The organism is [Acidovorax] ebreus TPSY, from assembly GCF_000022305.1.
In the GTDB taxonomy this organism is placed as follows: domain Bacteria; phylum Pseudomonadota; class Gammaproteobacteria; order Burkholderiales; family Burkholderiaceae_C; genus Diaphorobacter; species Diaphorobacter nitroreducens.
In genome coordinates this window covers 1489227-1602850 of record NC_011992.1, presented here as the reverse complement: position 1 = coordinate 1602850, position 113624 = coordinate 1489227, and the positions used below count along the sequence as shown (strand labels likewise).

General features: G+C 66.2%; 101 protein-coding genes, 1 tRNA gene, 1 other RNA gene and 1 pseudogene (2 of these 104 cut by a window edge). 46 read left to right on the top strand and 58 right to left on the bottom strand.

Annotated features, from left to right (window positions below):
* From cysT to DTPSY_RS07610, 3 genes are all read right to left on the bottom strand, one after another.
* Positions 1-505: the 5' portion of a sulfate ABC transporter permease subunit CysT gene (gene cysT, locus DTPSY_RS07620; protein WP_011805543.1), read on the bottom strand. The gene continues 347 nt to the left of window position 1, outside the view; only the first 505 of its 852 coding nucleotides appear in the window; it begins with the start codon at positions 503-505; its stop codon lies off the left edge, out of view.
* Between the two features lie 147 nt (positions 506-652).
* A complete protein-coding gene (locus DTPSY_RS07615) occupies positions 653-1660 on the bottom strand; it encodes a sulfate ABC transporter substrate-binding protein (protein WP_015913096.1) in 1008 nt (335 codons plus the stop codon).
* A gap of 281 nt (positions 1661-1941) precedes the next feature.
* Positions 1942-2895, bottom strand: a complete 954-nt coding sequence (locus tag DTPSY_RS07610) for a LysR family transcriptional regulator (protein ID WP_015913095.1) — start codon at positions 2893-2895, stop codon at positions 1942-1944.
* Positions 2896-3022: 127 nt separating this feature from the next.
* On the opposite strand from DTPSY_RS07610, the gene DTPSY_RS07605 reads away from it, so the two are divergent.
* Positions 3023-3673 carry an FMN-dependent NADH-azoreductase gene (locus DTPSY_RS07605; RefSeq protein ID WP_015913094.1) on the top strand — a complete coding sequence of 217 codons (651 nt, stop codon included), beginning with the start codon at positions 3023-3025 and terminating at the stop codon, positions 3671-3673.
* Positions 3674-3797: 124 nt separating this feature from the next.
* On the opposite strand, the gene DTPSY_RS07600 is transcribed toward DTPSY_RS07605, so the two are convergent.
* The 5 genes from DTPSY_RS07600 to DTPSY_RS07580 form a co-directional block, all read right to left on the bottom strand.
* Positions 3798-4349: an NADPH-dependent FMN reductase gene (locus DTPSY_RS07600; RefSeq protein WP_011805547.1), complete on the bottom strand. Its 552-nt coding sequence runs from the start codon at positions 4347-4349 to the stop codon at positions 3798-3800.
* Positions 4350-4503: 154 nt separating this feature from the next.
* Positions 4504-5304, bottom strand: coding sequence for a MetQ/NlpA family ABC transporter substrate-binding protein (locus DTPSY_RS07595; RefSeq protein ID WP_011805548.1), 801 nt, complete (start codon positions 5302-5304; stop codon positions 4504-4506).
* A 185-nt stretch (positions 5305-5489) separates the two neighbouring features.
* On the bottom strand, positions 5490-6596 hold the full coding sequence (locus DTPSY_RS07590; protein ID WP_015913093.1) for a DUF6817 domain-containing protein: 1107 nt from the start codon (positions 6594-6596) through the stop codon (positions 5490-5492).
* 162 nt (positions 6597-6758) lie between these two features.
* Positions 6759-7424, bottom strand: a complete 666-nt coding sequence (locus DTPSY_RS07585; RefSeq protein WP_011805550.1) for a methionine ABC transporter permease — start codon at positions 7422-7424, stop codon at positions 6759-6761.
* Between the two features lie 10 nt (positions 7425-7434).
* Positions 7435-8481: a methionine ABC transporter ATP-binding protein gene (locus DTPSY_RS07580; RefSeq protein WP_011805551.1), complete on the bottom strand. Its 1047-nt coding sequence runs from the start codon at positions 8479-8481 to the stop codon at positions 7435-7437.
* Between the two features lie 540 nt (positions 8482-9021).
* Here DTPSY_RS07580 and DTPSY_RS07575 point away from each other — a divergent pair.
* Positions 9022-10254, top strand: a complete 1233-nt coding sequence (locus DTPSY_RS07575; protein ID WP_011805552.1) for an MFS transporter — start codon at positions 9022-9024, stop codon at positions 10252-10254.
* Positions 10255-10263: 9 nt separating this feature from the next.
* Here the strand turns inward: DTPSY_RS07575 and DTPSY_RS07570 are convergent, their stop codons facing one another.
* From DTPSY_RS07570 to dnaX, 4 genes are all read right to left on the bottom strand, one after another.
* Complete coding sequence (locus DTPSY_RS07570) at positions 10264-10671, bottom strand: MAPEG family protein (RefSeq protein ID WP_041838824.1); 408 nt, start codon at positions 10669-10671, stop codon at positions 10264-10266.
* 64 nt (positions 10672-10735) lie between these two features.
* Positions 10736-11326, bottom strand: coding sequence for a recombination mediator RecR (gene recR / locus DTPSY_RS07565; RefSeq protein ID WP_015913090.1), 591 nt, complete (start codon positions 11324-11326; stop codon positions 10736-10738).
* 158 nt (positions 11327-11484) lie between these two features.
* Positions 11485-11817, bottom strand: coding sequence for a YbaB/EbfC family nucleoid-associated protein (locus tag DTPSY_RS07560; protein ID WP_011805555.1), 333 nt, complete (start codon positions 11815-11817; stop codon positions 11485-11487).
* A gap of 29 nt (positions 11818-11846) precedes the next feature.
* Positions 11847-13883, bottom strand: a complete 2037-nt coding sequence (dnaX, locus tag DTPSY_RS07555; RefSeq protein ID WP_015913089.1) for a DNA polymerase III subunit gamma/tau — start codon at positions 13881-13883, stop codon at positions 11847-11849.
* 362 nt (positions 13884-14245) lie between these two features.
* Between dnaX and DTPSY_RS18535 the strand changes: the two genes are divergently transcribed.
* The 3 genes from DTPSY_RS18535 to DTPSY_RS07550 all read left to right on the top strand — a co-directional run bounded on the left by DTPSY_RS18535 (position 14246) and on the right by DTPSY_RS07550 (position 15445).
* A complete protein-coding gene (locus DTPSY_RS18535; RefSeq protein WP_172751387.1) occupies positions 14246-14398 on the top strand; it encodes a hypothetical protein in 153 nt (50 codons plus the stop codon).
* Positions 14399-14439: 41 nt separating this feature from the next.
* Positions 14440-14536, top strand: an RNA gene (ffs, locus tag DTPSY_RS18035) — signal recognition particle sRNA small type.
* Positions 14537-14809: 273 nt separating this feature from the next.
* Positions 14810-15445, top strand: coding sequence for a hypothetical protein (locus DTPSY_RS07550; RefSeq protein WP_015913088.1), 636 nt, complete (start codon positions 14810-14812; stop codon positions 15443-15445).
* Between the two features lie 84 nt (positions 15446-15529).
* On the opposite strand, the gene DTPSY_RS07545 is transcribed toward DTPSY_RS07550, so the two are convergent.
* From DTPSY_RS07545 to DTPSY_RS07530, 4 genes are all read right to left on the bottom strand, one after another.
* The gene (locus DTPSY_RS07545) at positions 15530-16873 is read right to left on the bottom strand and encodes a TIGR03862 family flavoprotein (RefSeq protein ID WP_015913087.1); all 1344 of its coding nucleotides are present in this window, start codon (positions 16871-16873) and stop codon (positions 15530-15532) included.
* 13 nt (positions 16874-16886) lie between these two features.
* A complete protein-coding gene (locus tag DTPSY_RS07540) occupies positions 16887-17582 on the bottom strand; it encodes a class I SAM-dependent methyltransferase (protein WP_041838822.1) in 696 nt (231 codons plus the stop codon).
* A gap of 103 nt (positions 17583-17685) precedes the next feature.
* Positions 17686-20991, bottom strand: coding sequence for a UvrD-helicase domain-containing protein (locus tag DTPSY_RS07535; RefSeq protein WP_015913085.1), 3306 nt, complete (start codon positions 20989-20991; stop codon positions 17686-17688).
* Entirely contained in the window at positions 20984-23554 is a 2571-nt protein-coding gene (locus tag DTPSY_RS07530; RefSeq protein WP_015913084.1) for a PD-(D/E)XK nuclease family protein, read from the bottom strand. Before DTPSY_RS07530 ends, DTPSY_RS07535 begins: the two co-directional genes overlap by 8 nt.
* A gap of 115 nt (positions 23555-23669) precedes the next feature.
* On the opposite strand from DTPSY_RS07530, the gene trxA reads away from it, so the two are divergent.
* From trxA to DTPSY_RS07485, 9 genes are all read left to right on the top strand, one after another.
* Positions 23670-24002 (top strand): thioredoxin TrxA, encoded by a 333-nt coding sequence (gene trxA, locus DTPSY_RS07525; protein ID WP_011805563.1) that lies wholly within the window; start codon positions 23670-23672, stop codon positions 24000-24002.
* A 239-nt stretch (positions 24003-24241) separates the two neighbouring features.
* Positions 24242-25504, top strand: a complete 1263-nt coding sequence (rho, locus tag DTPSY_RS07520; RefSeq protein WP_015913083.1) for a transcription termination factor Rho — start codon at positions 24242-24244, stop codon at positions 25502-25504.
* A gap of 245 nt (positions 25505-25749) precedes the next feature.
* Entirely contained in the window at positions 25750-27195 is a 1446-nt protein-coding gene (locus DTPSY_RS07515) for an efflux transporter outer membrane subunit (protein ID WP_434060549.1), read from the top strand.
* A gap of 20 nt (positions 27196-27215) precedes the next feature.
* Positions 27216-28286: an HlyD family secretion protein gene (locus DTPSY_RS07510; RefSeq protein ID WP_011805566.1), complete on the top strand. Its 1071-nt coding sequence runs from the start codon at positions 27216-27218 to the stop codon at positions 28284-28286.
* 24 nt (positions 28287-28310) lie between these two features.
* Entirely contained in the window at positions 28311-31121 is a 2811-nt protein-coding gene (rbbA, locus tag DTPSY_RS07505) for a ribosome-associated ATPase/putative transporter RbbA (protein WP_015913081.1), read from the top strand.
* A gap of 3 nt (positions 31122-31124) precedes the next feature.
* Positions 31125-32273, top strand: coding sequence for an ABC transporter permease (locus DTPSY_RS07500; RefSeq protein WP_015913080.1), 1149 nt, complete (start codon positions 31125-31127; stop codon positions 32271-32273).
* Between the two features lie 97 nt (positions 32274-32370).
* Positions 32371-32625 carry a type B 50S ribosomal protein L31 gene (locus DTPSY_RS07495; RefSeq protein ID WP_011805569.1) on the top strand — a complete coding sequence of 85 codons (255 nt, stop codon included), beginning with the start codon at positions 32371-32373 and terminating at the stop codon, positions 32623-32625.
* Positions 32626-32775: 150 nt separating this feature from the next.
* Entirely contained in the window at positions 32776-34473 is a 1698-nt protein-coding gene (locus tag DTPSY_RS07490; protein WP_015913079.1) for a hypothetical protein, read from the top strand.
* Positions 34473-35849 carry an MATE family efflux transporter gene (locus tag DTPSY_RS07485; protein WP_015913078.1) on the top strand — a complete coding sequence of 459 codons (1377 nt, stop codon included), beginning with the start codon at positions 34473-34475 and terminating at the stop codon, positions 35847-35849. The genes DTPSY_RS07490 and DTPSY_RS07485 overlap by 1 nt, the downstream gene beginning before the upstream one ends.
* On the opposite strand, the gene phoR is transcribed toward DTPSY_RS07485, so the two are convergent.
* The 7 genes from phoR to pstS form a co-directional block, all read right to left on the bottom strand.
* Entirely contained in the window at positions 35794-37191 is a 1398-nt protein-coding gene (gene phoR / locus DTPSY_RS07480) for a phosphate regulon sensor histidine kinase PhoR (RefSeq protein ID WP_015913077.1), read from the bottom strand. The genes DTPSY_RS07485 and phoR overlap by 56 nt on opposite strands.
* Before the next feature lie 86 nt (positions 37192-37277).
* Entirely contained in the window at positions 37278-37985 is a 708-nt protein-coding gene (gene phoB / locus DTPSY_RS07475) for a phosphate regulon transcriptional regulator PhoB (protein ID WP_015913076.1), read from the bottom strand.
* A gap of 16 nt (positions 37986-38001) precedes the next feature.
* Positions 38002-38703: a phosphate signaling complex protein PhoU gene (gene phoU / locus DTPSY_RS07470; protein WP_015913075.1), complete on the bottom strand. Its 702-nt coding sequence runs from the start codon at positions 38701-38703 to the stop codon at positions 38002-38004.
* A gap of 14 nt (positions 38704-38717) precedes the next feature.
* Entirely contained in the window at positions 38718-39500 is a 783-nt protein-coding gene (pstB, locus tag DTPSY_RS07465) for a phosphate ABC transporter ATP-binding protein PstB (protein ID WP_011805575.1), read from the bottom strand.
* 22 nt (positions 39501-39522) lie between these two features.
* The gene (pstA, locus tag DTPSY_RS07460) at positions 39523-40404 is read right to left on the bottom strand and encodes a phosphate ABC transporter permease PstA (protein WP_015913074.1); all 882 of its coding nucleotides are present in this window, start codon (positions 40402-40404) and stop codon (positions 39523-39525) included.
* Positions 40401-41414, bottom strand: coding sequence for a phosphate ABC transporter permease subunit PstC (gene pstC, locus DTPSY_RS07455; protein ID WP_011805577.1), 1014 nt, complete (start codon positions 41412-41414; stop codon positions 40401-40403). The genes pstA and pstC overlap by 4 nt, the downstream gene beginning before the upstream one ends.
* A 77-nt stretch (positions 41415-41491) precedes the next feature.
* A complete protein-coding gene (gene pstS, locus DTPSY_RS07450) occupies positions 41492-42532 on the bottom strand; it encodes a phosphate ABC transporter substrate-binding protein PstS (protein ID WP_015913073.1) in 1041 nt (346 codons plus the stop codon).
* Between the two features lie 200 nt (positions 42533-42732).
* Between pstS and DTPSY_RS07445 the strand changes: the two genes are divergently transcribed.
* The 4 genes from DTPSY_RS07445 to DTPSY_RS07430 all read left to right on the top strand — a co-directional run bounded on the left by DTPSY_RS07445 (position 42733) and on the right by DTPSY_RS07430 (position 46455).
* Positions 42733-43224, top strand: coding sequence for a fasciclin domain-containing protein (locus tag DTPSY_RS07445; RefSeq protein ID WP_015913072.1), 492 nt, complete (start codon positions 42733-42735; stop codon positions 43222-43224).
* 31 nt (positions 43225-43255) lie between these two features.
* Entirely contained in the window at positions 43256-44389 is a 1134-nt protein-coding gene (locus DTPSY_RS07440; protein WP_041838821.1) for an ABC transporter substrate-binding protein, read from the top strand.
* An 84-nt stretch (positions 44390-44473) separates the two neighbouring features.
* Positions 44474-45955: a Ppx/GppA phosphatase family protein gene (locus tag DTPSY_RS07435; RefSeq protein WP_011805581.1), complete on the top strand. Its 1482-nt coding sequence runs from the start codon at positions 44474-44476 to the stop codon at positions 45953-45955.
* Between the two features lie 65 nt (positions 45956-46020).
* On the top strand, positions 46021-46455 hold the full coding sequence (locus DTPSY_RS07430) for a hypothetical protein (protein ID WP_041838820.1): 435 nt from the start codon (positions 46021-46023) through the stop codon (positions 46453-46455).
* 51 nt (positions 46456-46506) lie between these two features.
* On the opposite strand, the gene DTPSY_RS07425 is transcribed toward DTPSY_RS07430, so the two are convergent.
* From DTPSY_RS07425 to DTPSY_RS07415, 3 genes are all read right to left on the bottom strand, one after another.
* A complete protein-coding gene (locus DTPSY_RS07425) occupies positions 46507-46971 on the bottom strand; it encodes a SixA phosphatase family protein (protein WP_015913070.1) in 465 nt (154 codons plus the stop codon).
* Positions 46968-49139, bottom strand: a complete 2172-nt coding sequence (gene ppk1, locus DTPSY_RS07420; RefSeq protein ID WP_015913069.1) for a polyphosphate kinase 1 — start codon at positions 49137-49139, stop codon at positions 46968-46970. Before ppk1 ends, DTPSY_RS07425 begins: the two co-directional genes overlap by 4 nt.
* Before the next feature lie 115 nt (positions 49140-49254).
* A complete protein-coding gene (locus tag DTPSY_RS07415) occupies positions 49255-50091 on the bottom strand; it encodes a GNAT family N-acetyltransferase (RefSeq protein WP_015913068.1) in 837 nt (278 codons plus the stop codon).
* A 230-nt stretch (positions 50092-50321) separates the two neighbouring features.
* On the opposite strand from DTPSY_RS07415, the gene DTPSY_RS07410 reads away from it, so the two are divergent.
* Positions 50322-52544 (top strand): EAL domain-containing protein, encoded by a 2223-nt coding sequence (locus DTPSY_RS07410; protein WP_015913067.1) that lies wholly within the window; start codon positions 50322-50324, stop codon positions 52542-52544.
* A gap of 67 nt (positions 52545-52611) precedes the next feature.
* On the opposite strand, the gene glmM is transcribed toward DTPSY_RS07410, so the two are convergent.
* From glmM to DTPSY_RS07390, 4 genes are all read right to left on the bottom strand, one after another.
* Positions 52612-53946, bottom strand: a complete 1335-nt coding sequence (gene glmM / locus DTPSY_RS07405; protein WP_015913066.1) for a phosphoglucosamine mutase — start codon at positions 53944-53946, stop codon at positions 52612-52614.
* 12 nt (positions 53947-53958) lie between these two features.
* Positions 53959-54810: a dihydropteroate synthase gene (folP, locus tag DTPSY_RS07400; protein WP_015913065.1), complete on the bottom strand. Its 852-nt coding sequence runs from the start codon at positions 54808-54810 to the stop codon at positions 53959-53961.
* A 71-nt stretch (positions 54811-54881) separates the two neighbouring features.
* Positions 54882-56801, bottom strand: coding sequence for an ATP-dependent zinc metalloprotease FtsH (ftsH, locus tag DTPSY_RS07395; protein ID WP_011805589.1), 1920 nt, complete (start codon positions 56799-56801; stop codon positions 54882-54884).
* Between the two features lie 143 nt (positions 56802-56944).
* Positions 56945-57607 (bottom strand): RlmE family RNA methyltransferase, encoded by a 663-nt coding sequence (locus DTPSY_RS07390; RefSeq protein WP_015913064.1) that lies wholly within the window; start codon positions 57605-57607, stop codon positions 56945-56947.
* 77 nt (positions 57608-57684) lie between these two features.
* On the opposite strand from DTPSY_RS07390, the gene DTPSY_RS07385 reads away from it, so the two are divergent.
* Positions 57685-58158, top strand: a complete 474-nt coding sequence (locus DTPSY_RS07385) for a YhbY family RNA-binding protein (protein WP_011805591.1) — start codon at positions 57685-57687, stop codon at positions 58156-58158.
* An 11-nt stretch (positions 58159-58169) separates the two neighbouring features.
* The gene (locus tag DTPSY_RS07380; RefSeq protein ID WP_011805592.1) at positions 58170-58931 is read left to right on the top strand and encodes a hypothetical protein; all 762 of its coding nucleotides are present in this window, start codon (positions 58170-58172) and stop codon (positions 58929-58931) included.
* Positions 58932-58988: 57 nt separating this feature from the next.
* On the opposite strand, the gene kdoO is transcribed toward DTPSY_RS07380, so the two are convergent.
* Genes kdoO through greA form a run of 3 tightly spaced genes read right to left on the bottom strand, consistent with a single transcriptional unit; the run spans position 58989 to position 60778 of the window.
* A complete protein-coding gene (gene kdoO, locus DTPSY_RS07375) occupies positions 58989-59870 on the bottom strand; it encodes a Kdo hydroxylase KdoO (RefSeq protein WP_015913063.1) in 882 nt (293 codons plus the stop codon).
* 6 nt (positions 59871-59876) lie between these two features.
* Positions 59877-60290, bottom strand: coding sequence for a DUF4149 domain-containing protein (locus tag DTPSY_RS07370; RefSeq protein WP_015913062.1), 414 nt, complete (start codon positions 60288-60290; stop codon positions 59877-59879).
* An 11-nt stretch (positions 60291-60301) separates the two neighbouring features.
* On the bottom strand, positions 60302-60778 hold the full coding sequence (gene greA / locus DTPSY_RS07365) for a transcription elongation factor GreA (RefSeq protein WP_011805595.1): 477 nt from the start codon (positions 60776-60778) through the stop codon (positions 60302-60304).
* Between the two features lie 567 nt (positions 60779-61345).
* Here greA and DTPSY_RS07360 point away from each other — a divergent pair.
* Positions 61346-61567 (top strand): glycine zipper 2TM domain-containing protein, encoded by a 222-nt coding sequence (locus DTPSY_RS07360; protein WP_041838992.1) that lies wholly within the window; start codon positions 61346-61348, stop codon positions 61565-61567.
* A 67-nt stretch (positions 61568-61634) separates the two neighbouring features.
* Here DTPSY_RS07360 and DTPSY_RS07355 read toward each other — a convergent pair whose 3' ends face one another.
* Positions 61635-62276 (bottom strand): DedA family protein, encoded by a 642-nt coding sequence (locus DTPSY_RS07355; RefSeq protein WP_015913060.1) that lies wholly within the window; start codon positions 62274-62276, stop codon positions 61635-61637.
* A gap of 63 nt (positions 62277-62339) precedes the next feature.
* Between DTPSY_RS07355 and mutL the strand changes: the two genes are divergently transcribed.
* Genes mutL through DTPSY_RS07340 form a run of 3 tightly spaced genes read left to right on the top strand, consistent with a single transcriptional unit; the run spans position 62340 to position 66334 of the window.
* Positions 62340-64247 (top strand): DNA mismatch repair endonuclease MutL, encoded by a 1908-nt coding sequence (gene mutL, locus DTPSY_RS07350; RefSeq protein WP_015913059.1) that lies wholly within the window; start codon positions 62340-62342, stop codon positions 64245-64247.
* Positions 64248-64256: 9 nt separating this feature from the next.
* The gene (locus DTPSY_RS07345; protein ID WP_015913058.1) at positions 64257-64928 is read left to right on the top strand and encodes a response regulator; all 672 of its coding nucleotides are present in this window, start codon (positions 64257-64259) and stop codon (positions 64926-64928) included.
* Entirely contained in the window at positions 64925-66334 is a 1410-nt protein-coding gene (locus DTPSY_RS07340; protein WP_015913057.1) for a sensor histidine kinase, read from the top strand. The genes DTPSY_RS07345 and DTPSY_RS07340 overlap by 4 nt, the downstream gene beginning before the upstream one ends.
* A 63-nt stretch (positions 66335-66397) precedes the next feature.
* Here DTPSY_RS07340 and DTPSY_RS07335 read toward each other — a convergent pair whose 3' ends face one another.
* From DTPSY_RS07335 to DTPSY_RS07320, 4 genes are read right to left on the bottom strand one after another with little or no spacing between them, the layout of a single operon-like run.
* The gene (locus tag DTPSY_RS07335; protein ID WP_015913056.1) at positions 66398-67705 is read right to left on the bottom strand and encodes a TolC family protein; all 1308 of its coding nucleotides are present in this window, start codon (positions 67703-67705) and stop codon (positions 66398-66400) included.
* On the bottom strand, positions 67702-68040 hold the full coding sequence (locus DTPSY_RS07330; protein WP_015913055.1) for a DUF3240 family protein: 339 nt from the start codon (positions 68038-68040) through the stop codon (positions 67702-67704). The genes DTPSY_RS07335 and DTPSY_RS07330 overlap by 4 nt, the downstream gene beginning before the upstream one ends.
* Entirely contained in the window at positions 68037-71141 is a 3105-nt protein-coding gene (locus DTPSY_RS07325; protein ID WP_015913054.1) for an efflux RND transporter permease subunit, read from the bottom strand. The genes DTPSY_RS07330 and DTPSY_RS07325 overlap by 4 nt, the downstream gene beginning before the upstream one ends.
* Positions 71141-72208 carry an efflux RND transporter periplasmic adaptor subunit gene (locus tag DTPSY_RS07320; RefSeq protein ID WP_015913053.1) on the bottom strand — a complete coding sequence of 356 codons (1068 nt, stop codon included), beginning with the start codon at positions 72206-72208 and terminating at the stop codon, positions 71141-71143. Before DTPSY_RS07320 ends, DTPSY_RS07325 begins: the two co-directional genes overlap by 1 nt.
* Positions 72209-72596: 388 nt before the next feature.
* Here DTPSY_RS07320 and gdhA point away from each other — a divergent pair, with 388 nt between their 5' ends.
* Positions 72597-73940 carry an NADP-specific glutamate dehydrogenase gene (gdhA, locus tag DTPSY_RS07315; RefSeq protein WP_015913052.1) on the top strand — a complete coding sequence of 448 codons (1344 nt, stop codon included), beginning with the start codon at positions 72597-72599 and terminating at the stop codon, positions 73938-73940.
* Between the two features lie 327 nt (positions 73941-74267).
* Here the strand turns inward: gdhA and carB are convergent, their stop codons facing one another.
* From carB to aceA, 13 genes are all read right to left on the bottom strand, one after another.
* Complete coding sequence (gene carB, locus DTPSY_RS07310; protein WP_015913051.1) at positions 74268-77519, bottom strand: carbamoyl-phosphate synthase large subunit; 3252 nt, start codon at positions 77517-77519, stop codon at positions 74268-74270.
* 10 nt (positions 77520-77529) lie between these two features.
* Entirely contained in the window at positions 77530-77931 is a 402-nt protein-coding gene (locus DTPSY_RS07305) for a hypothetical protein (RefSeq protein WP_015913050.1), read from the bottom strand.
* 21 nt (positions 77932-77952) lie between these two features.
* Complete coding sequence (gene carA / locus DTPSY_RS07300; protein WP_011805598.1) at positions 77953-79125, bottom strand: glutamine-hydrolyzing carbamoyl-phosphate synthase small subunit; 1173 nt, start codon at positions 79123-79125, stop codon at positions 77953-77955.
* 238 nt (positions 79126-79363) lie between these two features.
* Positions 79364-79440 (bottom strand) — tRNA-Pro (locus tag DTPSY_RS07295).
* Positions 79441-79467: 27 nt separating this feature from the next.
* Complete coding sequence (locus tag DTPSY_RS07290) at positions 79468-79896, bottom strand: MerR family transcriptional regulator (RefSeq protein WP_015913049.1); 429 nt, start codon at positions 79894-79896, stop codon at positions 79468-79470.
* Positions 79897-79996: 100 nt separating this feature from the next.
* Positions 79997-80347, bottom strand: coding sequence for an integration host factor subunit alpha (locus tag DTPSY_RS07285; RefSeq protein WP_011805600.1), 351 nt, complete (start codon positions 80345-80347; stop codon positions 79997-79999).
* Positions 80344-82788 carry a phenylalanine--tRNA ligase subunit beta gene (pheT, locus tag DTPSY_RS07280; RefSeq protein ID WP_015913048.1) on the bottom strand — a complete coding sequence of 815 codons (2445 nt, stop codon included), beginning with the start codon at positions 82786-82788 and terminating at the stop codon, positions 80344-80346. The genes DTPSY_RS07285 and pheT overlap by 4 nt, the downstream gene beginning before the upstream one ends.
* A gap of 121 nt (positions 82789-82909) precedes the next feature.
* A complete protein-coding gene (pheS, locus tag DTPSY_RS07275) occupies positions 82910-83962 on the bottom strand; it encodes a phenylalanine--tRNA ligase subunit alpha (protein ID WP_011805602.1) in 1053 nt (350 codons plus the stop codon).
* Between the two features lie 102 nt (positions 83963-84064).
* The gene (gene rplT / locus DTPSY_RS07270) at positions 84065-84424 is read right to left on the bottom strand and encodes a 50S ribosomal protein L20 (RefSeq protein ID WP_015913047.1); all 360 of its coding nucleotides are present in this window, start codon (positions 84422-84424) and stop codon (positions 84065-84067) included.
* 26 nt (positions 84425-84450) lie between these two features.
* Positions 84451-84654 (bottom strand): 50S ribosomal protein L35, encoded by a 204-nt coding sequence (rpmI, locus tag DTPSY_RS07265; protein ID WP_011805603.1) that lies wholly within the window; start codon positions 84652-84654, stop codon positions 84451-84453.
* Positions 84655-84827: 173 nt separating this feature from the next.
* Positions 84828-85439, bottom strand: coding sequence for a translation initiation factor IF-3 (infC, locus tag DTPSY_RS07260; RefSeq protein WP_094766866.1), 612 nt, complete (start codon positions 85437-85439; stop codon positions 84828-84830).
* A gap of 65 nt (positions 85440-85504) precedes the next feature.
* Positions 85505-87424 carry a threonine--tRNA ligase gene (gene thrS, locus DTPSY_RS07255; RefSeq protein ID WP_015913045.1) on the bottom strand — a complete coding sequence of 640 codons (1920 nt, stop codon included), beginning with the start codon at positions 87422-87424 and terminating at the stop codon, positions 85505-85507.
* Positions 87425-87706: 282 nt separating this feature from the next.
* Entirely contained in the window at positions 87707-89038 is a 1332-nt protein-coding gene (aceA, locus tag DTPSY_RS07250) for an isocitrate lyase (protein ID WP_015913044.1), read from the bottom strand.
* A 327-nt stretch (positions 89039-89365) separates the two neighbouring features.
* Here aceA and DTPSY_RS07245 point away from each other — a divergent pair, with 327 nt between their 5' ends.
* Positions 89366-90313: a DMT family transporter gene (locus DTPSY_RS07245; RefSeq protein ID WP_015913043.1), complete on the top strand. Its 948-nt coding sequence runs from the start codon at positions 89366-89368 to the stop codon at positions 90311-90313.
* A 9-nt stretch (positions 90314-90322) separates the two neighbouring features.
* On the opposite strand, the gene rraA is transcribed toward DTPSY_RS07245, so the two are convergent.
* Positions 90323-90829, bottom strand: a complete 507-nt coding sequence (gene rraA, locus DTPSY_RS07240; protein ID WP_015913042.1) for a ribonuclease E activity regulator RraA — start codon at positions 90827-90829, stop codon at positions 90323-90325.
* 224 nt (positions 90830-91053) lie between these two features.
* Between rraA and DTPSY_RS07235 the strand changes: the two genes are divergently transcribed.
* From DTPSY_RS07235 to hemP, 6 genes are all read left to right on the top strand, one after another.
* A complete protein-coding gene (locus DTPSY_RS07235; protein ID WP_011805609.1) occupies positions 91054-91344 on the top strand; it encodes an SWIB/MDM2 domain-containing protein in 291 nt (96 codons plus the stop codon).
* Positions 91345-91531: 187 nt separating this feature from the next.
* Positions 91532-91804: a (2Fe-2S)-binding protein gene (locus tag DTPSY_RS07230; protein WP_015913041.1), complete on the top strand. Its 273-nt coding sequence runs from the start codon at positions 91532-91534 to the stop codon at positions 91802-91804.
* Positions 91805-91911: 107 nt separating this feature from the next.
* A complete protein-coding gene (locus DTPSY_RS07225; protein WP_015913040.1) occupies positions 91912-92613 on the top strand; it encodes an energy transducer TonB in 702 nt (233 codons plus the stop codon).
* A 17-nt stretch (positions 92614-92630) separates the two neighbouring features.
* Positions 92631-93347, top strand: a complete 717-nt coding sequence (locus DTPSY_RS07220) for a MotA/TolQ/ExbB proton channel family protein (RefSeq protein ID WP_011805612.1) — start codon at positions 92631-92633, stop codon at positions 93345-93347.
* A 6-nt stretch (positions 93348-93353) separates the two neighbouring features.
* Entirely contained in the window at positions 93354-93764 is a 411-nt protein-coding gene (locus DTPSY_RS07215; protein ID WP_015913039.1) for an ExbD/TolR family protein, read from the top strand.
* Positions 93765-93960: 196 nt separating this feature from the next.
* On the top strand, positions 93961-94170 hold the full coding sequence (hemP, locus tag DTPSY_RS07210; RefSeq protein ID WP_015913038.1) for a hemin uptake protein HemP: 210 nt from the start codon (positions 93961-93963) through the stop codon (positions 94168-94170).
* 221 nt (positions 94171-94391) lie between these two features.
* Here hemP and DTPSY_RS07205 read toward each other — a convergent pair whose 3' ends face one another.
* Positions 94392-94799 (bottom strand): GlcG/HbpS family heme-binding protein, encoded by a 408-nt coding sequence (locus DTPSY_RS07205; protein ID WP_011805615.1) that lies wholly within the window; start codon positions 94797-94799, stop codon positions 94392-94394.
* A 228-nt stretch (positions 94800-95027) separates the two neighbouring features.
* Here DTPSY_RS07205 and DTPSY_RS07200 point away from each other — a divergent pair, with 228 nt between their 5' ends.
* Both DTPSY_RS07200 and DTPSY_RS07195 read left to right on the top strand, forming a co-directional pair.
* The gene (locus tag DTPSY_RS07200; RefSeq protein ID WP_011805616.1) at positions 95028-95720 is read left to right on the top strand and encodes a Bax inhibitor-1/YccA family protein; all 693 of its coding nucleotides are present in this window, start codon (positions 95028-95030) and stop codon (positions 95718-95720) included.
* Positions 95721-95833: 113 nt separating this feature from the next.
* Positions 95834-96220, top strand: coding sequence for a hypothetical protein (locus tag DTPSY_RS07195; RefSeq protein ID WP_015913037.1), 387 nt, complete (start codon positions 95834-95836; stop codon positions 96218-96220).
* Between the two features lie 76 nt (positions 96221-96296).
* On the opposite strand, the gene rlmD is transcribed toward DTPSY_RS07195, so the two are convergent.
* Positions 96297-97745: a 23S rRNA (uracil(1939)-C(5))-methyltransferase RlmD gene (gene rlmD, locus DTPSY_RS07190; protein WP_015913036.1), complete on the bottom strand. Its 1449-nt coding sequence runs from the start codon at positions 97743-97745 to the stop codon at positions 96297-96299.
* A gap of 49 nt (positions 97746-97794) precedes the next feature.
* On the bottom strand, positions 97795-98121 hold the full coding sequence (locus tag DTPSY_RS07185; protein ID WP_015913035.1) for a hypothetical protein: 327 nt from the start codon (positions 98119-98121) through the stop codon (positions 97795-97797).
* A gap of 137 nt (positions 98122-98258) precedes the next feature.
* On the opposite strand from DTPSY_RS07185, the gene DTPSY_RS07180 reads away from it, so the two are divergent.
* The 5 genes from DTPSY_RS07180 to DTPSY_RS18030 all read left to right on the top strand — a co-directional run bounded on the left by DTPSY_RS07180 (position 98259) and on the right by DTPSY_RS18030 (position 100867).
* Positions 98259-98813 (top strand): sigma-70 family RNA polymerase sigma factor, encoded by a 555-nt coding sequence (locus tag DTPSY_RS07180; protein WP_015913034.1) that lies wholly within the window; start codon positions 98259-98261, stop codon positions 98811-98813.
* Positions 98814-98828: 15 nt separating this feature from the next.
* Entirely contained in the window at positions 98829-99284 is a 456-nt protein-coding gene (locus tag DTPSY_RS07175; protein ID WP_015913033.1) for an anti-sigma factor family protein, read from the top strand.
* Positions 99281-99751, top strand: coding sequence for a periplasmic heavy metal sensor (locus DTPSY_RS07170; protein ID WP_015913032.1), 471 nt, complete (start codon positions 99281-99283; stop codon positions 99749-99751). Before DTPSY_RS07175 ends, DTPSY_RS07170 begins: the two co-directional genes overlap by 4 nt.
* 136 nt (positions 99752-99887) lie before the next feature.
* A complete protein-coding gene (locus DTPSY_RS07165; protein ID WP_015913031.1) occupies positions 99888-100367 on the top strand; it encodes a hypothetical protein in 480 nt (159 codons plus the stop codon).
* Positions 100368-100519: 152 nt separating this feature from the next.
* Positions 100520-100867, top strand: coding sequence for a DUF4148 domain-containing protein (locus DTPSY_RS18030; protein ID WP_015913030.1), 348 nt, complete (start codon positions 100520-100522; stop codon positions 100865-100867).
* 56 nt (positions 100868-100923) lie between these two features.
* Here DTPSY_RS18030 and DTPSY_RS07160 read toward each other — a convergent pair whose 3' ends face one another.
* On the bottom strand, positions 100924-101403 hold the full coding sequence (locus tag DTPSY_RS07160; protein WP_011805624.1) for an Lrp/AsnC ligand binding domain-containing protein: 480 nt from the start codon (positions 101401-101403) through the stop codon (positions 100924-100926).
* 72 nt (positions 101404-101475) lie between these two features.
* On the opposite strand from DTPSY_RS07160, the gene putA reads away from it, so the two are divergent.
* Positions 101476-105198, top strand: a complete 3723-nt coding sequence (putA, locus tag DTPSY_RS07155) for a trifunctional transcriptional regulator/proline dehydrogenase/L-glutamate gamma-semialdehyde dehydrogenase (protein WP_015913029.1) — start codon at positions 101476-101478, stop codon at positions 105196-105198.
* 65 nt (positions 105199-105263) lie between these two features.
* On the opposite strand, the gene DTPSY_RS07150 is transcribed toward putA, so the two are convergent.
* Complete coding sequence (locus tag DTPSY_RS07150; RefSeq protein ID WP_015913028.1) at positions 105264-105869, bottom strand: 2'-5' RNA ligase family protein; 606 nt, start codon at positions 105867-105869, stop codon at positions 105264-105266.
* 415 nt (positions 105870-106284) lie between these two features.
* Here DTPSY_RS07150 and dsrO point away from each other — a divergent pair, with 415 nt between their 5' ends.
* From dsrO to DTPSY_RS18025, 4 genes and pseudogenes are all read left to right on the top strand, one after another.
* On the top strand, positions 106285-107067 hold the full coding sequence (gene dsrO, locus DTPSY_RS07145) for a sulfate reduction electron transfer complex DsrMKJOP subunit DsrO (protein WP_011805627.1): 783 nt from the start codon (positions 106285-106287) through the stop codon (positions 107065-107067).
* A 17-nt stretch (positions 107068-107084) separates the two neighbouring features.
* Positions 107085-108131 (top strand): NrfD/PsrC family molybdoenzyme membrane anchor subunit, encoded by a 1047-nt coding sequence (gene nrfD, locus DTPSY_RS07140; protein ID WP_015913027.1) that lies wholly within the window; start codon positions 107085-107087, stop codon positions 108129-108131.
* A 100-nt stretch (positions 108132-108231) separates the two neighbouring features.
* Positions 108232-111426 carry a tetrathionate reductase subunit A gene (locus tag DTPSY_RS07135; RefSeq protein WP_015913026.1) on the top strand — a complete coding sequence of 1065 codons (3195 nt, stop codon included), beginning with the start codon at positions 108232-108234 and terminating at the stop codon, positions 111424-111426.
* 287 nt (positions 111427-111713) lie between these two features.
* Positions 111714-111823, top strand: a pseudogene (locus DTPSY_RS18025) (transposase domain-containing protein); the annotation flags it as partial.
* Positions 111824-111979: 156 nt separating this feature from the next.
* Here DTPSY_RS18025 and DTPSY_RS07130 read toward each other — a convergent pair.
* The gene (locus DTPSY_RS07130) at positions 111980-112867 is read right to left on the bottom strand and encodes a LysR substrate-binding domain-containing protein (protein WP_015913025.1); all 888 of its coding nucleotides are present in this window, start codon (positions 112865-112867) and stop codon (positions 111980-111982) included.
* A gap of 189 nt (positions 112868-113056) precedes the next feature.
* Here DTPSY_RS07130 and phnC point away from each other — a divergent pair, with 189 nt between their 5' ends.
* Positions 113057-113624, top strand: partial view of a phosphonate ABC transporter ATP-binding protein gene (gene phnC / locus DTPSY_RS07125; RefSeq protein WP_015913024.1) — the 5' portion only. Its footprint extends 254 nt past the window's final position; the window shows 568 of its 822 coding nt (coding positions 1-568); it begins with the start codon at positions 113057-113059; its stop codon lies off the right edge, out of view.

Here is a 113624-nt window from a genome sequence, read left to right as displayed (position 1 = left end):
CCAGCACTGGCTGCACCGTGCGCACCACGAATGGCAGGCCGATGAAAATCAGCGCAATCACAATGCCGTTGGGGTTGAATGCGAGCTGGATGCCCAGCGGCTCCAGGTACTGCCCCACCCAGCCATTGCCCGCGAGCAGTGCGGTGAGCGAAATACCGGCGACCGCTGTGGGCAGCGCGAACGGCAGGTCCACCAGTGCATCCACGATCTTCTTGCCCGGGAACTTGTAGCGCACCAGCACCCAGGCGATGAGCAGGCCGAACACCAAGTTCACGCAGGCGGCGATGAACGAGGCACCGAACGTGAGGCGGTACGACGCCAGCACGCGCGGCGACGCCACCGCTTCCCAGAACTGCGGCCAGGTCATGGTGAACGTCTTGAGCAGCAGCGCCAGCAGCGGGATCAGCACGATGATGCTCAGGTAAAACAGCGTGTAGCCCAGCGTGAGGCCAAAGCCGGGCAATACCCTCTTGGCTCGCCTGGGGGCGCTTTTCTTGCCACTCATATGGAGTTATCCGTTATTCGCCGCCAGTCAAAAGCCGGTGCGGCCCACGCCCGCAGGCACCGCGCTTGCATGCGCGGGCACCGCCACCCTACCCGGGCAGTCATGGCGGGGTGAAGGCGCCAGGCGGCTCAGGGGCGTGTTCACTGCTTATTTGCCAGGCGTGTAGAGCTTGTCGAACTGACCGCCGTCGTTGAAGTGCACCTTCTGCGCCTCGGTCAGCGAGCCAAAGTACTTGGCCACCGTGAACTGCTGGATGGGCTTGAACAGGTCGGCATGCTTCTTGAGCACCGCCTCGGAGCGCGGGCGGATCGCGTGCTTGGCGGCGATCTCCTGCGCTTCATCCGAGTACAGGTAGTCGAGGTAGGCCTTGGCCAGTTCGCCCGTGCCCTTCTTGGCGACCGTGCGCTCCACGATGGCCACAGGGTTCTCGGCCGTCACGCTCACCGAGGGATAGACCGCATCCACCTTGCCCTTGCCGAACTCACGCTCCACCGACACCACCTCCGACTCGAACGTGATCAGCACGTCCCCAATGTTGCGCTGCAGGAAGGTGGCCGTGGCATCACGCCCACCCTTGGCCAGCACGGGCACGTTCTTGTAGAGCTTGCCCACGAACTCCGCCGCCTGCGCGTCGCTGCCGCCCTTCTCGCGCACCGAGCCCCAGGCGCCCAGGTAGGCGTAGCGGCCGTTGCCACCGGTCTTGGGGTTCACCACCACCACCTTCACATCGGGGCGGATCAGGTCGTTCCAGTCCTTGATGTTCTTGGGATTGCCGTGGCGCACCAGGAACAGCATGGTGGAGGTGGTGGGCGATGCGTCATGCGGGAATTTCTTGGCCCAGTCCTTGGCCACCACGCCGTTGTCCGCGAGGAACTGCACGTCGGTGGTGGTGTTGAAGGTGACCACGTCGGCGGCCAGGCCATCGTTCACGGCGCGCGCCTGGGCGCTGGAGCCGCCATGGGCCTGGTCCACCTTGATGTCCACGCCCTTGGTTTTCTTGTAGTGGGCGATGAAGGCCTGGTTGTAGTCCTTGTAGAACTCGCGCGCCACGTCATAGGAGACGTTCAGCAGCGCATTGGCCTGGGCCGAGGCCAGCCCGCTGGCCGCCAGGGCCAGCGTGGCGAGAAGGGTCTTGAGCTTGGTTGCCGGGGTCATAGGAGCGCCTCCACGTTGCAGGAAATCATGCATTGTGGAGAGCGCAGGTTAAAACTCAAAAGAATATATTTTTGTAAATTTATCCACGGATGAGCATATGCAATGACATCTGGCACGCAGGCTCCCGGCACCGCCATTGAAAGCCAAATTGGTCTCTAGCCCTTATGCGATGAGCGCTACCAGCTATCAAAAGCAAAGCACCCTTACATCGCCCCCCCACTGGGGATCAAGCCGCACCGCCCATGCATCCCGCGCTCTTGCGTACACCACGCGCCGCCGCATCAGCGGGGCAGTGCCGCGCCGGCCGTGGCCGTGTCGCCCCGCTCACAGACCGCGGCGGAATGGCCGGGCACGGTTTCACCCAGAAAGTCCAGGAAGCTGCGCACCGCCGGCGACAAGCCGCGACGCGACGCAAACACTGCATGCACCACGCTGCGCGGCTGCGTCCACTGGGGCAGCAGGTGCACCAGCCGGCCCTCCTGCAATTCGGACATGCACATGTAGTCCGGCATCCAGCACAGGCCCGTGCCCGCCAACGCGGCGAATTTGAGCGTCAGCAGGTCGTCGGCCACGTAGCGCGGCGTGAAGTGCACGGTTTCCTCGCGCCCCTCGGGGCCGATCAGGCGCAGGCTGGCGCGCCCGTCGGCCGCGGACATGGCCAGCGTGTCCAGCAGCGCCAGGTCGCGCAGCGAGGTGGGCGTGCCCTGGCGCCGCAGTTGCTCGGGGCTGGCCACCAGCAGCAGGCGCACCTCGTCCAGGCGCTTGACCACCATGCTGCCGCTGTCCTCCAGCGTGGGGCGCACGCGCAGCGCCACGTCCACGCCCTCTTCCACCACGTTCACCACGCGGTTGGTGACCTGCATCTCCAGGCGCACCTGGGGGTGGCGCTGCAGGAACTGCGGCATCAGCTCGGCCACCACCGTCTGCGCCAGCGTCACCGGGCAGGTCACGCGCACGGTGCCGCGCGGTTCGGTCTGTACCTGGTCCACCGTGTCCTGCGCTGCCTGGGCCGAATCACGCATGGCCTGGCAATGGCGCAGGTAGGCCTCGCCCACCTCGGTGAGCGACAGCGTGCGCGTGGTGCGCTGCAGCAGGCGCACGCCCAGGCGCGCTTCCAACTCGGCCACGCGGCGCGACAGGCGCGACTTCGGGATCCCCAGCGCCCGGCCCGCCGCGGCAAAGCCGCCGCGCTCGGCCACCTCGGCGAAATAAAGCATGTCGTTCAGATCCTGCATCGCTCGCCTTTCGTTCCAAATTCAGAACAATCTATCGCATCACCGCCTGCTTATCAAACATTCGGTCCAAAACGACAATCTATCCATCGCCCCATTGCGGGTTTGTCCCTATCTCCAGGAGATTTCCATGCAACTGCTGCACATCGATTCCGCCATCACCGGTGACCAGTCCGTCTCGCGCCAGCTCACGGCGCAGATCGTCGAGGCCTGGAAGGCCAGCCATCCCGCCACCCAGGTGAGCTACCTGGACCTGGTGGCCGACGCGCCTGCGCACTTCACGATGGATGCGATGGCACCGCGCACCGGCCAGACCGACGGCCTGAGCGAGGCGCAGCAGCGCGAGAACGCCGTGTCCGAGCGGCTGGTGAGCCAATTCCTGGCGGCCGACGTGGTGGTGATCGGCGCACCGTTCTACAACTTCGCCATCCCCACGCAGCTCAAGGCCTGGATCGACCGCATCGCCCAGCCCGGCCGCACCTTCCAGTACACCGCCAACGGCCCCGAGGGCCTGGCCAAGGGCAAGACGGTGATCGTGGCGTCGAGCCGCGGCGGCGTGTATTCCACCAGCGAAGGCGGCCGCGCCATGGAGCACCAGGAAAGCTACCTGCAGACCGTGCTGGGCTTCTTCGGTGTGACCGACGTGCGCTTCGTGCGCGCCGAGGGCGTGGCTATGGGTGGCGATGCCAAGGCCCAGGCCCTGGCCGCCGCCGCCCAGGCGATCGAGGCCCACGTAAAGGCCCATGCCGCCAACCAGGACCGCGTCAGCCAGGCCGCCTGACCAGCCCCGGCGCCTCGCCAAACAAAACCCGCCTCCGGCCATGCCCGGGCGGGTTTTTTCCTATCAAAATGGGTTCTAACCCTTGATTTTCAAGCGTGGCAAGCTATCGAATCGATAGCAATCGTCAGCCATTGTGGCGCTTGACCCAGGCGATGTACCGGTCCATCCAGCGCTGCAAGAAGTCCTTGCTGCCCTCGCCGATGGTGCCGTCTTCGTTGAACAGGCCGTCCTTGGCATGGATGAATGCCTCGGGCTGGCCCAGGGTGGGCATGTCCAGGTAGGCCAGCACATTGCGCAGGTGCTGCTGCGCCATCGCCGTGCCCATGGCGCCGATGGACACGCCGATCACACCCGCGGGCTTGCCCGCCCAGGCGCTCTGGCCATAGGGGCGCGATGCGTTGTCGAGGGCGTTCTTGAGCACGCCGGGGATGGAGCGGTTGTATTCCGCCGTGACGAACAGCACGCCCTGCGACCCGGCGATCTCCTTCTTGAGCCGTTGCACGGACTCGGCCTGCTGGCCGTCGTCGTCCTGGTTGTACAGCGGCAGGTCGTCGATGCGCACCTGGTGGAATTCGCAGTCCGCGGGCGCCATGCGCGCCAGCGCATGGGCCAGCTTGCGGTTAAACGAATCCTTGCGAAGGCTGCCGACGACGACGGCAATGCGGTAGTGGCTCATACGGACCCTTTCTGGCAGAGGTAGGCGCCGCGCAGCGCCATCGCCGTGGCGGGCGGCCGGACCATCTTACGGGCCGCCGTGGAACGCTGCTGTCAGACAAGCGGCGGTCACGGCACCGGGGCCGGGGCCGGTCGAGGCCCCCCGCCGCGCGCCATCACCAGCCTGCCAGCACCGAGCCCTTGAACTGCGTCTCGATGAAGCGGCGGATCTCCTCGCTCTGGTAGGCCTTGACCAGTTGCGCCACCCAGGGCTTGTTCTTGTCGGCCTCACGCACCACGAGCAGGTTGACGTAGGGGCCGTCCGGGCTTTCCTGCGCGATGGAATCGGTCTTGGGGTTCAGGCCGGCGGAGATGGCGAAGTTGGTGTTGATGGCCGAGGCGTCCAGGTCGTCCAGCGAGCGCGGCAGCTGCGCGGCGTCCAGCTCCACGAACTTGAGCTTCTTCGGGTTGCCCACCACGTCCAGCGGCGTGGCCTTCAGGCCTGCGCCGTCCTTGAGCTTGATGAGGCCCTGCGCCTGCAGCAGCAGCAGCACGCGGCCGCCGTTGGTGGGGTCGTTGGGAATGCCGAAGCGCGCGCCTTCCTTCAGGTCAGCCAGCTTCTTGACCTTCTTGGAATACAGGCCGATGGGGAAGTTGACGGTGTTGGCCGCCACGGCGAACTTGTAGCCACGGTCCTTGATCTGCGCATCCAGGTAGGGCTTGTGCTGGTAGCTGTTGGCGTCCAGGTCGCCGGCGGCCAGAGCCGCGTTGGGCTGCACATAGTCGCTGAACTCCACAACCTGGATCTTCAGGCCCTGCTGTTCGGCCACTTTTTTGACCTGCTCGAAGATCTGCGCGTGCGGGCCCGCCGTCACGCCGATCTTCAGCGGCTTGTCCTGCGCCAGGGCGTGGCCCGAGAGGCCGGCGGCCATTGCCAGGGCCAGGGTCGATTGGAGCAGGGAGCGCTTGGAAATCACGGGAAACCTTTCATACCGTTACAGGGAGAGCCGGCATCGTAGCGCCCGCGGCGCGCCCTCAGAACGAATACTTTTCCATATCCAAAGAACCCGCACACATGAAGAGCACCCGGACAGCAGAGCACGTGCGAAGGTGAAAGGCCGCGCATTCTCCACCGCCCCGGGAAGGCCGCGGCGGCGCCCCGTCAGCCCTTGAGCGCCACGTTGTTGAGCTTGTCCAACCGCGCGGGCCAGCCGCCCTCCTCGGCCGACTGCAGCAGGATGCGCGTCCAGGCGATCCAGGCGTCCCACTGCACGCGCTTGTCCCAGGCGTTGCCCCAGGCGCTGAAGGCCTGCAGCGCCCCGCGTGCGGCGCACGCCGCGTCGTGCGCGCGGCCGGCCGACAGGTACAGCTGTGCCAGCACCATCTGCGGCTCGCCCACCCAGGGGTTCAGGCGCACGGCCTGCTCCAGCGTGGCCGTGGCGCCGTCCAGGTCCACCAGCGGCTGCGCCAACTGGATCACCGACCAATACAGGGCCGTGGCGGCCGCCTCGTCCTGCGCCGTCAGGCCCTGGCTGCAGTGGTCGAACACGGGCGGCAGCGGCAACTGCCCGCGCAGCCCGGGGTGCTGCAACGCCAGGCCCAGCGCCGCGATCTGGCTGACCATGCGGGCCGTGGGGCGCATGGGTCCGGGCCACAGCGACGCGGCCCAGTGCACGGCCTGCGGGCGCGAAGGATCGACGGCGGGAAAGCGCGAGTAGATGTCGTCCTGCCAGCTGAACCACTGCTCAATGGTGTCGGCCATGCTGACGATGGTGAAAGCCGCCACCTCGTAGGGTGCGAGGTGCACGGTCTGGCGCGGCGCGGGGCCGTTCTTCTCCACGACCAGTGAGCCGTCGGCCTGCAGCTCGCCGGCCAGCACCTTTTGCACGAACTGCGCGCGGCTCATGGTGCAGAACAGGTACACCAGGTGCTCTGCGCTCTCGCCCACCAGCGCCTGCAGGCGGCCGCGCTCGCTGGCTGCGTCGAACTTCACCAGGTCGACGAAGGCATTGCCGTACACGCTGTGCAGCAGCCCGAGCAGACGCACGTCCCGGGGCTGGCCCCACAGCGCCAGCGACCGGGCCACGCCCACCAGGTGATGGCGGAAGGTTCCGGCCTTGTGCCAGTCCTGCCCCACACCGCGCGCCAGCACCATGGGCAGCACGGGAGCCAGATCGGCATCGTGGGCCAGCCATTCATCGTCCAGCAGGGACTGGGCGCGCTGGAACAGCGCGTCATCCGGTGGCGCAAAGGCGGGCAGTGCGGACATGGCGGGGTCTCCTTCGTGGTAGTGGCTTTGCCATCGAGTATCGGCCAAGCCGCCCGCACACGCAGTTCTTCTGTCAAAACAGCCCGCAGCGCCCGCTGCACAAGCGCCAGAAGCTATCAAATCAGGAGCTTACACATCCCGTGTGCGCCCCCCTGTCCTGCATCAGCGGTGCGACAGGCGGCGCACGGCCCAGTCACCCAGGCTCTGGATGGCTTGCACGAAGAAGATCAGGATGACCACCACGGCCAGCATGATGTCGGGCAGGAAGCGCTGGTAGCCGTAGCGGATGCCCAGGTCGCCCAGCCCGCCGCCGCCGATGGCCCCGGCCATGGCCGAGTAGCCCGTGAGGCTCACGAAGCTGATGGTCAGGCCCGCCACGATGCCCGGCAGGGCCTCGGGCAGCAGCACCTTCCACACGATCTGGCCGGTGGTGGCGCCCATGGACTGCGCGGCCTCCACCAGGCCGTTGTCGACCTCGCGCAGCGCCGTCTCCACCAGCCGCGCCACGAACGGCGCGGCGGCGATGGTCAGCGGCACCACGGCCGCCCAGGTGCCGATGGACGATCCGGTGATGAAGCGCGTGAACGGGATGATGGCCACCAGCAGGATGATGAACGGCGTGGAGCGCACGGCATTCACGATCCAGCCCACGATCTTGTTGGCCGGGCCGTTCTCCAGCACGCCGCCCGCATCCGTGAGGCGCAGGAACACACCCAGCGGAATGCCCACCAGGCCGCCGACGATGCCGGACACGCCGACCATGATGATCGTCTCCCACAGCGAGGTGACGAACAGCTCCAGCATCATTTCAGAAAAGTTCTCGAACATCGCCCGCCCCTCAGCCTGTCACTTCCACGGTGCGCACCACCACGCCGTTGGCACGCAGATAGTCGATGGCCGCGCCGATGCGCGCCATGTTGCCGCTGGCATACACCGCCAGCGAACCGAAGGTCTGGTCCTGGATCTCGTCGATCTGGCCATGCAGGATGGACAGGTCCAGTCCCAGCTCGCGGATCAGGTGCGACAGGATCGGCTCGTAGGCATGCTCGCCCGCATACGACAGGCGCAGCAGCTGGCCGCTCGCGCCCGGCTCCAGCCGCGCGGCCAGGCTGCGCACGCGCGCCAGCACCCCGGCGGGCAGCTCCTGGGGCACGATCTCGTCGATCAGGCTCTTGGTGATGTCCTGCTGCGGGCGGGTGAACACGTCGACCACCGGGCCCATCTCCACGATGCGGCCCGCGTCGATCACGGCCACACGGTCGGCAATCTGCTTGATGACCTGCATCTGGTGCGTGATCAGCACCACCGTCACGCCCATTTCGCGGTTCACCTGGCGCAGCAGGTCCAGGATGGAACGGGTTGTCTCGGGGTCCAGCGCGCTGGTGGCCTCGTCGGACAGCAGCACCTTCGGGTTGCTGGCCAGCGCGCGCGCAATGCCCACGCGCTGCTTCTGCCCGCCCGAGATCTGCGCCGGGTAGCGGTCGGCCAGGTGCGCCAGGCCCACCAGGTCCAGCAGCGGGTCGATGCGCTTCTTGATCTCGGCCCGCGGCATGCCCGCCAGCTCCAGCGGCAGCGCGGCGTTGTCGAACACCGTGCGCGACGACAGCAGGTTGAAGTGCTGGAACACCATGCCGATCTCGCGGCGCGCGGCGCGCAGGTCGGCGTCGGACAGTTGTGTCATGTCGCGCCCCGCCACCATCACCTGGCCGGCGGTGGGCCGGTTGAGCAGGTTGATGACGCGGACCAGCGAACTCTTGCCCGCGCCCGAACGGCCGATGATGCCGAACACCTCGCCCGGCGTGACATGCAGGTCGATGCCGCGCAGGGCTTCGACGGGGCCCTGCGGGCCCGGGTAGATCTGGGTGATACCCCGAAGGTCAATCATGAAATGCAATGCAAAGCGCGCGCAGGCTGCCCCCTCAGGGATGGCCAGCCGCGGCGGGTGAAGATCAGAACAGCGCGTGAATGTAATTGTTCGTTATGAAAAACCCAACGAACAAAAAGTAGGCACATAAGACGGCCCCGTTATGAGGCGTGCTTCAGCGAGCCGGGCGCTGCCCCTGCCGGGCGGCAGTGCCACGCAGTAGCGGAGCACAGGGGCGATTTTAGGTGACGGGGCACATCCCCGGGCCGGCGTGCGCCTGCGCCTGGGGCAGGAACACGCGCAACTGCAGCCGTCCTGCCAGGGCGAGTGGCGAAACGGCGCCCGCCCGCCCAGCGATGCGCAAGACTCGCCTACCACCGACAGCACAGGCGTATGGCGCGCCACCTATCCACGGCTGCGTGGCGCGTGGGGTCTAGCGCCGGCGGCCTCCATGGGGGCCCTCGCCCACCGTACCATTCACCATTCACCGTTCCCGACACGCCCCGCTGCCGGCTCCCCGTCGCCGCCGCTCCCCACCGCGCGGGCTTTCTCCCTCCACCTATGCAAGAACGCTCCTGGTCTCCCGTTGTTTGGATTGGCTATGCCATGTGCGTCGGCGTCATGGGCACGGCGCTGGCCAGCCCGCTGTACCCGCTCTACCAGCAGGCCTGGGGGCTCAAGCCCAGCGACATCACGCATCTCTTCGTGGTGTACATGTTCGGCGCGCTCACCAGCCTGCTGTTTCTGGGGCGGCTCACGCAGCGCCACGGCTTCCTGGCCATCCTGCGCACGGGCCTCGCGCTGATGACCGCGGGCGTGGTCCTGTCAGCCCTGGCGTGGAATGTGCCCGTCTTCATGCTGGCGCGGCTCATGATCGGGCTGGCGTCGGGAATGATCACCACCTCGGCCTCCATCGGCATGGTGCAGGCCCGCCCCGGGCGTGATCCACGGCGCACGGCCGCACTGACCACCGTGGCGATGACGCTGGGTTTCGGCCTGGGGCCGCTTGTGGGCGGCTTGATGGCCCAGTGGGTGCCCCACCCGCTCGTCACTGCCTACGTGCCCACGGCGGCCATGGGCCTGCTGGCGGTGTATGCGCTGCACCAACTGCGCGGGCTGCCCACAGGGGGAACGCGGGACGACGCCCTGCCGCCCGGCACCTGGCGCGGCGTGATCGCACAGTGGATGCCGCGGCTCACGCCGCCGCCGCGCCTGCGCCGGCGCCAGTTCTGGCTGGCGAGCATGGGCGCCTTCAGTGCCTTCGGCATGTTCAGCCTGTACTCATCGCTGGCGCCCAGCTTCATGCAGGAGATCGTGCCCTGGCATGGGCCGGCCGTGAGCGGACTGTCGATCGCGATGATCCTGTTCCTGTCGTCCGCGTTCCAGTTCATGGTGCGCAACTGGCGCACCAAGCGCGTGGCCCTGGCCAGCGGCTGCGCGCTGGTGCTGTGCAACCTGCTGCTCATGGCGACCACGCTCACCGGCGCCACGCTGGTGTTTGGCGCGGCGGTGATCGCCACGGCCTTCGGCCATGGGCTGGCCAATGTGGCGGGCATGGGCGTGGTGGCCAAGCTCACCACGCCCGAAGAGCGCGGCGGCCTGCTGTCGTCCTACCTGATCGTGGGATACCTGGGCACCATCGTGCCCATCCTGGGCATGGGCTGGCTGTCGGACCATTTGGGCTTGAACCGCGGCTTGCTGGTGTTCTGCGGCGCCATGGCCCTGCTGAGCGCCGTGGTCACCGCGCTAGGCATGCGCACCGCGGAGATCCCCGTGCCGCAGCAGCACCTTTAACCGCTGGTGTCAGCGCCAGCCGATCAGCAGGATGGCGATGTTGACCAGCAGTCCCGCGCCCCACACCAGGCTGCGCGCCGTGGGCATGTCGCCCACGTACATGGTGATGTAGCACACGCGCAGCATCACGAACAGGAAGGCCAGCAGGTCCAGCATCATCTGCGGCGCGCCCAGCTGGTGCGCGATGATGACCGCGCCGATGAAGAACGGCAGCGCCTCGAAACTGTTGGCCTGCGCCGCATTGGCACGGGCGCGCCAGCCGGTCTGGCGCGCCAGCCACGCACGCGGGTCGTGGTTGTCGCTGCCGCGAAAGCCCCCCCGCTTGGCCAGCAGCGCGCAAGCCATGGGCAGCAGCGCCGCAATCAGCACGCACCAGTAGGCCACGGTGAAGCGGGCCACATGCATTGTTGTGTTCATTTTTGCAGTGTTTTTGACCTCCAGCGCTTATCCAACAAGCGCTAGCAGCTATTGTTTTTGATATTCAGCGCCGATCCGCCAGCGCATGAGCGATGGTGCCCAGGTCCACGTATTCCAGCTCGCTGCCCACGGGCACGCCCCGCGCCAGGCGCGTGACGTGCACGCCGCGGCGCTTGAGCGCCTCGCCGATCGCGTGGGCCGTGGCCTCTCCCTCGGCCGTGAAGCTGGTGGCCAGGATCACCTCCTGCACCACGCCGTCGCTGGCGCGCTCCAGCAGGTTGTGCACACCGATGTCGCGCGGCCCCACCCCATCCAGCGGCGACAGCCGCCCCATGAGCACGAAGTACAGCCCCTTGAACGCCGCGGTGCGCTCCATCGCGGCCTGGTCGGCGGGCGTCTCCACCACGCACAGGCGGGTGGCGTCGCGCGCCGGGTCCAGGCAGGTCTCGCACACCGCGCCCTCGGTGAAGGTGTGGCAGCGCTCGCAATGGCGTACCTGCGTTGCCGCCTGCGCGAGCGCCTGCGACAGCATCTGCGCTCCGGCGCGGTCATGCTGCAGCAGATGAAACGCCATGCGCTGCGCCGACTTCACGCCCACACCGGGCAGGCGCCGCAGGGCCTGGATCAGTGCGTCAAGGGAGCTGGTGTCGGACATGAAGAATGGATTTCGGAGTGCAAACGCCGCCCCCAAGGGCGTAGCGAGCGCCTGCCAGGCGAGGCGGACGGAGCACGGCAACCGGAACGTACTTGCTTAGTACGTGAGGATTGCGAGCACCGCCCCACGACGCATGGCCGGCGCGCAGTAGCCTGCCCTCAGAAGGGGAATTTCATGCCGCCGGGAAGGCCTGGCATGCCGGCCGTGATCTTGGCCATCTTCTCGGCCGAGGTTTCCTCGGCCTTGCGCACCGCGGCGTTGAAAGCGGCGGCCACCAGGTCTTCCAGCATGTCCTTGTCGTCGGCCAGCAGGCTGGGGTCGATGGTCACGCGCTTGACGTCGTGCTTGCAGGTCATCAGCACCTTCACCAGGCCGGCGCCGGATTCGCCCTCGACCTCGATGTTGGCCAGGTCGTCCTGGGCCTTCTTCAGGTTGTCCTGCATGGCCTGGGCCTGCTTCATGAGGCCGGCGAGCTGTCCCTTGTTGAACATGGATGGTTTCCTTTGCGTTTCAAAAATGGTTATGCAGGCTTGATGCTGCCCGGGACGATTTTCGCCCCGAAATCACGCATCAGTTGCTGCACGTAGGGGTCGTTGTGGACGATCTCCTCGGCCACGCGCTGGCGTTCGGCCGCGGCGTGCGCGTTGCGGCGCGCGGGGCTGTCGATCACCACACCCACCTCCACGCTGATCTGGCGCGCATGGCCCGCGGCCTCCAGCGCCGCGCGCAGGCGCTCGCGCGCCGTGGGCTGGTTGAGCGACTCCCGCTCCACGCGCAGCAGCCAATGGTCCGGGTCACGCGCCACCAGCTGCGACTGCAGCGCCAGTTCGCGCACCAGGGCGGTGATGGCCTCCTGGGCAATGAGCTGCTGCACGGTGGCATGCCAGACATCGCCCTCCTCCGTGCGCACCAGCCGCGCGGGTGCCGGGGCCGCCGATGGCAGGGGCTGCAGGCGCGCCCCGGGTTCCGGCGCGGTACGCACGGGGATTGCTACCGTTTCAGGAGCTGTCTGCGCTGTATGGGCGGGCGCTAGAGGTGTTTTTTGCCTTAGATCCTCAGGGGAGCGTACGGGCAGACGCACAGGCGCTGCGGCCCGTACGGGCGCCTGGGCCGTATCGCCGGCTTCCCACGGGGGCGATTCGCGGTCGCCCGCGTCCAACGCCTCCTGCACGGCCTGGTTCACATCGTCCGGCGTGGCTTGCGCCCGCGTGGGTGCTGCCGATGCGGCGGGCCGGGCGGGCGCGGCAGTCGCGCAGTCCATCGCGGGCGCCTCGACCGGAGCCGGGTGCACCGACACCGGCGGTGCGGGAGCCCGGTCCGCGGCGGCCGGCACAGCCTGCGGTGCCTGGACTACCGGCGTATCGGCCGGCGCATGGGCCGACGGCGCTGCGGCTTCAGGCCGCGTCAGAGTTTTTTTTTCAGCCGAGGCAGCCGCGCCGCCTTCCGAAGCCGCCGGCTTGAACGCCAACAGGCGCAGCAGCACCATGGTCAGCGCGGCATATTCGTCGGGCGCCAGACCCAGATCGGCGCGGCCGTGCAGACAGATGCTGTACAGCAGCTGCGTCTCGTCGGCCGGCAGGGCGGCAGACAGGCGCGCAACCTCTGCCGCCTCAGGGTCGCTGGCGTCCGCGGCCGCAGCCATCTGCGGAACGGCCTGCAGCACGGCCATGCGCTGCAGCACGGCGCTCATGTCCTCCAGCGTGGAGGCGGCGGACAGGCCGTTGATGCGCAGGGTGTCCGCCGTCTCGACCACCGTGCGGCCATCGCCCTGCGCCAGCGCGTCGATCAGACGGAACACATGGCTGCGGTCCACGCTGCCCAGCATCTGGCGCACAGCGGCTTCCTGCAATTGGCCGCTGCCGAAGGCAATCGCCTGGTCGGTCAGGCTGAGCGCGTCGCGCATGGAACCGCGCGCGGCGCGGGCCAGCAGCCGCAGGGCCTGCGGCTCGGCGGGCACGTTCTCGGCGGCGAGCACGCGGGTGAGGTGCTCCAGCACCGTCTCGGGCGCCATGGGCCGCAGGTTGAACTGCAGGCAGCGCGAGAGCACCGTGACTGGCACCTTCTGTGGATCGGTGGTGGCCAGCACGAACTTGAGGTATTCCGGCGGCTCCTCCAGCGTCTTGAGCATGGCGTTGAACGCCGTGTTCGTGAGCATGTGCACTTCGTCGATCATGAAGACCTTGAAGCGCCCCTGCACCGGCTTGTAGACGGCCTGCTCCAGCAGCCCCTGCACCTCGTCCACGCCGCGATTGGAGGCGGCATCCAGCTCGGTGTAGTCAGGAAACCGGCCGCTGTCGATGTCGGTACAGGCCGGGCACACGCCGCAGGGCGTGGCAGTGATGCCGCCTTGGCCGTCCGGCCCCTGGCAATTGAGCGATTTGGCCAGGATGCGCGAGACCGTGGTTTTGCCCACGCCGCGCGTGCCGGTGAACAGGTATGCGTGGTGCAGCCGCTGCTGCGTGAGCGCGTTGGAGAGCGCCTGCACCACGTGCTCCTGCCCCACCATCTCAGAGAAGGTCTTGGGACGGTATTTGCGGGCGAGCACAAGATAGGACATGGGGCGTGATTCTATGTGCGGGCCAGACACCAGCGCGCCAAGGCTTCTAGCTGGCCCGTGCCTACGCAGGCCACCGCGCCAACCGAGGGCGATCTGCTTTCTGCCAGGATTCATACTCCCCGGGAATGACTGCAAACTGCCAGTCGCACCGTACCGCCATGTTGCCCGCCCTGCTTCCATCCCTTGCGGCCCGCAGGCGACTATCGCGACAAGGGTTGCTGACCCGGTCGGCTGGGGTGCGTCTCGCCTGCTGGCTACCGTGTCTGTGCCTGCAGCCACCAACGCAAGCACAGGAGGATTCCCAAAACACCGCCGCTGCCGATCCGCCGACGCAGCAACAGCCATTACCTGCGGCTTTGGATGTGCGTGCGCGTAACCACCCCGAGCCAGACGGTTACTCGCTGCCCAGCACGCCCGAGTTTGGCGCCATCGGCGTGCAGTTGCAGGGCGACTCACGTTTGCTGCTGCGCGTCCGGCGCGGCGGCCCCATGCTGTACTACCGGGCAAAGTTCTGACAGGCCACGGGCAGAGCGTGGTTCGTCGTACAATCACAGGCGACGGGCCTCCCCGCATGGTGAAGCGGCCAACCGGGTCAGGTGGGGAACCAAGCAGCCCTAACTGTGGAGCCAGTGCCGGGGGTAAGGCTCGTCACCTTCTTCTTTTCTTCCCCATTCTTTTTTTGCGTCGCCTGAGCGCTTTGCGTTTCATCGGGCGGTTGCGGCGTTCCCGCACATGAACGCGATGCGTCAGCTCCGTCCTACAGTGGAACAAGCACGGCGATCGCGACAAGCACGTGCCCGCGGTCCATACTGCGCCCCAGGAGTTCTCGCCACCGATCCACTTTCTTGCTGTCCCGTGCCGCCATGCTGTCTGCCATGTCCGCGCTGCTTGCAAGTCATCTGCTCCGGCCGCTGCCACGGCCGGCCATGGATTGGGGCATTGTGTGCCTGCTGTGCCTGTGCGCGGCATTTCCCGCCCGGGGCGATGAGAGCCTGCCAGACGGTGCTGCGGCCGCATTGCGACAGGCTCAGGATGAGCCTTCTTCCGCCGCCTTCACGCAGGACACCGCCACCTACCCCGACCTGAACGGCAGCGATCTTCCGCGCGCAGCATTCGGCAACAGCGTTCAGTACACGGACATCACCCGTTGGCTTACACCGCTGCAAGCCTCTCGCCTGGGGCTGACGCTGGGCGTGGTGGTTCCGTCGGACGGCGCGGCCCGCGCAGGAGCCGTCAGCCCGGCCTACCCGTCAGGCACCCCGCTGGCCTACGACCTGGGTCTGCGCTGGCGATCACAGTTGCAGCCGCGCGTACGGCTGGACCTGCAGGCCTGGGCCCGCACCCACCCGCACACGGGCCTGCACGACGCCATGGGCATGATCTGGGGTCGCGACCAAGGCAGCAACTTTGGCACCCGTCTGGAGGTGCAATGGTCCGCATCGCGCACGCGCGGTCTGGTCCCCGAGCTGGGCGCCATCGGCGTGCAGTTGCAAGGCGATGCGCGGCTGGTGCTGCGCGCCCGCCGCGGCGGGCCCATGGTGTATTACCGCGCGAAGTTTTGACCGCGCGCTCAGCAACGCTCTGGGTTGACGCCGACCTTCCCGCAATGACCGCAGAGCATGGCCCAAGGCGGCGCCCCTGCTGTGCTACGCCTGCGTTGCCAGCCAGTGCGCGGCACCCGCTCCTGCCGCACGCCCGGTGGCATAGCACGCAGTCAACAGATACCCCCCGGTGGGCGCCTCCCAGTCCAGCATCTCGCCCGCGCAGAAAACCCCGGGCATGGTGCGCAGCATGAGGCGCGTATCCAGCGCTTCGAAGGCCACGCCGCCGGCCGTGCTGATGGCCTCATCCAATGGGCGTGCTGCCACCACGGTGATGGGCAAGGCCTTGATGGCATGGGCCAGCGCCACCGGGTCGGACATACCGTCCTTGCCCAGTTGTTCGTAGAGGACGGCGGTTTTGATGCCGTCCAGGCCCAGCCGGCTCTTGAGGTGGGTGGAAAGGCTGCGCGAGCCGCGCGGGTGGCGCACCTCGGCCAGCACGCGCTCGGGCGTGTGGTCGGGCAGCAAGTCCAGGTGGAAGGTGGCGTGACCGTGTGCCACGATCTCGTCGCGCAGCAGGCTGGAGACCGCATAGACCAGGCTGCCTTCCACGCCCGTGGCCGTGGCCACGAATTCCCCGCGCCGCTCAAAGCGCCGGCCCTGGCTGTCGGTGAAGGACAGCACCACCGACTTGAAGGGCTGGCCCGCGAAGCGCTCGACGAAATGCGGCGTCCAGCCGACGGCGGGCGCGCCTCGGCCGATGAGCTCCAGAAAGAACTCTCGCCGCGTCTCGCCCACGGGCGCATCCACGCGCGGTACGTCGAAACCGCAGTTGGACGGCGCCAGCGGCGCTACAGGCACGCCGCGCTGCGCCAGCAGCGGCGCCCAGGTACCGTCCGAGCCCAGGCGGCCCCAGCTGCCGCCGCCCAGGGCCAGCACGACGGCGCGCGCCCTTACCCGCACCTCTCCCGCCGGCGCGGCAAAGCGCAGCACAGGCGGCGTGATGCCATTCAATGCGTCGGCCCAGCCCATCCAGCGATGGCGCATGTGCAGCTGCACCCCCTGCCCGCGCAAGCGCTGCAGCCAGGCACGCAGAAGCGGCGCGGCTTTCATGTCCTTGGGGAACACCCGGCCCGACGTACCGACGAAGGTCTGCGTGCCCAAGGCATCAGCCCACGCGCGCAAGTCCTCGGGGCCAAAGTCTCGCAGCCAGGGCGTCAGCGCCTGCTGGCGATCGCCATAGCGCGCCATGAAGGCCGCCAGCGGTTCGGAATGCGTGAGGTTCAGCCCGCCCCTGCCCGCCAGCAGGAACTTGCGTCCCACCGAAGGCATGGCGTCGAACACCTGCACGCTCAGGCCCGCCGCTGCTGCGGCCTCGGCGGCCATCAGGCCAGCCGGCCCCGCGCCAATCACGGCGATCTCGCAAGATCGCAGATCCGTATCCATCATGGTGTTGCTTTCATCAACCCACACGCCGCAGCAGGCGCACGTGCATGGGCCGCACGAAGTGCGCTCCCTCCATCGTGCAATGCGGCGCGAAGGCCGCCGCCACGCGCTCGCGCAGGGGCGCGTCGATGCGGTGGTCGGCAAAGGTGGGGTTCATCATCCGCCGCTCAAACTGGGCGAAGTCCTCGAAATGCACAGGCATGTCGAATCGCCGTTGCGCCACCTGCTCCCAGGTGCTGCGGACGGCCAGGGCGCGGTCCAGCGCCGCCTGCGCAGCGGCGCGCACGATGCCTTCGTCGTTGTACAGGCGCACGATCTCGTTGAGCGCGCCTTCGTAGACCGGCTCCGAAACGTACAGATGCCCGCCGGGACGCAGCACGCGCGCCACTTCGGTCAGCGCCTGGTCCATCGCATCCAGCGGCACGTGGTGCAGGGACTTGAGCATCAGAGCCAGGTCGAACTGCGCGTCATCGCATGCAATGGCCTGCGCACCACCCACGGCAAAGCGCATGCGCGGCGGCGTGTCCTGCAGGTTGATGGCGTGCTGCCGGAGGTCCACTTCCAGCCCCAGATACCGCATGTCCGGCCAACGCTGCAGCATCTGCCGCGCCATGCGCGCTCCGCCGCATCCGAGTTCGATGACGCGCGTGCCGGGTGTTGGCAGCAACTCGACCAGGACATCCAGTTCATCAGGGACGAGGGTGTGGTTCATGGGTCATCGATCAATCGGCAGAATCAACCGATGGTACCTACCCCTGCGCACGACGCGGGGTATTCCCGTACGCCGGCCACAGGCCCGGCGCCTGCCCACCCGGTCAGAACAGCACGCCCTGCCCTGGCGCGTCCACGACCACCAGCCTCCCATCGCCCGTCAAGAAAGCCGCGCCCACCTGTTCGCCCGGAAACTGCGCTCCCACCGCTTCGCGGTACAGGCGCAGCTGGGCCATCAGCTGCGGCTGGCGCTCGGGCGCGGTGGCGCTCTTGTAGTCCAGCACCCACCAGCGCGCACCCTCACGCGGCTGGCGCAGCCGCACCAGGCGGTCCAGACGCAGACCCTGGCCCTGGTACACCAGCGGCGCTTCGTTGAGGGCCTGCTCCACGTGATCGGGGTTCCACGCCCAGGCACCCTCGCCCTGCAGAATGCTCCGCGCCATCGCTGCGGCCTGTGCGGCGGCCTCCGCCGTGATGTCGAAGTCACGCGCCAGCTGCGCCAGCCGCCGCGCGGGCCACACGCCGCCCGCCCGCGGGGCGCCGACCACGCCCGCCTGCTCCAGCAACTGGTGCATGGCCTCGCCCTGGCGCGACTGCGGGGTGGAGACGGGAGCACCCGCCGCAGCGGCTTGTGCCCCCGGCGCAGCCCCCGCATACGGCGGAAGCTGCGGCAACGCGACGGCGGCATCGTCAGCCACATCGCCCAATGGCGCGGCGGGCGGCACTGGCGCGTCCTGCAGGGACTCGGCCAGCCGGTTCCACCAACTGCCGGGCGCGGCCGTGCTGGACTGCACCGCCGACAAGGCCAGGCAATGCTTGGCGCGTGTCATGGCCACATAGAGGGTGTTGAGCTCCTCGCGCTGGCGCTCCGCCAGTTCCGCCGCCAGCAGGTCCACCGCACTGGGCGGCGGGTTGGATTCGCTGGCCAGAAAGACAAAGCGCAGCGGAGCGGCCTGCTCGCCCGGCCAGTCGACCAGCGCGCCCATGGTCTCGGCCTTCTGCGCGCGCGCATCGGTGTCCAGCAGCAGCACGCTGTGCGCCTCCAGCCCTTTGGCGCCGTGGATGGTGAGCAGGCGCACGGCCTGCGCCTCCACGCGGCCGGGTGCGCGCATGCCCGGGCGCTTCATGGCGCGCACGAAGGCATAGGCCGTGAGGTAGCGTCCCCCGTCCTGCTGCAGCGCCGCGGCCAGCAAAGCGCGCAGGTTGGCCAGCACGCCCGCACGCTGCGAGGCGGGAGCCGCGGCGGCAAAGCGCGCGGGCACGTCGCCGTGTTCGTAGATGGCATGCAGCGCATCGTGGGGGGGGCGTGTTTCCACCCATCGCTTGTATTGAGCCAAAACAGGCGCCAGCGCTTGCAGGTCGGGCGGAAGCAGCTCACTTTTTTGAAGTACGTCGAACCAGCTGCACGGGGATCCTTCTGCGGCCGTCTGGCGTACCCGCAGCGCAATCTGCACCAGCGCGTGATCCGTCAGGCCGAACAGCGGCGAGCGCAGCGCACGCGCCAGCGAAAGGTCATGCCCCGGTGAGACCAGCGCATCCAGCAGCGCGACGATGTCCTGCACCTCGGGCGCCTCGCCCAGCTCGGCCTTCTCGGGCTGCACGCAGGGCACGTGCAGCGCGCGCAGGGCCTCCTGCAGGGAGGCCAGCCGGTCGCGCTTGCGCGCGAGCACCATGATCTCCTGCGGCTGCACGCCCGCGGCGATCTGCGCCGCCACCCATTGCGCAGCCTGCGCGCATTCGCGCATGCGCAGGGTTTCCTCGGCTTCATGGCGCGGCTGGGTCAGAGTGTCGCGCCACTCGGGGGCAGTGGCCGCGGCGGCATCACCCCCGTCAGGCGCCGTGATCGGGGGCAGGCGCAGCAGTTGCCCCGGGTCGCGCGATTCGGTGGTGTGGTCGCGAAAGCCCGCGTACTCGCCCTGCGCCTGCGCCGCCTGCATGGCCCGGTTCACCGCTGCGATCACGCCGATGGCGTTGCGCCGCGTGTGGTCGCAGGCCAGCAGGTCGCCCCCCAGCCCCTCGCGTACGAAGGCCTGGGCGGCCTTGAAGACCTGCGGCTCGGCGCGGCGAAAGCGGTAGATGCTCTGCTTGGGGTCACCGACGATGAACACGCTGGGCGGCTGCTGGCCGCCGCCCGCGCCCGCGTAACCGGCCAGCCAGGCATGCAGCGCCTGCCACTGCAGCGGGTTGGTGTCCTGGAACTCATCCACCAGCAGGTGGCGCACGCGCGCGTCCAGGCGCTCCTGCACCCAGCCCGAGAGGATGGGGTCGGACAGCATGACCAGCGCCGTGCGCTCCACGTCGTTCATGTCCACCCAGCCGCGCTCGCGCTTGAGCTGGGCGAACTGCGCGATGAGCGCACGCGCCAGCCGCGCCATGCGCTGCTGGTGCAGCCAGGCCTCGTGCTGGCGGCGCGCGGCACACAGGCGCTGAAGTTCGCCCTCGGCCTCCTGCGCGGCGGCGAACTTCTCCAGATTCTTGGACAGGCGATCCTCGCTGGCCACGAAGAAGGCCTTGCGCAGCGTGTCCAGACGCTGGCCCAGGTCGTCGCACAGCCAGGCGTCGATCACCGCGTCGGCGGCCTTCTGCGGCGTCTTGTTCGCCTGCGCCCCCAGCACCTGGGCCCAGGCATGCCAGCGCTGGCGCGCTGCGTCGCTGGCCAGCGCATCGGCCGGATGGTGCAAGCCGGCAAGGTCCGAGAACTGCGTGCCGAAATGCGGGATCGATGCGTCCACCACGCCCGCCTCGTCGGCCAGCGCGAACTCCACGCGCTTGGCCAGCGCGCCTTCGAGCGCCTTGTGCGTCTGCGAGCGGCCGTGATGTGCTACGCAGGCTTCGTAATCCGCGCGCAGCGCGGCGTCCTGCGCCACGGCGGCGAGGTAGGGGCGCCAAACCTCGCGCACTGCCTCGGCGTCATCCTCCAGCAAGTCGTAATGGGCGGGCAGGCCCTGCTGCTCCAGCACCGCCAGCGGCGCCGTGCCCAGCAGCGCCGCAAACCAGCTGTGAAAGGTGCGTATCTGCACGGGGCGGCCCGCGTCCAGCGTCTGACGGTATAGTTTTTGTAGCTGCTCGCGCTTTTCCAGAGCGCGCTGCGGCCCGATTCCTCTTGCAATCAGCTCCTTTTCCAGATCGGGCAGCGGCTTGGCCGCAAACTCCTGCAGCCATTCCTGCAGGCGCTGGCGCATTTCGCCGGCGGCCTTCTTGGTGAAGGTGATGGCCAGGATCTCGTGCGGCGCACAGCCGTCCAGCAGCGCGCGCAGCATGCGCGAGACCAGCATCCAGGTCTTGCCGGCGCCGGCGCAGGCCTCCACGGCCACGCTGCGCTGCGGGTCGCAGGCAATGGCGTAGAAGGCCTCCCGCGTGACCGGTTGGCCGTTGTGTTCGTAGGCGGCTTGCGCGGCAGCTTCACTCATTCCAGAAATCCTTGCGGCACAAACCGCGCGCGGCGCACCATTCGCACACGCTGCCCTCGCCCAACGCGGGCAGCGGCGCGCCGGCTGCAATGCGCTGCATGTCGTGCGTGATGCCGCCCAGCAGCAAGTCGCGCAGGTGCACCACGTCGTCCTGCTCGTGCAGCCGGGTTTCGCCGCGCTCACCCACATTCACGTAGGCAGCCCGCAGGGTGTCGTCCTGCAGCAACGCGGCGTAGAAGGCGAGCTGTGTGTCCTCGGCCCCGGCCTTGATGCGCCCGCGCGTGAGGGCGTCGCTCTCGGTCTTGTAGTCGATCACCAGCGTGAGGGGCTCGCCGCCGCCCTGCGGGCGCACGGCGTCCACACGGTCCAGTGTGCCGACCAGTTCCAGCGCGCCCAGCGGCTGGCGCGCGCGCAACTCGGCCTGGCGAAAACAGGCGCCAGCGGCTTCGTGCTTGCCCAGCCATTCCAGATAGCCGGCGCGCAGCGCGGGCCATCCCGAGGCGTAGGGCAGGAAGTCGCCCTCCTGCAGCCCCAGCTCGCGCGTGGCGCGCGCAGCCGCCTCGTCCATGAGCGCCGTGCGCGCCGCGGCGTCGCCCGTGGGCGCGTCCTGCAACGCCTCATGGAAGTGCTGCAGCACGGCATGCAGCCAGGTGCCGAAGTCACGTTTGTCCAGCCCGGCGTCCAGTTCGTCGTCTTCCTGCAGCTGCAGTTGGCGCAGCGCGAAGAAGCGGTAGGGACAGTGGCGCAGGTCGGAATATGCCGAGGACGACAGCCGCTGCACCGGCAGCTGCGCGCCCACCGGCAGCGGACGCGCCGTGGGTGCCACGGGCACGCTGCGCGTCACCCGGGGATCGGCACCGTCCGTGCCGGTTCCGTCCAGCCGAAGCGCCTGGACCAGCGGACTCGGCAGGAGGGGTTCGCCCCCCTCGTCACCCACGCGCCACAGGAGGTCGACACGCGCAATACGCAGGGCCTGCCGCCAGGCGGCGCGCTGCGCGGCGGCCAACAGGTCGCGCGTGGGCAGCCCCAGTCCCTCGCGCTGCGCCTGCGTCCAGGGGCCGGGCGGTTCAGGCGCGGCCTGCAGGCGTTTCTCATCGCAGCCGGGCAGCACCAGCGCAGCGAACGGGCGCGCCAGCAGCTGCGGCAGGGGCAGAACCACCACGGGTGCATCGTCCACATAGGCCGGTCGATAGCGCGCGCATTCCAGCACCTCTCCCACCCAGCGTGTGAAGTCCGCCAGCGCCATGCGCGCACCGGCCCCGTCCATGTCCTGCAGATCGTCCTGCAGGCCCTCGGGCAGGCGCAGCTCGGCCAGCACGCGCGCACCGGCCTCGTCCTGCTGCAGCCCGTCCCACAGGCCGCAGTCCTGCAGCAGCACGCGCAGCGACTGCAACCACTGGGCCAGCGGCCGCGCGGCCCGCAGCTGCGCGCGCCAGGCCTGTACCTGGTCCGCCAACGCGGCCTCGGCCGGGCGCCGCTCAGCCAACGCCTGCAGTTGCGTCACCGCGCCGCTCCAATGCCGGGCGCCCGCACGGCGCAGCCAGTGCTCCAGCGCGCGCAGTGCGGCCCCATCCACCGCGGGCGACTGCTTGAGCCAGTCGAGCACGGCATCGGCGGTGGCGTCCCAGGCACCGGCCTGCAGCACCGCCATCAGCCGCGCCGCGGCGTGGGTGGTGGAGAGCAGCCAGCCGTTTTCGTCGTGCACTGCCACGCCCGCGCCGGCGAGCAAGGCACTGATGCGGCGGGTGAGCGCGCGGTCGTTGGCCACCAGTGCCACGGGCGCCTGTCCCTGCGCCAGGTGCTGCAGCACACAGGCGGCGGCGCGCTGGGCCTCGTCCTCGGCATCGGGCACGGCATGCAAGGTTGGCACGCCGGCCTTCCCGCCGTCCATCACCTGCGGCAGGTCCACGACAAGGCCCGCCTCTGCCCAGTGCTGCGCCAGCGTGCGGGCCAGGGGGTCGGGTTGGAAGCCCTGCACCACCACAAGCAGCGGCACGGCCGCACGCACGCCAGACTCGAACAGCACATCCCCCACGTGGCGCGAGGCCAGCACCCATTCCAGGGCGATGCGCGCTGCGGCGGCCTCCAGCCGGAGCGCGCCACCGTCGCCCGCCGCCGGCAGCAGGGCGCGCGCCGCCTCGCCCCAGTCCGGGCGCCGGCCAGGAGCCACGGCCGCTGCCACCACCGCCAACTGCGCAGCCATCTCCAGCAGCGGACCGCTGAGGACTTCGCGGTGCGCGGCAAGACCGGCGTGGTCGAGCAATGCACGTGCGGTGACCGCATCGCGCGCCATATCGCCCGCGTACTCGCTGCCCTCCGCCAGAGGCGCGCCCAGCTGGGCAGCCCAGTTGCGCGTGGTCTCGAAGCGCGGCGCGAAACCCTGAGGGTAGGCGCGCTGCCATTGCCGGCGCGCCTCGCCCATGAGCTGGGCGTACGGCACCAGCACCACGGTGGCCGCCAGGTGCGCGCCGCGCTGCGCGGCCGCTGAGCGCACCTGCTCGAAAACCGCGCGCCACCCCGCGCTGCACGCTGCGGCGTGATCGTCTTTTGCTATGGGTGTCATAGCGTTACAAGCACCGGCCATATGAGGATGCAGGGATTCGGTTTCTGTCACAATGACTGGACTTTATACGTACCGGCATCGCCCACTGCTCACACAAGGAACCAAGGAACGCGCCATGGCCAGCGAACTCATCAAACATCTCTCCGACGCCAGCTTTGAAGCCGACGTGCTGAAAGCCGGCACTCCGGTGCTGGTGGACTACTGGGCCGAGTGGTGCGGCCCCTGCAAGATGATCGCCCCCATCCTGGACGAGGTGGCTGGCGCCTACCAGGGCAAGCTCACCATCGCCAAGATGAACGTGGACGAGAACCGCGAGATTCCCGCCAAGTTCGGCATCCGCGGCATTCCCACGCTGATGCTGTTCAAGAACGGTGAACTCGCCGCCACCAAGGTAGGCGCCATGAGCAAGGCCCAGCTCACCGCCTTCATCGACCAGCAATTGGCCTGATTCCCTTCTTGCCGGCCGCCCTGCGCGGCCGGCAGTCTTCCGAGGTGCGCAGCACCCGGGCAACCTGCGAATAGCGCAGAACTTTTCCTGTCATAATTCGCGCTGATCGCCTCGCCGCACGTGCACCCAGCGGCCGGCTCCGGATCACAGGCTCGCCAAGTCCGCCATCACCCATGGCCCGCACGAAACGCAGCCCTTCCCCTCACACAGACATTTCCACTCCGTCCAGGAGTCACTCCATGCACCTTAACGAACTCAAGGCACTGCACGTGTCTGAAGTCCTCAAGCAGGCCGAAGACCTGGAAATCGAAAACGGCGGCCGCATGCGCAAGCAGGAGCTGATGTTCGCCATCATCAAGAAGCGTGCAAAAGCCGGCGAGCAGATTTTTGCCGACGGCGTGCTTGAGATCCTGCCCGACGGCTTCGGCTTCCTGCGCAGCCCCGACACCAGCTACACCGCGAGCACCGACGACATCTATATCAGTCCGAGCCAGGTGCGCCGCTTCAACCTGCACACCGGCGACATGATCGAAGGCGAGGTGCGCACGCCCAAGGACGGCGAGCGTTACTTCGCGCTGACCAAGCTTGACTCCGTCAACGGCGGCCCGCCGGAGCAGAACAAGCACAAAGTGATGTTCGAGAACCTCACGCCGCTGTTCCCCAAGGAGCAGATGCGGCTGGAGCGCGAGATCAAGGGCGAGGAGAACATCACCGGCCGCATCATCGACATCATCGCCCCCATCGGCCGCGGCCAGCGCGCGCTGATCGTCGCGCCTCCGAAGAGCGGCAAGACGGTGATGATGCAGCACATCGCCCATGCCATCACGGCCAACAACCCCGATGTGCACCTGATGGTGCTGCTGGTGGACGAGCGCCCCGAGGAAGTGACCGAGATGCAGCGCTCGGTCAAGGGCGAAATCATTGCATCGACCTTCGACGAGCCCGCCGCACGCCACGTGCATGTGGCCGAGATGGTGATCGAGCGCGCCAAGCGCCTCGTGGAACTGAAAAAGGACGTGGTGATCCTGTTGGATTCCATCACCCGCCTGGCCCGCGCCTACAACAACGTGGTGCCCTCCAGCGGGAAGGTGCTCTCCGGCGGCGTGGATTCCAACGCCCTGCAACGCCCCAAGCGCTTCTTCGGCGCAGCGCGCAAGGTCGAGGAAGGCGGCTCGCTGACCATCATTGCCACGGCGCTGGTCGATACCGGCAGCCGCATGGACGAAGTGATCTTTGAAGAATTCAAGGGCACGGGCAACTGCGAAATCCACCTGAGCCGCCGCCTCTACGAAAAGCGCGTGTTCCCGGCCATCGAGCTCAACAAGAGCGGCACACGCCGCGAGGAACTGCTACTGGCACCCGAGATCCTGCAGAAGACGCGCATCCTGCGCCAGTTCATGTACAACATGGACGAGATCGAGTCCATGGAACTCATGATCAAGAAGATGAAGGAAACAAAGAACAACGTGGAGTTCTTCGAGGCCATGCGCCGCGGCGGCTGACCTGCTCCACCGCTTTTGCCCAGCCCCGCCTTCGTGCGGGGCTTTTTCATGGCCGCCCATTGCCCCTCGCTGTGCGCAGGCGTGACTCCCCGCCCACCGCTCACTTGATTCGCCTCAAGACACGGCGCGACGCGCCGGCCCATACTGGCTGTCATCTCATTTCGATAGCATGGTGGCCCGCAATGGGGCGCCCAAAGGACCGGGCGCTGCGAACGAAATTGCGGATTACCATCGCCGGCCTGCGTATGCCCTTCGCCCTCCCCGCCCTCGTGTCGCTCCTTGACAGCCCAGCGCTGCGCACGGGCCTGCTCGGGATCTGCGTCACAGTCGCCGGATGCATGGCAGGGGTGCGAACGGACGTGCCCTCCCCTGCGCTGCTGCCCGCCGCATGGCCCGTGCCACCCGTCGCCTTCGATGACAGCACCGTCAGCGTTGACGACCAGGCCGAGTGGGGGATGTTCTACCGCGACCCCACACTGCAAGGCCTGGTGCGCCAGGCGCTCGAGAACAACCGCGACCTGCGCCTGGCAATGCTGCGCGTGGACGAGGCGCGCGCCGCCCTGGGCCTGCAGTCCGCCGAACGCTGGCCGACCCTGGCCGTGGGCAGCAGCCACACCCGCGCACGCGTGCCGGGGGACCTGAACGTGAGCGGCCGCGCCGTCACCACCGGCGAGCACCGCGTGGGCCTTGCCATCAGCAACTGGGAGCTGGATCTGTGGGGCCGCGTGCGCAGCCTGGAGGCGGCAGCGCAGCAGGCCTACTTCGCCTCCGCCGAAGGCAGCCGCGCCGCCCAGGCCGCACTGGTGAACCAGGTGGCACGCAACTACCTCGCATGGCGCGAAACGCAGGAACGCATCGCGCTGACAGAAGACACCATCGCCACGCGCCGCGAGAGCCTGCGCATCTTCGGGCGCCGCCACGCGGCCGGCGCCATCTCGCGCCTGGCGCTGACGCAGGTGGAATCTCTGCTGTACCAGGCCGAATCCATCGGCACCCAGCTCGCGCAGCAGCAGGCACTGCAGGCCCATGCGCTGGCGCAGCTCGTGGGCGTACCGTGGGATGCGCTGGCCCTGGCGCCGCCCCAGGCTGCCGTCGCCCTTCCCACCGTGCCCGCGGGATTGCCTTCCGACCTGCTGCTGCGCCGCCCCGACATTGCCGCCGCCGAGCACACCCTGCACGCCGCCAACGCCCGCGTGCAAGCCGCGCGCGCAGCGTTCTTTCCGCGCATCGCTCTGACCACGAGTGCGGGCACCGCCAGCGCGCACCTGGACGGCCTGTTCGACAGCGGCAGCCGCGCCTGGACGTTCGCTCCCAGCATCTCTGTGCCGCTCTTCGACGGCGGGCGCCTGCAGTCCAACCTGGATCTGAGCGCCGCACGCCAGAACATCGCTGTGGCCGACTACGAAAAGACCGTGCAGACGGCCTTCCGCGAAGTGTCAGACGCATTGGCCACGCGCGCCACGGCAGCGCGCCAGATCACGCTGCAGCAGGCCCAGCGCGACGCCTTGCATGAACGCGCACGTTTGGCGCAACTGCGCTACGACCACGGTGCCACGCCCTACTTCGAAGTGCTGGATGCCCAGCGCGACCTGCTGGCCGCCGAGCAGCAACTCGTGCAGGCACGCTATGCGCTACAGGCAGCACACATCGCCGTCTATGCCGCGCTGGGCGGCGGCGCGCCCGCGCGCTGACAACCCAACGGGACCCTCGCATGACCATTCCCAAGAAAATCCTCATCGCCGCAGCCGCAATCGCTGCCATCGCCGCACTGGGCGGCTACGCCTGGCTGCAGTGGAAGGAAACGCAGCAGAACGCCGGCCTTGTGGGCGGCAACGGGCGCATTGAGGCCACCGAGGTGGACGTGGCCACCAAGTACGCCGGCCGCGTGGCCGAGATCCTGGTGCAGGAAGGCGACTTCGTGCAGGCCGGCCAGACACTGGCGCGCATGCAGGTGGACAGCCTGCTGGCCCAGCAGCGCGAGGCCGAGGCCAGCCGCGACCGCGCCCTGCAGGCCGTGGCCTCCGCGCGCGCCCAGGTGGCCCTGCGCGAGAGCGAGCACACGGCCGCCCAGGCCCTGATCGCCCAGCGCGAGGCCGACCTGGACGCCGCTCAGCGCCGCGCGGCACGGTCGGAGACGCTGGCGCGCGAGGGCGCATCCTCCGAGCAGGAACTGGACGATGACCGGGCCCGCGTGCGCAGCGCACAGGCCGCGCTGAAGGCCACGCAGGCACAGGCGCAGGCCGCGGGCGCGGCCATCGTTGCGGCGCGCACCCAGGTGGCCGGCGCCGAATCGGCGGTAAAAGCCGCCGATGCGACCGTGCAGCGCATCAACGCCGACCTGGCCGACAGCGAACTCGCCGCCCCGCGCGATGGCCGCGTGCAGCTGCGCCTGGCCCAGCCCGGCGAAGTGCTGGGCGGCGGCGGCAAGCTGCTGAACCTGGTGGACCTGACCGACGTGTACATGAGCTTCTTCCTGCCCGAGACCGTGGCCGGCCGCGTAGCGCTGGGAACCGAGGTGCGCATCGTGCTCGACGCCGCACCGCAGTATGTGATCCCGGCCAAGGTGTCGTTCGTCGCCAGCACGGCGCAGTTCACGCCCAAGACCGTGGAGACGGCCAGCGAGCGGCAAAAGCTCATGTTCCGCGTGCGCGCGCGCATCGCACCCGAGCTGCTGCGCAAGCACATCACGCAGGTGAAGACCGGCCTGCCCGGCCAGGCCTGGATCAAGCTGGACGAGGGCCGCGACTGGCCGGCGCACCTGCACAACGTCGTGGCCCCCTGACGGACCGTAACGCCCGGCTGCTCCATGCCCCAGCACCTTGAGACCGCCACCCCCGTGGCCCGGCTGCGGGACGTGCAACTGCGCTACGGCGCGGCCCAGGCCCTGCGCGGCATCACGCTGGACATACCGACCGGCCGCATGGTGGGCCTGATCGGGCCGGACGGCGTGGGCAAGTCCAGCCTGCTGGCGTTGATGGCCGGCGCGCGCGCACTGCAGCAGGGCAGCGTGCAGGTGCTGGGCGGCGACATGGCGCGCAAGGCGCACCGCGACGCGATCTGCCCGCGCATCGCCTACATGCCGCAGGGCCTGGGCAAGAACCTCTACCCCACGCTGTCGGTCGAGGAGAACCTGCAGTTCTTCGCGCGCCTGTTCGGCCACGGCGCGGCCGAACGGCGCAGGCGCATTGACGACCTCACGCGCAGCACAGGCCTGTACCCCTTCCTCGCGCGGCCCGCGGGCAAGCTCTCGGGCGGCATGAAGCAAAAGCTGGGGCTGTGCTGCGCGCTGATCCATGACCCTGACCTGCTGATCCTGGACGAGCCCACCACCGGCGTGGACCCCCTTGCACGCGCGCAGTTCTGGGAGCTGATCGCCCGCATCCGCACCGAGCGCGCGCACATGAGCGTGATCGTCGCCACCGCCTACATGGACGAGGCGCAGCGCTTCGACTGGCTGGTGGCCATGGACGATGGCGCCGTTCTTGCCACGGGCACACCGCAAGAGCTGCTGCAGCGTGCTGGCGTCGACACCCTGGAGGAAGCCTTCATCGCCCTGCTGCCCGAAGCCCGGAAGCGCGGCCACAGCCCGGTGGTGATTCCACCGCTGCCGACCAACGGCGAGGACGACATTGCCATCGAGGCGCAGGGCCTGACCATGCGCTTTGGCGACTTCGTGGCCGTGGACCAGGTGAGCTTTCGCATCCGACGCGGCGAGATCTTCGGCTTTCTGGGCTCCAACGGCTGCGGCAAGTCCACCACCATGAAGATGCTCACCGGACTGCTGCCTGCGTCCGAGGGCCGTGCCTGGCTGTTCGGGCAGGCGGTGGACCCGCACGACATGGCCACGCGCCGGCGCGTGGGCTACATGTCGCAGGCGTTCTCGTTGTATGGCGAGCTGACGGTGGAGCAGAACCTGGTGCTGCACGCGCGCCTGTTCCATGTGCCGGAAGAACAGGTCACAGCGCGCGTGGACGAGATGCTGCAGCGCTTTGCCCTGCAGGACGAGCGTGCCACCCTGCCCGCCAACCTGCCGCTGGGCATGCGCCAGCGCCTGTCGCTGGCCGTGGCCATGGTGCACCGGCCCGAGTTGCTGATCCTGGACGAGCCCACCTCCGGCGTGGACCCGGTGGCGCGCGACGCCTTCTGGCGCCTGCTGGTCGAACTGTCGCGCCGCGACCGTGTGACGATCTTCATCTCCACCCATTTCATGAACGAGGCCGAGCGCTGCGACCGCATGTCCATGATGCACGCGGGTCGGGTGCTGGACAGCGACACGCCGGCCGCGCTGATGGCCCGGCGCGGCGCCCAGACGCTGGAGCAGGCGTTCATCGGCTACCTGCTGGAGGCCGCTGGCGAGCCCATTGCAGATGACAACGCTACGAAAACAGGAGCTTCCAGCGCTCTATCGACGGTCGTATCAAACGCAAAAGAGTTTGAAACACCCGCAGATCAAGCGGCGGCAGCTCCTGAAATAGAAGCACCCCGGCACCGCGCCTTCAGCCTGCAGCGCATGCTGAGCTACATGTGGCGCGAGTCGCTGGAGCTGCGCCGCGACCCGGTGCGCGCCACGCTGGCACTGGCGGGCTCGCTGATCCTGATGTTCGTGATCGGCTACGGCATCAACATGGACGTGGAGAACCTGCGCTACGCCGTGCTCGACCGCGACCAGACCACGCTGAGCCAGAGCTATGCCAACGCGCTCTCGGGATCGCGCTATTTCATCGAGCAACCGCCGCTGTCGGACCATGCCGAGCTGGACCGGCGCATGCGAAGCGGCGAGCTCTCGCTGGCCATCGAGATCCCCAGCGGCTTTGCCCGCGACGTGCTGCGCGGCAAGAACGTGGAGATCGGCGCCTGGGTGGACGGCGCCATGCCCATGCGCGCGGAGACCGTGCGCGGCTATGTGCAAGGCATGCACCAGCATTGGCTGGCCGCGCAACTGCACGAGCGCACGGGGCAGCGCCTGGCCAGCAGCGTGACCGTGCAATCGCGCTACCGCTACAACCCCGACGTGCGCAGCCTGCCCGCCATGGTGCCGGCGGTGATTCCGCTCTTGATGCTCATGCTGCCGGCCATGCTCACGGCGCTGGCCGTGGTGCGCGAGAAGGAGATGGGCTCCATCCTCAACCTGTACGTTACACCCGTCACACGCACCGAATTCCTGCTGGGCAAGCAACTGCCCTACGTGTTGCTGGCCATGCTGAACTTCCTGCTCATGTGCCTGCTGGCGGTGACCGTGTTCGGCGTGCCCATCACCGGCAGCTTTGCCACGCTGGCGCTGGCAGCGCTGGTGTTCTCGGTCACCTCCACCGGCATGGGCCTGCTGGCCAGCAGCGTCACGCGCAGCCAGATCGCAGCCATGTTCTTCGCACTCATCGGCACGCTGATACCAGCGGTGCAGTTCTCGGGCCTGATCGATCCCGTCTCGTCGCTGGAGGGCAGCGGCCGCCTCATCGGCTCGGTCTACCCGGCCACGTACATGTTCATGATCAGCCGCGGCGTCTTCAGCAAGGGACTGGGACTGGCCGACCTGCAGGGAGCGCTGCTGCCGCTGCTGGCGTCGGTGCCCGTGGTCATGCTGGGCGCGATTGCGCTGCTGAAGAAGCAGGAGCGCTGACCAATGCCCGGCTCCTCCTCATCCGTGCGCCTGCACCTGCTCAACATCTACCGCCTGGGCGTGAAGGAGTTGTGGAGCCTGCTGCGCGACCCCACCATGCTGGTGCTGATCGTGTACGTGTTCACGCTGTCGGTGTACGCCGCCGCCACAGCCATGCCCGAAATCCTGCACAAGGCGCCGATTGCGATCGTGGACGAGGACCAGTCGCAACTGTCGCAGCGCATCGTTTCGGCCTTTTACCCGCCGCAGTTCAACACGCCGGCGCTCATCACCGCGCGCGAGATGGATGCGGGCATGGACGCGGGGCACTACACCTTCGTGCTCAACATCCCGCCCGACTTCCAGCGCGACGTGCTCGCGGGCCGCGCAGCGGAAGTACAGCTGAACGTGGACGCCACGCGCATGAGCCAGGCCTTCAGCGGCAATGCCTACGTGCAGCAGATCGTGCTGAGCGAGGTCAGCGAATTCGTGCAACGCTACCGCGGCACCGCAGCCCCACCCGTGGATCTGGCGCTGCGCATGCGCTTCAACCCCGCGCTGGACAAGGCATGGTTCGGCAGCCTGATGGAGATCATCAACAGCGTGACCATGCTGTCCATCATCCTCACGGGCGCGGCGCTGATCCGCGAGCGCGAGCACGGCACCATCGAGCACCTGCTGGTCATGCCCGTCACACCCACCGAGATCATGCTGGCCAAGGTCTGGTCCATGGCGCTGGTGGTGCTGCTGGCGGCCACGACGTCGCTGGTCCTGGTGGTGCAGGGCCTGCTGCGCGTGCCCATTGGCGGCTCACTGGGGCTCTTCCTGGCCGGGGCGGCGCTGCACCTGTTCGCCACCACCTCCATGGGCATCTTCATGGCCACGGTGGCGCGCAGCATGCCGCAGTTCGGGCTGCTCATGGTGCTCACGCTCATCCCGCTGGAGATGCTGTCGGGCGGCACCACGCCGCGCGAGAGCATGCCGGCGCTGGTGCAGGACCTGATGCTGGCGGCCCCCACCACGCACTTCGTGGAGCTGGGCCAGGCCATCTTGTACCGCGGCGCAGGCATGGACGTGGTGTGGCCGCAGTTCCTGGCGTTGGTGGGCATCGGCTCGGTCCTGTTCGCCCTGTCGCTGGCGCGCTTTCGCCGCACCATCAGCAGCATGGCCTAGCACCGCTGAATCAGCTTGTGCGATAATTGCGGGCTTTTTTGCGGAAAGTACACTGGAATAGGCTGGTGCGGCTCCCGCTGACTTGAGGAAGAAGATCATGAAAGAAGGCATCCACCCCAATTACCGCGAAGTGTTGTTCGTTGACCTGTCCAACGGCTTCAAGTTCGTGACCCGTTCCTGCGTGAACACGAAGGAAACCGAGACCTTCGAAGGCAAGGAATACCCCCTGTACAAGCTGGACACGTCCTCCGAATCGCACCCCTTCTACACCGGCACGCAAAAGTCGGTGGACAACATGGGCGGCCGCGTGGAGCGTTTCCGCAACCGCTTCGGCAAGACCGCAGCGAAGTAAGCAGCAAGGCCTGCCCCGTGCAGGCCCGTGCAGGCAGGTGGCGAACCCATTCGCCGCACCTGCACACACTAGGCAGCCCGGCTTCTCCGCGCTGCCTTTTTTATTGCGCACTCCGCTATCCTCGGCCCAACGCCATTTCCCCCCGTCCGCGTGATACACCCGACCCCCGCCATCGTTGCCCAGAGCGCCGTGCGCCCGCTGCCGCGTTGGGCCTTGCTGCTGCTGTGCCTGGCCTATGCCGTTCCCGGCTTCGTGGGGCGCGACCCGTGGCGCAATGCGGACATCGCCTCGTTCGGCTACATGCGCGAACTGGCCCTCGGGCGCACCTCCTGGATGGACCCGCTGCTGGTGGGCGTGCCGCCGGATGGCGACGGACTGCTGCCCTACTGGCTGGGCGCGTGGGCCATCCAGGCGCTGGACGGCTGGCTGCCGGCGGAGCTTGCCGCGCGCCTGCCGTTCGTCGCTCTGCTGCTGCTGACCCTGGCGGCCACCTGGTACAGCGTGTACTACCTGGCGCGCAGCCCCGGCGCACAGCCCGTGGCCTTTGCCTTCGGCGGCGAGGCGCAGCCCGCCGACTATGCCCGCGCCATGGCCGACGCCGGCCTGCTGGCCTTCATCGCCTGCCTGGGACTGGCCCAGCTGTCGCATGAAACCACGAGCTACCTCACCCAGCTGTGCTGCACCGCGCTGCTGTTTTACGCTGGCTCCGCAATGCCTTGGCGCACGGCGTGGCCCACCTTCACCGCCATTGCCGGTCTGCTGGGGCTGGTGCTCAGCGGCGCCCCCACGCTCGCAGTGCTGCTGGGCCTGGGCTGTGCCTGGCTGGTGGCCTGCACGCGCGGCGCGACACTGCGCAGCCGCGCAGTGGCAGCGGGCGTGCTGCTGGCCGCCACAGTGGCCGCTGCCGCGCTGGCGCTGCAGTTGGACCTATGGCGCTGGCGCATCGTGCGCTTCGAAGATCTGAAACAGTGGCAAAGCCTGGTGCGCCTGTTCATCTGGTTCAGCTGGCCCGCCTGGCCCCTCACGCTGTGGACGCTGTGGTGCTGGCGGCAGCAGATCCTCAGCCGCGAATGGCACCGGCACCTGTTACTGCCGCTGTGGTTTGCCCTCGTGGCCGTGACAGCCACACTGACCACCCAGCCGGCCGACCGCGCACTGCTGCTGGGCCTGCCCGCCCTGGCGGCGCTGGCCGCCTTTGCGCTGCCGACGCTGCGGCGCAGCATCGCAGCGCTGATCGACTGGTTCACCCTGCTGTTCTTCAGCGCCTCGGCCATCGGTATCTGGGTGGTGTGGCTGGCGGTGCAGACGGGGGTGCCGGCCAAGCCCGCGGCCAACGTGGCCAAGCTGGCGCCCGGCTACGTGCCGTCGTTCTCGCTGTTGGCCTTCGGCGTGGCGCTGGCCGCCACGGCTGCGTGGTGCCTGCTGGTGGTCTGGCGCGCGGCACGCAACCGCCCCGCCATCTGGCGCAGCCTGGTGTTGCCCGCGGGTGGCGCCACGCTGGGCTGGCTGCTCATGATGACCTTGTGGCTGCCGCTGCTGAACTATGGCCGCAGCTTCGCACCCCAGGTGGCGGGTGTTGCCGCAGCCATCACCGACCGCGACAGCTGCGTGGTCGGCTACGGGCTGAACCGTGCGCAGTTGGCCGCGCTGCTGCACCATGGGCAACTGCACATGGTGCCCACCGAACAGCTGGCGCAGTGTGACTGGGTCATCGCAGACGCCTCCGCCGCACCGCTGGTGAGCGCGTTGCTGCCCCCGGCGCAGTGGCAGGAGATGGCGAGCGTCAGCCGCCCCACGGACCGCGGCGACCGCATGCTGGTGCTGCGCCGCACGGCCCGCAAGCGCTGATGTCCGAGCTGTCCACCATTGCACGGCACGCACTCACCGTGCTGGCCGGGCAGCTTGCGGTGATGGCCTTCGGGGTCACCGACACCATCGTTGCCGGACGCCATTCGCAGGAGTCCCTGGCCGCCCTCTCCATCGGCTCAGCCGTGTTCGTGAGCGTGTACGTGGCGCTCATGGGTGTGTTGCAGGCCTTGCTGCCCATCTGGGCCGAGCAGCGCGGCGCGAACGCACAGGCCGGCATGGGCGCCAGCGTGCGCCAGTCGCTGTACCTGTGGGCGGGTGCCGCGGTGCTGGGCATGGCCATGCTGCTGTCGCCAGGCCCGCTCCTGCAATGGACCGAGGTGCCGCCGGCGCTGCGCGGCGAGGTGCAGGCCTACCTGGCCATCCTCGCGTTCGGCCTGCCGCCTGCATTGCTGTTTCGCATCTACAGCACCCTCAACCAGGCTTTGGGGCGCCCGCAGCTCGTCACCTGGCTGCAGGTCGGCTCGCTGGCGGTCAAGGTGCCGCTCTCGGTCTGGTTCACCTTCGGCGGTGCCGGTCTGGCGCCGCAGGGTGCTGCAGGCTGCGCATGGGCCACGCTGGCCGTGAACTACGGCCTGATGCTGCTGGGCTGGTGGATGCTGCGCCGCCACACGATGTACGGCCCGCTGCGGCTGTGGCGCCCGTTGGAGCGGCCCGACCCCGCGCAGATTGCGCGCTTTGTGCGGCTGGGCCTGCCAGCGGGCTTATCCATCCTGGTGGAGGTGACCTCCTTCACGATGATGGCGCTGTTCATCGCACGCCAGGGGGCGTTGGCCTCGGCTGCGCACCAGATCGCTTCCAACCTCGCCGCCGTGCTCTACATGGTGCCTTTGTCGCTGGCCATTGCCGCAAGCGCCCGCGTGAGCTTCTGGCGTGGCGCGGGGAACGAGCACCAGGCCGCTGCCGTCGCCTTGAAGGGTTTTTGGCTTGCAGCGCTTATGGGATGTGCGCTAGCAGCTATATTATTAATAGCAAAAGGCACGATCACGGCCTTGTACTCCACCAGCGCGGAAGTCGTCGCCATGGCAGGCGCGCTGGCAGTATGGGTGGCCGCCTACCATGTGGCGGATGCCCTGCAGACGCTGTGCATCTTCGTGCTGCGCAGCTACCGCATCACGCTGGCGCCATTGGCGGTCTATTGCGTGCTGCTGTGGGGCGTAGGACTGTATGGAGGCTACGTGTTGGCCTACCGCGGCCTGGCGGGTTGGGGGCCGATGCATTCCCCTTCGCCTTTTTGGGCCGCCAGCGCTGCCGCTCTAGGCGCGACGGCGTTGATTTTCACGGCCCTGCTGCTGGGCGTGCTCAGGCTGCAGATACGCCGGGCGGCTCCGCCGCTACCGCAGGACCCCCACCGCTGAGGCTGCGCGGCGGCGTCCGCAGGCGCGACGGCGGAAACACCACCGTGAACGTCGAGCCCTGCCCCACCACGCTGGCCACCTGCAGCGCTGCGCCATGGCGCTGCACCACATGCTTCACGATGGCCAGTCCGAGGCCCGTGCCGCCCGTGTCGCGCGAGCGGCTGCGGTCCACGCGGTAAAAGCGCTCGGTGATGCGCGGCAGGTGTTCCGGCTCAATGCCAGGCCCTGAGTCGCGCACCATGAAACGGGCGCTGCCATCAGGCTCTACGTCCCACGCCACGGTGATACTGCCTCCGGGTGGCGTGTAGCGCACAGCGTTGTTGACCAGGTTGGCCAGGGCGCTTTGCAGCTCGGCCGCATTGCCGGCCACCTGCCCGGCCGCCTGCGCTGCTTCGGCCGTGGGGAACGTGATCTGGTGAGGCTTGCCGGGCTGGTTCTGCGTCAGCAGGGCCGAGAGCGCGCGCCCCTCGTCCTCGCAGCGGCGCAGCAGCGTCGAAACCGCGACCCATTCGTGCATGCTGGGCGGAGGGCTTCCCTCCAGGCGCGACAGCGTCAACAGGTCTTGCACCAGGTTCTGCATGCGCACGGCCTGCTGCGACATCATGCGCAGGTAGCGCGCACGCTCCTCGTTGCTGAGCTGCAGGGTCTGCAGGGTTTCGACAAAGCCCATCAGCACGGTGAGCGGGGTGCGGATCTCATGCGACACGTTGGCGACGAAGTCGCGCCGCATGGCCTCGGCCTGCTCCAGCGCCGTCACGTCGCGTGACAGCAGCAGCTTGCGGCCATCGCCATACGGGTGCAGGTGCACCGATACGCGCACCGGCCGCGAGGGCGTGCTGGCGCGTCCGGGCAGCACCACGTCGCGCGTGTAGTCCTTGGACGCGTAGTAGGTACTGAAGTCCGGGTCCCGCACGAGGTTGCCGATGGATTGCTGCGCATCACGCTCCGCATCCAGGCCAAAGTGCTCCTCGGCCATCTGGTTGCACCATTCGATATGGCCTTCGGCATCCAGCAGCATCACGCCATTAGGCGATGCCTGCAGCGCCTGGAGGATTTCCTGCAGGCGCGCATCGCCGGCCTGCGCCTTCAGCTGGCCCTGGCGCACCAAGCGCCGTGCGCGGTCCGCTGCTTCTCCCCACAGGCCACTCAGGCGTGGCGTTTGCGTGGGGTCTCCCTGGCGCAACCAGTTCAGCACGCGCGCGCCGCGCCACAGATCCCAGGCAAACCACAACCATGCGGCGAAACAGGCGCCGATGCCGGCACCCCAGGGGCCCGCCTGCCACCAGCCCAGCGCACCGCCGATCAGTTGGCACAGCAGAAAGAAAAAGAAGCGCAGGAGCATGGCCGCAGGGCTCAGGTCAACAACAAAAAAGCGCCCGCATCATCTCCGGGCGCCTGAAAAAACACGGAGGCGTCGGGCACCCGCCATCACGCCCGCATGAGTGTCTGCGGCTGCGCGGTGAGCCGGTATCCCGCTCCACGCACGGTCTCCACCATGGCGCCGCCTACCCCCAGCGCTTCACGCAAGCGTTTCACGTGCACATCCACCGTACGCTCCTCGATGAAGACGTGGTCCCCCCAAATCTTGTCGAGCAGTTGCGCGCGGCTGTGCACGCGCTCCGGGTGCTTCATCAGGTAGTGCAGCAGCTTGAACTCTGTCGGCCCGACCTTGAGCTGCTGGCCCTGGTAGCTGACGCGATACGTGGCCGCATCCAGCACCAGTTCACCAATAGAGACACTGTCGCTGACCTGCTCGGGCGCACGCCGGCGCAGCACGGCGCGGATGCGCGCCAGCAGTTCCTGCGTGGAAAACGGCTTGGTGATGTAGTCGTCGGCACCGGCATCCAGCCCGGCCACCTTGTCGGGCTCGTCACCGCGCGCCGTCAGCATGAGGATCGGAATCTGTTTGGTGCGGCTGTCGGCACGCCACTTGCGTGCCAGTTGCAGGCCACTTTGTCCCGGCAGCATCCAGTCCAGCAAGATGACATCGGGCAGCACCGCGTCCAGCTCGCGCTGCGCCGACTCGCCGTCTTCCGCCCAGATGGGCTGAAAGCCGTTGTGGCGCAGGTTCACGGCCACCAATTCTGCGATGGGGGACTCGTCCTCGACGATGAGTACCCGGGGAAGCTTCTTCATCGGTTCACCGCCTTTCTCAGGCCACGGCCGACTCGATCTCGTCCAGCGCCGTGTGGCGCACGTCCTTGCCCTTGACGAGATAGATGATCAGCTCGGCCACGTTCTTGGAATGGTCGCCAATGCGCTCGATGGCCTTGGCCAGGAACAGCAAGTCCAGGCTGGCGGAGATGGTGCGCGGGTCTTCCACCATGTAGGTGATGAGCTTGCGCACGAAACCGTCGAACTCCCGGTCGATGAGATCGTCTTCCTTCAGGATGGCAACAGCGGCCTTGGTGTCCAGGCGGGCAAACGCATCCAGCGCCTTGCGCAGGAGCCCCGAAGCCAGGTCGGCCGCCACACGCAGGTCGCTGGACGGTAGCGAACGGGCGGCCCCGCTTTCGATGATGGACTTGACCATGCGCGCCATGCGCGTGGCCTCGTCACCCATGCGCTCCAGATTGGCGATGGCCTTGGAGAAGGCCATCAGCAGGCGCAGGTCGCGTGCGGTGGGTTGGCGGCGCGCGATGACGGAGGCCAGCTCATGGTCGATCTCGACCTCCATGGCGTTCACGCGGCGCTCCAACTGCTCCACCTGTTCCACGGCTTCCAGGTTGAAGTGGGAAAGCGCATAGATGGCTTGGCGAATCTGCGACTCCACCAAGCCGCCCAGTTCCATGACGCGGGAGGAAATGTTGTTCAGTTCGCTGTCGAACTGTGAAGAAAGATGTTTGTCTGCCATGTCCCGTACCTCCATCAGCCGAAGCGGCCCGTGATGTAGTCCTCTGTCTCCTTGCGCTGCGGCTTGAAGAACATCTGCTCTGTGTCCCCGAACTCCACCAGGTCGCCCAAATACATATAGGCGGTGTAGTCACTGCAGCGCGCCGCCTGCTGCATGTTGTGCGTGACGATGACCACGGTGTAGTCGTCTTTCAGTTCGGCGATCAATTCCTCGATCTTGGCGGTAGAGATGGGGTCCAGCGCCGAGCAGGGCTCGTCCAGTAACAGTACTTCCGGCTTGATGGCGATGCCCCGCGCGATGCACAGGCGCTGCTGCTGACCGCCGGACAGGCCTGCGCCGCTCTGGTCCAGCTTGTCCTTGACCTCATTCCACAAGGCCGCCTTGCGCAGCGCCCACTCCACGCGGTCGTCCATGTCGCTCGCGCTCAGGCTCTCGAAAAGCTTCACGCCAAAGGCAATGTTGTCGTAGATCGACATGGGAAACGGCGTGGGCTTCTGGAACACCATGCCCACCTTGGCGCGGATCAGCGCCACGTCCTGCTTGCTGGTGAGCAGGTTCTCGCCGTCGAGGATGATCTGCCCCTCGGCGCGCTGCTCGGGATACAACTCGAACATGCGGTTGAAGGTGCGCAGCAGCGTGGATTTGCCGCAACCCGACGGCCCGATGAAGGCGGTGACCTTCTTCTCGGGAATGTCGAGGTTGATGCTCTTGAGGGCATGGAACTTCCCGTAATAGAAGTTCAGGTCACGGACCGTGATCTTGGATTGCACGGGCGCGGAGGTCTTGGTGGAGGGCATGAATGTCTTCCGGAGGCAATAGTTACTTTTGGCGCGTGACCACACGGGCCAGGATGTTCAGGCCCAGCACCGCAAGGGTGATGAGGAACACGCCAGCCCAGGCGAGCTGCTGCCAGTTCTCATAGGGGCTCATGGCGAACTTGAAGATGGTCACCGGCAAGCTGGCCATGGGCTTGGACAGGTCGCCATTCCAGAACTGGTTGTTCAGTGCAGTGAACAGCAGGGGCGCCGTCTCGCCTGCGATGCGTGCCACCGCCAGCAATATGCCGGTGATCACGCCGGCGCGGGCCGCGCGCAGCGTCACCATGGTGATGACCTTCCATTTGGGTGTGCCCAGGGCGTAGGCCGCCTCGCGCAGACTGGCCGGAACGAGGATCAGCATGTTTTCGGTGGTGCGGATCACCACGGGGATGACGATGAGCGCCAAGGCCATGATCCCGGCGTAGGCCGAGAAGCTCTTGAACTGGGCGACCACCACGGCATAAACAAACAAGCCGATCACGATGCTGGGTGCGGACAGGAGGATGTCATTCACAAAGCGCGTCGTGGATGCCAGCCAGCCGCGTGCGTCGTATTCCGCAAGGTAGACGCCCGCCATGATGCCGATGGGCGTGCCCACGAACGTCGCCAGCAGCACCATGACGAAGGAACCGAAGATCGCGTTCGCGATACCACCGGCTTCGTTGGGCGGGGGCGTCATCTGCGTGAACAGCGCCACGCTCAGCCCGCCCACGCCCAGCCGGATGGTTTCCCACAGGATCCAGACCAGCCAGAACACGCCAAACGCCATGGCCAGAAGCGACAGCGTCAATGCGATCTGGTTCAGGCGCTTGCGCGACGTATAGCGCGCCTGGCGCACCTGGGCCAGCTCGGCCGCGGAGATGAGTTTTTGCGACGTGCTCATGCGCGGGCCCCTTCGTTTTTCTTGAGGCGCGCCAGCAGCAGCTTGGACAAGGCCAGCACCACGAAAGTGATGAAGAAGAGCACCAGTCCCAGATAGATCAACGACGCCTGGTGCAGGCCCTCGCCGGCTTCGGCAAATTCGTTGGCCAGCGCGGAGGTGATGCTGTTGGCCGCCTCGAACACGGACAGTGAATTCAGCTGGTTCATATTGCCGATCACGAAGGTGACGGCCATGGTCTCGCCCAGCGCACGGCCCAGCCCCAGCATGATGCCGCCCAGGACACCGGACTTGGTATAGGGCAGCACCACCTTCCACACCACCTCCCAGGTGGTGGAGCCCAGGCCGTAGGCGGACTCCTTGAGCAGCGCGGGAGTGACTTCAAACACATCGCGCATGACCGACGCGATGAAGGGGATGATCATGATGGCCAGGATGATGCCGGCCGACAGAATGCCGATACCCACGGGCGGCCCCGACACCAGCGCGCCAAGGTAAGGCACGCCGTGGAACAGCGACTGCAGCGGCTGCTGCACATAAGTGGCAAGAATGGGGCCAAACACCATCAGGCCCCACATGCCGTAGACGATCGAAGGCACAGCCGCCAGCAGTTCGATGGCCGTTCCCAGCGGACGTTTGAGCCATGCAGGGGAAAGCTCCGTCAGAAACAGCGCAATGCCGAAACTGACCGGCACGGCGATCAACAGCGCGATGATGGAGGTCGTCAGGGTGCCATAGACCATCACCAGGCCGCCGTACTCGTTCTGTACGGGATCCCAGACGCTGCTCGTCAGGAAGCCCAGGCCGTACTGCTGGATCGATGGCCAGGCACCGTGCACGAGCGACGCCATGATGCCCAGCAAAAGCGCCAGGGTCAGCACGGCCGCGCCGCGCGCCAACCAGCCGAAGATGCGATCGGCAATCACGCCGGAAAACAGGGTGGTACGGGGCGGGGGGGAACCCCTGGATGCGCCAACAGCCGCATCAAGCGGCGGGGCCTCGTGGACGGGCATGGTACTGGACACGTCTGATTGCCTTGTAAAACAGGGGAACCGGTGGTCCACCCGGGAGGGCGGGCCACCGTGTCAGCTTACTTCAGGGCGATGGATTTGCCCGAAGTGTCCTTGATCTCGCCCCACGACTTCATGATCACGGCCTTCACATTTTCCGGCATGGCCACATAGTCCAGATCAGAGGCGGTCTTGTCGCCCGACTTGTATGCCCACTCGAAGAACTTCAGTGCCGTAGCAGCCTGCACCGGCTTGTCCTGCGACTTCTGCATCAGGATGAAGGTGGCGGAGGTGAGCGGCCATGCATCCTTGCCGGGCTGGTTCGTCAGGATCTGGTAGAAGCTCTTGGTCCATTCCGCACCCGCGGCGGCGGCCTTGAAGGTGGCCTCATCAGGCGACACGAAGTTGCCAGCGCTGTTCTGCATCTGCGCGAACGTCAGCTTGTTTTGCTTCACGTAGGCGTACTCCACATAGCCGATGGAGTTGGGCAGGCGTCCCACGAACGCGGCCACGCCTTCGTTGCCCTTGCCGCCCGCGCCGGTGGGCCAGTTCACGGCAGTGCCTTCGCCCACCTTGGCCTTCCACTCGGCGTTCACCTTGCTCAGGTAGTTGGTGAAACCGAAGGTGGTGCCGGAGCCATCGGCACGGCGCACCGGGGCGATGGCGGCATCAGGCAGGTTCAGGCCAGGGTTCAAGGCCTTGATGGCTTCGTCGTTCCACTTGGTGATCTTGCCCAGATAGATGTCGCCGAGCAGTTGGCCGTTGAGCTTGAGTTGGCCGGGCTGAATACCCTTGATGTTCACCACGGGAACGATACCGCCGATCACGGTAGGGAACTGCACGAGCCCCTTCTTGGCCAGTTCTTCGTCTTTCAGGGGCGCATCGGAAGCGCCGAAATCAACCGTCTTGGCCTCGATCTGACGCAGGCCGGCGCCCGAGCCCACGGACTGGTAGTTGATCTTGACGCCCGTGGCCTTGTTGTAGTCGGCCGCCCACTTGGAATACAGGGGTGCAGGGAAGCTGGCGCCAGCGCCCGTTGCTTCCTGCTGTGCCCAGGCGCCAGAAAACACGCCCATTGCCACAACACCAGACACCAGAACGCGAATCGCGGAGAGTTTCATGGAAGAGACCTCTTGGTTGAAAAAACTCAATGCTGCGACTCTAGAAGCCGTTTGTGACATCACCGTGACATTCATTCTTGACCGTCATACACCGTCCGCAGCGCTGCCCCATTTCCTTGTCACGGAACTGTCGCACCGGGAACGTACGCTCCCGCCACCGACAACAGTCGGTAACAAACACACCTCTACGGGAGAACCACATGTTCCGTCGCCTGACTCTTCAAACCACCCTGGCCCTCGCGATCGTCGCGACCCTGGGCGCCTGCTCAACCCCCGCGTCTGCCCCTAACACGGTGGGCGGCGTGGTTGCCAAGACCAAGAACCTCAGCACCTTCAACCAATTGGTCGCCGACGCAGGCATGGCAGCCACGCTGAACGGCTCCGGCCCCTACACGGTTTTCGCCCCCAGCGATGCAGCCTTCCAGGCGCTTCCTGCGAAGACGCGCGACGCCCTCAAGAACGACAAGGAACAGCTGAAGGCCGTGCTGAGCTATCACATCGTGCCGGCACACGTCACCGCAAGCGCCAAGGCCGGCAAGCTGAAGACCCTGCAGGGCTCGGACATTGCTCTGGCACGCGCCGCAGACTTTGTGACCGTGGAGGACGCCCTGGTGGAACAGGCCGACCTGAAGGCGGGCAACGGTGTCGTGCACGTGATTGATCGCGTGCTGGTGCCTCCCCGCAAGAAGTAAGCCGTTCCACGCCAACCTGTCCTTCCAGACCATGCATCCTCCCCTTTCTTGCAGCCTGCGATTGCAGCGGCGCGCCCTGTTGAAGGCGGCGGGCGCTGCCTGCGCCATGGGCGCAGCGGCATATGCGCCCGTGGCGCGGGCGCAGGAGCCACGCGCTCTCGCAGTCACACAGATCGTGGATCTGTCGCCACAGAACCAGGACGTCAGCCGTGACTTCCTGATCGGGTCCCGGGCTGCATGGACGGACCTGAACGCTCGTGGCGGCGGCATTCGCGGCCGCTCCGTCCAGCATGTGGTGGTGGAGACCGACGGGTCGGCTGCCGCGGTTCGCACGGCCTGGAAGGCGGCATACGACAACGCCGCGTGTGTGGCATTGTCCGGGTGCGTGGGGGACAGCACGGCGGCCGCCATCGCCACCCTGCAGACGGGCGAGGCCGCACTGGCCCACCTGGCACCGTGGCTCCTGCGGCAATGGAAGGACGACAGCGACACCGTCTTTCCCATCTTTCCCAATTACCGGGCCCAGATGACCCATGCCATTCGCTCTCTCGCGGTCATGGGAGTGCAACAGGCAGGTGCGGTCTACGCCAATGCGACACTCCAGCAGCAGTTGCAGGGTCTGGTCACCGAAGTGGGCAAGGCCATGGGGTTACGCATCCAGCCCCTCTCGCCCCAGGAGCAACGCGGAATTCCCCCCGCCATCGTGCTGTTCATCGGGGGCACTCCGGAGCTTCACGAATATGTAAGACACCTGACCCTGCCCCAGGGCCGGCAATGCTATGTAGTGGCCCTTGCCGATGCGAATCTGCAGGTGCTGGCGCAGTTGGGCGGCATTCCGCGCGGCATTTCCGTCATCGCCACGCAACCGGTTCCCTTGGTGTCGCACGGCATGTCCATCGTGCGCAACTACCGCGAGGTCATGGCCAAGCTCTACGACGAGCCCCCCTCGCCCCAGGGGCTGGCGGGCTTCATCGCCGCACGGTATACCGCAGAGGTGCTGCAATCGGTGACCGGGCCGGTCACACGTGCCAGCGTTCTCGCCGCGTTGCGTAAACGCGTAGAAATCCAGGTCGGCGGCTACCTGGTGGCCTACGAAGACAGACGCCTGGCCAATACCCACGTCACACAAAGCATGCTCACGGCCGACGGACGCATCGTGGGCTGAGACGTGGCCACCCTGCAGTCGTTTTCTCCCCGGCGCCGATGCTATGCTGCACCGCTGGAAAACCTGCGCACAGCGTGCATCCCCATGCAAGATGGAATACTGCTGGCAGCCGTGGATCTGGGCTCCAATAGCTTTCGCCTGGAAATCGGCCGCCTCGAACACGGGCAGATCCGCCGTGTCGAATACCTGAAAGAAACCGTTCGCCAGGGCGGCGGCCTCGATGAGGACCGCAACCTCACGCAGGACGCCATGCAGCGTGGCTGGGATTGCCTTGCCCGGTTTGCAGAGCGGCTTGCGGGTTTTCCAGCTGCTCATGTCCGTGCGGTGGCGACGCAAACCTTGCGCGAGGCACGCAACCGGGAAGAATTCATTACCCGAGGAAGCCGGATTCTGGGCTTTCCCATCGACGTCGTATCCGGGCCTGAAGAGGCGCGGCTCATCTACCAGGGCGTGGCAAGACTGCTGCCGCAATCCGACGAAAAGCGCCTGGTCGTGGACATCGGCGGTCGCTCGACGGAATTGATTCTGGGGCAGCAGTTCACGCCAGGTACCGTGGCGTCCTACCGCGTGGGCAGCGTGGCTTGGTCTGCCCGCTACTTCGCTGACGGTTCCTTCACGCGCCACGCTTTCGAAGCCGCTGAGATCGCCGCCAAGGCCGTGCTGGACGAGGCGATGGACAGTTACCGGCGCCAGACGTGGGATGTGGCTTATGGCTCATCAGGCACCGTCGGGGCCGTTGGCTCCATCCTTGCTGCCGCTGGCGGTGAGGAGGGTGTGATCCGCCGGGAGGGCCTCGACTGGCTGCAGGACCAGTTGATGCGTGCACGCCATGTAGACCGCCTGCGATTGGACGGCCTCAAGGACGACCGCAAGGCGGTGATTGGAGGGGGCGTCAGCATCGTGCGTGCGATCTTTGATCTGCTGGATATCGAACGCATGACCGTGGCGCAAGGCGCTCTGCGCCAAGGTGCCCTCTACGATCTTCTGGACCGCGACCAGCCCGAAACGGATTTGCGCTCAGCTACCGTGCGCTCGCTCATGCACCGTTTTACGGTGGACCACGCCCATGCCGAGCGCGTTGCCGAACTGGCCTGCCGCCTGTTCCGCGAGGCTTCCCCGCAAGGCAGCGAACGTGCCGCCCGCAAGCTCGGCTGGGCCGCTTGCCTGCACGAGATCGGATGCCGCATTTCACACAGCGACTACCACCATCACGGCGCCTACATCCTGGACCATACGGATGCAGCCGGCTTTGCCTTGCCCGAACTGCACCATCTGGGGCTCCTGGTGCTGGGCCACCGGGGGAAGGTGCGCAAGCTGGAAGCCGCGAATCTCGCCGATCCGGTCTTTGCCTTGCAGCTCATGTGCCTGCGCGCAGCAGTGGCCCTGTGCCACGCGCGGCGCCCCCCAGACGTAGAAGGTATCCATCTGCAGGTGGAAGGCCGCCGCTGTACCGTGCAGTCGCGCACCGGCTGGGCAGCGGCCTATCCGCAGTCTGCACACCTGCTGCGGGAAGAATCCGATGCCTGGCAAAAAACGCCATGGGAATTCGTGACCGAGCTTTCTTGATCTGATGGCGCCGCAACATAAAACGATATAAACTGTTTATATCGTTTTTCAGTCAGGCAAGGTATATGGCACGAACTCCCGCTACCGACACAGCGGCCCCGGCCGCGCAGGCCCCTGCTCCAGCTCCGGCAAAAGATCTGGCAACAGAAGCGCCAGCGGCTTCGCCGAAGAGGTCGCCGGCAAAGCCTTCCAAGGCACACGTAAAAGCGCCCCTCAAGGCGGCCACCAAGGCAGCACCATCTGTGGCCGACAAAGAAAAAGACATGAAGGCCAAGAAGCCCAAGCTGGTGCGCGATAGCTTCACCATCCCGAAGGACGAGTACGCTGTCATCGAAACGCTGAAGGAACGCACGGCCCGCTTGTCGACACCTGCCAAGAAGAGCGAGTTACTGCGGGCCGGCCTCAAGGTATTGTCGCAACTGGACGATGCCACCCTGCAAAAGGCAATGCAGTCCATACCCGCAATCAAGACCGGGCGCCCTAAGTCGGACAAGAAATAGTCTGCTTTGCAAGGCAGGTTGAAAGATCGCCTGCCCTGTCCTGCGCTCCAGCTACAGGAATTCGGGCGATTGCACCGCAAGCAGGATGGTCTCGCTGGCATCCTGTCGTTGCCGATGGCGCAGCCACCACACGGCTCCCTTGCGGATGGAACATTCATCGGCACGCAAGCCCAAGAGCCGTGCCACGGTTTGCCCCAGCATCGGCTGATGGCCCACTATCAGCACGGCCCCCCGCGAACGCGGCCACTGGGCCAGTTCCAGTAGCTCATCCGGTTGTCCGCCCGGCAACAGTTCTGCACGCAGCTTGTATTTGCGGCCCAGTGCTTTTGCGGTCTGCTCGGTGCGCCGTGCGGGGCTGGCAAGCACGCGCAATCCGTCGGGCAGTTGGCGATCGAGCCACACCGCCATGCGCGCCGCCTGTTTTTCGCCACGCTGCGTCAGCGGCCGGTCCAGGTCGTCTTCGTTCTCACCGGCATTTTCCGCCTCGGCATGGCGCCAAAGTATGAGATCCGTCATGCGCTTTCTTTCCGGGGCACGGGCGCAGCTACGGGGGCGTAGCGCGCCATCAGGGCATTTTGGGCTCCCGCGCCATCCAGCACATGCGGCGCGCGGGAATAACTGCCATCGCTCTCCAGGCTCCACGCATCACGGTTGTCGTGCAGGTAGGCCACAAGGCATTCGTCAATGATGCGCTGGCGCAGCTTCTTGTCCGTCACTGGCCACGCCAGTTCCACGCGGCGCAGCATGTTGCGGTTCATCCAATCGGCGCTGGACAGGTAAAGGTCTTCCCGCGTACCGCTGCGGAAGTAAAACACGCGCGTGTGCTCCAGGAAGCGACCGATGACGGAACGCACCCGGATGTTCTCCGTGGCGCCCGCCACCTGTGCGGGGAGGATGCATGCGCCGCGCACGATGAGGTCCACGCTTGCGCCACGCTGGCCCGCACGGATGAGCGCCTGCACCAATGCCTCATCGGTCAGCGCGTTCATCTTGGCAACGATGCGGCCGCCCTCGCCGCGCTCAGCCGCCAGCCCTGCCTGCTCAATTTGCTCCAACAGGAACGAGTGCAGGTCGAAGGGCGCCATGACCAACTGCTTCAGCGGTGGCAGCCGGTTCTGATTGGCCAGATGGTCAAAGACGAGATCCATGTCCGCCGTCAGGTCCGCATCCGCCGTCAGATAGCTTAGATCGGTGTAGAGCCGGGCCGTGCGTGGGTTGTAATTGCCAGTGGACAGGTGCCCGTAGCGCCGCAGGCGCCCTCCTTCGCGGCGCGTCACCAAGAGCATCTTGGCATGGGTCTTCAAGCCCACGACGCCATACACCACCTGCGCGCCGATGGACTCCAGCGCTTCGGCCCAGTTGATGTTGGCCTCCTCGTCAAAGCGTGCCTTCAGTTCCACGACTGCCGTCACTTCCTTGCCGCGACGCACCGCCTCACGCAGGAGCTCCATAAGTTCCGAATCCGAGCCCGTGCGATAGATGGTCTGCTTGATGGCCAGCACCTGCGGATCGTTGACCGCTTCGCGCAGGAATGCCAGCACTCCGTCAAAACTCTCGAACGGCTGGTGGATGAGCAGGTCTCTGCGGCGCAGCTCCGCCATGATGGAACTGGAGCGCGGCAATTGCACTGGCCATGCCGGGCGCCACGGAGGGAACAGCAAGGCTGGCACATTAATCAGTTCCACCATCTGTACCAACCGCACCAAATTGACGGGGCCATGCACCCGGTACAGCGCCGCGGCAGGCAGAGCGAACTGGGATTGCAAGAATTCGGCCAGGAATCGCGAGCAACCGGAAGACACCTCCAGGCGCACCGCTTGACCGAAGTGCCGCTGCTGCAGTCCCTGCCGCAGGGCGGTGCGCAGGTTGCGCACGTCTTCCTCATCCACAGCGAGGTCCGAGTGACGGGTGACGCGGAACTGCGAAAATTCGTACACCTCGCGGCCCGGAAACAGGTCCACCAGGTGCGTGCGGATGATGCTGGAGAGGCTGACGAACTGCATGCCCGTGGGCGCCACATGTGCGGGCAGGCGCATGATGCGCGGCAATACGCGCGGCACCTTGACAATGGCGATCTCGTTTTCACGCCCGAAGGCATCGCTGCCGCGCAGGCGCACGATGAAGTTCAGGGATTTGTTCGCCACTTGGGGAAATGGGTGCGCCGGATCCAACCCCACCGGAATGAGCAGCGGGCGCACATCGCGCTGGAAATACTCACGCACCCACCGCCGCTGCGCCGCCGTGCGCTCGCCATGCGAGACCATGCGTATGCCCTGGGCGGCAAACGCGGGAATCAGCGAATGGTTGTACAGGGCGTATTGCCGCTCGACCAGATCGTGGGCTTTGCGTGCCAGCGCCTCAAACGAATGCAGGCTGTAGCCTTGCTTGGCTTCACCACCGTCCGCCGCGGCAAGATGGGCAGCGGCACGTACTTCGAAGAACTCGTCAAGGTTGGAAGAAACGATGCACAGGTAGCGCAGCCGCTCCAGCAGCGGCACGTCTTCACGCATCGCCCAGTCCAGCACCCGTTCATTGAAAGCAAGAATGCTGTGATCACGGTCCAGCAACGGCACGCCACCCACGGGAACCGGCAGAGTGGCGGCGGCCCCCTTTTTTTCCACGCCGGTATCCGGTTCCTCGTCGATCTGGCGAGAGACAGCGGACGGAGTCACGGAAGAGGACATGGGAGCACACAGAAGAAGAAGTGACTGCCAGTATTCGCCACGCCAATGACAAATTCATGACATTGACTTGTTTCTGTCATGCGTTGCTCGGGATACCTTTCCGAAGGCGTACTCGTCAATGTCCCAGGAAGTGCTTCCGGTAGCGAGGGGGTAGATCCACCAGGCGCATCAGCATGGGCAGGTCGGCCGTGTTGAAATCCGGGTCCCAGGCAGGCGCTCCCAGAATCTTGGCACCCAGGCGCAAATAGCCCTTGATCAACGCTGGCGGCTCCACATCCATGCTGCTGTCCAAGTGCTCAACAGGCAGCGGCAAGCGGGGCAAGACATGGTATTCGATGGGCGCGAGATGCGTCTGGCGCAATTGGTGCCAGATGCTGGCGGCCACGTCGCCCGTGACAATGCCGCCGTGCAGCATCGGGATGCTGGCGCAGCCGATCATCGTGTCCAGCCGGTTGCGGGCCATGAAGTCCGCCAGTGCGCCCCACAGCGCAAGAATGACGCCGCCGTGGCGATGGTCGGGGTGAACGCAACTGCGGCCCAGTTCCACCATGCGCTCACGCAAGCCGCGCAGGCGTGTCAGGTCGAACTCGGTATCGCTATACGTGCTGCCCACGCGCTGGGCCTGCGCAGGCGTCAAGACCCGGTAGGTGCCGATCACTTGCCGCGACTGCGTGTCGCGCACCAGCAGATGTTCACAGTAGTCGTCAAAGAGGTCCACATCATGGCCGGGCAGCGCGGTCTGCAGACGTGCGCCCATTTCCGAAGCGAAGACATCGAATCTCAACCGCTGCGCTTCGCGGACTTCATCGAGATGCCGCGCCCAGGCCACCTCCACACCGCCGTGCGGCGCTGCACCGTGGCCCACACCTTCCGTGCTGCGTGGGCGGTGAAGTGACCCCCTGGGAAGGGTCACGGGGCTCAAGGGCATGGTGGGGTTCGGCAAGTCGCTCATTGGCACTCCTGATGTCGCAAGGACCACGCGTGCCTGCCCGAAGATGCCGGAGCACCGCATTCCTTGGACATGACTGTGCATACGGCCCGTGACGGCGCGGTGTCGCCTTCGTGGCGACTTTGTGTCATGGGACTAACCCTGCCAAAAAGAGATGGCCGAAAACGCCCCGCCACGAATACAATTTGCTACAAATCAGGATTTCCAACGTCACCATCTTCGGACTGCTGTCCATGTCGCATCCGTCCACCGCCCTGGCGCAGGACCCAGGGCAGGTTTCTCCCGGGGCGATGCAGCGCGTCCTGCGCGAACAGCAGACCTTGCTGGACAGCGCGGGCGTCGGGATCGTGTTCATTCGCAACCGCGCTTTGGTGCGGTGCAACCAGCGCTGCGCAGAGATCTTCGGGCTACCCTCGCCCGAAGACGCGATTGGCCGAAGCAGCGAAGCCCTGCACCCAAGCCGGGGAGCGTTCCGCGAACTCGGCCGCGCCGCTTATCCGACCCTCGCGCGCGGTCAGGCGTATCGCACGGAGCGCCAGCTGAAACGCTGCGACGGCCAACTGTTCTGGGCGCACCTCACCGGGCGATTGATCAACCCCCGGGACAGCCGCGAAGGGTCCATCTGGATCATCGACGACATCGACGAGCAAAAGCGTGCTCAGGCGCAGTTGCAGGCGGCCTTGTGGGAAAAGCAGGTGCTGTTCGACAGTGCCATGGTGGGCATCGTCTTCCTGCAAGAGCGGCGCATGACACGGTGCAACCGCCATTTCGAGCAGATCCTGGGGTACGGCCCGGGCGAACTGGCAGGGTCTTCGTCGCGGCGGTGGTATTTGAGCGACGAAGACTGGCACGAGGCCGGGGTGCGCTGCTATGCGCCGCTGGTGCAGGGACAGGCCTTCGAAGGCCAGATGGTCTTGCGCACCCGCGATGGGCGCGCTATTGAATGTGAGGTACGCAGCAAGGCCGTCGATCCGTCGAATGTCGCGCAGGGCTCCATCTGGATCGTGATGGATGTGAGCGAGCGATTGCGCATTCAGAGGCAGCTCGCGGGCATGCATGGCGAACTGGAGCAGCAAGTGCGCGACCGCACGCGCGAGTTGCAGGAGACAGTGGGCAACCTGCACCGCGAGATCCAGGACCGTCAACGCGACCAGGAACGTATCTACTGGATGGCGCACTACGACGCGCTCACCGAACTGCCCAACCGCGTCCTTCTGGCCGAGCGCGGTCAGGACGCGATCCGCCACGCGCAAGAGTCCGGTGCGCCCCTGGCCGTGATGTTCCTGGACTTGGACAACTTCAAGCACGTGAACGACTCGCTGGGCCATCGCATCGGCGATGCACTGTTGGTGGAAATCGCACAGCGCCTGCGCACCACGGTGCGGCAAAGGGACACCGTGGCGCGCCTAGGGGGTGACGAGTTCGTGCTCCTGCTACCCGGCGCCAACGCGCAAGGCGCCGCGCGGGTGGCGGCCAAGATGCAGGAAGCAGCCCTGCAGCCCGTGCACATCCAGCACCATGAATTGTCGCTGGCCCTGTCCATGGGGATTGCGCTCTTTCCTGAGCATGGGAGCGATTTCGAGACCCTGATCCAGTCGGCCGATACCGCGATGTACCGCGCCAAGGCGGACGGACGCAACAGCTTCCGGTTCTTCACGCCCACGATGCAGGCGCAGTCGGCCCGAGCGCTGCAGTTGACCAACGCGCTGCGGCGGGCTTTGGAGCGCAACCAGTTGTCGCTGCATTACCAACCCCAGGTGTCCATAGCGACGGGCCGGGTCTGCGGCGTGGAGGCGCTGCTGCGCTGGCATCACCCAGAGCTGGGCGCGGTATCGCCGGCAGAATTCATTCCGGTGGCAGAAGACACTGGGCAAATCCTGCCCATTGGCGAGTGGGTGCTGCGCACGGCGCTGGCGCAGTTGCGCACCTGGCATAGCCAGGGACTTCCGGCCTTGACGATGGCAGTGAATCTGTCCGCCGTGCAGTTCCGCCAGCCGCAGTTGCTGGAGCTGGTGGACCGGCTCCTCGCCGAGTACGGAGTGCAGCCCCATCTGCTGGAGCTGGAACTGACCGAGAACGTGGCCGTCGCGGACCCCCACGCCGCGATCGCGACGATGGACCAGCTCCACGCCAAAGGCGTGCGCCTGTCGATGGATGACTTTGGTACCGGCTATTCGTCGCTGAGCCATCTCAAGCGATTCCAGATCTACCGGCTGAAGATCGACCAGTCCTTCGTGCGCGACCTGGACCATGACGGCAACGACCGCGCCATCGTCAGCGCCATCATCCGCATGGCGCAGGCGCTGGGCATGCGCACCACGGCCGAGGGGGTAGAAACCGCCCATCAGCTGACGTTCCTGCGCGAACAGGGCTGTGATGAAGCCCAAGGTTTCTATTTCAGCCGGCCCCTGGGGGCCCCGCATCTGCAGCAGTATTTGCTGCAGCGCCCTGCCTGAATGAACACTCAAAAGTGCCTGTAGCGCCCGCCTATCAAGCGCAAGCAGCTACAAAAACAATAGCAAATCAGCCCGCACGCGCTGCGTCTGCTATGCGTTGTGCGCAGCGGTTCGCCTGCTCGGCCTCACGTGCCTCCACCATCACGCGCAACAGTGGCTCCGTGCCGCTGGCGCGCACCAGCACGCGGCCATGGGCGCCCAATTCGGCCTCTGCGTCGCGGATGGCATCCGCGAGCACAGGGTTGGTTTTCCAGTCCTGGCCCGGGTTCAAGCGTACGTTGAGCAACACCTGAGGAAACAACGGCACGTCCGCGAGCAGCTGTGCCAGCGTTTTGCCGCTGCGCACGCACGCCTGCAACACCTGCAACGCGCTGATCAGGCCATCGCCCGTGGTGTGCCGGTCCAGCGCGAGCAGGTGGCCCGAGCCCTCCCCGCCCAACAGCCAATGCTGGCGCTGGAGTTCTTCCAGCACATAGCGGTCCCCTACCTTGGCGCGCATGAATTTCACGCCGCGCCGCTGCAGGGCCTCTTCCACGGCCATGTTGGTCATCAAGGTGCCGACCACGCCGGGCACATGCTCGTCGCGCGCCAGCCGGGCGGCGACCATCACGTAGAGCAATTCGTCACCGTTGAAAAGCCGCCCCGCCGCATCCACCATTTGCACGCGGTCCGCGTCGCCGTCCAGCGCAATGCCGTAGTCAGCATGGTTGGCACGCACGGCTCGCACCAGCGCGTCCGGATGCGTGGCGCCCACCTGATGGTTGATGTTGAGTCCATCGGGCGCGCACCCGATCGCCAGGACCTCGGCCCCCAGTTCATGGAACACCTTGGGCGCGATGTGATAAGCCGCGCCATGTGCGGCATCCACGACGATCTTCAGGCCCCGCAGCGTGAGGTCGTTGGCAAAAGTGCTCTTGCAGAATTCGATGTAACGGCCGGCGGCGTCATCCAGCCGTCGCGTCTTGCCCAGCGATGCGGAATCGGCCCACACGGGCGGTTGCTCCAGGGCGGCTTCCACCTCTTCTTCCCATGCGTCGGGCAGCTTGGTGCCTTGCGCACTGAAGAACTTGATGCCGTTGTCGGGGTAGGGATTGTGGCTGGCGCTGATGACCACGCCCAGGCTCGCACGCTGGGCACGCGTGAGGTAGGCCACGCCCGGCGTGGGCAGCGGCCCCAGCAGCACGACATCCACACCCGCCGAGTTGAAGCCCGATTCCAGCGCGCTTTCCAGCATGTAGCCGGAGATGCGCGTGTCCTTGCCGATGAGCACCGTTGGACGCTCCTGCGTGCGGCGCAGCACACGCCCTACCGCATGTGCCAAGCGCAGCGCGAAGTCGGGGGTGATGGGCGACTGTCCCACCGTGCCGCGGATGCCATCGGTGCCGAAATACTTGCGGGTCATGAAATTCCTTGATTACTGGGAAATGGCGGCGCCGGTGTCCTGCTGCCGCATCGCGCTCCACACCGCCAGCGCCGCCACGGTGTCGCGTACGTCATGCACACGCACCACCCGCGCACCGCGCTCCACGGCAAGCACGGCCGCGGCAACGCTTGGTGCCATGCGTTCGTGCACAGGTAGGCCAGTGACGGAACCGATGGACGATTTGCGCGACCAGCCGGCCAGCAACGGGTAGCCCAAGGCCAGGAGCTCGGGCTGGCGGGCCAGCAGGGCGAAATTTTGCTCGACTGTCTTGCCGAACCCAATGCCATAGTCGAGTACGATGCGGGCCTTTTCCACGCCCAGCGCTTGCAGTTCCTGCGCTGAGCGCTCCAAAAAATAGAGCACTGACGGCACCACATCTTCCTCCATGGGCGTGGCCTGCATGGTCTGCGGGTCCCGGTGCATATGCATCAGGCACACGCCGCAGCGCGGATGGGCGGCGACGATCCCGGCCGCCCCTGGCTGGCGCAACGCCCAGATGTCGTTGACGATGTCCGCCCCCAGGTCCAGCACCGCCTGCATGACCTGGGGCTTGTAGGTGTCGACCGAGACTGGCACCCCCAGGCGCACCGCCTCCGCCACCAGCGGCACGACGCGCGCCAGCTCTTGCTCCAGCGGCACCGCCGGGCTACCCGGGCGCGTGGATTCACCGCCGATGTCCAGGATATCCGCGCCATCCTTGATCAGCTGCTCGCAGTGCCGCAACGCTCCCCGCGTATCAACATGCCGGCCGCCGTCTGAGAAGGAATCTGGGGTGACGTTGACGATCCCCATGACCTGGGGACGCGTGAGGTCCACGTCGAAACGTGTGGTTTGCCAGCGCATGCGTGAGTGAGTGAGAGCCGTGAAATACAGAAAACGGGGCGCGAGGCCCCGTTCTTCATGCCAAACCGCTGTCAGGCGGCGGAGGGCGCCGGGTCCGGCTTGACGGCCGGAGTGCCGCCGCTGGAACCATCACCACCCGAAGGAGGGGTGCGCGGCGTCCAGTCCTTGGGCGGGCGAGGCGCCCGGCCGGCCATGATGTCGTCCAGCTGTTCGGCATCGATGGTTTCCCACTCCAGCATGGCCTTCGCCATGGCGTGCATCTTGTCCTGGTTCTCTTCGATCAGGCGGCGTGCCAATCCGTACTGCTCGTCGATGATGCGACGCACCTCAGCATCCACCTTCTGCATGGTTTCTTCGGAAATATTGGTGGTCTTGGTCACCGAACGGCCCAGGAACACTTCGCCTTCGTTCTCCGCGTACACCATGGGCCCCAGGGCCTCACTCATGCCGTAGCGCATCACCATGTCGCGCGCGATGGACGTGGCGCGTTCGAAGTCATTGCTGGCTCCCGTGGTCATCTGGTTCATGAACACTTCTTCGGCAATGCGCCCGCCGAACAGCATGGCGATCTGGTTCAGCATGTACTCCTTGTCGTAGGAGTAGCGGTCCTTCTCGGGCAGGCTCATGGTCACGCCCAGCGCGCGGCCGCGCGGAATGATGGTGACCTTATGCACCGGGTCGCACTTCGGCAACAACTTGCCGATCAGCGCATGGCCTGCTTCGTGGTAGGCCGTATTACGGCGCTCTTCCTCGGGCATGACCATGGTCTTGCGCTCAGGGCCCATGATGATCTTGTCCTTGGCCTTCTCGAAGTCCTGCATCTCCACCGTGCGCGCATTGCGCCGTGCAGCCATCAACGCTGCTTCGTTGCACAGGTTGGCCAGGTCTGCGCCGGACATGCCGGGCGTTCCGCGCGCGATGATGGCGGGGTTCACGTCCTGCCCCACCGGGATCTTGCGCATGTGCACGCCCAGGATCTGCTCGCGGCCGCGAATGTCGGGCAGCGTCACATACACCTGGCGGTCAAAACGGCCGGGACGCAGCAATGCAGCGTCCAGGATATCGGGACGGTTGGTCGCAGCCACGACGATCACGCCCAGGTTGGTCTCGAAGCCGTCCATCTCGACGAGCATCTGGTTCAGCGTCTGCTCGCGCTCGTCGTTGCCGCCGCCCAGGCCGGCGCCACGCTGGCGGCCCACGGCGTCGATTTCGTCGATGAAGATGATGCAGGGGGCGTTCTTCTTGGCGTTCTCGAACATGTCGCGCACGCGGGCCGCGCCCACGCCGACGAACATTTCCACGAAGTCGGAGCCCGAGATGCTGAAGAACGGCACCTTGGCTTCGCCAGCAATGGACTTGGCCAGCAGCGTCTTGCCGGTGCCCGGAGGGCCGACCAGCAACAGGCCACGCGGGATGCGGCCACCGAGCTTCTGGAATTTCTGCGGGTCCTTCAGGAAGTCGACCACTTCCTTCACCTCTTCCTTGGCCTCGTCGCAGCCCGCCACGTCCGCGAAGGTGACGGTGTTGTTGTTCTCGTCCAGCATGCGCGCCTTCGATTTTCCGAAGCTGAACGCACCGCCCTTGCCGCCACCCTGCATCTGGCGCATGAAGTACACCCACACGCCGATCAGCAGCAGCATCGGGCCCCAGCTGACCAGCAGGGTCATGAGCAGCGAGCCTTCTTCGCGCGGCTTGACGTCGAACTTGACGTTGTTGTTGATCAGGTCGCCCACGAGGCCGCGGTCGAGGTAGGTGGCCGTGGTGCGGATGCGGCGGTCATCATTGGTGACCGCCACGATCTCGGTGCCGCCCTGCCCTTCCTGGATCGTCGCGCTCTTGATGCGGTTGCTGCGCACCTCTTCCAGGAATTCCGAATAGCCGATGGTTCCGGCGCCCGCGCCCGCACGGGTGTCAAATTGTTTGAACACCGTAAAGAGCACCATGGCAATGACCAGCCAGACGGCGACTTTTGAAAACCACTGATTGTTCAAGCGGAACTCCAGATTCAGAAGTGGGAGGCCGGCCACGACACTGTCATGGAAACGTCCTAACGCAATTAGGGTTCATTTTAGGCGTTTCAACCCGCCAGCACCGCCCATTAACCCCGGCACAGGCCATGGTCAAGGCGCTGCGGTCAACCTTGACGCTTGAGCCCCATGCCCACCAGAAAGGTCTCCGATGATTTGTCGCGCGAGGCCTTGGGCTTCATCGGCTTGACCACGCGAAAGGTGTCCTTGAAGAGTTGCACCAGCTGGGAGTAACCGCTGCCGTGGAACAGCTTCACAACCAGTGCCCCCTCAGGCTTCAGATGGTGCACGGCAAAGTCCACCGCCAGCTCGATCAGGTGCGCGATACGCACGGCATCCACCGACTCCACGCCCGACAGATTGGGAGCCATGTCCGACACCACCACATCCACGGGCCGCCCTTGCACGGCCTCCTGCAAGCGTGCCAGCACCTCTTCCTCCCGAAAATCCCCCTGTAAAAAGGTGACGCCTTCAATGGGTTCCATCGGCAGAATGTCCAGCGCGATGATGACGCCGTTGAGTTGCCCCACTGCAGCCCCGTCCGGCGACAGCCGCCGGCGCACATACTGGCTCCAGGCCCCCGGAGACGACCCGAGATCCACCACCACATGGCCGGGCTTGATCAGCCCGAGCTGTTCGTCGATCTCCTTGAGTTTGTAGGCGGCGCGTGCGCGGTAGCCCTCCTTCTGGGCGAGCTTGACGTAGGTGTCGTTGACATGGTCGTGAAGCCATGCCTTGTTCACCTTCTTGCTTTTGGTCTGGGCTTTCATGGATAGATCGGTGCGCCGCCCCGGATCGGGGGACAGCAGTATGCCGGCCATTGCCGGAGCGTTGAGATAATACGGGTATGCCTCAAATTCAACTGACTCCCGCCGAGCGCCGGGAACACCGCGCCAATGCCCACCATCTGGACCCCGTGGTCCTGATCGGTGGCGACGGACTTACGGCCGCCGTTCAAAAGGAGATCGATGCCGCACTCAAGGCCCATGGCCTCATCAAGGTGCGCGTCTTCAACGACGACCGCGCCGCACGCGAGGAGATGTATCAGCAACTGGCCGATGCGCTGAACGCCGCACCCATCCAGCATATCGGCAAGCTGCTGGTGCTGTGGCGGCCCATTCCTGCGAAAGAGAAAGCCATCGACGAAGACCGCATGCCCGGTCCCCGCGATGTGAAGGTACTCAAGTTCAGCAAGCGCGGCGGCCAGCGCCCCGAGGTCAAACAACTGCGTGTGCTGGGTAACCAGCGTCTGACGCCTGGCGGGCAGATCAAGCGTGCCAAGCCCAAGCAGAAGTCGGTGAAAAAACGCCAGGCCGATTGACCCTAGATCCCATGAACGCACCGCAGCAGCACCAGCGCCACATCCTTTGCATGAAGTGGGGCACGAAATATGGCCCCGAGTACGTCAACCGGCTTTACGCCATGGTGCGCCGCCACCTGAGTGGCGAGTTCAACTTCGTCTGCCTCACCGACGACGATGCGGGCATACGCCCCGAGGTGCAGTGCCTGCCCATCCCGCCGCTGAATCTGCAACTGGCGCCCGGCCAGCGGGACGGCGCCTGGAAAAAGCTCACGACCTTTGAGGCCGACCTGCACGGCCTTCGCGGCACAGCGCTGTTCCTCGACCTCGACGTGGTGATCGTGGGCGGGCTGGATCCCTTCTTCGAGCAGCCGGGTGAATTCCTCATCATCCACGACTACCCCCGTTTCTGGCGCTTTGGCCAGCGGATCACGGGCAACTCCTCGGTCTACCGCTTTGAACTGGGCGCGCATGCCGATGTGCTAGCGTACTTTCGCACGCACATGGACGAGGTGCAGGCCAGCTATCGCAACGAGCAGGCCTTTCTGTCACGCTTCCTGCATGCCCAGGGCAAGCTGTCGTACTGGCCTGAAGGCTGGTGCCCGAGCTTCAAGTACGACGGCATTCCCGCGTGGCCGAGCAACTACTGGCGCGAGCCCTTCGTGCCCGAAGGCGCACGCATCATGATCTTCCACGGCGAATGCAATCCGCCGGATGCGCTGGAGGGACGGCGCAACAAGCGCTTTCACCACATCCAGCCCGCACGCTGGGTGGCGCGCCACTGGCACGAATGACGAGGTCGCCCCGCCATGAAGCGGGGCGGACAGGAACCGTCAGCGCGAAGGCGCCGGTTAGGCCGTCGGAACGCCGTGCAACGGCCGGCCCGTCAATCGCGTGAGGATCGCCAAGGGGCTCGCTTCCCGGTCATACGCATGCGACGCGGGCAGGTGCAATGTCTGCTCCAGCATGTATTGGCCGGACATGACCGCATGCGTGGCCTGGTCCGAAAAGCACACCCATACCGAACCCGCCGGAAACGGCACCGTTTCCTGCGGACTGGTGCGCTGGTACTCCAAGTCGCCCTTCATGCCGTCGTGCAGTTGCAGCATCAGATGGTCGTACTCGCTACGAAAGGACTTGGTCACACGCAGCGCCTGCAGCACCTTGGCCTGCCACGCCGAATACGGCTTGGCGCGTGGCAGGAACTTACGCGCCATGGCTTCGAAGGGCTCACCCACGCGCCACACACGGGGCGCCCCGTCGGGGTTGACGTTGGCAAACACGCGCAGGATGCGTTCGCCATAGTTGGGACGCGAGGGGAACGCATCCACGTGCAGCCGCCGGTCGTCGGCCCGCCAGGATTGCTGGCGGCTTTCCACCTGCATCGGCCGGTAGCTGGTGGGGGCCAGTCGCAGCGCAGAGGTGTAATGCGGCAGCAGCGCCTCGATCAAGCCCAGCGCCTGCGCCCGAAAGCGCGTGATCATGGCCGTCAACTGCGCCTGGGTGGTGGCGTCGCCCACCGCGCCCTTCAGGCTGCCGTCGACATTCAGGCTGATGTTGCGCGCACCAGGGTCGCGGATGTCAGGCCGCAGCAGGGCGCGCTCGTCAGGCTGCACCTCGAAGGCGAGGTTGGGAAAGAACAGCACCTTGCCGCCCTCCAGCGCAGCGCGCCAGGCGTCGGTCCCCGGTACCGACCAATCACGGGATTCGATGCGTACGACCTGGGATTCCATGCTCGCTCACCCTCCTTGCCTCGCAGTTTTCCACAACGTGATGCCCGCGCAGAGCCATTGCACCAGATACATGGCACTGCCCAAGCTGTGCCACAGCCGCAGGTTCTGGCGCGCCACGATGCGCGGCGCCACGCCATATTGCACCAGCAAGGCCAGCAGCAGGCCGAGGATCACAAAAACCATAGCTGCTCGCGCCCACTGTTCCTCGGTTTCCGCGTGTTTTCTTTTGGAAAGCACCAACAGACAAGCGCAACACGCTATCGAAATATAAGTCTGCGCCTCGAACAAACGGGCTGCCATCTGCCCCGCCACACTCGGCGTGGGCAGGTAGACGAACAGCATCGGCACGGCCACGAAGCCCATGGCCGAGAGGCTACCCCACCACAGGGCCGCAGCCAGCACGGGCAGGCGTTCGCGCATGGCGTGCACCCTCAGATGTAGCTGACGGCCACCACTTCGTAGCGCCGCACGCCCCCAGGCGCCTGCACCTCGGCCGTGTCGCCCTCTTCCTTGCCGATGAGCGCGCGCGCGATCGGGCTGGAAACATTGATCAGGCCGTGCTTCAAGTCGGCTTCGTCCTCGCCCACGATCTGGTACTTCACGGCGTCGCCCGTGTCCTCGTCCTCCAGTTCCACCGTGGCACCGAAGACCACGCGACCGCCTGCGTCCAGCGCCGAGGGGTCGATGATCTGGGCCGCCGACAGCTTGCCTTCGATCTCCATGATGCGGCCTTCGATGAAGCCCTGGCGGTCCTTGGCGGCTTCGTACTCGGCGTTTTCGCTCAGATCGCCCTGCGCGCGCGCCTCCGCAATGGCGCTGATCACGGCGGGCCGCTCGACGGTCTTGAGGCGGTGCAGTTCCTCCTTGAGTTTCTCTGCGCCGCGCTTGGTGATGGGAATGGTGGCCATGGGTCAGTCTCCAGATTCCAGATGCAAAAAGCAAACCGCCGCGCGTTGCCGCGCGGCGGTCTCACAAATCAAGGGCGATTATGCCGCGTTTGCCGCGGCGGTCATCCCCTAAGAGCCTGTTCACGATCTTTTCATAGAGCCCGTTGCCCCGCACAAGTGGCAGATGCAAGGCGCAAAGCGCAGCCGGGCTGGTGGCCCGGCGAGCCTTTGCAACGCCGCAGATGCCACTTGTGCGGGGCAACCCTTCGGGCAAGGCAGCAAAAAGCCGCTACTGCGTCGTTGCGCACCTTGCCCAGGCCTCCAGCATGGCCTGCGGCGCGCGCCTAGAGTGCGGCTTTTTGCTGCCTTGCGGGCACTATGAAAAGATCGTGAACAGGCTCTCAGGCACCGCCCGGGCTGGTTCGCCGTGGTTCACACGCGGCTGCGCTGGCGTTCACTCCAGGGGGGGCGTTGGTCAACACTTGCCACGGTGCGCGCCTGCCCAGACACGACACGGCTTGTAACAGCCACTCCCAGCCACCGCTCTACATTGAAGGCATGTTGAACCCACAAAAGGAGTCCCCCGTGCTGAAGACCCGTTACCTGCTTGCCGTGACCACGATGGCATCCGCATTCGCCTTGGGCGGCTGCGCCAGCGCACCGACCCACAACCAGCTGGGTACCGCTGCAGGTGCCGTGGCGGGCGGCGTCGCGGGCCATGTGCTGTTCGGCGGCCCGCTGGGTACCGTGGGCGGTGCCGCAGCGGGCGCGGTGATCGGCAACGAATTGACCAAATCCAAGCGCCGCTAACACCCGCGGTGCCCCTGTTTTTCGCCCGCCACGCGCGGGCGATATTGTTTCTGGCGGGGCGAAATGGTTACGCCGTTTTACGTCCGGCGCGCCAGGCGCCGAAGATGGCGATCAGCCCCGGCACCAGAATCAGGCCCCAGATGATCTTCTCCAGGTGCTGGCGCACCCAGGGCAGGTTGCCGAAGAAATAGCCCGCCGTGCAGATGCCCAGCACCCACACCAGCGCACCGCCCACGTTATAGGCCGAGAATTTGCCCCGCCCCATGGCCGCCACACCCGCCACAAAGGGGGCAAAGGTGCGAATGAACGGCATGAAGCGCGCCAGCACGATGGTGATACCGCCATAGCGCTCGTAGAACCCATGCGCCTGGTCAAACGCCCGCTTGTTGAACCAGCGCGAATCCTCCCACTGGAACACCTTCGGCCCGAAATAGCGCCCAATGGTGTAGTTGCACTGATCGCCCAGAATGGCCGCCACCAGCAAGATGGCGCAGGCCAGCGGGAAGTTCAGCAGCCCCGCGCCGCTGAGCGCGCCGACGATGAACAGCAGCGAGTCGCCCGGCAGGAAGGGCATGACCACCACGCCCGTCTCCACGAAGACGATGAGGAACAGCAGCGCGTACACCCAGGCGCCGTAGTTGGCGACGAAGGCCTCGAGGTACTTGTCCACGTGCAGGATGAAGTCGATGAGAAAGCTGACGAGTTCCATGAAAAAAGCGGGGTGCGCCCAAGGGCAAAGCGCGCATTATCCGCAGCTCCTAGAATTCCCCGGGTGAATGCAAGCTCCCCCCTCCCTGCTACCGCCGCGCCCGCCCCGCTCCCCCGCCGCCCCATCCGCGACCTGCCCGACGAGCTGATCAGCCAGATCGCCGCGGGCGAGGTGGTCGAACGCCCCGCGTCGGTGGTGCGCGAGCTGGTGGACAACGCGCTGGACTCCGGCGCCACGGCCATTACCGTGCGGCTGCTTGCCGGCGGCGTGCGCCTCATCAGCGTGGAGGATGACGGCTGCGGCATCCCGCAGGACGAGCTGCCCGTCGCCCTGCGCCGCCATGCCACCAGCAAAATCACCAACCTGCACGACCTGGAGACCGTGGCCACCATGGGCTTTCGCGGCGAGGCGCTGGCGGCCATCGCCTCGGTGTCGGAAACGGCGCTGCTGTCGCGCCCGCAGGCGCAGGCCAGCGCCTTCCTGCTCGATGCGCGCAGCGGCGAGATCCGCCCCGCCGCGCGCAGCCACGGCACCACGGTGGAGGTGAAGGAGCTGTTCTTCTCCACCCCGGCACGGCGCAAGTTCCTCAAGAGCGACGCCACCGAACTCGCGCACTGCGTCGAGGCCGTGCGCCGCCACGCGCTGGCGCGGCCCGACGTGGGCTTCGCCATCTGGCACGAAGGCAAGCTGCTGGAACAGTGGCGCGCCACTTTCGTGCCCGGCGCGGGGCAGGCACAGGACGCGCTGGCGCGCCGCCTGGCCGACGTGCTGGGCGAGGACTTCGTGGCCCAGTCCGTGGCCGTGCTGCACCGCGCGGGCCCCGTCACCGTGACAGGCCGTGCCGGTCTGCCCGATGCCGCGCGCGCCCGTGCCGACCACCAGTACTGCTACGTGAACGGCCGCTTCGTGCGCGACAAGGTGCTCACGCACGCGGCGCGCAGCGCCTACGAGGACGTGCTGCACGGCCAGAAGCAGCCCGTCTATGCGCTGTACGTGGAGATCGACCCGGCACGCGTGGACGTGAACGTGCACCCCACGAAGATCGAGGTGCGCTTTCGCGACAGCCGCGAGGTGCACCAGGCCGTGCGCCATGCCGTGGAGAACGCGTTGGCCGCCCCGCGCGCGGCGGCGCTTGCTCCGTCTTTTGTAGCTGCCAGCGCTTTACCAGAAAGCGATTCGGATAGAAAACCCTCTGAACCGTTCACGAGAAAAGCGCAAGCAGCTATCAAATTTGAAGAGCGCCCCGGCCACAAGGTCAGCGACCTGCAAGCGCTGTGGCAGCCCACGCCGTCTGCGGCGCCCACGGCCACGCCCGCACAGGGGGTGGCAGAGCCGCCACCCAGGGACTGGGCCACGCCTGCGCCGCCCGCCGCCGAAGAACCCGCATGGCCCCTGGGCCGGGCGGTGGCGCAGATTCACGGGGTCTACATCCTGGCCGAGAACGCGCAGGGCATGGTCGTCGTGGACATGCACGCCGCGCACGAGCGCATCGTCTACGAACGCCTCAAGGCCCAGGTGGACAGCGGCGCGCGAATCGCCAGCCAGCCCCTGCTGATCCCCGCCACCTTCGCCGCCACAGCGCAGGAGGTGGCGACGGCGGAAGAATGCGCCGAGGTGCTGGCCACGCTGGGCCTGGAGGTCGTGCCCTTCTCTCCCAAAACCCTGGCCGTGCGCGCCGTGCCCACCAGCTTGGCGCAAGGCGATGCGGTGGAGCTGGCGCGCAGCGTGCTGGCCGAACTGGCCGCGCACGACGCCACCACCGTGGTGCAGCGCGCGCGCAATGAAATCCTGGCCACCATGGCCTGCCACGGTGCCGTGCGCGCCAACCGCAAGCTCACGCTGGACGAAATGAACGCCCTGCTGCGCCAGATGGGAACCACCGACCGCAGCGACCAGTGCAACCACGGCCGCCCCACCTGGCGCCAGCTCACGATGAAAGAGCTGGACGCGCTGTTTTTGCGCGGACGCTGAGCGCCGGCCATGCGCATCCTACTGGTCGAAGACGACCTCCCCCTGGCCAGCGCCCTGGCCGAATTCCTGTGTGCCAAGGGCTTTGTGTGCGAGTGCGCCGCCAGCCTGCAGGCCGCGCGCGCCCTGTTGCCGCTGGCCCACTGGGGCGCCGTGCTGCTGGACTGGCAGCTGCCCGACGGCGAAGGCCTGGCGCTGCTGCCGCTGCTGCGTGCACGCCTGCCCGAAGCCGCCGTGATCGTGCTCACCGCGCGCGACCAGATCACCGACCGCATCCAGGGCCTGGACGCGGGGGCCGACGACTACCTCGTCAAGCCCTACGACCCGGACGAGTTGCTGGCGCGCCTGCGCGCCGTGGAGCGCCGGCGCAGCGGCGCAGCCAGCGCCCTGCTGCAGCTGCCCGGCCTGTCGATCGACCTGGGCCGCATGGCCGTGCAGCTCGACGGACAGGCGGTGGAGCTGACCGCCAAGGAATGGGCCGTGCTGCGCGTGCTGGCGCAGCGGCCCGACCGCATTCACCCGCGCGAAAGCCTGCTCGACGCCCTGTACGGCCTGGACGCCGACGCCAGCAGCAACACGCTGGAGGTGTTCATCAGCAACCTGCGCCGCAAGATTGGGCGCGAGCGCATCCAAACCTTGCGCGGCCTGGGCTACAAGCTCAACACCGCCGCCACCGGCACATGAAGCAGCGCAGCCTGTCCTGGTCGCTCACGCGCGCCCTGCTGCCCTGGGTGGCGCTGGTGTGGGTGGCCATCAGCCTGGGCGTGGCCTGGTATGTGCAGCATGAGCTGGCCGAGCAGCTTGACGCCGGGCTGGTCGAGAGCGCGGAACGCCTGCTCGACCTGGCGGCACACGATGCACGCAACCACGAGAAGCCCTCCGAACGCGACGGCACGCTGTTCCGGCTGGAGGTGCCTCACAGCAAGCTGCACGGCGCCAAGCACGACGTGTTGCTGTACCAGGTGGTGAACACCGACAACGAGCTGCTGCTGCGCTCGGCCGACGCGCCACGCTACCCTTTGCCGGTGCCCCTGAGCACCGGCTTTCGCGAATACGCCGGCCTGCGCATCTACACCCTGGCCCACCCCAGCCTGCCCATGTACATCCACGCGGGCGACCCGCTGGCACACCGCCAGGCCACGCGCACACGCACGCTGCTGGGCTTGCTGGTGCCGCTGCTGGTGGTGCTGCCGCTGCTGGGCTGGCTGATTCGCACCGTCACCCGCCGGGTGCTCGCCCCCGCCGGACAGATTGCCCGCGAACTGCAGCAGCGCGACGGCAGGCACCTGGCCCCGCTGGCGCCGGCGCAGCCCCTGCCCGCCGAGCTGCAAACCATCGTCGGCAGCGCCAACCACCTGCTGCAGCGCCTGGAAGGCGCGCTGGACACCGAACGCGCCCTGGCCGCCAACGCCGCCCACGAGCTGCGCACCCCCCTGGCCACCGTGCGCCTGCGCCTGCAGACCGCGCTGGCCCAGGTGGCCGACGGCCCCGCACGGCAGCGCGTGGCGGAGGCGCTGGACGCACTCGACCAACTGGGCCGGCGCAGCGAAAAGCTGCTGCAGCTCTCACGCGCCGAGTCGGGCGCGGCGCTGGTACAAGAGCGCGTGAACCTTGGCCAGCTGGCCGCCGTGGTGGCGCAGGAATTCTGGTCCGACCCCGCGCTGCTGCAGCGCCTGCACCTGGTGCTGCCCGAGAGCGAGGACGTGTGGGTGCGCGGCGATTTCGACGCGCTGGCCATCGCACTGCGCAACCTGGTGGAAAACGCCGTGCGCTACGCCCCCAGCGGGCCGGTGACGATCGCGGTGGAGGCGCCTGCCACCTGCAGCGTCAGCGACGAGGGCCCGGGGCTTTCGCCCGAGCGCGCGCACGCGCTGCTGCAGCGCCACCAGCGCAACGGCCATGCGCCCCCGGCCTGCAGCGCGCCAGCGCATGTGCCCGGCTACGGGCTGGGCCTGTCGATCGTATCGACCATCGTGCAGCGCCAGGGCGGCGCGCTGGCACTGCAGTCGCCACCGCCCGGCCAGCCCCACGGGCTGCGCGCTGCGTTGGTGCTGCGCGCAGCGGACCAGCCCACCGCGCCTGGCATTTGACGCCTTTTAGGCTGCTAGCGCTTATCCAATAAGCGCTAGCAGCTCTCCTTTCAATAGCAAATATCAGTGCTCGGCATGCGGTGTGCCGTGGCCCGGGGGCGTCCATATGCGGTGCGCATCCAGCAGCACCCGAGCTTGCGCCTGCTGGGCCTCCAGGGCAGCCGTCTCCGCCGCCAGGCGGGCATCGAGGGCACCGCGCTGGGCCAGCAACCAGTCGCCCAAGCCACTCTCCCCCAGTGCGTAGGCGCGCGCCTGCAGCGCCGCGCTTTTCTCACTGTAGGCCAGGGCCTGGCGCTGCTGGGCCAGCGTGGCGCGCGCCTGTGCCGCTTCGCCAACCACGCGCCACGCCTCGGCCTCGACGCGCTGGCGTGTGCGCGCCAGCTCCTGCTGCGCCACGTCGGCCTGCGCCAAGGCAGCCTGCGCGTCGGCACGGCGCCCTGCACTTCCCAGGGGCAGGGAGACGTAGACCCCCAGCACATGCTCTTGCCCACCGCGCTCGCGCGTGGCGCGCACGCCCACCGTGGGGTCGGGGGTCCGCTCCAGCTGCATGCGCTCGGCTTGCAGGCGTGTTTGCCCGGCCTGCGCCTCGGCCAGCTCCAGTTCGTGGTTGTCCTCAAGAATGCGCGCAACCCAGGCGGCGGCAGGGTCCTGGCCGTCTGTACCACCCTCTGGCACCTCGGCAGGCCAGGGGGCATCGGCTGGCGGCAGCAGGCTGGCCGGGTCCGGCAAGCCCGGGTAGCGGCGCAGCAGGCTCTGGCGCACGAGCATGGCCTGGGCAGCGGCGCGCGCAGCCTGGGCCTTCACGCGGGCATGCTCTGCCTGGGTGGCGAGCAATTCGAGCGTGGCGGCCTCGCCCAGATCCACCCGGCGCTGCGTGGCGGCCAGGGTGCGCGCCATCAGCGCCTCCTGGGCCTGCAGCAGTTGGTCCGTGCGCGCGGCGCGCAGGGCCTCGAACCAGTCCGCCAGCAGGGTGCGCGCGGCCTCATGCCAGGCGTCGGCCTGGGCAAGCACGGCCACCTGTTCAACGGCCGCGCCCAGTTGGTGGTCGGCCGCCACCTTGCCGGGCCAGCGCATGCCTGTTTCCAGGCCCAGCTCGGTTTCCGCGTAGCGCGTGCCGCCCTGCTCACGGCGCTGGTTGGCACCTGCCTTGGCTACCCAGTCGTGCGGGCCCGCGCGCAGGCGTTCGCCACGCGCTTGCGCCAGTGCCAGGCCGGCACCGGCAGCGCGCACCTGGGGCAGTTGCACAAGGACTTCCTGCACGGTGGCGGGCGGCGGCAGTACCGCCCTGGGCATCTCCTGGGCGCGCGCGCCGCAGGCCAACGAAACGGCGCAGGCCAGCACCGTGAGGCAACGGACAGTGGCGCGTCTCATGGCAGGCTCCCAAGGCGGCCAAAGGCCAGCAAGGGGGCGGCCCAGTAGGCAATCTGCGGGGTTGGCAGGGCCTTGCGCAGTGCATCAATGAGTGGCTCCACCTGGGTCTGGACGATGGCCAGCTGCACCAGCACGCGCCGTGCGCGGCCCTGCACCTGCTCCATGGAGGAGGCGAGGTGGATATGCGCTCCCATGCCCTGCGCCGGCACCAGGGTGAAGCCCGGGGCCATGTGCGGCAGCGTGCGCAGCAGATCCAGCACGTCTTCTTCGAGGGCAGCAGGAACTGCCAGGGTGAGCAGGCAGTCGGGGGTGGTCAATGCGGGTTCGGCAGTCATGGCGAGACGGCGCCTGCGGCGCGCGGGGAAGGAGAGGAAAGACCAAAGCGGCGGTAGAGCAGCGGCAGCAGCACCAGCGTGAGGAAGGTGGAGCTGACCAGCCCGCCGATCACCACGATGGCCAGCGGGCGCTGAATTTCCGAGCCGGGCCCCGTGGCCAGTAGCAGCGGAATCAGCCCCAGCGCGGTGATGCTGGCCGTCATCAGCACCGGACGCAGGCGGCGCAGCGCACCTTGGCGCACCACTTCGGCCATCGGCATGCCGCGTGCGGCCAGCTGGTTGAAGCAGGTGACGAGCACCAGCCCGTTGAGCACGGCAATCCCCATGAGCGCAATGAAGCCGACCGACGCGGGCACCGACAGGTATTCCCCCGTGAGTGCCAGGGCCACGATGCCGCCCACCAGAGCCAGCGGAATATTGGCGAACACCAGCAACGCCTGGCGCAGGCTGCCCAGGGTGGCAAACAGCAAGCCGACGATGAGGGCCAACGCCACCGGCACCACCATGCCCAGGCGCGCGGCGGCGCGCTGCTGGTTCTCGAACTGACCACCCCAGGCCAGGCTGTAGCCCGGTGGCAGCTTTACCTTCTGGGCCACTGCGGCCTGTGCCTCGGCCACGAAGCCCACCAGGTCGCGGCCACGCACGTTGGCGCGCACCACGGCCATGCGCGAGGACTGCTCGCGCTCGATCTTCACCGGCCCGTCGGCCACTTCCAGCCGCGCCAGCTGCGACAGCGCCACCGCGTCGCCGCCCGGCACGGGCAGGCGCAGAGCGGCAAAGCGTTCCGGCGACATGCGCAGGTCATCGCTACCGCGCACCACCAGAGGCACACGCCGCGCGTCCTGCATGACCACGCCCGCGCGCTGGCCTTCGACCAGCGTGCGCAAGTCGTTTTGCACTTGCTCCACCGACAACCCGAGGCGGCCGAGGGCCTGGCGGTCGAGGGCCACGCGCAGGTACTGCACGCCGTCGTTCTTGGTGGTGAGCACGTCCTCACTGCCTGGCAGGCCCTGCAGCACCTGCACGACTTCTTCGGCCAGGCGCGAAAGCTCTTGCGCCTGGGGACCAAAGACCTTCACGGCCAAGTCGCCGCGCACGCCCGAGAGCATTTCGGAGGTGCGCATTTCGATCGGCTGGGTGAAGCTCAGGTTCACGCCGGGCACCGCCTCGGCAGCAGCGCGGATGGCGTCGATGAGCTCTTCCTTGGTCTTGAAGCGCCATTCGGCGCGCGGCTTGAGCACCAGGAAGCTGTCGGTCGCGTTCAGGCCCATGGGGTCAAGGCCCAACTCGTCCGAGCCCACGCGGGCCACGATGCGCTCGACCTCGGGCACCTGCGCCAGGATGCGGCGCTGCAGCGCCTGGTCCGTCGCGGCGGACTGCTCCAGGTTGATGGAGGGGAGCTTTTCCACCTGCATGATGATGTCGCCCTCGTCCAGCGACGGCATGAACGACTTGCCGATGAACGGAAACAGCGCCAAGGCCCCCGCCAGCGCCAGCACCGCCCCCGCCCCCACCACGCGCGGATGGCGCAGCGCGGCATCAAGCAGCGGGGCATAGCCCGCCTCGAGCTTGCGCACCAGCCACGGGCTGGCATGGTGGCCGGGTGCATGCGGGCGCAGCAGCCACGAGGCGAGCACCGGAATCACCGTGAGCGACAACAGCAGCGATGCCCCCAGCGCAAACACGATGGTCAGCGCCACCGGGCCAAACAGCTTGCCTTCCAGCCCCTGCAGCGTGAGCAGCGGCAGGAACACGATCATGATGATGGCGACGCCCGCGCCCACGGGGGTGGCCACCTCCTGCGTGGCCCGGTACAGCGCGTGCAGGCGCGGCGTACCCGGCTCTACCGGACGCGCTTCGATGTTTTCGACCACCACCACGGCGGCATCGACCAGCATGCCGATGGCAATGGCCAGCCCCCCCAGCGACATGAGGTTGGCAGACAGCCCCCACTGGCGCATGAGCACGAACGTGGCGAGCGCCGACAGCGGCAAAATGAGCGCCACCACCAGCGCCGCGCGCAGGTTGCCCAGGAACAGCAGCAGCAAGACGAGCACCAGGGCAATGGCCTCGGCAAGCGCCTTGCTGACCGTGCCCACGGCGCGCTCGACCAAGCTGCCACGGTTGTAGAACGGCACGATCTTCATGCCTTCGGGCAGGCTGGCCTCGATCTCCTGCAGGCGCGCCTGCACGTCGTGCACCAGCTGGCGCGCATTGGCACCGCGCAGTCCCAGCACCAGCCCCTGCACGGCCTCGCCCTGGCCGTTCTGCGTGACGCTGCCGTAGCGTGTAAGGGCGCCCAGGCGCACCTCGGCCACATCGCCCACGCGTACGGGCGCTGCTGTGGCCTGCCCATCTTGCGAGCGCACGACAACGGCGCGCAGATCGTCCAGGCTGGTGATGCTGCCGTCGCTGAGCACCAGCAGCGACTCTTCGCCGCTGGAAAGGCGTCCGGCGCCGTCGTTACGGTTGTTGGCGGCCAGCGCGTCTTGCAACTGCTGCAGCGACACGCGCCGCGCCGCCAGCCGGGCCATGTCGGGCGCCACCTCGAAAGTCTGAACCAGTCCACCCAGGGTGTTCACGTCGGCCACCCCGGGGATGCCGCGCAGGCGTGGCCGGATGACGAAATCGAGCAGCTTGCGCTTTTCGGCCAGCGACGCGTCGCCCTCTACGGTGAACATGAACATCTCGCCCAACGGGGTGGTGATGGGCGCCAACCCACCGCTGATGCCCTGGGGCAGATCGCCCATGACACCGGCCAGGCGCTCGCTGACCTGCTGGCGTGCCCAGTAGATGTCGGTGCCGTCGGTAAAGTCCAGCGTAATGTCGGCGATGGCGTATTTAGCCTGCGAGCGCAGCATCGACTGGTGTGGAATGCCCAGCAATTCCTGCTCGATGGGGGCGACGATGCGCGCCTCAACCTCCGAAGGCGTCATGCCCGGAGCCTTGAGGATGATCTTCACCTGGGTGGTCGAGACGTCCGGGAAGGCGTCAATGGGCAGGTCACGCATCGCCAGCCAGCCCGCGCCCACCAGGCCCAGCGACAGCACCGCGATCAGCAGGCGTTGCGCCAGGGCAAAGGCAATCAGACGTTGCAACATCACGGTGCCGTGCCTTCCTGGCCCAGGCCGAGCCAAGCGCCCTTGAGGGCGGCAATGCCACCCACGGCCACCTCATCGCCCACCTTCAACCCGGAACGCACAGGCTGCATAGCCTGCTGCCCAGCACCTTGGGCGGCGCCGTCGAGTACCACCGGCGTGGGCACGAAGCCCTGCGCACTGCGCACGAACACATAGGCCTTGCCATCCTGGCGCACCACGGCTTGCACAGGTACGCTGGGGCCTGTGTGTGCGCCGTTTGCCGCACCTGGCGCGGGCAGCACGGTGGCCTGGACGACCTGCTGCAGGCGCAAGCAGTCCTCGGCTGCCGTGAACTCCGCACGCACCTGAACCGCCTGGTTGGCACCCAGTACCTGCGGCACGATGGCCGCCAGCCTGGCAGGTGCCTGGCAGCCTTGCAGTGCCAGGGCGTCGCCTACGCGCAGGCTGCGGGCTTGTTCGGGCGTAGCCTGCAGCACGATGGCCAGGCGCCCGGAACGCGCCAGTTTCACCACGGGCATGCCGGCCTCCAGGCGCTGGCCAGGCACGGCGCTGACCTCCAGCACCGTGGCCGCAGCCGTGGCGCGCAGCAACACCTGGGGCTGCAAGCCGCCACCTGCCTGCCCGATGGACCGCAGCGCTTGCCGGCGTTCCTGCACGGCCAGCTGGGCCTGCTCATCCTGCGCCCGGCTGTCTTGCAACCGCTGCGCGGGAATGATGCCTTCGGCGTGCAACTGCGTATCACGTGCCAGCTTGCTCGCCGTAAGCCGCGCCTGGGACTGCGCCTGCGCCAGCTCGCGCTGCCAGGCAAGCAACTCGGGACTGAGCAAGCGGGCCACGCTCTGGCCCGCCTTCACGCGCTCGCCCGGCGCCACGAGTACCTGCTGCACCACGCCAGCCAATGGCGCACTGAGTAACTCCGTGGCCTGGGGCGGCAGCTCCACCTGCCCCTGGAGCACCAGGCCTGCACTTGGCTGCACCGGCGCTGCGGCAAGTGTGAGCGTACGCACACCTGCGGCCTCGGCCTGCGCGGTGGTCCAGGCAATCAGCGGGGCGCCCTCGGCGGCCATGGCCAAGGTGGCAAGGAAAAAGCAAGAAAGCGCACGCCAGTCGCGGCGCGCGGTGTGAGGGAGGAAAGGCTGCATGGTGAAGAACCCGGTTCGCCACGTTGGCAAACAAACACCAGCCAGTTTAGGTAGCAGACCTGAACAGGAAATGAAGGCACGCGCCCCCCGGGGCAGCCGAAACGAATGGGCAAAAAAACGCACCACAAACGTCTGCCATGCCGCCCCAGCACACCCCAAAAACCTCCTTATTGGTGCGCAAAGCACCACCACGTGGCATTTGCGCCGCATTTCTCACCAAAACGGTGCGACTGTTATGCATGAATACATACGTTTTTGGCATAATTCATTGCTGCACTGCCACATCACTTTTCCTCATCGAAAGCCTTTTTTTATGAAGTACGCGTCCGCAGGCCAATTCCTTGACCATGTTGCCCAGCGCAACCCCGGCCAGCCCGAGTTCCTGCAAGCCGTGACCGAGGTCATGGAAAGCCTGTGGCCCTTCATTGAAAAGCACCCCAAGTACGCAGAGCACGGCCTGCTGGAGCGCCTGGTCGAGCCCGAGCGCGCCATCCAGTTCCGCGTGAGCTGGCAGGACGACCACGGCACCGTGCATGTAAACCGCGGTTTCCGCATCCAGCACAGCATGGCTATCGGCCCCTACAAGGGCGGCATCCGCTTCCACCCCTCGGTGAACCAGTCGGTGCTCAAGTTCCTGGCGTTCGAGCAAACCTTCAAGAACGCGCTGACCACGCTGCCCATGGGCGGCGGCAAAGGCGGTTCGGACTTCGATCCCAAGGGCAAGAGCCCGGCCGAAGTCATGCGCTTCTGCCAGGCCTTCGTGACTGAGCTGTTCCGCCACGTGGGCCCGGACACCGACGTGCCCGCCGGCGACATCGGCGTGGGTGGCCGCGAGGTCGGCTACATGGCCGGCATGTACAAGAAGCTGGCCAACAACGCTTCCAGCGTGTTCACCGGCAAGGGCCTGAGCTTCGGCGGCTCGCTGATCCGCCCCGAGGCCACGGGCTACGGCACGGTGTATTTCGCCGATGAAATGCTCAAGACGCGCGGCCAGTCGTTCCAGGGCAAGACGGTATCCGTGTCCGGTTCGGGCAACGTGGCGCAGTACGCAGTGGAAAAGGCCATGCAACTCGGCGCCAAGGTGGTCACGGTGTCCGACTCGTCGGGCACGGTCTACGACAAGGACGGCTTCACGCCCGAGAAGCTGGCCATCCTGATGGACGTAAAGAACCACCGCTATGGCCGCGTGAACGAATACGCCGAGAAGGTGGGCGCCGAGTTCATCGCCGGCAAGACGCCGTGGCACATCAAGGTAGACGTGGCACTGCCCTGCGCCACGCAGAACGAACTGGACGAGAACGATGCCAAGGTGCTGATCGCCAATGGCGTGCTGTGCGTGGCCGAAGGCGCGAACATGCCCTCGACCATTGAGGCTGCCAAGGCATTTGAAGCCGCTGGCGTGCTCTACGCCCCCGGCAAAGCCAGCAACGCCGGTGGCGTGGCCACTTCGGGCCTGGAAATGAGCCAGAACGCCATGCGCCTGTCGTGGACGCGCGACGAAGTGGACGCACGCCTGCTGCAGATCATGCAAGGCATCCACGCCGCCTGCCTGCAGTACGGCAAGCGTGCCGACGGCAGCGTGAGCTACATCGACGGCGCCAACATCGCCGGCTTCGTGAAGGTGGCCGACGCAATGATCGCCCAGGGCGTGATCTGACGCAGCGCAGGCCCGGCCCGCTGCGGCGGCCGGCCGCACCTTAGAGCCTGTTCACGATCTTTTTATAGTGCCCGCAAGGCAGCAAAAAGCCGCACTCTAGGCGCGCGCCGCAGGCCATGCTGGCGGCCTGGCCAAGGTGCGCAACGACGAGTGCGGCTTTTTGCTGCCTTGCCCTTCGGGTTGCCCTGCAAAAATGGCATCTGCGGCGTTGCAAATGCTCGCCGGGCCACCAGCCCGGCTGCGCTTTGCGCCTTGCACCTGCCACTTGTGCGGGGCAACGGGCTCTATGAAAAGATCGTGAACAGGCTCTAAAACCCGGTGCCGCGCTCAGGCTGCAGCCGCCAAGCGGGCGTGCAGTTCCTGCACCGAATACACGTCCAGGTTGTCGAGGTGCTTCATGCCTTCCACGGCCGCCTCGGCGCCGAAGATGGTGGTGAAGGTGGTCACGCGCGCCAGCAGCGAGCTGGTGCGGATCGCGCGCGAATCGGCAATCGCGTTGCGGCGCTCCTCCACTGTGTTGATGACCATGGCGATCTCGTCGTTCTTGATCATGTCCACGATGTGCGGGCGGCCTTCGGTCACCTTGTTGACCACCTGTACCGGCACGCCGGCGGCCTCGATGGCCGCGGCCGTTCCCTTGGTGGCCAGCAGCTCGAAGCCCATGGCCGCCAGGTCGCGGGCAATCGCCACCGCGCGCTGCTTGTCGGCGTTCTTCACGGTGAGGAACACCTTGCCCGAGCGCGGCAGGCGCGTACCCGCACCCAGTTGGCTCTTGACGAAGGCCTCGCCAAAGGTCTTGCCCACGCCCATGACTTCGCCGGTGGACTTCATCTCGGGGCCCAGAATGGTGTCCACGCCCGGGAACTTGACGAAGGGGAACACGGCCTCCTTCACGCTGAAGTACGGCGGCGTGACCTCCTTGGTGATGCCCTGGCTGGCCAGGGTCTGGCCGGCCATGCAGCGCGCCGCCACCTTGGCCAACTGGACGCCCGTGGCCTTGCTGACGAACGGCACCGTGCGCGAGGCGCGCGGGTTCACTTCCAGCACGTAGATCACATCACCGTCGTCAGTTTCCTGAATTGCGAACTGCACGTTCATCAGGCCCACCACGTTCAGGCCATGGGCCATGGCCGTGGTCTGGCGCTTGATCTCGGCCACCGTCTCGGCCTTCAGGTAGTACGGCGGCAGCGAGCAGGCGGAGTCGCCCGAGTGCACGCCAGCCTGTTCGATGTGCTCCATCACGCCGCCGATGAACACGGCACCGGAGGCATCGCGCACACAATCCACATCGCACTCAATGGCATTGGAGAGGAAGCGATCCAGCAGTACGGGCGAATCGTTGCTTACCTTGACGGCTTCGCGCATGTAGCGTTCCAAGTCGCGCTGCTCATGCACGATCTCCATGGCACGGCCGCCCAGCACGTAGCTGGGGCGCACCACCAGCGGGTAGCCAAGGGCAGCGGCCTTCTCCAGCGCCTCGGGTTCGGTACGCGCGGTGGCGTTGGGCGGCTGGCGCAGGCCCAGGTCGCCCAGCAGCTTCTGGAAACGCTCGCGGTCCTCGGCGGCGTCGATCATGTCGGGGGTGGTGCCAATGATCGGCACGCCAGCGGCCTCCAGGCCCAGTGCCAGCTTCAGTGGCGTCTGGCCGCCGTATTGCACGATCACGCCCTCGGGCTTTTCCTTGTCCACGATCTCCAGCACGTCTTCCAGCGTCAGCGGTTCGAAGTACAGGCGATCCGACGTGTCATAGTCGGTCGAGACAGTCTCGGGGTTGCAGTTGACCATGATGGTCTCGTACCCGTCCTCGCGCATGGCGAGGGCCGCATGCACGCAGCAGTAGTCGAACTCGATGCCCTGGCCGATGCGGTTGGGGCCGCCACCCAGCACCATGATCTTCTTCTTGTTGGTGGGCTCGGCTTCGCATTCGTCCTCATAGGTCGAATACATGTAGGCGGTATTGGTGGCGAATTCGGCGGCGCAGGTATCCACGCGCTTGTACACCGGGCGCACATTCAGCGCATGGCGCGCTTCGCGCACAGCCTTCTCGTTGGTTTTGAGCAGTTTGGCCAGGCGGCGGTCGGAGAAGCCCTTCTTCTTGAGCGCGCGCAACGTGTCCGTATCCAGCGAGGCCAGCGCGCCATCGCCCTTCTCGGCCGTGAGTTGGTCCAGGTCGAGTTCGATCTTCACGATCTCCTCGATCTGCACGAGGAACCACTTGTCGATTTTGGTGAGGTCATGCACCTCGTCCACCGACAGGCCCATGGCGAACGCGTCACCCACGTACCAGATGCGCTCAGGTCCCGGCTCGCCCAGCTCCTTCTCGAGCAGTTCGCGGTCCTGGGTCTTCTCATTCATGCCATCCACACCCACCTCCAGGCCGCGCAACGCCTTCTGGAAGGACTCCTGGAAAGTGCGGCCCATGGCCATCACCTCGCCTACGGACTTCATCTGCGTGGTCAGGCGGCTGTCGGCCGCTGGGAATTTCTCGAACGCAAAACGGGGGATCTTGGTGACGACGTAGTCGATGGAGGGCTCGAACGACGCAGGTGTAGCGCCGCCGGTGATCTCGTTCTTCAGTTCATCGAGCGTATAGCCCACGGCCAGCTTGGCAGCGACCTTGGCGATCGGGAAGCCCGTGGCCTTGGAGGCCAGCGCCGACGAGCGCGACACGCGTGGGTTCATCTCGATCACGATCATGCGGCCGTCCTTCGGGTTCACCGAGAACTGCACGTTGGAGCCGCCCGTGTCTACGCCGATCTCGCGCAGCACTGCCAGGCTGGCGTTGCGCATGATCTGGTATTCCTTGTCGGTCAGCGTCTGCGCGGGTGCCACGGTGATCGAGTCGCCTGTGTGTACGCCCATCGGGTCCAGGTTCTCGATCGAGCACACGATGATGCAGTTGTCCGCCTTGTCGCGCACGACCTCCATCTCGTACTCCTTCCAGCCGAGCAGCGACTCTTCGATCAGCAGCTCGTTGGTAGGCGAGGCTTCCAGGCCGCGCTTGCAGATGGTTTCGAATTCTTCCGGGTTGTAGGCGATCCCGCCGCCCGTGCCGCCCAGCGTAAAGCTGGGTCGGATGACGGTGGGGAAGCCCACGTTCTTCTGCACGGCCCAGGCCTCGTCCATGCTGTGGGCGATGCCGGAGCGCGCCGACCCAAGGCCAATGCGGGTCATCGCATCCTTGAACTTCAGGCGGTCTTCGGCCTTGTCGATGGCCTCGGGCGTCGCGCCGATCAGTTCGACCTTGTACTTGTGCAGCACGCCGTTGCGCCACAGGTCCAGCGCGCAGTTCAGTGCAGTCTGGCCGCCCATGGTCGGCAGGATGGCGTCGGGGCGCTCCTTGGCGATGATCTTCTCGACCGTCTGCCAGGTGATGGGCTCGATGTAGGTGACGTCGGCCGTGGCCGGGTCGGTCATGATCGTCGCGGGGTTGCTATTGATCAGGATGACCTTATAGCCCTCCTCGCGCAGCGCCTTGCAGGCCTGCACGCCCGAGTAGTCGAACTCGCAGGCCTGGCCGATGATGATCGGGCCGGCGCCGATGATGAGGATGCTTTTGATGTCTGTGCGTTTTGGCATGGTATGTCTGTCAATCGGTCGCTGGGGCGGAGGCTGGGGCGGCAGACACCGCTGCGGGGCGCCGCGTATTCAGCCTGTCCAGCAGCGCCTGGGCCCGCTCGGCGGGGAGGTTCTTTTGCATCAGCTGCAGCAGGCCGTCGCGCTGAACCAGGGGTCGCAACACTTCGGCCTCTGCCTCGTAGAACGTCACGTCCCACTCCTGCATGGCCTCTGCGAAGGTCGCATCGTCCCAGGTCTTGCCCTTGGCGATCAGCGTGACCAGGGGCATGGCCTTGTTCTCGACGAACGACTTCTTGTAGGGCTTTTGCTGCCAGCGTTCGGTGAACCACTCGCGGTGCATTGGAGGCAATGTCAGCACGCGCTTGTGAATGGCTTTCTCAAGCGCTGCAGCCGGGAAGCTGAAGAGTTTCATGGCGCCGGTTTCCTTTTGGGCTTACTGGGCCTTGGCGGCCTGCATCAGAGTGGTGAAGCGGTCGAACAGGTAGGCAATGTCGTGCGGACCGGGTGACGCCTCGGGGTGCCCCTGGAAACAGAAGGCCGGCTTGTCCTTGTGTTCCAGGCCCTGCAGCGTGCCGTCGAACAGGCTGATGTGCGTGGCGCGCAAGGTGGCCGGCAGCGATGCCATGTCCACCGCGAAACCGTGGTTCTGGCTGGTGATGCTTACCCGGCCGCTGTCCAAGTCCTTCACAGGGTGGTTTGCGCCATGGTGGCTGTTGTCCATCTTGAAAGTCCTGGCGCCACTGGCCAGCGCCATGATCTGGTGGCCCAGGCAGATGCCGAAGGTAGGTACGCCGCTGTCGATGATCTGCTTGACTGCCGTGATCGCGTAGTCGCAGGCCGCCGGGTCGCCCGGGCCGTTGGACAGGAACACGCCATCGGGATTCATGGCCAGCACCTCTGCCGCCGGGGTCTGCGCGGGCACCACGGTGAGCCTGCAGCCGCGTTCGGCCAGCATGCGCAGGATGTTCAGCTTCACGCCATAGTCATAGGCCACGACGTGAAAGCGCGGGGCCGTCTGCGTGCCGTAGCCTTCGCCCAGCTTCCACTCAGTCTGGTCCCAGGCGTACGCGGCACGCGTGGTCACGACCTTGGCCAGATCCAGCCCGTTCATGTTGGGCGCCGCCTTCGCCGCGGCCACGGCTTCGTCGATGCGCGCCTGGGTCACGGCCTCGCCAGCCGCCAAGCCGACGATGGCGCCATTTTGCGCGCCCTGGGTGCGCAGCAGGCGGGTCAGTTTGCGGGTGTCGATGTTGGCGATGGCCACCGTCTTGGCACGCACGAGGTACTCGGGCAGCGTCTCGGTCATGCGGAAGTTGCTGGCCAGCAGCGGCAGGTCCTTGATGATGAGGCCTGCGGCGTGGACTTTTTCAGCCTCGATATCCTCTGCGTTGACGCCGTAGTTGCCGATGTGCGGATACGTCAGGGTGACGATCTGCTGGCAGTAGCTGGGGTCCGTGAGAATTTCCTGGTAGCCGGTGATGGCGGTATTGAAGACCACTTCGCCGACCGTGGTGCCGGCGGCACCGATCGAGTTACCGATAAAGACCGTGCCGTCTGCGAGCGCCAGGATGGCGGGCGGGAAGGTTCCCTTGAGAGACAAAAGCACTGGGTTCTCCGATGGTTTACGGGTCGCCCGGGAGCCGCAGGAACGGCGATGTTCCTGAAGGCTACTGCTTGTTGAAAATTGCTTTGGATGCGGCCGGGCGACTTGTTTGCGGGAAAGCCTCTCATTGTAGCGCGAGAGGCGCATGCTCACTGCGCACAGGACATTGGTCCCGCCAAGGATCCAAGCGGGCCAAAGAAGAAAGGGACCACCGTTTTCACGGTGGTCCCTTTGGGATAAATGGTCGGCGTGGCGGGATTCGAACTCGCGACCCCTTGCACCCCATGCAAGTGCGCTACCAGGCTGCGCTACACGCCGACAAGACTTGAATTCTATACCGAAAAATCAGACCGTAAGAAGAAGTGCGCGAATTTCTTCCAATTCTTTTCGCAGGGTCGCCGCGTTCAAAGGAATCGCCTGCGCGACGCTCATCCCCTCATTCGCACCCTGCGCAGGTACAGCCGCTTCCAGGCCGTCCGCATGCGGCGCACCACCATCGCGCAGGGCCTTGTCCGCATGGGCCAGCTCCTGCAGCCGGTTGCGCGCACCGCTGATGGTGAAGCCTTGGTCATACAGCAGGTCGCGAATGCGGCGGATCATCAGCACCTCATGGTGCTGGTAATAGCGCCGGTTGCCGCGCCGCTTCATGGGGCGCAACTGCGTGAATTCCTGTTCCCAGTAGCGCAGGACATGGGGTTTGACGCCACAGAGCTCCGCCACTTCACCAATCGTGAAATAGCGTTTGGCCGGAATGGGTGGCAGCAAGGTGCTCATGGGAATGGCGCAAAAAACGGGCAAGACTGTGGAGCGTACTGCAGCCCCTTACCGGCGGCCAGGATCTCTGGGCCAAAAACACCGGTTCGGGTCAACTACTTCAAGCTTTGTCCTGCCCCTGGATCTGTTCCTTGAGTTTGGTGCTGGCATGAAAGGTCACCACGCGTCGCGCCTTGATGGGAATGGCTTCGCCGGTGCGCGGGTTACGCCCCGGACGCGGCGCCTTGGTGCGGATCTGGAAGTTGCCAAACCCTGACAGCTTCACGTCCTGGCCGTCGACCAGGCTTTGCACGATCAGGTCGAAGAAGGCGTCCACCATGTCCTTGGACTCGCGCTTGTTCAGGCCGATGTGCTCGAACAGCAGATCCGCCAGCTGCGCTTTGGTCAGCGCAGGCGATTCCAGGCTTTCTACGGCGAACTCCACCGGCCCCGGCTCCATCCCCAGAGTCATCGCAACCTCGCTCCTGTGTGGGTACCCAGCGCCTGCAGCACCGATTGCACTGCGGCTTCGATCTCAGCGTCCGTCAACGCGGCGGCGTCGCTGCCCAGCGTCAGGCGAATGGCCAGGCTCTTCTCGCCCTGCGCCAGAGCGCCCGCCGGCACGGCCTCGCCCGCACGCTGCGGCTGGGGCCGGAAGACATCGAACAGCACCGCGGAGCGCAGCAGATCGCCTGCCAGTGCACCGCCAATGGCACGCATCACCTCATCCTGCGAGACCCGCTCGGCCACAACCACGGCAATGTCCCGCTCCACCAGCTGGCGCTTGGCCACGGGGCGAAAGCCCGGCACCTTGCGCTGCAGCACGGCGTCCAGCTCCAGTTCAAACATCATCGGCGCAGCCGGCAGGTCCCAGGACTGGCGCCATTGCGGATGCAATTCGCCCACAAAGCCGATGGGGTGACCCTCCAGCAGCACGCGCGCGCAGCGGCCCGGGTGCAGTGCCGGATGCGCTGCTGGCTCGAACGTGGGGCGCAGCGGCGCGAGCAGCGCTTCCACATCACCCTTGGCATCGTAGAAGTCCACCGCCTTGTCCTTGCGGCCCCACTGCAGCGCATCGGCCGCACCATAGGCCAGGCCCGCGACCCGCATCGGCTGCGCGAAGCCTTCCACCGTGCGGTCGGTGTTTTGCACGCTCGCATCACGCAGGAACACCCGCCCCAGCTCGAACACGCGCACGCGGCCGGCCTTGCGGTCCAGGTTGAACTTGAGCACCTGCAGCAAAGAGCCCAGCAGCGACGAGCGCATGACGCTCAGGTGGCTGGCGATGGGGTTGAGCAGCTTGATCGGCGCGGCGTTGCCGGCCAGTTCCTTTTCCCAATGCTCTTCGACAAAGCTGAAGTTGATGGTCTCCTGGTAGCCCAATGCCGCCAGTTCACGGCGCACCGCGAAGCTGCTGCGGCGCGATTCAGCGCGCAACTTGGGCGTGATCGGCGCCAGCGGCGGGGTGGTGGGCAGGTTGTTGTAGCCCACCACGCGCGCCACTTCCTCGATCAGGTCTTCCTCCAGGCGCAGGTCGAAGCGGAACGACGGTGGCGTGACCGTCACGGCACCCTCTTCCTCCTGCAGCGGCAGGCCCAGGCGCCTCAGCGCATCCACGCACTGCGCCTGCGTGAGCGGCATGCCGATCACCTTGGCCGCACGCGCGACGCGCATGCGCACCGGTGTTTGCGCGGGCATGTTGACGCGCTGATCATCAATGGGAGCGCATGCCGTCTCTGGCGTACCGCAAATGTCGACGATCAGCTGCGTGATGCGCTCGATGTGCTCCACGGTCAGCTCGGGATCCACGCCGCGCTCGAAGCGATGGCCGGCGTCGGTGGAGAAGTTGTAGCGGCGCGAGCGGCCGGCTACGGCCTCTGGCCACCAGAAGGCCGCCTCGACGTAGATGTTGCGCGTGTCATCCGACACAGCCGTGGCGTCACCACCCATGATGCCGGCAAGCGACTCCACCTCGCGCTCGTCGGCGATCACGCCCACCTTCTCATCGACGGTGACGGTGTTGCCGTTGAGCAGCTTGAGTTGTTCGCCGGCCTTGCCCCAGCGCACTTCCAGGCCGCCATGGATCTTGTCCAGGTCGAAGATGTGCGACGGGCGGCCGAACTCGAACATCACGTAGTTGGAGATGTCCACCAGCGGCGAGACACTGCGCTGGCCGCAGCGCGCCAGGCGGTCCACCATCCACTGCGGCGTGGCGGCCTGGGTATTGACGTTGCGCACGACGCGGCCGGAGAAGCGCCCGCACAGGTCAGGCGCGCTCACGCGCACGGGCAAGCGGTCATCGATCGCGGTGGTCATGGCGGGGAACTGCGGCGCCTTCAGCGGCGCGCCCGTCAGCGCGGACACCTCGCGCGCGATGCCGTAGACACTCAGGCAATGCGCCAGGTTGGGTGTGAGCTTGAGCGTGAACAGCGTGTCGTCCAGGTTCAGGTACTGGCGGATGTTCTGGCCCAGCGGCGCGTCGGCCGGTAGTTCCAGCAGGCCGCCATGGTCCTCCGACAGTTTCAGCTCGCGCGCCGAGCACAGCATGCCAAAGCTCTCCACACCGCGCAGCTTGCCCACCTTGATGAGAAACGGCTTGCCATCCTCGCCGGGCGGCAGCTCCGCGCCCACCATGGCGCACGGCACCTTGATGCCCACGCGGGCATTGGGCGCGCCGCAGACGATGGTCAGCGGCTCGCCCTGCCCCACATCCACCTGGCACACGCGCAGGCGGTCGGCATTGGGGTGCTGCTGAGCATCCTTGATCTCGCCGACGACGATCTTCGTGAACGGCGGCGCGACGGGCTGCAGCTCTTCGACCTCCAGCCCTGCCATCGTCAGGGTGTCGGCCAGTTCTTGGGTGTTGAGCGGAGGGTTGCAGAACTCGCGCAACCAGGATTCGGGGAATTGCATAGTCAGACTTCTTTGGCGTGCTCTTGAAAAGAGAGCTGCTAGCGCTTGCTACTTATTGTTTTCCATATGGAAACATATTGAAGATTAGGCTTAACAAGCGCTGGCAGCTCACTTTTTTGCATTACTGGAACTGCGACAGGAAACGGATGTCGCCGTCGAAGAACAGGCGCAGGTCGTTCACGCCGTAGCGCAGCATGGTCAGTCGGTCCGGCCCCATGCCGAAGGCAAAGCCGATGAAGCGTTCGGGGTCCAGCCCCATGTTGCGCACCACGTTGGGGTGCACCTGGCCGGAGCCCGCCACCTCCAGCCACTTGCCGGCCAACGGGCCCGACTGGAACTGGATATCGATCTCGGCGCTGGGCTCGGTGAAAGGGAAGAAGCTGGGACGAAAGCGCAGCACCAGGTCATCGCTTTCAAAGAAGGTCTTGCAGAAGTCCGTGAACACGACCTTCAGGTCCTTGAAGCTCACGTTCTCGCCGATCCACAGGCCTTCACATTGGTGGAACATGGGCGAGTGCGTGGCGTCGGAGTCCACGCGGTAGGTGCGGCCCGGAGCGATCACGCGGATCTCGGGCATGGCCTGGCCGGCGTCGATCAGGCCACGGTGTTTCTTCACATGCTGCACGGCGTAGCGCACCTGCATCGGGCTGGTGTGCGTGCGCAGCAGGTTGGGGGCTTCGGGTGTGCCGCCTTCCACGTAGAAGGTGTCGTGCATGGACCGGGCGGGGTGGTCCTCGGGCGTGTTCAGCGCCGTGAAGTTGAACCAGTCGGTCTCGATCTCGGGGCCGTCCGCCACCTCGAAGCCCATCGAACCGAAGATCCGCTCGATGCGCTCCAGCGTCAGCGACACGGGATGCAGGCCGCCGCGGCCGCGCTGGCGGCCCGGCAGTGTCACATCCAGCGCCTCGGCCTTGAGCTGTGCCTGCAGCTCGGCGTCCGCCAGCTCCTGGCGGCGTGCGGCGAGGGCTGCCTCCACGGCCTGCTTGGCCACGTTGATGGCGGCGCCGCGGGTTTTCTTCTCCTCGGGCGAGAGCTGCGCCATGCCCTTCATGAGCTCGGTCAGGCGGCCTGACTTGCCCAGGAACTGCGCCTTGGCGTTCTCCAGTTCGGCAGGGGTTGCGGAACGCGCGAACGACTCGCGCGCGCTCGTCACCAAGGAATCCAACTCGTTCATATCGACTCTTGAAAAAGAAACAAGGGCTAGTGCCTTTTCAAGCCCTAGCCCTTGTTGTTTGCGCGCTAGTAGCTATACAATTTATAGCTACCAATCGTGAACTCAAGCAGCCAGCTTGGCCTTGACTTGCTCCACGATGCTGCCAAAGGCAGCCTTGTCATGCACCGCGAGGTCGGCCAGCATCTTGCGGTCGACCTCGATGGATGCCTTCTTCAGGCCGTTGGCGAACTGGCTGTAGGTCAGGCCCAGTTCACGGGCAGCGGCGTTGATACGGGCGATCCACAACTGGCGGAACACGCGCTTCTTGGTGCGGCGGTCACGGTAGGCATATTGCCCCGCCTTCATCACCGCCTGCTTGGCGATGCGGAAGACGTTACCGCGGCGACCACGGAAGCCCTTGGCAAGGGCGAGGACCTTCTTGTGACGGGCGCGGGCCGTTACACCACGTTTGACGCGAGGCATGTGTTTTCTCCTTGTTCGTCAGTTGATTACAGGCCAGCGGAGGGCAGCATCTTTGCGATGGAACCCATATCGCCTTCATGCACGTTCACAATGCCACGCAGGTGGCGCTTGTTCTTCGTGGTCTTCTTGGTCAGGATGTGGCGCTTGAAAGCTTGGCCACGCTTGACCGTACCGCCTGGACGAACGCGAAAACGCTTCTTCGCGCTGCTCTTGGTCTTCATCTTGGGCATGTGAATGCTCCTGTTGGTTGTGCTCGTGAGGCGTTTGCACACCGCTGTGCAACCTTGTTGGCCCCGAGCCACTTTTTCAAACGACGCGCCTTGCGGCTCGCCGTGCGGCGGCACTTGCATGCCGCCTATCGGCCGGCACCCTTTTTTAGGGGGCGCCCGCCAAATCTCCTTGCTTACGCAGCGTTGTCGTCAGCGGCGGGAGCGCTTTCGGCGGCAGGTTTACCTGCCGGCTTCTTGCGGGCCGGCGCGATCATCATGATCATTTGGCGACCTTCCAGCTTGGGAAACTGCTCCACCAAAATGGTGTCGCCCAGGTCATCCCTCAAGCGGTTGAGCAATGCCAGGCCCAACTCCTGGTGCGTGATCTCGCGGCCACGGAAGCGCAGCGTGATCTTGCACTTATCGCCCTCCGCCAGAAAACGGCGGATGTTGCGCAGCTTGATGTTGTAGTCACCATCGTCCGTACCAGGGCGGAACTTGACTTCTTTGATCTCGATGACCGTTTGCTTGGCCTTGGCCTCGGCCGCCTTCTTCTGCTCCTGATACTTGAACTTGCCGTAGTCCATCAGGCGGCAGACCGGTGGATTAGCCGTGGCTGCAATTTCAACCAAGTCCACATCCAGCTCGCCCGCCATGCGCAGGGCCTCTTGCAGGCTGACGATGCCCAGGGGCTCGTTGTCCGGACCGGACAGGCGCACTTCAGGCGCCATGATTTCACGGTTCAGTCGATGCTTGCGCTCCTCGCGCTGGCGACGGTCACGAAATTCGGTAGCGATGGCTCTCACCTTCAATTAAAAAGCTACGAAAAGCGTAGCAGCTTACGCACCAGGGATGCGCTTCAAGCGATGATTCAGACTTTGGAGGCAATGTCCTGCGCGATCAGATCGACGAATGCGTCGAGGGACATCACGCCGAGGTCTTTGTTACCCCGGGCACGCACTGCCACAGCCCCTGCAGCCTTTTCCTTGTCGCCGGCGACGAGGATGTAGGGCAGCTTTTGCAGCGAATGCTCCCGTATTTTATACGTAATCTTCTCGTTACGCAGATCAGTCACCACCCTAAGGCCTTGATTCGGCAACGCTTTTTGCAGCTTTGCGGCGATTTCACGACAGTAATCCTGCTGCGCGTCGGTGATATTGAGCACCGCCACCTGTACGGGCGCAAGCCATACGGGCAAGGCCCCGGCGTGTTCTTCGATCAGGATGCCGATGAAGCGCTCCAGGCTGCCCACGATGGCGCGGTGCAGCATCACCGGCCGATGGCGCCCGCCATCCTCGCCCACGTACTCTGCATCCAGCCGCTCGGGCATCGAGAAGTCCACCTGCATGGTGCCGCACTGCCACTGCCGTCCGATCGCGTCCTTGAGCGTGTACTCGATCTTCGGGCCATAGAAGGCGCCATCGCCGGGAGCGATCTCGAATTCGCAACCCGACGCGCGCAGGCTTTCCATCAGCGCATGCTCGGCCTTGTCCCAGCTCTCGTCGGAACCGATGCGTGCCTCGGGGCGCGTGGCCACCTTGTAGATGATGTTGTGGAAGCCGAAGTTCTTGTAGACCTTTTGCAGCAACGCTGTGTAAGCTGTGCATTCGGCCAGGATGTGGTCTTCCGTGCAGAAGATGTGACCATCGTCCTGCGTGAAACCGCGCACGCGCATGATGCCGTGCAGGCCACCCGTGGGCTCGTTGCGGTGGCACTGGCCGAACTCGCCGTAGCGTAGCGGCAGGTCGCGGTAGCTCTTGATGCCCTGCTTGAAGATCAGGATATGGCCCGGGCAGTTCATCGGCTTGAGAGCGTAGTCGCGCTTCTCGCTCTCAGTGGTGAACATGTTGTCGCGGTACTTGTCCCAGTGTCCCGTTTTCTCCCACAGCGTCTTGTCTAGGATCTGCGGGCCCTTGACCTCCTGGTAGCCGTTGTCGCGGTATACGCGGCGCATGTACTGCTCCACCTCCTGCCACAGCGTCCAGCCCTTGGGGTGCCAGAACACCGTGCCGGGCGAATGCTCGTCGATGTGGAACAGGTCAAGCTCACGGCCCAGCTTGCGGTGGTCGCGCTTCTCGGCCTCTTCCAGCATGTGCAGGTACTGCTGCAGTTCTTCCTTCGTGGCCCATGCCGTGCCATAGACGCGCTGGAGCATCTCGTTGCGGTGGTCGCCGCGCCAATAGGCGCCCGCCACCTTCATGAGTTTGAAGAACTTGAGCTTGCCGGTGCTGGGTACGTGGGGGCCACGGCACAGGTCTTCAAAGCCGCCCTCGCGGTACAGGCTCACGTCCTCATTCGTCGGGATGCTGGCAATGATCTCGGCCTTGTAGTGTTCGCCCAGGCCCTTGAAGTACGCCACCGCCTCGTCCCGAGGCAATACACGGCGCACCACTGGTTCATCCTTCGCAGCCAGTTCCGCCATGCGCTTTTCAATGGCGGCCAAGTCTTCCGGCGTAAACGGACGCTTGTACGAGAAGTCGTAGTAGAAGCCGTTCTCGATCACCGGCCCGATGGTCACCTGCGCATCGGGAAACAGTTCCTTGACCGCATAGGCCAGCAGGTGGGCCGTAGAGTGGCGGATCACCTCCAGGCCGTCGGCATCCTTGGCCGTCACGATGGACAGCGGGCTGTCTTGCGTAATCTGGTAGCTGGTATCCACCACCTTGTCCCCGATCTTGCCGGCGAGCGCCGCTTTGGCCAGGCCCGAACCGATGGAGGCAGCCACCTCCGCCACAGTCACGGGACCAGCAAACTCTCGCTGGGAACCGTCGGGAAGCGTAATGTGAATCATGGAAATCCTTATCGAGTCTTTTTCGGTAGGTGAGCCGCGCTTGACTGGGGTTCAGAAAGCAAAAAGCGCGGTACAGGTCCGCGCTTTTATGGGGGCGAGAGAAATCTCGTGCAGGCGCGAACGGCCAGCCTCAGCGGCTGGAACAGATCTCCGTCGTAGTTCGCGGTGTCATAACCAGATTGCCTTTCTCGCCCTTGTTGGTGAACAGATGTGGCATTTTACCCTGCAGCAATAGAAAAGCCCGAGGCGGGGGCCCCGGGCTTCTCGCATCAACCAAGAAGATCAGTGGAACTGCTCTTCTTCGGTGGAGCCGGTCAGCGCCTTCACGCTCGAAGAACCACCCTGGATCACGGTGGTCACGTCGTCGAAATAGCCTGCGCCCACCTCCTGCTGGTGCGACACGAAGGTGTAGCCCTGCTCACGTGCGGCGAACTCGGGCTCCTGCACCATGTTCACGTAGTGCTTCATGCCTTCGCCGCGGGCATAAGCATGGGCGAACTGGAACGTGTTGTACCAGTTGATGTGGATGCCGGCCAGCGTGATGAACTGGTACTTGTAGCCGAGTGCGGACAGCTCGTCCTGGAACTTGGCGATGGTCTTCTCGTCCAGGTTCTTCTTCCAGTTGAAGGACGGCGAGCAGTTGTACGACAGCAGCTTGCCGGGGCACTTCGCATGCACGGCCTGGGCGAACTCGCGGGCAAAACCCAGGTCGGGCGTGCCGGTCTCGCACCACACCAGGTCGGCGTAGGGGGCGTAGGCCACACCGCGGCTGATGGCTTGCTCCAGACCATTCTTCACGCGATAGAAGCCTTCCTGCGTACGCTCGCCCGTCAAGAACGGCTTGTCGTTGGCATCGTGGTCGCTGGTGATCAGGTTGGCGGCCTCGGCATCGGTGCGGGCCAGCACGATGGTGGGCACGCCCATCACGTCGGCAGCGAAGCGGGCAGCGATCAGCTTTTCGATGGCTTCCTGTGTGGGCACGAGGACCTTGCCGCCCATGTGCCCGCACTTCTTCACGGCAGCCAGTTGGTCTTCGAAGTGCACGCCGGCCGCGCCAGCGGCAATCATGTTCTTCATCAGTTCGAAGGCGTTCAGCACACCGCCGAAGCCGGCTTCGGCGTCGGCCACGATGGGCAGGAAGTAGTCGATGAATTCCTTGTCGCCGGGATTGATACCGCGGCCCCACTGGATCTCGTCGGCACGCTTGAAGGTGTTGTTGATGCGGCGCACCATCGTGGGCACCGAGTCATAGGCATACAGCGACTGGTCGGGGTACATGGTCTCGCTGGTATTGCCGTCAGCGGCCACCTGCCAGCCCGACAGGTACACGGCTTCCAGGCCCGCCTTGGCTTGCTGCATGGCTTGGCCGGCGCTGATGGCACCGAAGGCATTCACATAGCCCTTCTTGGCGCCGCCATTGATCTTGTCCCACAGCTTCTCTGCGCCACGCTTGGCCAGCGTGTATTCGGGCTGGAGGCTGCCACGCAGACGCACCACGTCGGCGGCTGTGTAGCCGCGCTTCACGCTCTTCCAGCGGGGATTCTGGGCCCAGTCCTTTTCCAGGGCTGCGATTTGCTGCTCACGGCTCAGTTGTGCGTTCAGGGAATCTGGCATGTTGCTCTCCAAGAGATGAAGGAATGGGCGGGTACCGCTCCCGGGACCCTTGGACACAACTTTAAGTCTTCTATAAGACCACATCAATCTCTTATGTCTTATATAAGAGATAAATTTAACCCATAAAAATCAATGGCTTACGACTTTTATATCTCTATATGAAAATTCATTTCTCATATCGAGAAATTTTTCTGCAACGCAGCAATCAAAATTTTCATATTGAAAAATTGGACTTTCTCCATGCGAAATAAGAGGCCTGGTGAGTTCCTTTCCATGGGCTGCCCCGCGCTCATGCATGATGGAGCCTCCGTTCGGAATCTTCATCAGATGCCAAACCGCCCCACCGCATACCTTTGCCTGGCGCTCAGCATGATGCTGGTGGGTGCCTACGTGGCGCTCTCCAAGCCGCTGGCCGCGGCGTTCCCCGTGCTTTTGCTGGCGTGGTTGCGTTTCGGTATCGGCGCAATAGCCATGCTCGGATGGTTGAAGAAGCCGCACCAGGAGCCACCTCTGACGCGGCAGACCCAAGGCCTGCTTTTTCTGCAGTCGCTGCTGGGCAACTTTCTGTTCACCGTTTGCATGATCTACGGCGTGAGCCTCACCAGCGCGACCTCTGCCGGGGTGATCATGGCGACCATCCCCGCATGTGTGGCGGTCATGAGCTGGCTGTTCCTGCGTGAACAGGTGGCGACCCGCACCTGGGTGGCGGTGGCCTGCGCAGTGGCGGGTATTGTGCTGTTTGCGCTATCCAAACCAGAGCACTCCGCACACGCCAGCAATGCCCTACAGCCCGAAAATTCCCAAAACTTGCAATGGCTGGGCTATGCCCTGCTGCTGGCCGCATCGCTGTGCGAGGCCGCCTATTCCGTCATCGGCAAGAAGCTCACCGGCACTCTGGGGCCACGGCGCATCACGGCGCTGATCAACCTGTGGGGCTTCATGCTCTCGATGCCTTTCGGGCTGTATTTCGCCCTGTACTTCGACTTCACAGCCGTACGCTGGCCCACTTGGTTGCTGCTGGTGTTCTACGCCATGGCAGCATGCATGTGGAGCGTGTGGCTGTGGATGACCGGCCTGAAGACCGTCCCCGCCGCGCAGAGTGGCGTATTCACCGTGCTGCTGCCGGTGAGCGCGGCGCTCGTGGGCGTGCTGGCGCTGGGCGAGCGCTTCACGACCATGCAGTTCATGGCCTTTGGCATCGCACTGGCCAGCGTCGTACTGGCCACGATGCCCGCACGGCTGCCATGGCGCACCGGCCGCGACATGCGCGCCTGACCGGCGACGTTACAGCGCGCGGTCGCTGATAACGATGCCGTCGGCATCCGCGTACAGCCAGTCGCCCGGCCGCACCCACACGCCCTGTACCTGCACCGCCACGTCAGAAAGCCCTTCGCCCCGCTTTTCGGTGGGCAACGGCATGAGTGCGAGTGCGCGGATACCCACGCGCTCGGCATTCAGTTCTGCCACGTCGCGCACGCAGCCATTCACGACGATACCGGCCCAGCCATTGCGCGCCGCGCTGGCTGCCAGATTGCCCCCCACCAGCGCGCGACGCAGCGAAGCTCCACCGTCCACCACCAACACGCGCCCGTTGCCCGGCGAATCCACGGCCGCCTTGACCAGCGTGTTGTCCTCGAAGCATTTCACCGTGCTCACGGGGCCGCTGAAACAGGGTAGCGCTCCGTAGCTCTGGAACACGGGCGGCAGCACGCGGAACGCGCCACTGTCGTCACCCTTGTGGGCGTCGCAGAGATCGCAGGTGCTGATGGCCGGGGTCGGGTGTGCAGACATGGAAGGGAAGCCTTTCTGTGCATAAAGGGGGATGGTGCGCCGCAGCAAGCTGCGGTGGCGCATTCTCGCGCTTGCCGGCAGTTGGCCGCCAGAGCAACAAATCGAGGCAAAAAAGAGGCAGCTCGCCTTGGAAACCGGTTTTTTTCCCAGTAGCATCACCGCTGCCAGTGGAGCTGCGGCGTTCGCTGGTGACATATTTCATTTCCAACAAGGAACAACCCAACATGGCAACTGCAAAGACCGCGTCCGCAGCACCCGCAAAGAAGCGCACCCCCAACGCCGCTTTCATGAAGCCCCTGACCCCCAGCCCCGCTCTGGCGGCCGTGGTCGGCGCCACCCCGCTGCCGCGTACGGAGATCATCAGCAAGCTGTGGGTGTACATCAAGGCGCACAACCTGCAGGACGCCTCCAACAAGCGCATGATCAACGCGGATGCCAAGCTCAAGGAAGTGTTCGGCAAGCCCCAGGTCTCGATGTTCGAGATGGCCGGGCTGATTGGCAAGCACGTCAAGTAATCTGCCCTGCCAGGCTCTCTGCGAGAGCCGGGCGAACAAAAACCGGCATGCGCATGCCGGTTTTTTTTCGCCTGCAAGGCACTCGGCAATGGTTTCTTACACGGCAGTGGGGCCAAGGACTGCAAATGCGATGAATTCGCATTTATAATCAGTTCATCGTCCATAGCCAGCCACGACTGCCTGCACCATGATCGTCTGTGTTTGCCACCGCGTTTCCGACCGGGAGATTGCACGCCATGCGCGCGCAGGTATGAGCTTCGATGAGATTCAGTTCGAGTTGGGCGTCGCCACGCAGTGCGGCCGCTGCGAAGACTGTGCCCGCGATGTCGTGGCGCAGTGCTGCGCATCGCAACCGGTGGCCGCCCTGTACAAGGACACCGATCCCACAGCCGTCCAGCTTGCCACCCTCATCCCGGAAGGCAAGGCATGCAACTGTTCTACGCACTCGCAGGAAGTCTGATCATCGTCATATGCTCGGTCTGGTGGATCCTGCATAAATAGACCGCCTATTCAAGGCTTTTTTGGCCTTCCGACCAAGCTGGACAAGCGCCAGCAGCTATCATTTTTATGTCCTCTGACCGATACGGCTCCCCCGGGGGCTTGAGCCGCAATGCCGTGATCGCAGGCTCCGTGGTGGTGCTGCACGTGGCCGGCCTGTGGGCCCTGCAGTCGGGTCTGGTGCGCAAGACGGCGGAGATCATCATCCCTGCTGAGGTGTTGAGCGAATTCATCGCGCCGCCCGCGCCTCCGGCCCCACCGGCCCCCCCCGCTCCGCCGCCGCCCAAACCAGCCCCGGCGCCGCCCAAACCCGTGGCGCCCAAGCCTCGCCCCGCTCCCATGCCCGTGGCGGTCCCCGACCCCACACCCGCCCCCGCCGCGCCCACGGGCGTCGTTGAGCCTCAGCCCCCGGCCCCACCGGCTGCGGCCGCGCCCGTCGCCGCACCGGCGGCCCCCGCGGCTCCACCGGCGCCGGCCGCACCCAGCATCGAGTTGCCCTCCAGCGACGCGAGCTACCTGAACAACCCCAAGCCCGTCTACCCCGCCGTGAGCAAGCGGCTGGGAGAACAAGGCAAAGTGATGCTGCGCGTGCTCATCGGCACCGACGGACTGCCGCAGAAAGTGGAAGTCAAGCAGTCCAGCGGTTTCGAGCGCCTCGACCGCCAGGCCATCGACGCCGTCATGCGCTGGCGCTTCGTACCCGGCAAGCGCAACGGCGTGCCAGAAGCCATGTGGAATCTGGTCCCGATCAATTTCGTTCTCCAACAATAAGTCTCGCAGGAGTTTTCATGGAATCGCATTTCGGCATTGCCAATGTCTGGGTACAGGGCGACTTCGTCACCCGCGCCGTCGCTGTGCTGCTCATCGGCATGTCGCTGGCATCGTGGATCGTCATCATCATCAAGGCGCTGGACATCCTGAAGTTCAAGAAACACGCCCGCCAGGCACGCGACTTCTGGCACAGCGAAGACTTCGCCGCCGGCCTGACCAAGCTGGGCTCCGACCCGAGCAACCCCTTCCGCCACCTCGCCTTGGAAGGCCGCGAAGCCACGCAACACCACCGCAACACGCAGGCCCATCTGCATGACAGCCTGGACGTGAGCGACTGGGTCACGCGCTGCCTGCGCAACTGCATCGACGAGTTCACGGCGCGCGTGCAGTCGGGCCTGGCCATCCTGGCGTCCGTGGGCTCCACGGCGCCATTCATCGGCCTCTTCGGCACCGTGTGGGGTATCTACCATGCGCTGGTGGCCATCGGCGCCTCGGGCCAGTCGACCATCGACAAGGTGGCCGGCCCGATCGGCGAGGCGCTGATCATGACCGCGCTGGGCCTGGCCGTGGCCATTCCCGCCGTGCTGGGATACAACGCCCTGGTGCGGGGCAACAAATCCATCCTGCACAGCCTCAACAGCTTTGCGCACGATCTGCACGCCTACTTCGTCACCGGCGCGCGCGTTTCGGTACACGGCGAGGCAGCCAAGGTGCTGCCCATCAAGAAAGGCTGATGCGCCATGGCTTTCGGAACCCAGGACGATGCCGACGAGGTGATGAACGAAATCAACATGACGCCGCTGGTGGACGTCATGCTGGTGCTGCTCATCATCTTCATCATCACCGTGCCGGTGATGAAGCACGCGGTGCCGGTGGACCTGCCGCGTGCGTCCAACGAGCGCGAAATCATCAAGCCCGAAACCATCCGCCTGTCGGTGACGGCCGACGGCAAGTACCACTGGAACGAGACCACGATCGGCGACGACGAGCTGGAGCCGCGCCTGCAGGCCGAGGCCCGCAAGGACCCGCAGCCGGACCTGCACATCCGCGGCGACAAGGACGTGCGCTACGAGCGCGTGGCGCAGGCGATGTCGGCGGCGCAACGCGCGGGCGTGCGCAAGATCGGCTTCGTGACCGACCCGACGCCCTGACGCACCACGGCCGCGCCGGCGCGCCGGCCTTCACAGCTGCCGCCCCACGGACGGCGCAGCACCGTCGCCAGCGCCACCTGCGGGGGCTGCCTCTTGCATCTGGATACGAATCGACAGGAAACTTTCAGCCCCGGATGCTTGATCTTTAATTGAGAATGGTTATCATTTGACCATCGTAACGCACCGAGACTTCACCATGCATGCCAGCCTGACCGCACCGTCCGCACTGACCGCACCCCGCATGTTCGCAGTGCCCGCCGATTCCAGCCCGGCGTCCCACGCCGAAGGCGGCGCCGTCGACAGCAGCACCCTGCTGCGCGGCCAGAAGGCCGTGGCCATCGTGCACAACGGCGCCGTCTACCGGCTGCAGGCCACCAAACTCGGCAAGCTGATCCTGACCAAATAAGTTTCATCGTGGGGCGACTCCAGGACCTCGGTCCGAAGGGTCGTATTGGCCAGCCAACGGGCATGCCCGCGTAGCCAGGCTTTTTTTCCCTGCACACCCATGAAAAAACCGGCCCACGCGCCGGTTTTTCTGTTGGAACCCAATATGTTTTTGGTCCCTAGCGCCCTTCCACCAAGCGCTAGCAGCTATCAAAACAATAGCAATCCAGTCCCGATGAGTGCTTACAGCCCGATCGCCGCAATCCCCGCGCGCGCAATCTGCGCGTCCTCATGGGACTTCACGCCGCTCACGCCCACGGCGCCCAGGCACTGGCCGTTCTTCATGATGGGTACGCCGCCTTCCAGCATGCCCTGCAGCGCAGGCGCGCTCAGGAAGGCCGTGCGGCCGCCGTTGATCACGTCTTCATAGCCCTTGCTCTCGCGGCGGCCCAAGGCGGCCGTGTGGGCCTTGGCCGGCGCGATGTGCGCGGACACCGCTGCGGCCCCGTCCAGGCGCTGCAGCCACAGCAGATGTCCGCCGTCGTCCACGATGGCGATGGTCACGGCCCACTGGTTCTTCAGGGCCTCGGCCTCGGCGGCGGCGGCGATCAGCTTGACGTCGGAGAGTTCAAGTTCGGGTTTGGTCTTCATGAGGCAGTCCTGCAGGAGGTGGGTGGATGCGCCCGGCCAGCCGGCAGGGCGCGCAACGGGAAAACGAAAAGCATAGTGCCAGCAGGCCCGCCCAATGCCCCGCCGCAGGGCAAAAGAATGCAACCCATAAAGTACGGGATGGTGCGCGGGTATTGCATTCGGCGCCAAAAGCCACCACATAGAATCATTCGGGTCTGCGCTGTGCAGGCCAATCAGGAGAGAAACCAGATGAACCCAGAAATCACCAGTGTCGGCTCCGCGGGCTATGGCATCTCGCAGGAGCAGCGCCACCGCGTGCTGCGCAACACGTACTGGCTGCTGGCGCTCAGCCTGCTGCCCACCGTGCTGGGCGCCTGGATCGGCGTGGCCACGGGCATCACGCAGTCGCTGCGCGGCGGCCTGGGGCTGATCGTGTTCCTCGGCGGCGCCTTCGGCTTCATGTTCGCCATCGAGAAGACCAAGCGCTCGGCCGCGGGCGTGCCGGTGCTACTGGCCTTCACCTTCTTCATGGGCCTGATGCTGTCGCGCCTGATCGGCATGGTGCTGGGCTTCAAGAACGGCACCGACCTCATCATGACGGCCTTCGCCGGCACGGCGGGCGTGTTCTTCGTCATGGCCAGCCTGGCCAGCGTCATCAAGCGCGACCTGTCGGGCATGGGCAAGTGGCTGTTCGTGGGCGCGCTGGTGCTCATGGTGGGCGCCATCATCAACGTGTTCGTCGGCTCGTCGGCCGGCATGATGGCCATCTCGGTAGCGGCGATCGGCATCTTCAGCGCCTACATGCTGTACGACCTGAAGCAGATCCTGGACGGCGGCGAGACCAACTACATCAGCGCCACACTGGCGCTGTACCTGGACATCTTCAACGTGTTCCAGAGCCTGCTGGCCCTGCTGGGCATCATGGGCGGCGAGCGCGACTGAACGGCGTTCCCACCGCACATGCGTCGCAAGGCCCCGATTTCCGGGGCCTTTTTCACGTCCGCCCTTGGCTGACAGCCTCAACTTGACGGCACGCCTGCCGATAACCCCTGTACATGCTGCCTCGCCACCCCCCCCTCCTTGCCGCCGGCGCTCGCGCCGCCCTGATCGCTGCCGCGCTGCTGCCGCTGGCGGGTTGTGAGATTCCCGGCATGGGGCCGGACCCGCGCGTGGCCCAGCGTGAGGCCGAGGCCAAGGCCATCGGTGGCGCCTGCCGGCATGCGCTGCGCGGGCTGGAGGACTGCTTCACGCTGAACCCCAAGGCCCCGAAGGCCCAGGTGTTCGCGGGCTGGAAGGACATGGATCTGTACATGCGCGAGAACAAGATCGAGGGCACGGCCTCGGTGCTCACGCAGTTGGAGAAAAAGCCCGCCAGTCGCCGCGCAAGCGACGAAGAGGCCGACCTGCAGACCGAGGACCGCACCGCCCGCAACCGTAGCTGATGCTATCCAAACGATAGCTGCTGGCGCTTGCTAGGCAAGCGCCCCTGGCCAAAAACGTCTTGAGCCACCGCGGGCGTCAGCCCCGCTCGAACACTGCCATGCTCTCCACATGGGCCGTGTGCGGAAACATGTTGACCACCCCCGCCGCCACGCAGCGGTAGCCCGCCTGGTGCACCAGCAGGCCCGCGTCCCGCGCCAGCGTGGCCGGGTTGCAGCTCACGTAGACGATGCGCCGGGGGGGCTGCCAGCCTTCGTGCCCAGCGGGCAGCGGCGGCGCGTCCTCGGCACCGATGCGCGCCTGGTGGATGTCCGCCAGCGCCTTGGACAGGGCGAACGCCCCCTCGCGCGGCGGGTCCACCAGCCATTTGTCGGAGGCGCCATCGGCAATGAGCATCTCAGGCGTCATCTCGAACAGGTTGCGCGCTACAAAGCTGGTAGCTGCCAGCGCAGATCCATCCTGCCTTTGGGCCTGATTTGACTGGTAATTCTCGCGCGAACGCGCCACCAGCGCCTCACTGCCCTCGATGCCCAGCACCTCGCGCGCCTGGGTGGCGATGGGCAGCGTGAAGTTGCCCAGGCCGCAGAACCAGTCGATCACGCGCTCGTCCTTGCGCGCGTCCAGCAGGCGCAGCGCGCGCGTGACCAGCACGCGGTTGATGTGCGGGTTGACCTGCGTGAAGTCGGTGGGTTTGAAGGGCATGGTGATGCCGAAGTCGGGCAGCCCATAGGCAAGCGGCTCGCCGCCCTCGTCCAGCAGATGCACCGTGTCCGGCCCCTTGGGCTGCAACCACCATTGCACGCCATGCGCGGCGGCAAAGGCGCGCAACTTGTCTTTGTCCTCCGGGGACAGCGGCTCCAGGTGGCGCAGCACCAGCGCCGTGACCGTATCGCCGCAGGCCAGCTCGATCTGCGGGCAGGTGTCGCGTGCGGCCATGCTGCCGATCAGGGCGCGCAGCGGCATCAGCATGGCGTCCACATGCGGCGGCAGGATCTTGCAAGTCTCCATGTCGGCGATGTAGCGGCTCTTGCGCTCGTGAAAGCCCACGAGCACCTTGTCCTTCTTGGGCACGTAGCGCACGGACAGGCGCGCGCGGTAGCGGTAGCCCCAGGCAGGGCCTTCAATGGGGCGCAGGATGGTCTCGGCCTTCACTTTCCCCAGGTGCCAGAGGTTGTCCTCCAGCACGCGCTGTTTCACGGCCACCTGGGCCGCCACGTGCAGATGCTGCATCTTGCAGCCGCCGCAGGCGCCCGCGTGCAGGCCGAAGTGCGGGCAGCCGGGCTGTACGCGCTGGCTGGACTGGCGGTGGACTTCCGTCAGGCTGGCCTGCTCCCAGTTGTTTTTCTTGCGGTGGGTATTGGCACTGACCAGCTCGGTGGGCAGTGCGCCGTCGATGAACACCACCTTGCCATCGGGCTTGCGCGCGACGCCTTGGGCGTCCATGTCCATGGCGGTGACTTCAAGCCAGCCGGGGGGAAGATCCGTGGAGGTGGGCGGTGGTGGGCTGAATTCTGTGGGGTCGCTCATGCCCCGATTGTCTCAGGCCGGCCCACCCCTGCCGCCGCGCGGGCGGCTTTCAGCTGCGGCTGGCGCGCGGCGCACGGGGCGCGGTGGGGGCGCCTGCAGCGGCATCCTTGCGGACCGCAGCCACATTGGAAGGCAGGCGGTTGACTTCCACCTCGCAGCCATAGTTGTTCAAGGAAAAAACCAGCGTGCCGCCGGGCGCGACCTGGGGCAAGGTTTCGTGCAGGTTGCGCGACAGGTCCACAGGGGGGGTCTGCGAGCGGTAGATGACCTGCTGGTCTGCGCCATAGATCACGTAGCAAGTAGCCCACGCGCCCGGTGCAAACAGTCCGGCAATCATGGCGGCGGCCGAGGCCGTGGCAAAGCGAATGGCTCGCATGAGGGTTCCCTTCCTTCTTGTGCTGTGAATGCGGCGCATTATTGCGGAGTTTGCGCCCGCCCCGGTAAGCGGCTGTTCCCGGCCCCGTGTTGACGGTTTCATGGAACTTTTGCTGCGGCCCTGCGTTGAAAGAGGCAATGCGCCCCCTGAGCCACCTTGAAGAGAGCGACTGCATCGCCCGCGCCCAGCGCGGCGAGGTCGCGGCGTTCTCCGAACTGGTGGCCCGCTACCAGGACCGCATCTACCGTTTTTTGTTCCGCATGACGCGCTCGCAGGAGGATGCGCGCGAACTCGCCCAGGAGACTTTCTTGAACGCCTACCAGGCACTGCCCCGCTGGCGGCCGGACGCACAACTGTCCACCTGGCTGTTTCGCATCGCGCGCAACCAGGCGTTGGACCTGTTGCGCCGCGCGCAGCGTGTCGCGTTCGTGGAACTGGACGAGACCCTGTCCGAGCAGGTGCCGGCGGACACCCCCACGCCCGAGGCTGCACTGCAGGCCCGCCAGCGCATCGAAGCGCTGGAAGGCGCGCTGCAGCGGCTCTCGGTGGAGCACCGCGAGATCCTGCTGCTGCGCGACATCGAAGACATGGCCTACGAGGACATCGCCGAGGTGTTGGGCATCAGCCTGGGCACCGTCAAATCCCGCATTGCCCGCGCACGCGCCGGGCTGCTGCAACTCATGCCACGCTGAACGCAAGGAGCCGCCATGAACTGCCTTCGCACCGAAGACCTCTCCGCTTTGATCGACCATGCGCTGCCCGCGCATGCACAGGTCGCGCTGCAGCAGCACTTGCACGCCTGCCCCCTGTGCAGCCAGCACCTTGCCGCATTGCAGGCACAGCGCCAGCAATTGCTGGCCCTGCCCTCGCCCGCACTGGGCTTCGACCTGGCGGCGCAACTGCAGGACCGCCTGGCGCAGGACCTGGCGCAACGCCCCACCCGGTCCCGGCGCACCGGCTGGAGCCTGCTGGGCTGGATGCCCACGGGCCTCGCCGCGGGGGCCGCGCTGGTGTCCGGCGTCTGGCTGGGGGGGTTGCTGCTGGGCACGGGCGCGGCCCTTCCGGCTGCCAGCCCTGCCATGGCGCGCGTGTTCGACCCTGTGCCGCCAGGCGGGCTGTGCGCCGCCGCCGAAATCTGCCGTTTGCCGAGAACCCTGCCATGAAAAACCCTGCCTGGATTCGCACCCTGCTGGCGATCTCGCTGGCGCTCAACCTGGGCGTGGTTGCCGCACTGGTGCTGCGCCCTGCGCCGGACACGGTGCCCGAGGGCGGCGCGCCTCCCGTGGTCCACCTGCCCGAGTATCTGAAGCTCACCCCCGAACAGCGCGCGCGCTGGGAAGGAATGGAAACCCCCTTCCTCCATGACCTGTCGTCCAACTGGAGTGACATACGCCGCCACCGCGAAGCCCTGGTGCGCCACATCTTTGCTGACGCACCAGAGCGCACCGCCATTGACGCCGAGCAGGCCGCCATCGCCCGCCTGCAGGCCGCGCAGCAACAGCGCGTGATTGACCAACTCTTGGCCGAGCGCGCCATGCTGGACGATGCCCAGCGCACGCGGCTGCTGCAATTGCTGCTGACCCGCTATGCAGAAGAAGCCACCGAGGAGGAAATGCTGCACCGCAAGTGAACGCCGAGATGAGAGAAGGAAAAAGGTGCAAATAAGATGGAACATTGAGGCACCCCCTTCGTTGAAGTAGGCAAGGCAGCCACACATTCCCTTGAGCGGCTGCCTTGATGGTTCAACTTTTCAACGGAGCATTCTCATGAACACCTTCACCGCACTGCTGCTGTCCGCCGCCCTGGCATCCCCGCTGGCCGTTTACGCCGCCGACGCACACAACCATGGCGGCAGTGCCGAAACCCACCAACTGCAGCTCAACGCCGGCAAGAAGTGGGAAACCGACGCGCCGCTGCGCAAGGCCATGACGGCCGTGCGCGGATCGGTCACGCAGATCCTGCCCACCGCCCACTCGGGCAAGGCCACACCGGCCGATTACGACGCCTTCGCCAACACCGTCAACCAGCAGGTCGCCTACATGGTGGAGAACTGCAAGCTGCCGCCCGCCGCCGATGCACAGCTGCACATCATCGTGGCCGACCTGATGGCCGGTGCCGAGGCCGCGCAAGGCAAGCACGGCGAGGACAAGCGCGCCGAGGGCGTGGTCAAGGTGGCCCAGGCCTCCAATGCCTACGGCAAGTACTTCAGCCACAGCGGCTGGAAGGCCATCCCGCTGGCCCACTAAGGGGCACACCGCAAGTACTGGAGGGGCGGCTGCACACCCCGGTGCATGCCAGCCCCCTTCCAAGCATTCATCTGCTGTGAGCGCCCCTTTGCGCCCCCCCTGCGCAAGGGCGGGATATGCACGCTCCGGCAAACCAACACAGGATATTGAACATGACGAATCGCCGACTTCCCCTTTTCTCCGTGATCGCAAGCGTGGCTGCCGTCGCAGCACTCGGTCTGCCAACGATGGCATCTGCCGGCTACTGGCACTCTGCCAACAACGAAGCGGGCGTGGTCGTTCACCCCGAGCACTTCAAGAGTGATCGGACCCGTGAGCAAGTCAGGGCAGAAACCGAGACCGCAGTGCGACAGGGCCGCCTGTCCTATGGGGAAAGCAGCTTTCCGGAACCGGCACCCTCAACGGCTTCGACCAAGACCCGCCAGCAGGTGATCGATGAGATGCGCAACGAAACATCGACACAACACAGGGAACGCCAATCGCTGTACCCGGCGGGCTGATGGGAAAACACAACGCCCGCACGACGCGGGCGTTGCGTCTTCCGTACCGAGGGGCTTCAACCCAGGTACAGGTGGTTGGAGTGCTTGACCTCTTCCATCACCGCGTAGGTGCGCGTCTCGCGCACGCCGGGCAACTGCCACAACACGGCGCCGGCGAACTGGCGGTAGGCATTCATGTCGGCGCAGCGCGTCTTGAGCAGGTAGTCGAAACCGCCGGCCACCATGTGGCATTCCATGACCTCGGGATGCACCTGCACCGCGGCCTTGAACTGGTCGAACACGTTGGGCGTGGTGCGGTCCAGCAGCACCTCCACGAACACCAGCATGCCCGCGCCCAGCTTGAGGGGATTGAGCCGCGCCTCATACCCCAGGATGTAGCCTTCGCGCGTGAGCCGCTGCACCCGCGCGAGCACGGCAGTGGGCGACAGCGCCACGGTCTCTGCCAGCTTGAGGTTGGAGATGCGCCCATCGTCTTGCAGGATCTTCAATATCCTGCGATCGATGCGATCCAGATCAGTGGGAAATTGGCCGGTCATTGAGCAAAAATTCGGTGGTGCTTGCCGATTTTAGTGATTCATTCGCCATTCACCCAAGGATGATGCGACCCCATGACAAACGCCGCCCCCCACGCCGCCCACTTTTCCCCTCGCCCTCGCGACACCGACCCGCTGCGCCTGGCGGTCACCCAGGCTTGCCGTCCGCCCGAGCCTGAGGCACTGGCGCCGCTGCTGGCGCAGGCGCGCCTGCCCGCTGCCATGGCGCAGGACATCCAGGCGCGTGCCCTGCGCCTGGCGCAAGGGCTGCGCCAGCGCGAACATGCCAGCGGGCGGTCCGGCCTGGTACAGGGGCTGCTGCAGCAGTTCGCGCTGTCCTCGCAAGAAGGCGTGGCGCTGATGTGCCTGGCCGAAGCGCTGCTGCGCATCCCCGACGCTGCCACGCGCGACGCGCTGATCCGCGACAAGATCGGTACGGGCGACTGGGCCGCGCACCTGGGCAAGAGCCCGTCGCTGTTCGTCAATGCGGCCACCTGGGGCCTGCTGCTCACCGGACGGCTGGTGACCACGCACAGCGAAGGGGGCTTGAAGGATGCGCTGCGCCGCATCACCGCACGCGGGGGAGAGCCGCTGATCCGCAAGGGCGTGGACGTCGCCATGCGCATGATGGGCGAGCAGTTCGTCACCGGCGAGACCATCGAACAGGCGCTGGGCAAGGCGCGCACCCTGGAGGCACGGGGCTTTCGCTATTCCTACGACATGCTGGGCGAGGCCGCGCTCACGGGGCACGACGCTGACCGCTACATGCAGTCCTATGTGGATGCGATCCACGCCATCGGCCGCGCCAGCGCGGGCCGCGGCGTGTACGAGGGGCCCGGCATCTCCATCAAGCTCAGCGCGCTGCACCCGCGCTACGCCCGCGCGCAGTGGCAGCGCGTGATGGACGAGCTGTACCCGCGCGTGCTGCAACTGGCGGAACTGGCGCGCGGCTATGACATCGGCCTGAACATCGACGCCGAAGAGGCCGACCGGCTGGAACTGTCGCTGGACCTGCTGGAGTGCCTGTGCCATGCGCCGTCCCTCGCGGGCTTCAAGGGCATCGGCTTCGTGATCCAGGCCTACCAGAAGCGCTGCCCGCGCGTGATCGACTACTGCATCGATCTGGCACGCCGCAGCGGCCACCGCCTGATGATCCGGCTGGTCAAGGGCGCGTACTGGGACAGCGAGATCAAGCGCGCCCAGGTCGAAGGCCTGGCGGACTACCCCGTGTACACGCGCAAGGCGCACACCGATATTTCCTACATCGCCTGCGCACGCAAGCTGCTGGGCGCACCCGACGCGGTGTACCCCCAGTTCGCCACGCACAACGCGCAGACGCTGGCCACCATCTATGAGCTGGCGGGCCCCGCGGACTTTCGCCCCGGCCAGTACGAGTTCCAGTGCCTGCACGGCATGGGCGAGCCGCTGTACGAGCAGGTGGTGCCCGAGCGCCCCTGCCGCATCTACGCCCCGGTGGGTACGCATGAAACGCTGCTGGCGTACCTGGTGCGCCGCCTGCTGGAAAACGGCGCCAACACCTCGTTCGTGAACCGCGTGGCCGACGCCACGCTGCCGCTGGAGGCGCTGATCGACAACCCCTTGGATACGGTGGATGCCGAGGCCCGCGCCGAAGGCGGCGCCGGCCTGCCGCACCCGCGCATCGAGCTGCCCCCGCAGCTCTACGGCCCGACGCGTGCCAATTCGCAGGGCCTGGACTTGGCGGCCGAGCCCACGCTGCAGTGCGTGGCCGACGCGCTGGCCGCCAGCGCCGCCACGCCGCTGGAAGCCACACCCCTCATCGCCGCCGGCGCTCCCACCGGCCCGCGCGCCCCGGTGCGCAACCCTGCCGATGCCACCGATGTGGTCGGGCAGGTGCAAGAAGCCACCACCGCCGATGTGGACGCCGCGCTGCAGGCTGCCGCCGCGGCGCAGCCCGCCTGGGCTGCCACGCCACCCGCAGAACGTGCACGGCTGCTGCGCGCCGCGGCCGATGGGCTGGAACGCGATATGCCCGCCCTGCTGGCCCTGCTGATGCGCGAAGCCGGCAAGACCTGCACCAACGCCGTGGCCGAAGTGCGCGAGGCGGTGGACTTCCTGCGCTACTACGCGGCGCAGGTGGATGGGCACTTCGACAACGCCACCCACCCGCCGCTGGGGCCGGTCACCTGCATCAGCCCCTGGAACTTCCCGCTGGCCATCTTCATGGGCCAGGTGGCCGCCGCACTGGCCGCAGGCAATGTAGTGCTGGCCAAGCCGGCAGAACAAACGCCCCTCATTGCCTGCCAGGCCGTGCGCCTGCTGCACCAGGCCGGCGTGCCTGCCGCCGCCGTGCAGCTGCTGCCCGGCCGCGGCGAGACGGTGGGCGCGGCGCTGGTGGGCGACGCGCGCGTGATGGGCGTGATGTTCACCGGCTCCACCGAGGTGGCGCGGCTGCTGCAGCGCAGCCTGGCCGCACGGCTGGACGCCAGCGGCCGGCCCATTCCGCTGATCGCAGAGACCGGTGGGCAGAACGCATTGATCGTGGACTCCTCCGCCCTGCTGGAGCAGGTGGTCGCGGACGTGCTCACTTCGGCCTTCGACAGCGCGGGCCAGCGCTGCTCCGCCCTGCGCGTGCTGTGCGTGCAGCGCGACTGCGCGAACCGCCTGCTGCAGATGCTGCGCGGCGCCATGCAGGAACTGCGCATGGGCAACCCCACGCAACTGGCGGTGGACGTAGGCCCGGTGATCGACGAGGAGGCGCGCGCCACGATCGCGCGCCACATCGAGCGCCTGCGCGCCAGCGGCCGGCCGGTGTTCCAAAGCCATGCCGGTGGGCAGGGCACGGCGCATGGCACCTTCGTGCCGCCCACGCTGATCGAGCTGAACAGCATCACCGAGCTGGAGCGCGAGGTCTTCGGCCCCGTGCTGCACGTGGTGCGCTACGAGCGCGGCGAGCTGGACGCGCTGCTCGCGCAGATCAGCGCCACGGGCTACGGCCTCACCCAGGGCCTGCACACCCGCATCGACGAAACCGTGGCCCAGGTGCTGGCCCACAGCACGGCCGGCAACGTCTATGTGAACCGCAACATGGTGGGCGCCGTGGTCGGCGTGCAGCCTTTCGGCGGCGAGGGCCTGTCGGGCACGGGCCCCAAGGCAGGCGGCCCGCTGTATCTGTTGCGCCTGCTGTCGCGCCACCCGGCCAACGCCACGCACGGCGCGCTGGCGGCGACGGCCGTGCAGGTGCCCGACGCCAGCGCACAGCCCGCGCTGCTCGCCCCGCTGTCGGCGCTGGAGCACTGGGCCCAGGCGCAAGGCAACGCAGCGCTGGCACAGGCCTGCGCGGCCCAGGCGCAGGCCTGTTGCGCGGGCCTGGCCTGCACCCTGCCCGGCCCCACCGGCGAGCGCAACACCTACCGCCTGCTGCCGCGCGAACGCGTGCTGTGCCTGGCCGACACGGACGAGGCGCTGCTGCTGCAGTTGAGCGCGGTGCTGGCCGCGGGCGCGCTTGCGCTCTGGCCGCAGGACGCGCAGGCCCTGTGCGCCACGCTGCCGCGCGAGGTGCAGGCGCGCATCGCCCTGGTGTCCGACTGGCGCGGCGATGGCCTGGGCTACGACGCCGTGCTGCACAGCGGCAGCCCGGAAACGCGCCGCGTGGAATGCCAGCGCGTGGCCCTGCGCCCCGGCCCCATCGTGGGCGTGACGGCGGTGGACGGCCCCGCCGACGCACTGCAGGCGCCCTTGCGCCTGTTGCTGGAGCGCGCGGTCAGCATCAACACCACGGCGGCAGGCGGCAATGCCAGCCTGATGACCATGGCGTGATGCCAGAGAAAATTGGCCTCTAGAGCTTATCCATCAAGCGCCAACAGCTATATAAACAATAGCAATCAATCCGCCAGCGGCCACTCGCCCAGCACCTCGTAAGGGCCGGGCGAGCCGCGCAGGTTGTGCAGCAGCACGAAGCGGCGCACCGTCCATTCCAGCGGCGGCACGGGTTGCTCGGGCACGGCCTGGCGGCTGTAGCACAGCGTCATGTGCGGGGTGATGTGCGGCGCAGGGGGCACGCCGTCCAGCCCCCGCACCTGCGACCACAGCGCCGCGTGCAGCGCCTCGTACAACGCGATGAAGCCCTGCTGCCCGTCGGCGGGGCCGCAGAGCACGCAGGGCCGCTTGGCCTGCGGCGCGCGGCGAAAGCTCAACACCCGATCGAACCGCAACGAGAACGCCCTCGCCCGCACCTGCTGCGCCGCGTCGCGCGCCCACTGCAGATGCCGGGGCGACAGCGCAGGCTCCCACCCCAGCGACAGCAGCGTGGCGTGCAGGCGCTGCGCGCGCACCTGCGCCTGCAGGTCGTGCCGCGCAATCAGCGTCTGCGCCAGATCGGCCGCAGCCTGCGCCGCCCCGGGCTCGGGCAGCACGGCAAAGAAAAGATGGTGGTTGGGGCGTGGCGCATCGGGCTCCACGCCGGCGAGCGGCAGTTGGTGAGCGTCCATGCGCCCCACTGTAGCGCCGCCCCTTGCCCTTGTGGGTAACAGGCACTCCGCCGGCGCGGGCAATAACCGATTCTTTTAATCGGAATGGTGGCGATCGGGGCACAACGCCTCACCGCCCATTCATCGGCAATTTTCGGATTTTGGTACCCAGGATGGCATTCGTATCCCAAGCCCAGAAGTCTGACTTTCCGCGGGGCCGGAACCCGCACGTATGGCCGTTTTGCGGCCGCTCCACATTCCATACGCAATTGCTCGGGATTATTTAATATTTCATTAATTTTCGATTAATAAAATAAAAAGGTTTAACTCAAATAACCCAAAAAGAATATCAACGAAGCTATTTGACGTTTATCAAAAATATAATCGGGATGCGGGGAGAATAATGCATCTACGCAGTAAATATTCAAAGGTATTTATGTCAAAAAGTACCCCCTCCCCCACCGCCTGCGCCGCGCCGCAACCCGGCAAGCGCACCTTCCTGCAAGAACTCGTCGGCCTGGCCACCGCCTTTGGCCTGGCCGGCGCCAGCCAGGCCGCCACACCCTTCGCGCCGGGCCAGCCGCCGCGCCGCCCCGGCATGGAGGGCAAGCGCTTCGGCATGCTGGTGGATCTGCGCAAGTGCATCGGCTGCCAGGCCTGCACGGTGAGCTGCTCGGTGGAGAACCAGCCGCCCATTGGCCAGTTCCGCACCACGGTGTTGCAGTACGAGATCGACAAGGACGACGGCAGCGCGCCCGCCATGGTCAGCCTGCCGCGCCTGTGCAACCACTGCGACGAGCCTCCCTGCGTGCCCGTGTGCCCGGTGCAGGCCACCTTCCAGCGCACCGACGGCATCGTGCTGGTGGACAACGAGCGCTGCGTGGGCTGCGGCTACTGCGTGCAGGCCTGCCCGTACGACGCGCGCTTCATCAACCACGAGACGCAGACGGCCGACAAGTGCACCTTCTGCGAGCACCGCCTGGAGGCCGGCCTGCTGCCCGCCTGCGTGGAAAGCTGCGTGGGCGGCGCGCGCGTCATCGGCGACCTGAACGACCAGGGCAGCGAGATCAACCGCCGCATGGCTGAGCACAAGGAAGACATCAAGGTGCTCAAGCCCGGCATGAACACTGCGCCGCGCGTGTTCTACATCGGCCTGCCCGATGCGTTCGTCAACGGCGTGGACGGCCAGGCCAGCGTGCGTCTGCTGTCGGACCACTGAACCCCAAGGAGCGCACCATGCAAATCATCGAACTCCTGACCCCGCACTACGAGGCGGCCTGGCTGCCCTGGGCCGTGCAGTACTTCTTCCTGGTCGGCGTGGCCACCGGCGCCGCCATTCTGGCCGCGCTGTGCGCCTGGGGCAAAGACGGCGGCATGCTGCAGCGCCTGCTGCCCGCGGCGGTGATGACGCTGGCCGTCAGCGCCATCGCCGCCCCCGTGTCGCTGCTGGCCGACTTGCACCAGCCCGCGCGCTTCTGGCACTTCTATGCGCACTTCACGCCCTGGTCGTGGATGTCGGTCGGCGCGCTGCTGCTGCCCGTGTTTGTCACGCTCAGCGTGGCGATGTGCGCCGCCTGGTGGCTGGGCAAGACCGGCTGGATGCGCCTGCTGGCACCGCTGCTCGTGCTCTCGGCGCTCACCATTTCGGTCTACACCGGCGCCGAGATGATGGTGGTGCGCTCGCGCCCGCTGTGGAACACCCTGTGGGTGCCCGTCAACCTGGCGCTGACCGGCTGGCTGGCCACCGTGGGCGCGGCCTTTGTGCTGGAGCGTTTCCTGCCCGCCACGCTGCGCCCCGGCGCTGAAGCGCTGCAAACGCTGCGCGGCATGGGCCTGGCGCTGGCCGGCGCGCTGTTGGTGGTGGCGCTGGCCTGGGCCGCGAGCGGCATGGCGGGCGACAGCCCCTCGTTCAACGCCGCGCTGCGCCTGTGGAACGACTTCCCCGTGTGGCGTCTGACGATGGTCGGCTCGGCCATCGGTGGCGCCGCCGTGCTGGGCGCGCTGCTGCGCGGGCGCCACCGCCTGCATGCCAAGGGCTACACGCTGGTGCTGGGCCTGGGTCTGGCGGCCGCCGCCTGGGCCTTCCGCTGGGCGCTGTTCATGGGCGTGCAGGGCGTGCCCAAGTTCGGCGCCGGCCTGTACCTGTACCACATGCCTCTGGGCGGCGACGGGCTGCTGGGCATGGTGGGTGTGGCAGGCCTGTGCGTGGCACTGGTCGGGCTGGCGAGCTGGGCGCTGGAGCTGTTCCCGGCCCGCAAGGCACCCACGGCCACCGCCGCCTGAAATTCATAGACAAATCGGCCTTTAGCGCAATATCAGCAAGCGCGAGCAGCTATCAATACTGAAGTGATACCCGCTGGCGCTGCCCTTGAAGGTACAGACCATGACTGACAAGAAACCGCATTCCTCTCCCGAGACCGAGGCCCACCCCGACGCCAACCGCCGCCGCCTGCTGCTGCGCGGCGGCGCGGTGGCCGGTGGCCTGGCGGCCTTTGCCGCCGGCTACGGCGAAACCGTGGCCAAGGGCGCCAAGGGCCTGGTGACCGGCACGTCCGGCACCGCCACCAAGAGCGCCACGCGCGGCAATTCGCTCACGCCCGAGTTCCGCATCGACCCCGTGACCGGCCAGCTCACCACCCAGCCGGGCCAGGTGGTCAGCCCCAGCAGCTGCCTGGGCTGCTGGACGCAGTGCGGCGTGCGTGTGCGCGTGGACACCGAGCACAACAAGATCATCCGCATCGCCGGCAACCCCTACCACCCGCTGGCCACCACGCACCATGCGCCCATGGAGACGCCCGTGCGCGAGGTGTACGCCCTGCTGGGTGGCGACAACGGCCTGGAAGGCCGCGCCACCAGCTGCGCGCGCGGCTCCGCCATGCTGGAGCACCAGACTGCGGCCCACCGCGTGCTCACCCCGCTCAAGCGCGTGGGCCCGCGCGGCTCCGGCCAGTGGAAAAGCATCTCGCTGGAACAGCTGGTCAAGGAAATCTGCGAGGGCGGCGACCTGTTCGGCGAAGGCCACGTGGACGGACTGGCTGCCATCCGCGACGTGCAGACGCTGATCGACCCCGAGAACCCCGAGTACGGCCCCAAGGCCAACCAGCTGCTGGTGACCGATGCCTCCAACGAAGGCCGCACCCCGCTCATCAACCGCTTTGCGCGCCAGTCCTTCGGCACGGTCAACGTGTCCAACCACGGCGCCTACTGCGGCCAGACCTACCGCGTGGGCACGGCGGCGGCCCTGGGCAACATCCCCGGCATGCCGCACGGCAAGCCGGACTGGAAGAACTCGCGCTTCGGCCTGTTCCTGGGCACGGCGCCGGCGCAGTCGGGCAACCCGTTCCAGCGCATGGGACGCGAGCTGGCCGAGGCCCGCTCGCGCGACGACAACACCTACCGCTACGTGGTGGTGTCGCCCGTGCTGCCCATGTCGTCCAGCCACGCGGCGGGCGACAACAACCGCTGGCTGCCCATCAAGCCCGCCACCGACCTGGCGCTGGCCATGGCGCTGATCCGCTGGATCATCGACAACGAGCGCTACGACGCCAAGTACCTCACCCAGCCCGGCCCGGCTGCCATGGCCGCCGCGGGCGAGGCCAGCTGGAGCAACGCCACCCACCTGCTCATCAACGACCCCAAGCACCCGCGCTACGGCCAGTTCCTGCGCGGGGCCGACCTGGGCCTGCCCATGCCCGAGCCGGTGGACGAAAAGACCCCGGCCGAAGACGTCTATGTGGTGCAGGTGGCAGATGGCAATGGCGGCTTCAAGCTGGTGCCCCACACCGTGGCCCAGCCGGCGGAGCTGGTGGTGGAGCGCGAATTCACGCCCCTGAAGGCCGCGGGCGCCACCGAAGAGCCCGCGCCCATCGCCGTGTGCACCGCCTTCGTCAAGCTGCGCGAGGAAGCGCGCCGCAAGACGCTGCAGGAGTATTCCGACCTGTGCGGCGTACCGGTGAAAGACATCGAAGACCTGGCGCGCGAATTCACCAGCCACGGCAAGCAGGCCGTGGCCAACTCGCACGGCGGCACCATGAGCGGCGCAGGCTTCTACACCGCCTACGCCATCGCCATGCTGAACAACCTGATCGGCAACCTGAACGTCAAGGGCGGCTGGGTGCTGGACGCTGGCCCGTTCGGCCCCTTTGGCCCCGGCCCGCGCTACAACTTCGCGCAGTTCGAGGGCGCGGTCAAAGCCACGGGCGTGGCGCTGTCGCGCACGCGCTTTCCGTACGAGAAGACCAGCGAGTTCAAGCGCAAGAAGGAAGCCGGCCAGAACCCCTACCCCGCCAAGGCACCGTGGTACCCGGCGCCCGGGGGCCTCTCCAGCGAAATGCTGGCCGCCGGCCTGCTGGGCTACCCCTACCCGGTGAAGGCGTGGATCAACCACATGAGCAACCCGGTGTACGCCATCTGTGGCTTTGAGAACACGCTGGTCAGCGCCCTCAAGGACCCGAAGAAGCTGCCGCTGTTCGTCTCGGTCGATCCGTTCATCAACGAGACCTCGGCCCTGGCCGACTACATCGTGCCCGACACCGTCACGTACGAAAGCTGGGGCATCGGCGCCCCCTGGGCCGACGTGATCGCCAAGAGCAGCACCGTGCGCTGGCCCACCGTGGAGCCCGCCACCGCCAAGACGGCCGATGGCAAGCCGGTGAGCTTTGAGAGCTTCGTCTTCGCCGTGGCCAAGCAGCTGCAGCTGCCCGGCTTTGGCAAGGGCGCGATGAGCACCAAGGACGGCGAGCCGCTCGACCTGGAAAGCGCCGAAGACTTCTACCTGCGCGGCATGTGCAACATCGCCTACCAGGCCGGCAAGCCCGTGCCTGAAGCCAGCGACGACGACATCGCCCTGACAGGCGTCACCCGCTGGATGCCCGAAGTGGAAAAGCGCCTCAAGCCCGAGGAAGTGCGCCGCGTGGCCATGGTGATGAGCCGCGGCGGGCGCTTCGACAAGATCGAAGACGCCTGGAAGGGCGAGCAGATCAAGGCCGCCTACAAGTTCCCCGTGCAGCTGTGGCACGAGGGCCTGGCCAAGATGCGCCACTCCATGACCGGCGAGCGCTACGTGGGCTGCCCCACCTGGTTCCCCACCCGCTTTGCCGACGGCAGCAGCATGCGCGAACGCTTCACCGAGCAGGACTGGCCGCTGACCATGAGCAGCTACAAGTCCAACCTGATGAGCAGCATGTCGATCGCCGCCAGCCGTCTGCGCCAGGTGCACCCGCACAACCCCATCAGCCTGAACAAGGACGATGCGGCCAAGCTGGGTATCGCCAACGGCGACCGCATCGAGGTCAGCACCCCCGGCGCCAAGCTGCAGGGCGTGGCCCTGGTGCGCAGCGGCATCGCCCAGGGCGCCCTGGCCATCGAGTACGGCTACGGCCACAAGCAGCTGGGCGCCGCCGTTCACACCGTGGACGGCAAGCCCATGGCCCACAACCCGCAGCACGGCAACGGCGTAAACCTGAACGCGCTGGGCTTTGCCGATCCCACCCGTCCCGCCAAGGACAACGTGTGGATCGACTGGGTGTCGGGGGCCGTGGTGCGGCAGGGGTTGCCGGTGAAGGTGCGGAAGGTGTGATGCCTGCCGGGTGCTGAGCACCGGGCGCTTGCGGGCGCAGGTGCTCTTGAATGTAAAAGCTCATCGCAACTGCGATGGGCTTTTTTTATCAGCGGCGGCTTTCGACCCTGAGCCGCCGTCCGATCTGTAACGAGCAACGGCTGCTTTGCAGCGGTTGCTGTCGGTCGCGGCCGTGACCTGAGTTCACGGTGCCTGGCACAAAGCTGTCATTGGCTCACCCAGCAGCGCGGCAGCATCGATGACCGGTATCGAGGGAGCTGCAGTCATGGTCTAGCACACGTCTCCCCATGAACGGGCACGACCCTACGCCTACCTGCGCGATGTCATGGCACGCCTGCCCATGCAGCCCGCCACCCAGATCGGCGAGCTGCTGCCATACCGCTGGCAGTCAGCCTGACAGCGCATATTCAGATACACGACCGCGCCCCGCAGTCAAGATGGGATCGCCGCGCGATTACGGGCGTCCTACAACCCTTAACTTAAGTCGGCCTACAGGCGAACAGTTGCCCCTCGGTCCCATGCCCCACGGCTGCATGGAATCCAAGTTCCATACCTAGGCAATTTTCTGACTTACGCTATGCGCCAAACCCAGGAAGGTCGAGATCAGAGGAGCTTGATGCCGCTCCTTTCTACAGATGAAGTGCACCTGTGTCGCCATGCTGGTGTCTGAAATAGTTAACTTAACAAGGCGAGGATCCGGCCTGTAGGCTGTTTCCGCCACGACGCCTAGGCCCAGCCCCTCCGCCACCGCCTCTCGAACGGACTCGCGGCTGCCCATCTCCAGAGCCACCTGCACCTCGACGCCTCGCTCCTTTAGTTCTTGTTCAAACACGCGTCTGGTCGTCGATCCTTCCTCTCGGATGACGAACCTCTGACCCTGCAGATCACGCAGTTTGAGAGTGGCCCGTTGCGCGAGTGGGTGTTGGGTGTTGCCGAATATCACCAATCGCTGGGTACGGTAAGCCGCGCCAAATAGATCTGGGTGAGCGACGTGATTGAGCACCATGCCCACGTCTCCCTGGTAGTCAAGAATCTTTTCAGTGATGGTTCGCGAGTCGCCTACGCCAACAGCCACGTTGACCTGGGGGAACTGTTTCATGAACAGCTTCAACACGGGCAGCACGTTGTGCGGCCCGATGGCATGGATGACCAGTCGCCCTACGTATTGATTTTTCGCAGCAGCGAGCAGTGCGTGCGCATCTTCCTCGCCACTGAAGGTACGCCGGGTGTAGTCCAACAGAGTGCGTCCAAAGGACGTGAGTTCAAGCCGCCGCCCGCGCCGATGAAAAAGCTCCACGCCGAAGTCGACCTCCAGGCGCTGTATGTGTGAAGAAACAGTCGGTTGTTGAATAGCGAGCACTCTCGCGGCAGCGGTCATGCTGCCGGCTCGGGCCGTTGCGTCAAAGGCCTTCAAGGCTGCGAGGAGGCTGAGTCCAGACATTGATGTGATCTATGGGTGCCCTCATTTTTAGGGATGAAAGTTTCATATTCATGACACCTTGGTCACCCAGACTTGAGCTGTGCTTCCACTGAAGCTGTTTCTTCCAGAACCTCCTCTTTCCCGAGAGATACCTCTGACCACTTGAGTCCTGGTGTGCGTCTAGCGCACCACAACAAATGAAACCGAGCTATGAAAACTGCAATTCGCGAGAGCTATCTGAGCTTGCGGGGTATCACGGTGACCTATGCCGATGGTCACACGGCGCTTGCGCCCACCTCGCTGGAGGTACAGCATGGCGCGTTCCTTGTGCTGCTGGGCGCGTCGGGCGCGGGAAAGTCAACGCTGCTGCGCAGCATCAATGGCTTGGTTAGCCCCACAGACGGAGAGGTGTCGGTGGCCGATCTGCCGGGCGGCACCGTCTCAAAACGCAACCTTCTTGAGCATCGGCGCCACTGCGGCATGGTGTTCCAGCAGCACCACCTGATCGGGCGGCAAAGCGTGCTGGCCAATGTGTTGATGGGCAAGCTCGCCACCCGCGGATCTCTGGCGTCGTTGTGGCCTTGGAGCAAGGCTGACAAGCTGGAGGCGCTGGCGGCCATTGACCGCGTAGGCCTGCTTGAGAAAGCCCTAGCACGGGCAGACACCTTGTCTGGTGGGCAACAACAACGCATTGGCATTGCGCGTGCCTTGGTGCAAAAGCCCCGCCTGCTGCTGGCCGATGAGCCGGTGGCCAGCCTCGACCCGGCGACCGCGCAGA

Excerpts from the sequence above, each read along its gene's own strand:
- DTPSY_RS07615 (WP_015913096.1), bottom strand. The coding sequence starts at position 1,660 with ATGACCCCGGCAACCAAGCTCAAGACCCTTCTCGCCACGCTGGCCCTG.
- DTPSY_RS07610 (WP_015913095.1), bottom strand. The coding sequence starts at position 2,895 with ATGCAGGATCTGAACGACATGCTTTATTTCGCCGAGGTGGCCGAGCGC.
- DTPSY_RS07605 (WP_015913094.1), top strand. The coding sequence starts at position 3,023 with ATGCAACTGCTGCACATCGATTCCGCCATCACCGGTGACCAGTCCGTC.
- DTPSY_RS07600 (WP_011805547.1), bottom strand. The coding sequence starts at position 4,349 with ATGAGCCACTACCGCATTGCCGTCGTCGTCGGCAGCCTTCGCAAGGAT.
- DTPSY_RS07590 (WP_015913093.1), bottom strand. The coding sequence starts at position 6,596 with ATGTCCGCACTGCCCGCCTTTGCGCCACCGGATGACGCGCTGTTCCAG.
- DTPSY_RS07585 (WP_011805550.1), bottom strand. The coding sequence starts at position 7,424 with ATGTTCGAGAACTTTTCTGAAATGATGCTGGAGCTGTTCGTCACCTCG.
- DTPSY_RS07580 (WP_011805551.1), bottom strand. The coding sequence starts at position 8,481 with ATGATTGACCTTCGGGGTATCACCCAGATCTACCCGGGCCCGCAGGGC.
- DTPSY_RS07575 (WP_011805552.1), top strand. The coding sequence starts at position 9,022 with ATGCAAGAACGCTCCTGGTCTCCCGTTGTTTGGATTGGCTATGCCATG.
- DTPSY_RS07570 (WP_041838824.1), bottom strand. The coding sequence starts at position 10,671 with ATGAACACAACAATGCATGTGGCCCGCTTCACCGTGGCCTACTGGTGC.
- recR (WP_015913090.1), bottom strand. The coding sequence starts at position 11,326 with ATGTCCGACACCAGCTCCCTTGACGCACTGATCCAGGCCCTGCGGCGC.
- DTPSY_RS07560 (WP_011805555.1), bottom strand. The coding sequence starts at position 11,817 with ATGTTCAACAAGGGACAGCTCGCCGGCCTCATGAAGCAGGCCCAGGCC.
- dnaX (WP_015913089.1), bottom strand. The coding sequence starts at position 13,883 with ATGTCCTATCTTGTGCTCGCCCGCAAATACCGTCCCAAGACCTTCTCT.
- DTPSY_RS07550 (WP_015913088.1), top strand. The coding sequence starts at position 14,810 with ATGGATTGGGGCATTGTGTGCCTGCTGTGCCTGTGCGCGGCATTTCCC.
- DTPSY_RS07545 (WP_015913087.1), bottom strand. The coding sequence starts at position 16,873 with ATGATGGATACGGATCTGCGATCTTGCGAGATCGCCGTGATTGGCGCG.
- DTPSY_RS07540 (WP_041838822.1), bottom strand. The coding sequence starts at position 17,582 with ATGAACCACACCCTCGTCCCTGATGAACTGGATGTCCTGGTCGAGTTG.
- DTPSY_RS07535 (WP_015913085.1), bottom strand. The coding sequence starts at position 20,991 with ATGAGTGAAGCTGCCGCGCAAGCCGCCTACGAACACAACGGCCAACCG.
- DTPSY_RS07530 (WP_015913084.1), bottom strand. The coding sequence starts at position 23,554 with ATGACACCCATAGCAAAAGACGATCACGCCGCAGCGTGCAGCGCGGGG.
- trxA (WP_011805563.1), top strand. The coding sequence starts at position 23,670 with ATGGCCAGCGAACTCATCAAACATCTCTCCGACGCCAGCTTTGAAGCC.
- rho (WP_015913083.1), top strand. The coding sequence starts at position 24,242 with ATGCACCTTAACGAACTCAAGGCACTGCACGTGTCTGAAGTCCTCAAG.
- DTPSY_RS07515 (WP_434060549.1), top strand. The coding sequence starts at position 25,750 with ATGCCCTTCGCCCTCCCCGCCCTCGTGTCGCTCCTTGACAGCCCAGCG.
- DTPSY_RS07510 (WP_011805566.1), top strand. The coding sequence starts at position 27,216 with ATGACCATTCCCAAGAAAATCCTCATCGCCGCAGCCGCAATCGCTGCC.
- rbbA (WP_015913081.1), top strand. The coding sequence starts at position 28,311 with ATGCCCCAGCACCTTGAGACCGCCACCCCCGTGGCCCGGCTGCGGGAC.
- DTPSY_RS07500 (WP_015913080.1), top strand. The coding sequence starts at position 31,125 with ATGCCCGGCTCCTCCTCATCCGTGCGCCTGCACCTGCTCAACATCTAC.
- DTPSY_RS07495 (WP_011805569.1), top strand. The coding sequence starts at position 32,371 with ATGAAAGAAGGCATCCACCCCAATTACCGCGAAGTGTTGTTCGTTGAC.
- DTPSY_RS07485 (WP_015913078.1), top strand. The coding sequence starts at position 34,473 with ATGTCCGAGCTGTCCACCATTGCACGGCACGCACTCACCGTGCTGGCC.
- phoR (WP_015913077.1), bottom strand. The coding sequence starts at position 37,191 with ATGCTCCTGCGCTTCTTTTTCTTTCTGCTGTGCCAACTGATCGGCGGT.
- phoB (WP_015913076.1), bottom strand. The coding sequence starts at position 37,985 with ATGAAGAAGCTTCCCCGGGTACTCATCGTCGAGGACGAGTCCCCCATC.
- phoU (WP_015913075.1), bottom strand. The coding sequence starts at position 38,703 with ATGGCAGACAAACATCTTTCTTCACAGTTCGACAGCGAACTGAACAAC.
- pstB (WP_011805575.1), bottom strand. The coding sequence starts at position 39,500 with ATGCCCTCCACCAAGACCTCCGCGCCCGTGCAATCCAAGATCACGGTC.
- pstA (WP_015913074.1), bottom strand. The coding sequence starts at position 40,404 with ATGAGCACGTCGCAAAAACTCATCTCCGCGGCCGAGCTGGCCCAGGTG.
- pstC (WP_011805577.1), bottom strand. The coding sequence starts at position 41,414 with ATGCCCGTCCACGAGGCCCCGCCGCTTGATGCGGCTGTTGGCGCATCC.
- pstS (WP_015913073.1), bottom strand. The coding sequence starts at position 42,532 with ATGAAACTCTCCGCGATTCGCGTTCTGGTGTCTGGTGTTGTGGCAATG.
- DTPSY_RS07445 (WP_015913072.1), top strand. The coding sequence starts at position 42,733 with ATGTTCCGTCGCCTGACTCTTCAAACCACCCTGGCCCTCGCGATCGTC.
- DTPSY_RS07440 (WP_041838821.1), top strand. The coding sequence starts at position 43,256 with ATGCATCCTCCCCTTTCTTGCAGCCTGCGATTGCAGCGGCGCGCCCTG.
- DTPSY_RS07435 (WP_011805581.1), top strand. The coding sequence starts at position 44,474 with ATGCAAGATGGAATACTGCTGGCAGCCGTGGATCTGGGCTCCAATAGC.
- DTPSY_RS07430 (WP_041838820.1), top strand. The coding sequence starts at position 46,021 with ATGGCACGAACTCCCGCTACCGACACAGCGGCCCCGGCCGCGCAGGCC.
- DTPSY_RS07425 (WP_015913070.1), bottom strand. The coding sequence starts at position 46,971 with ATGACGGATCTCATACTTTGGCGCCATGCCGAGGCGGAAAATGCCGGT.
- ppk1 (WP_015913069.1), bottom strand. The coding sequence starts at position 49,139 with ATGTCCTCTTCCGTGACTCCGTCCGCTGTCTCTCGCCAGATCGACGAG.
- DTPSY_RS07415 (WP_015913068.1), bottom strand. The coding sequence starts at position 50,091 with ATGAGCGACTTGCCGAACCCCACCATGCCCTTGAGCCCCGTGACCCTT.
- DTPSY_RS07410 (WP_015913067.1), top strand. The coding sequence starts at position 50,322 with ATGTCGCATCCGTCCACCGCCCTGGCGCAGGACCCAGGGCAGGTTTCT.
- glmM (WP_015913066.1), bottom strand. The coding sequence starts at position 53,946 with ATGACCCGCAAGTATTTCGGCACCGATGGCATCCGCGGCACGGTGGGA.
- folP (WP_015913065.1), bottom strand. The coding sequence starts at position 54,810 with ATGCGCTGGCAAACCACACGTTTCGACGTGGACCTCACGCGTCCCCAG.
- DTPSY_RS07390 (WP_015913064.1), bottom strand. The coding sequence starts at position 57,607 with ATGAAAGCCCAGACCAAAAGCAAGAAGGTGAACAAGGCATGGCTTCAC.
- DTPSY_RS07385 (WP_011805591.1), top strand. The coding sequence starts at position 57,685 with ATGCCTCAAATTCAACTGACTCCCGCCGAGCGCCGGGAACACCGCGCC.
- DTPSY_RS07380 (WP_011805592.1), top strand. The coding sequence starts at position 58,170 with ATGAACGCACCGCAGCAGCACCAGCGCCACATCCTTTGCATGAAGTGG.
- kdoO (WP_015913063.1), bottom strand. The coding sequence starts at position 59,870 with ATGGAATCCCAGGTCGTACGCATCGAATCCCGTGATTGGTCGGTACCG.
- DTPSY_RS07370 (WP_015913062.1), bottom strand. The coding sequence starts at position 60,290 with ATGCGCGAACGCCTGCCCGTGCTGGCTGCGGCCCTGTGGTGGGGTAGC.
- greA (WP_011805595.1), bottom strand. The coding sequence starts at position 60,778 with ATGGCCACCATTCCCATCACCAAGCGCGGCGCAGAGAAACTCAAGGAG.
- DTPSY_RS07355 (WP_015913060.1), bottom strand. The coding sequence starts at position 62,276 with ATGGAACTCGTCAGCTTTCTCATCGACTTCATCCTGCACGTGGACAAG.
- DTPSY_RS07345 (WP_015913058.1), top strand. The coding sequence starts at position 64,257 with ATGCGCATCCTACTGGTCGAAGACGACCTCCCCCTGGCCAGCGCCCTG.
- DTPSY_RS07340 (WP_015913057.1), top strand. The coding sequence starts at position 64,925 with ATGAAGCAGCGCAGCCTGTCCTGGTCGCTCACGCGCGCCCTGCTGCCC.
- DTPSY_RS07335 (WP_015913056.1), bottom strand. The coding sequence starts at position 67,705 with ATGAGACGCGCCACTGTCCGTTGCCTCACGGTGCTGGCCTGCGCCGTT.
- DTPSY_RS07330 (WP_015913055.1), bottom strand. The coding sequence starts at position 68,040 with ATGACTGCCGAACCCGCATTGACCACCCCCGACTGCCTGCTCACCCTG.
- DTPSY_RS07325 (WP_015913054.1), bottom strand. The coding sequence starts at position 71,141 with ATGTTGCAACGTCTGATTGCCTTTGCCCTGGCGCAACGCCTGCTGATC.
- DTPSY_RS07320 (WP_015913053.1), bottom strand. The coding sequence starts at position 72,208 with ATGGCCGCCGAGGGCGCCCCGCTGATTGCCTGGACCACCGCGCAGGCC.
- gdhA (WP_015913052.1), top strand. The coding sequence starts at position 72,597 with ATGAAGTACGCGTCCGCAGGCCAATTCCTTGACCATGTTGCCCAGCGC.
- carB (WP_015913051.1), bottom strand. The coding sequence starts at position 77,519 with ATGCCAAAACGCACAGACATCAAAAGCATCCTCATCATCGGCGCCGGC.
- DTPSY_RS07305 (WP_015913050.1), bottom strand. The coding sequence starts at position 77,931 with ATGAAACTCTTCAGCTTCCCGGCTGCAGCGCTTGAGAAAGCCATTCAC.
- DTPSY_RS07290 (WP_015913049.1), bottom strand. The coding sequence starts at position 79,896 with ATGAGCACCTTGCTGCCACCCATTCCGGCCAAACGCTATTTCACGATT.
- DTPSY_RS07285 (WP_011805600.1), bottom strand. The coding sequence starts at position 80,347 with ATGACTCTGGGGATGGAGCCGGGGCCGGTGGAGTTCGCCGTAGAAAGC.
- pheT (WP_015913048.1), bottom strand. The coding sequence starts at position 82,788 with ATGCAATTCCCCGAATCCTGGTTGCGCGAGTTCTGCAACCCTCCGCTC.
- pheS (WP_011805602.1), bottom strand. The coding sequence starts at position 83,962 with ATGAACGAGTTGGATTCCTTGGTGACGAGCGCGCGCGAGTCGTTCGCG.
- rplT (WP_015913047.1), bottom strand. The coding sequence starts at position 84,424 with ATGCCTCGCGTCAAACGTGGTGTAACGGCCCGCGCCCGTCACAAGAAG.
- rpmI (WP_011805603.1), bottom strand. The coding sequence starts at position 84,654 with ATGCCCAAGATGAAGACCAAGAGCAGCGCGAAGAAGCGTTTTCGCGTT.
- thrS (WP_015913045.1), bottom strand. The coding sequence starts at position 87,424 with ATGATTCACATTACGCTTCCCGACGGTTCCCAGCGAGAGTTTGCTGGT.
- aceA (WP_015913044.1), bottom strand. The coding sequence starts at position 89,038 with ATGCCAGATTCCCTGAACGCACAACTGAGCCGTGAGCAGCAAATCGCA.
- DTPSY_RS07245 (WP_015913043.1), top strand. The coding sequence starts at position 89,366 with ATGCCAAACCGCCCCACCGCATACCTTTGCCTGGCGCTCAGCATGATG.
- rraA (WP_015913042.1), bottom strand. The coding sequence starts at position 90,829 with ATGTCTGCACACCCGACCCCGGCCATCAGCACCTGCGATCTCTGCGAC.
- DTPSY_RS07235 (WP_011805609.1), top strand. The coding sequence starts at position 91,054 with ATGGCAACTGCAAAGACCGCGTCCGCAGCACCCGCAAAGAAGCGCACC.
- DTPSY_RS07230 (WP_015913041.1), top strand. The coding sequence starts at position 91,532 with ATGATCGTCTGTGTTTGCCACCGCGTTTCCGACCGGGAGATTGCACGC.
- DTPSY_RS07225 (WP_015913040.1), top strand. The coding sequence starts at position 91,912 with ATGTCCTCTGACCGATACGGCTCCCCCGGGGGCTTGAGCCGCAATGCC.
- DTPSY_RS07220 (WP_011805612.1), top strand. The coding sequence starts at position 92,631 with ATGGAATCGCATTTCGGCATTGCCAATGTCTGGGTACAGGGCGACTTC.
- DTPSY_RS07215 (WP_015913039.1), top strand. The coding sequence starts at position 93,354 with ATGGCTTTCGGAACCCAGGACGATGCCGACGAGGTGATGAACGAAATC.
- hemP (WP_015913038.1), top strand. The coding sequence starts at position 93,961 with ATGCATGCCAGCCTGACCGCACCGTCCGCACTGACCGCACCCCGCATG.
- DTPSY_RS07205 (WP_011805615.1), bottom strand. The coding sequence starts at position 94,799 with ATGAAGACCAAACCCGAACTTGAACTCTCCGACGTCAAGCTGATCGCC.
- DTPSY_RS07200 (WP_011805616.1), top strand. The coding sequence starts at position 95,028 with ATGAACCCAGAAATCACCAGTGTCGGCTCCGCGGGCTATGGCATCTCG.
- DTPSY_RS07195 (WP_015913037.1), top strand. The coding sequence starts at position 95,834 with ATGCTGCCTCGCCACCCCCCCCTCCTTGCCGCCGGCGCTCGCGCCGCC.
- rlmD (WP_015913036.1), bottom strand. The coding sequence starts at position 97,745 with ATGAGCGACCCCACAGAATTCAGCCCACCACCGCCCACCTCCACGGAT.
- DTPSY_RS07185 (WP_015913035.1), bottom strand. The coding sequence starts at position 98,121 with ATGCGAGCCATTCGCTTTGCCACGGCCTCGGCCGCCGCCATGATTGCC.
- DTPSY_RS07180 (WP_015913034.1), top strand. The coding sequence starts at position 98,259 with ATGCGCCCCCTGAGCCACCTTGAAGAGAGCGACTGCATCGCCCGCGCC.
- DTPSY_RS07175 (WP_015913033.1), top strand. The coding sequence starts at position 98,829 with ATGAACTGCCTTCGCACCGAAGACCTCTCCGCTTTGATCGACCATGCG.
- DTPSY_RS07170 (WP_015913032.1), top strand. The coding sequence starts at position 99,281 with ATGAAAAACCCTGCCTGGATTCGCACCCTGCTGGCGATCTCGCTGGCG.
- DTPSY_RS07165 (WP_015913031.1), top strand. The coding sequence starts at position 99,888 with ATGAACACCTTCACCGCACTGCTGCTGTCCGCCGCCCTGGCATCCCCG.
- DTPSY_RS18030 (WP_015913030.1), top strand. The coding sequence starts at position 100,520 with ATGACGAATCGCCGACTTCCCCTTTTCTCCGTGATCGCAAGCGTGGCT.
- DTPSY_RS07160 (WP_011805624.1), bottom strand. The coding sequence starts at position 101,403 with ATGACCGGCCAATTTCCCACTGATCTGGATCGCATCGATCGCAGGATA.
- putA (WP_015913029.1), top strand. The coding sequence starts at position 101,476 with ATGACAAACGCCGCCCCCCACGCCGCCCACTTTTCCCCTCGCCCTCGC.
- DTPSY_RS07150 (WP_015913028.1), bottom strand. The coding sequence starts at position 105,869 with ATGGACGCTCACCAACTGCCGCTCGCCGGCGTGGAGCCCGATGCGCCA.
- dsrO (WP_011805627.1), top strand. The coding sequence starts at position 106,285 with ATGTCAAAAAGTACCCCCTCCCCCACCGCCTGCGCCGCGCCGCAACCC.
- nrfD (WP_015913027.1), top strand. The coding sequence starts at position 107,085 with ATGCAAATCATCGAACTCCTGACCCCGCACTACGAGGCGGCCTGGCTG.
- DTPSY_RS07135 (WP_015913026.1), top strand. The coding sequence starts at position 108,232 with ATGACTGACAAGAAACCGCATTCCTCTCCCGAGACCGAGGCCCACCCC.
- DTPSY_RS07130 (WP_015913025.1), bottom strand. The coding sequence starts at position 112,867 with ATGTCTGGACTCAGCCTCCTCGCAGCCTTGAAGGCCTTTGACGCAACG.